The organism is Kitasatospora sp. SolWspMP-SS2h (genome assembly GCF_003259315.1).
Lineage (GTDB): Bacteria > Actinomycetota > Actinomycetes > Streptomycetales > Streptomycetaceae > Kitasatospora > Kitasatospora fiedleri.
Genome location: NZ_QLLT01000017.1, coordinates 55,662 through 171,004, shown reverse-complemented (window position 1 = coordinate 171,004; position 115,343 = coordinate 55,662). Strand labels below are relative to the sequence as shown.

96 protein-coding genes and 1 pseudogene (1 of these 97 only partly in view) are annotated in these 115,343 nt (G+C 75.2%); 36 read left to right on the top strand and 61 right to left on the bottom strand.

Translation table 11 applies throughout. The features are described from left to right. From K353_RS22145 to K353_RS22110, 8 genes are all read right to left on the bottom strand, one after another. On the bottom strand, positions 1–707 hold the 5' portion of the coding sequence (locus K353_RS22145) for an SMP-30/gluconolactonase/LRE family protein (RefSeq protein ID WP_158585461.1). The gene continues 184 nt to the left of window position 1, outside the view; only the first 707 of its 891 coding nucleotides appear in the window; it begins with the start codon at positions 705–707; its stop codon lies beyond the left edge, outside the window. Further along, positions 704–1,531 (bottom strand): IclR family transcriptional regulator, encoded by an 828-nt coding sequence (locus K353_RS22140; protein WP_111555288.1) that lies wholly within the window; start codon positions 1,529–1,531, stop codon positions 704–706. Before K353_RS22140 ends, K353_RS22145 begins: the two co-directional genes overlap by 4 nt. A gap of 243 nt (positions 1,532–1,774) precedes the next feature. Then, positions 1,775–3,085, bottom strand: a complete 1,311-nt coding sequence (locus tag K353_RS22135; RefSeq protein ID WP_111555287.1) for an ABC transporter substrate-binding protein — start codon at positions 3,083–3,085, stop codon at positions 1,775–1,777. Positions 3,086–3,130: 45 nt separating this feature from the next. Beyond that, entirely contained in the window at positions 3,131–4,099 is a 969-nt protein-coding gene (locus K353_RS22130; RefSeq protein WP_199528195.1) for a carbohydrate ABC transporter permease, read from the bottom strand. Then, entirely contained in the window at positions 4,099–5,037 is a 939-nt protein-coding gene (locus K353_RS22125) for a carbohydrate ABC transporter permease (protein WP_111555286.1), read from the bottom strand. The genes K353_RS22130 and K353_RS22125 overlap by 1 nt, the downstream gene beginning before the upstream one ends. 143 nt (positions 5,038–5,180) lie before the next feature. Then, a complete protein-coding gene (locus tag K353_RS22120; protein ID WP_111555285.1) occupies positions 5,181–6,725 on the bottom strand; it encodes a family 16 glycosylhydrolase in 1,545 nt (514 codons plus the stop codon). A gap of 260 nt (positions 6,726–6,985) precedes the next feature. After that, positions 6,986–9,886 carry a LuxR family transcriptional regulator gene (locus K353_RS22115; RefSeq protein ID WP_111555284.1) on the bottom strand — a complete coding sequence of 967 codons (2,901 nt, stop codon included), beginning with the start codon at positions 9,884–9,886 and terminating at the stop codon, positions 6,986–6,988. A 115-nt stretch (positions 9,887–10,001) separates the two neighbouring features. Further along, positions 10,002–10,469, bottom strand: coding sequence for an ATP-binding protein (locus K353_RS22110; protein WP_233533739.1), 468 nt, complete (start codon positions 10,467–10,469; stop codon positions 10,002–10,004). 173 nt (positions 10,470–10,642) lie between these two features. On the opposite strand from K353_RS22110, the gene K353_RS22105 reads away from it, so the two are divergent. Further along, positions 10,643–11,038 carry a hypothetical protein gene (locus K353_RS22105; RefSeq protein WP_111555283.1) on the top strand — a complete coding sequence of 132 codons (396 nt, stop codon included), beginning with the start codon at positions 10,643–10,645 and terminating at the stop codon, positions 11,036–11,038. 33 nt (positions 11,039–11,071) lie between these two features. Here K353_RS22105 and K353_RS22100 read toward each other — a convergent pair whose 3' ends face one another. Beyond that, positions 11,072–12,718 carry an amidohydrolase gene (locus tag K353_RS22100; RefSeq protein ID WP_111555282.1) on the bottom strand — a complete coding sequence of 549 codons (1,647 nt, stop codon included), beginning with the start codon at positions 12,716–12,718 and terminating at the stop codon, positions 11,072–11,074. Between the two features lie 73 nt (positions 12,719–12,791). After that, positions 12,792–14,291: an APC family permease gene (locus tag K353_RS22095; RefSeq protein WP_111555281.1), complete on the bottom strand. Its 1,500-nt coding sequence runs from the start codon at positions 14,289–14,291 to the stop codon at positions 12,792–12,794. A gap of 163 nt (positions 14,292–14,454) precedes the next feature. Here K353_RS22095 and K353_RS22090 point away from each other — a divergent pair, with 163 nt between their 5' ends. The 9 genes from K353_RS22090 (at position 14,455) to K353_RS22050 (ending at position 28,165) form a co-directional block, all read left to right on the top strand. Then, positions 14,455–15,180 carry a TetR/AcrR family transcriptional regulator gene (locus K353_RS22090; RefSeq protein WP_111555280.1) on the top strand — a complete coding sequence of 242 codons (726 nt, stop codon included), beginning with the start codon at positions 14,455–14,457 and terminating at the stop codon, positions 15,178–15,180. Positions 15,181–15,453: 273 nt separating this feature from the next. Beyond that, positions 15,454–16,149 carry a TMEM175 family protein gene (locus K353_RS22085; protein ID WP_199528194.1) on the top strand — a complete coding sequence of 232 codons (696 nt, stop codon included), beginning with the start codon at positions 15,454–15,456 and terminating at the stop codon, positions 16,147–16,149. Positions 16,150–16,305: 156 nt separating this feature from the next. Further along, positions 16,306–17,019 carry a GntR family transcriptional regulator gene (locus K353_RS22080; protein WP_111555278.1) on the top strand — a complete coding sequence of 238 codons (714 nt, stop codon included), beginning with the start codon at positions 16,306–16,308 and terminating at the stop codon, positions 17,017–17,019. A 158-nt stretch (positions 17,020–17,177) separates the two neighbouring features. Then, a complete protein-coding gene (locus tag K353_RS22075) occupies positions 17,178–18,878 on the top strand; it encodes a cytosine permease (protein ID WP_111555277.1) in 1,701 nt (566 codons plus the stop codon). 96 nt (positions 18,879–18,974) lie between these two features. After that, on the top strand, positions 18,975–22,640 hold the full coding sequence (gene uca, locus K353_RS22070; RefSeq protein ID WP_111555276.1) for an urea carboxylase: 3,666 nt from the start codon (positions 18,975–18,977) through the stop codon (positions 22,638–22,640). Next, positions 22,637–24,400 carry an allophanate hydrolase gene (gene atzF, locus K353_RS22065; protein ID WP_111555275.1) on the top strand — a complete coding sequence of 588 codons (1,764 nt, stop codon included), beginning with the start codon at positions 22,637–22,639 and terminating at the stop codon, positions 24,398–24,400. The genes uca and atzF overlap by 4 nt, the downstream gene beginning before the upstream one ends. A gap of 233 nt (positions 24,401–24,633) precedes the next feature. Next, entirely contained in the window at positions 24,634–26,010 is a 1,377-nt protein-coding gene (locus K353_RS37250) for an alkaline phosphatase family protein (RefSeq protein ID WP_111555274.1), read from the top strand. Continuing rightward, positions 26,010–27,236 (top strand): MFS transporter, encoded by a 1,227-nt coding sequence (locus K353_RS22055; protein ID WP_111555273.1) that lies wholly within the window; start codon positions 26,010–26,012, stop codon positions 27,234–27,236. The genes K353_RS37250 and K353_RS22055 overlap by 1 nt, the downstream gene beginning before the upstream one ends. Beyond that, complete coding sequence (locus K353_RS22050; protein ID WP_111555272.1) at positions 27,233–28,165, top strand: PD40 domain-containing protein; 933 nt, start codon at positions 27,233–27,235, stop codon at positions 28,163–28,165. Before K353_RS22055 ends, K353_RS22050 begins: the two co-directional genes overlap by 4 nt. Before the next feature lie 78 nt (positions 28,166–28,243). Here the strand turns inward: K353_RS22050 and K353_RS22045 are convergent, their stop codons facing one another. From K353_RS22045 to K353_RS21955, 18 genes and pseudogenes are all read right to left on the bottom strand, one after another. Beyond that, positions 28,244–28,978 (bottom strand): DUF6308 family protein, encoded by a 735-nt coding sequence (locus tag K353_RS22045; RefSeq protein ID WP_233533738.1) that lies wholly within the window; start codon positions 28,976–28,978, stop codon positions 28,244–28,246. Between the two features lie 68 nt (positions 28,979–29,046). Then, a pseudogene (locus K353_RS22035) lies at positions 29,047–30,078 on the bottom strand (histidinol-phosphate transaminase); the annotation flags it as partial. Positions 30,079–30,095: 17 nt separating this feature from the next. Beyond that, on the bottom strand, positions 30,096–30,737 hold the full coding sequence (locus K353_RS22030) for a LysE family translocator (protein ID WP_111555270.1): 642 nt from the start codon (positions 30,735–30,737) through the stop codon (positions 30,096–30,098). Between the two features lie 30 nt (positions 30,738–30,767). Then, positions 30,768–31,559, bottom strand: a complete 792-nt coding sequence (locus K353_RS22025; protein ID WP_111555269.1) for a 4'-phosphopantetheinyl transferase superfamily protein — start codon at positions 31,557–31,559, stop codon at positions 30,768–30,770. Then, positions 31,556–32,335 (bottom strand): thioesterase II family protein, encoded by a 780-nt coding sequence (locus tag K353_RS22020; protein ID WP_111555268.1) that lies wholly within the window; start codon positions 32,333–32,335, stop codon positions 31,556–31,558. The genes K353_RS22025 and K353_RS22020 overlap by 4 nt, the downstream gene beginning before the upstream one ends. Next, the gene (locus K353_RS22015; RefSeq protein WP_111555267.1) at positions 32,332–33,486 is read right to left on the bottom strand and encodes an HAD family hydrolase; all 1,155 of its coding nucleotides are present in this window, start codon (positions 33,484–33,486) and stop codon (positions 32,332–32,334) included. Before K353_RS22015 ends, K353_RS22020 begins: the two co-directional genes overlap by 4 nt. After that, a complete protein-coding gene (locus K353_RS22010; protein ID WP_111555266.1) occupies positions 33,483–34,709 on the bottom strand; it encodes an acyl-CoA dehydrogenase family protein in 1,227 nt (408 codons plus the stop codon). The genes K353_RS22015 and K353_RS22010 overlap by 4 nt, the downstream gene beginning before the upstream one ends. A gap of 35 nt (positions 34,710–34,744) precedes the next feature. Continuing rightward, the gene (locus tag K353_RS22005) at positions 34,745–35,014 is read right to left on the bottom strand and encodes an acyl carrier protein (RefSeq protein WP_111555265.1); all 270 of its coding nucleotides are present in this window, start codon (positions 35,012–35,014) and stop codon (positions 34,745–34,747) included. A gap of 110 nt (positions 35,015–35,124) precedes the next feature. Next, positions 35,125–35,994, bottom strand: a complete 870-nt coding sequence (locus tag K353_RS22000; RefSeq protein ID WP_111555264.1) for a 3-hydroxyacyl-CoA dehydrogenase family protein — start codon at positions 35,992–35,994, stop codon at positions 35,125–35,127. Further along, positions 35,987–41,704 (bottom strand): type I polyketide synthase, encoded by a 5,718-nt coding sequence (locus K353_RS21995; protein ID WP_111555263.1) that lies wholly within the window; start codon positions 41,702–41,704, stop codon positions 35,987–35,989. Before K353_RS21995 ends, K353_RS22000 begins: the two co-directional genes overlap by 8 nt. Then, a complete protein-coding gene (locus K353_RS21990) occupies positions 41,704–43,644 on the bottom strand; it encodes a non-ribosomal peptide synthetase (protein ID WP_158585460.1) in 1,941 nt (646 codons plus the stop codon). The genes K353_RS21995 and K353_RS21990 overlap by 1 nt, the downstream gene beginning before the upstream one ends. A 291-nt stretch (positions 43,645–43,935) precedes the next feature. Then, positions 43,936–44,622 (bottom strand): 4'-phosphopantetheinyl transferase superfamily protein, encoded by a 687-nt coding sequence (locus K353_RS36940; protein ID WP_146616542.1) that lies wholly within the window; start codon positions 44,620–44,622, stop codon positions 43,936–43,938. A gap of 5 nt (positions 44,623–44,627) precedes the next feature. Continuing rightward, complete coding sequence (locus K353_RS21980) at positions 44,628–45,446, bottom strand: 4-hydroxy-tetrahydrodipicolinate reductase (protein WP_111555261.1); 819 nt, start codon at positions 45,444–45,446, stop codon at positions 44,628–44,630. Then, on the bottom strand, positions 45,443–46,480 hold the full coding sequence (locus K353_RS33900) for a hypothetical protein (RefSeq protein ID WP_146616541.1): 1,038 nt from the start codon (positions 46,478–46,480) through the stop codon (positions 45,443–45,445). Before K353_RS33900 ends, K353_RS21980 begins: the two co-directional genes overlap by 4 nt. Then, positions 46,477–46,767, bottom strand: a complete 291-nt coding sequence (locus K353_RS21970) for a hypothetical protein (protein ID WP_111555260.1) — start codon at positions 46,765–46,767, stop codon at positions 46,477–46,479. Before K353_RS21970 ends, K353_RS33900 begins: the two co-directional genes overlap by 4 nt. After that, on the bottom strand, positions 46,764–48,254 hold the full coding sequence (locus K353_RS21965) for a class I adenylate-forming enzyme family protein (RefSeq protein WP_111555259.1): 1,491 nt from the start codon (positions 48,252–48,254) through the stop codon (positions 46,764–46,766). The genes K353_RS21970 and K353_RS21965 overlap by 4 nt, the downstream gene beginning before the upstream one ends. Next, positions 48,247–49,428 carry an acyl-CoA dehydrogenase family protein gene (locus K353_RS36935; protein WP_111555258.1) on the bottom strand — a complete coding sequence of 394 codons (1,182 nt, stop codon included), beginning with the start codon at positions 49,426–49,428 and terminating at the stop codon, positions 48,247–48,249. The genes K353_RS21965 and K353_RS36935 overlap by 8 nt, the downstream gene beginning before the upstream one ends. A gap of 120 nt (positions 49,429–49,548) precedes the next feature. Continuing rightward, positions 49,549–51,114 (bottom strand): nitroreductase family protein, encoded by a 1,566-nt coding sequence (locus K353_RS21955; RefSeq protein ID WP_158585458.1) that lies wholly within the window; start codon positions 51,112–51,114, stop codon positions 49,549–49,551. A gap of 505 nt (positions 51,115–51,619) precedes the next feature. Here K353_RS21955 and K353_RS21950 point away from each other — a divergent pair. The 4 genes from K353_RS21950 to K353_RS21935 all read left to right on the top strand — a co-directional run bounded on the left by K353_RS21950 (position 51,620) and on the right by K353_RS21935 (position 56,969). Then, on the top strand, positions 51,620–52,492 hold the full coding sequence (locus K353_RS21950; protein ID WP_146616540.1) for a LuxR C-terminal-related transcriptional regulator: 873 nt from the start codon (positions 51,620–51,622) through the stop codon (positions 52,490–52,492). Positions 52,493–52,741: 249 nt separating this feature from the next. Then, positions 52,742–54,379 carry a DUF4331 domain-containing protein gene (locus K353_RS21945; protein WP_111555255.1) on the top strand — a complete coding sequence of 546 codons (1,638 nt, stop codon included), beginning with the start codon at positions 52,742–52,744 and terminating at the stop codon, positions 54,377–54,379. 53 nt (positions 54,380–54,432) lie between these two features. After that, on the top strand, positions 54,433–55,653 hold the full coding sequence (locus K353_RS21940; protein ID WP_146616539.1) for a class F sortase: 1,221 nt from the start codon (positions 54,433–54,435) through the stop codon (positions 55,651–55,653). After that, positions 55,650–56,969 carry a lipopolysaccharide assembly protein LapB gene (locus K353_RS21935; protein WP_111555253.1) on the top strand — a complete coding sequence of 440 codons (1,320 nt, stop codon included), beginning with the start codon at positions 55,650–55,652 and terminating at the stop codon, positions 56,967–56,969. Before K353_RS21940 ends, K353_RS21935 begins: the two co-directional genes overlap by 4 nt. Before the next feature lie 20 nt (positions 56,970–56,989). Here K353_RS21935 and K353_RS21930 read toward each other — a convergent pair whose 3' ends face one another. From K353_RS21930 to K353_RS37245, 7 genes are all read right to left on the bottom strand, one after another. Next, positions 56,990–57,358, bottom strand: coding sequence for a hypothetical protein (locus tag K353_RS21930; protein WP_111555252.1), 369 nt, complete (start codon positions 57,356–57,358; stop codon positions 56,990–56,992). Positions 57,359–57,388: 30 nt separating this feature from the next. Then, on the bottom strand, positions 57,389–59,212 hold the full coding sequence (locus K353_RS36930) for a nickel/cobalt transporter (protein ID WP_305000324.1): 1,824 nt from the start codon (positions 59,210–59,212) through the stop codon (positions 57,389–57,391). Positions 59,213–59,447: 235 nt separating this feature from the next. Continuing rightward, positions 59,448–59,912, bottom strand: a complete 465-nt coding sequence (locus K353_RS21920; RefSeq protein WP_111555251.1) for a cupredoxin domain-containing protein — start codon at positions 59,910–59,912, stop codon at positions 59,448–59,450. 83 nt (positions 59,913–59,995) lie between these two features. Then, positions 59,996–60,805 (bottom strand): ferritin-like domain-containing protein, encoded by an 810-nt coding sequence (locus tag K353_RS36615; protein WP_255410753.1) that lies wholly within the window; start codon positions 60,803–60,805, stop codon positions 59,996–59,998. Then, positions 60,802–61,596 (bottom strand): ferritin-like domain-containing protein, encoded by a 795-nt coding sequence (locus K353_RS21910; RefSeq protein WP_233533737.1) that lies wholly within the window; start codon positions 61,594–61,596, stop codon positions 60,802–60,804. The genes K353_RS36615 and K353_RS21910 overlap by 4 nt, the downstream gene beginning before the upstream one ends. A 227-nt stretch (positions 61,597–61,823) precedes the next feature. Further along, entirely contained in the window at positions 61,824–62,171 is a 348-nt protein-coding gene (locus tag K353_RS21905) for a PRC-barrel domain-containing protein (protein ID WP_111555249.1), read from the bottom strand. Positions 62,172–62,199: 28 nt separating this feature from the next. Beyond that, the gene (locus K353_RS37245; protein ID WP_370447631.1) at positions 62,200–62,919 is read right to left on the bottom strand and encodes a hypothetical protein; all 720 of its coding nucleotides are present in this window, start codon (positions 62,917–62,919) and stop codon (positions 62,200–62,202) included. Between K353_RS37245 and K353_RS35900 the strand changes: the two genes are divergently transcribed. Together K353_RS35900 and K353_RS21895 are read left to right on the top strand one after the other, a co-directional pair. Then, the gene (locus tag K353_RS35900) at positions 62,803–63,123 is read left to right on the top strand and encodes a hypothetical protein (protein WP_233533754.1); all 321 of its coding nucleotides are present in this window, start codon (positions 62,803–62,805) and stop codon (positions 63,121–63,123) included. The genes K353_RS37245 and K353_RS35900 overlap by 117 nt on opposite strands. Positions 63,124–63,200: 77 nt before the next feature. Beyond that, positions 63,201–64,931 carry a methyltransferase gene (locus K353_RS21895; RefSeq protein WP_111555247.1) on the top strand — a complete coding sequence of 577 codons (1,731 nt, stop codon included), beginning with the start codon at positions 63,201–63,203 and terminating at the stop codon, positions 64,929–64,931. Between the two features lie 74 nt (positions 64,932–65,005). On the opposite strand, the gene rpmF is transcribed toward K353_RS21895, so the two are convergent. From rpmF to rpmB, 4 genes are all read right to left on the bottom strand, one after another. Next, positions 65,006–65,170, bottom strand: coding sequence for a 50S ribosomal protein L32 (rpmF, locus tag K353_RS21890; RefSeq protein ID WP_111555246.1), 165 nt, complete (start codon positions 65,168–65,170; stop codon positions 65,006–65,008). 95 nt (positions 65,171–65,265) lie between these two features. Continuing rightward, entirely contained in the window at positions 65,266–66,429 is a 1,164-nt protein-coding gene (locus K353_RS21885; protein WP_111555318.1) for a GTP-binding protein, read from the bottom strand. 5 nt (positions 66,430–66,434) lie between these two features. Further along, on the bottom strand, positions 66,435–66,740 hold the full coding sequence (gene rpsN, locus K353_RS21880) for a 30S ribosomal protein S14 (protein ID WP_111555245.1): 306 nt from the start codon (positions 66,738–66,740) through the stop codon (positions 66,435–66,437). Next, a complete protein-coding gene (gene rpmB, locus K353_RS21875; RefSeq protein WP_100839969.1) occupies positions 66,740–66,976 on the bottom strand; it encodes a 50S ribosomal protein L28 in 237 nt (78 codons plus the stop codon). The genes rpsN and rpmB overlap by 1 nt, the downstream gene beginning before the upstream one ends. 151 nt (positions 66,977–67,127) lie before the next feature. Here rpmB and rpmG point away from each other — a divergent pair, with 151 nt between their 5' ends. Together rpmG and K353_RS21865 are read left to right on the top strand one after the other, a co-directional pair. Beyond that, positions 67,128–67,292 carry a 50S ribosomal protein L33 gene (gene rpmG / locus K353_RS21870; RefSeq protein WP_111555244.1) on the top strand — a complete coding sequence of 55 codons (165 nt, stop codon included), beginning with the start codon at positions 67,128–67,130 and terminating at the stop codon, positions 67,290–67,292. A gap of 232 nt (positions 67,293–67,524) precedes the next feature. Further along, on the top strand, positions 67,525–69,327 hold the full coding sequence (locus tag K353_RS21865; protein WP_111555243.1) for a ricin-type beta-trefoil lectin domain protein: 1,803 nt from the start codon (positions 67,525–67,527) through the stop codon (positions 69,325–69,327). A gap of 59 nt (positions 69,328–69,386) precedes the next feature. Here K353_RS21865 and K353_RS21860 read toward each other — a convergent pair whose 3' ends face one another. The 7 genes from K353_RS21860 to K353_RS21830 all read right to left on the bottom strand — a co-directional run bounded on the left by K353_RS21860 (position 69,387) and on the right by K353_RS21830 (position 76,657). Further along, the gene (locus K353_RS21860) at positions 69,387–70,286 is read right to left on the bottom strand and encodes an anchored repeat-type ABC transporter permease subunit (RefSeq protein WP_111555242.1); all 900 of its coding nucleotides are present in this window, start codon (positions 70,284–70,286) and stop codon (positions 69,387–69,389) included. Next, positions 70,283–71,041 (bottom strand): anchored repeat-type ABC transporter ATP-binding subunit, encoded by a 759-nt coding sequence (locus tag K353_RS21855; protein ID WP_233533736.1) that lies wholly within the window; start codon positions 71,039–71,041, stop codon positions 70,283–70,285. The genes K353_RS21860 and K353_RS21855 overlap by 4 nt, the downstream gene beginning before the upstream one ends. After that, positions 71,034–71,942: a TIGR03773 family transporter-associated surface protein gene (locus tag K353_RS21850; protein ID WP_111555241.1), complete on the bottom strand. Its 909-nt coding sequence runs from the start codon at positions 71,940–71,942 to the stop codon at positions 71,034–71,036. Before K353_RS21850 ends, K353_RS21855 begins: the two co-directional genes overlap by 8 nt. Then, complete coding sequence (locus K353_RS21845) at positions 71,939–73,492, bottom strand: anchored repeat ABC transporter, substrate-binding protein (protein ID WP_111555240.1); 1,554 nt, start codon at positions 73,490–73,492, stop codon at positions 71,939–71,941. Before K353_RS21845 ends, K353_RS21850 begins: the two co-directional genes overlap by 4 nt. Further along, positions 73,489–75,279 carry a choice-of-anchor M domain-containing protein gene (locus K353_RS36610; protein ID WP_111555239.1) on the bottom strand — a complete coding sequence of 597 codons (1,791 nt, stop codon included), beginning with the start codon at positions 75,277–75,279 and terminating at the stop codon, positions 73,489–73,491. Before K353_RS36610 ends, K353_RS21845 begins: the two co-directional genes overlap by 4 nt. Before the next feature lie 62 nt (positions 75,280–75,341). Then, positions 75,342–75,992: a choice-of-anchor M domain-containing protein gene (locus K353_RS21835; RefSeq protein ID WP_111555238.1), complete on the bottom strand. Its 651-nt coding sequence runs from the start codon at positions 75,990–75,992 to the stop codon at positions 75,342–75,344. Between the two features lie 11 nt (positions 75,993–76,003). Continuing rightward, positions 76,004–76,657: a choice-of-anchor M domain-containing protein gene (locus K353_RS21830; RefSeq protein ID WP_111555237.1), complete on the bottom strand. Its 654-nt coding sequence runs from the start codon at positions 76,655–76,657 to the stop codon at positions 76,004–76,006. 230 nt (positions 76,658–76,887) lie between these two features. Between K353_RS21830 and K353_RS21825 the strand changes: the two genes are divergently transcribed. After that, positions 76,888–78,006, top strand: coding sequence for a choice-of-anchor M domain-containing protein (locus tag K353_RS21825; RefSeq protein WP_111555236.1), 1,119 nt, complete (start codon positions 76,888–76,890; stop codon positions 78,004–78,006). Positions 78,007–78,095: 89 nt separating this feature from the next. On the opposite strand, the gene K353_RS34465 is transcribed toward K353_RS21825, so the two are convergent. Then, the gene (locus tag K353_RS34465; RefSeq protein WP_111555235.1) at positions 78,096–79,481 is read right to left on the bottom strand and encodes a hypothetical protein; all 1,386 of its coding nucleotides are present in this window, start codon (positions 79,479–79,481) and stop codon (positions 78,096–78,098) included. 504 nt (positions 79,482–79,985) lie between these two features. On the opposite strand from K353_RS34465, the gene K353_RS21815 reads away from it, so the two are divergent. The 6 genes from K353_RS21815 (at position 79,986) to K353_RS21790 (ending at position 85,286) form a co-directional block, all read left to right on the top strand. After that, on the top strand, positions 79,986–80,501 hold the full coding sequence (locus tag K353_RS21815; protein WP_111555234.1) for a Pycsar system effector family protein: 516 nt from the start codon (positions 79,986–79,988) through the stop codon (positions 80,499–80,501). Positions 80,502–80,508: 7 nt separating this feature from the next. Beyond that, positions 80,509–81,198 carry a Crp/Fnr family transcriptional regulator gene (locus K353_RS21810; RefSeq protein ID WP_233533735.1) on the top strand — a complete coding sequence of 230 codons (690 nt, stop codon included), beginning with the start codon at positions 80,509–80,511 and terminating at the stop codon, positions 81,196–81,198. Between the two features lie 108 nt (positions 81,199–81,306). Beyond that, positions 81,307–82,137: a hypothetical protein gene (locus K353_RS21805; RefSeq protein ID WP_233533734.1), complete on the top strand. Its 831-nt coding sequence runs from the start codon at positions 81,307–81,309 to the stop codon at positions 82,135–82,137. Between the two features lie 43 nt (positions 82,138–82,180). Continuing rightward, positions 82,181–84,418 (top strand): hypothetical protein, encoded by a 2,238-nt coding sequence (locus K353_RS21800; RefSeq protein WP_233533733.1) that lies wholly within the window; start codon positions 82,181–82,183, stop codon positions 84,416–84,418. A gap of 74 nt (positions 84,419–84,492) precedes the next feature. Continuing rightward, positions 84,493–85,092: a hypothetical protein gene (locus K353_RS21795; RefSeq protein WP_146616537.1), complete on the top strand. Its 600-nt coding sequence runs from the start codon at positions 84,493–84,495 to the stop codon at positions 85,090–85,092. Further along, positions 85,089–85,286 carry a hypothetical protein gene (locus K353_RS21790; RefSeq protein WP_111555232.1) on the top strand — a complete coding sequence of 66 codons (198 nt, stop codon included), beginning with the start codon at positions 85,089–85,091 and terminating at the stop codon, positions 85,284–85,286. Before K353_RS21795 ends, K353_RS21790 begins: the two co-directional genes overlap by 4 nt. Before the next feature lie 146 nt (positions 85,287–85,432). On the opposite strand, the gene K353_RS21785 is transcribed toward K353_RS21790, so the two are convergent. Beyond that, on the bottom strand, positions 85,433–86,263 hold the full coding sequence (locus K353_RS21785) for an aldo/keto reductase (protein WP_111555231.1): 831 nt from the start codon (positions 86,261–86,263) through the stop codon (positions 85,433–85,435). 244 nt (positions 86,264–86,507) lie between these two features. Here K353_RS21785 and K353_RS21780 point away from each other — a divergent pair, with 244 nt between their 5' ends. Together K353_RS21780 and K353_RS21775 are read left to right on the top strand one after the other, a co-directional pair. Continuing rightward, entirely contained in the window at positions 86,508–87,200 is a 693-nt protein-coding gene (locus K353_RS21780) for a TetR/AcrR family transcriptional regulator (protein ID WP_111555230.1), read from the top strand. 8 nt (positions 87,201–87,208) lie between these two features. Next, positions 87,209–88,729, top strand: a complete 1,521-nt coding sequence (locus K353_RS21775; protein WP_111555313.1) for an MFS transporter — start codon at positions 87,209–87,211, stop codon at positions 88,727–88,729. Positions 88,730–89,025: 296 nt separating this feature from the next. Here K353_RS21775 and K353_RS34905 read toward each other — a convergent pair whose 3' ends face one another. Continuing rightward, positions 89,026–89,352, bottom strand: a complete 327-nt coding sequence (locus K353_RS34905) for a co-chaperone YbbN (protein WP_111555229.1) — start codon at positions 89,350–89,352, stop codon at positions 89,026–89,028. 343 nt (positions 89,353–89,695) lie between these two features. Between K353_RS34905 and K353_RS21765 the strand changes: the two genes are divergently transcribed. Continuing rightward, entirely contained in the window at positions 89,696–89,914 is a 219-nt protein-coding gene (locus K353_RS21765; protein WP_370447629.1) for a hypothetical protein, read from the top strand. Between the two features lie 11 nt (positions 89,915–89,925). Here the strand turns inward: K353_RS21765 and K353_RS21760 are convergent, their stop codons facing one another. The 5 genes from K353_RS21760 to K353_RS21735 all read right to left on the bottom strand — a co-directional run bounded on the left by K353_RS21760 (position 89,926) and on the right by K353_RS21735 (position 93,256). After that, on the bottom strand, positions 89,926–90,456 hold the full coding sequence (locus tag K353_RS21760; RefSeq protein WP_111555227.1) for a hypothetical protein: 531 nt from the start codon (positions 90,454–90,456) through the stop codon (positions 89,926–89,928). A 513-nt stretch (positions 90,457–90,969) separates the two neighbouring features. Further along, the gene (locus K353_RS21755; RefSeq protein WP_111555226.1) at positions 90,970–91,326 is read right to left on the bottom strand and encodes a hypothetical protein; all 357 of its coding nucleotides are present in this window, start codon (positions 91,324–91,326) and stop codon (positions 90,970–90,972) included. A 339-nt stretch (positions 91,327–91,665) separates the two neighbouring features. After that, positions 91,666–92,253 (bottom strand): GNAT family N-acetyltransferase, encoded by a 588-nt coding sequence (locus K353_RS21745; RefSeq protein ID WP_111555224.1) that lies wholly within the window; start codon positions 92,251–92,253, stop codon positions 91,666–91,668. A gap of 42 nt (positions 92,254–92,295) precedes the next feature. Then, positions 92,296–92,544 (bottom strand): hypothetical protein, encoded by a 249-nt coding sequence (locus K353_RS21740; RefSeq protein WP_111555223.1) that lies wholly within the window; start codon positions 92,542–92,544, stop codon positions 92,296–92,298. A 271-nt stretch (positions 92,545–92,815) separates the two neighbouring features. After that, positions 92,816–93,256 carry a MarR family winged helix-turn-helix transcriptional regulator gene (locus tag K353_RS21735; protein ID WP_111555222.1) on the bottom strand — a complete coding sequence of 147 codons (441 nt, stop codon included), beginning with the start codon at positions 93,254–93,256 and terminating at the stop codon, positions 92,816–92,818. Positions 93,257–93,326: 70 nt separating this feature from the next. Between K353_RS21735 and K353_RS21730 the strand changes: the two genes are divergently transcribed. The 5 genes from K353_RS21730 (at position 93,327) to K353_RS21710 (ending at position 99,782) form a co-directional block, all read left to right on the top strand. Continuing rightward, entirely contained in the window at positions 93,327–94,943 is a 1,617-nt protein-coding gene (locus K353_RS21730; protein WP_111555221.1) for an FAD-dependent oxidoreductase, read from the top strand. Continuing rightward, the gene (locus K353_RS21725) at positions 94,940–95,815 is read left to right on the top strand and encodes a cyclase family protein (protein WP_111555220.1); all 876 of its coding nucleotides are present in this window, start codon (positions 94,940–94,942) and stop codon (positions 95,813–95,815) included. The genes K353_RS21730 and K353_RS21725 overlap by 4 nt, the downstream gene beginning before the upstream one ends. Positions 95,816–95,951: 136 nt before the next feature. Then, on the top strand, positions 95,952–97,214 hold the full coding sequence (locus tag K353_RS21720) for a benzoate/H(+) symporter BenE family transporter (protein ID WP_111555219.1): 1,263 nt from the start codon (positions 95,952–95,954) through the stop codon (positions 97,212–97,214). Positions 97,215–97,479: 265 nt separating this feature from the next. Then, positions 97,480–98,418 (top strand): DUF389 domain-containing protein, encoded by a 939-nt coding sequence (locus K353_RS21715; protein ID WP_111555218.1) that lies wholly within the window; start codon positions 97,480–97,482, stop codon positions 98,416–98,418. 194 nt (positions 98,419–98,612) lie between these two features. Beyond that, positions 98,613–99,782, top strand: a complete 1,170-nt coding sequence (locus K353_RS21710) for a hypothetical protein (RefSeq protein ID WP_111555217.1) — start codon at positions 98,613–98,615, stop codon at positions 99,780–99,782. A gap of 132 nt (positions 99,783–99,914) precedes the next feature. Here K353_RS21710 and K353_RS21705 read toward each other — a convergent pair whose 3' ends face one another. The 5 genes from K353_RS21705 to K353_RS21685 all read right to left on the bottom strand — a co-directional run bounded on the left by K353_RS21705 (position 99,915) and on the right by K353_RS21685 (position 108,884). After that, entirely contained in the window at positions 99,915–101,993 is a 2,079-nt protein-coding gene (locus tag K353_RS21705) for a discoidin domain-containing protein (protein ID WP_370447630.1), read from the bottom strand. Between the two features lie 530 nt (positions 101,994–102,523). Beyond that, positions 102,524–103,474 (bottom strand): sensor histidine kinase, encoded by a 951-nt coding sequence (locus K353_RS21700; RefSeq protein ID WP_111555215.1) that lies wholly within the window; start codon positions 103,472–103,474, stop codon positions 102,524–102,526. A gap of 92 nt (positions 103,475–103,566) precedes the next feature. Then, positions 103,567–104,460: an MEDS domain-containing protein gene (locus tag K353_RS21695; RefSeq protein ID WP_146616535.1), complete on the bottom strand. Its 894-nt coding sequence runs from the start codon at positions 104,458–104,460 to the stop codon at positions 103,567–103,569. Between the two features lie 132 nt (positions 104,461–104,592). Next, positions 104,593–104,883 carry an STAS domain-containing protein gene (locus K353_RS21690; protein ID WP_111555213.1) on the bottom strand — a complete coding sequence of 97 codons (291 nt, stop codon included), beginning with the start codon at positions 104,881–104,883 and terminating at the stop codon, positions 104,593–104,595. Then, complete coding sequence (locus K353_RS21685) at positions 104,883–108,884, bottom strand: SpoIIE family protein phosphatase (protein WP_233533745.1); 4,002 nt, start codon at positions 108,882–108,884, stop codon at positions 104,883–104,885. The genes K353_RS21690 and K353_RS21685 overlap by 1 nt, the downstream gene beginning before the upstream one ends. 482 nt (positions 108,885–109,366) lie before the next feature. Between K353_RS21685 and K353_RS21680 the strand changes: the two genes are divergently transcribed. Beyond that, on the top strand, positions 109,367–109,765 hold the full coding sequence (locus K353_RS21680) for an STAS domain-containing protein (RefSeq protein WP_111555211.1): 399 nt from the start codon (positions 109,367–109,369) through the stop codon (positions 109,763–109,765). Positions 109,766–109,829: 64 nt separating this feature from the next. Next, positions 109,830–112,046 (top strand): SpoIIE family protein phosphatase, encoded by a 2,217-nt coding sequence (locus K353_RS21675; RefSeq protein ID WP_111555210.1) that lies wholly within the window; start codon positions 109,830–109,832, stop codon positions 112,044–112,046. A gap of 102 nt (positions 112,047–112,148) precedes the next feature. On the opposite strand, the gene K353_RS21670 is transcribed toward K353_RS21675, so the two are convergent. Beyond that, a complete protein-coding gene (locus tag K353_RS21670; RefSeq protein ID WP_111555312.1) occupies positions 112,149–113,072 on the bottom strand; it encodes a phosphorothioated DNA-binding restriction endonuclease in 924 nt (307 codons plus the stop codon). A 257-nt stretch (positions 113,073–113,329) separates the two neighbouring features. Here K353_RS21670 and K353_RS21665 point away from each other — a divergent pair, with 257 nt between their 5' ends. Next, positions 113,330–114,712 (top strand): choice-of-anchor A family protein, encoded by a 1,383-nt coding sequence (locus K353_RS21665; RefSeq protein WP_158585457.1) that lies wholly within the window; start codon positions 113,330–113,332, stop codon positions 114,710–114,712. Positions 114,713–115,100: 388 nt separating this feature from the next. Here K353_RS21665 and K353_RS21660 read toward each other — a convergent pair whose 3' ends face one another. Then, positions 115,101–115,271: a hydrophobic protein gene (locus tag K353_RS21660; RefSeq protein WP_100835002.1), complete on the bottom strand. Its 171-nt coding sequence runs from the start codon at positions 115,269–115,271 to the stop codon at positions 115,101–115,103. Positions 115,272–115,343: the final 72 nt, after the last annotated feature.

Sequence of the window (115,343 nt, the reverse complement as noted above, 5' to 3'; positions counted from 1 at the left end):
CCGTCGGGGGCGAGCCGGACCACGGCCGCGGCGTCCCACAGCGCCACCCAGAGGCAGCCCTCGTGGTCGACGGCCAGGCCGTCGGGCGCGCCCTGCGGGACGGGCAGCGGGGGGCCGTCGGGCCGGGGCGGGGCGGCCGGGTCGGACGGGTCGGTGCGCAGCCGGTGGACGAGGCGGCGGCCGGTGTCGACCACGTACGCCCGGGTGCCGTCGGGGCTCCAGCCGATGCCGTTGGCGGCGAGCATGCCGTCGAGCAGGACGGCGGGCGTCCCGTCGGGTCCGAGCCGGTGCAGGCGGGCGACGGGTTCGAGCGGGCGGCGGTGGCCGATCGAGCCGACCCAGAGGCGGCCGTGCGGGTCGACGGCGCCGTCGTTGAGCCGGGCCGGGCCGGGGTCTGCCTCCAGCTGCGCGACGACCGGGGCGGCGGCGGGCGGGGTGCCGGGCCGCCAGTGGACGACCGCGCCGCCGAGCGCCACCAGCCAGTCCGCGCCGTCCCCGGCCCGCACCGCGCAGCCGGTCTCGCCGGGGAACTCGGCCAGCAGCACGGGCGCGCCCAGCGGCTCGTCCGCGTCGGGGCGGGCGTCGGCCCGCCAGAGGCGTCCGGCCGCCAGGTCGACCCAGCTCAGGGTGGCGGTGGCGGCGTCCGCCCGGGGGCACTCGCCGAGGCGGGTGCGGGGCAGGGCGGTGCGCCGCAGCGGCGGGTTCACCGCGCGGGCTCCGCGGTGGCGGCCGGCAGGCGGGGCTGGGGGGCGCGGGTGACGGAGAAGCCGAGGCCGACGGAGAGTTCGTCGGCGGCCTCGATCACGGTGAGCGCCCACTCCTGCTGCCGGTGGGGCAGGTCGAGTTCGGAGAGCGGGCCGCTCAGCGACAGCGCCGCGACCACGTTCCCGGCCCGGCCGCGGATGGGGGCGGCGACGCAGGCCCGGCCGAAGGCGAGTTCCTCGACCTCGGTGGCGCAGCCGCGGCTGCGGACCTCGGCCAGCGCGGTGTGCATCGCGGCGAGGTCGGTGAGGGTGTGGGGGGTGTAGCCGTCGGCCCGGCCGGCCGCGTAGTAGGCGTCGACGTAGTCCGGGCCGAGGTCGGCGAGGACGGCCTTGCCCATGCCGGTGGCGTGCAGCGGGGCGGTGCGCCCGGCCATGGTGAAGTTCTTCGGGGAGCGGGCGCCCTCGAAGTTGCACAGGTAGAACAGCTGGTCGTCGCGGAACTCGGCGAGGTTGACGCCGAGCCCGGTGCTCTGCGCGAGGTTCTGGGCGAGCTGCCGGGCGGCGCGGAACAGCGGGGAGCTGTTGAGGGCGACGGAGCCGAGCGTCACCGAGGTCGGGCCGAGCCGGTAGAGCCCGGTGCGGGCGTCCTGGACGACGAAGCCCAGCCGGTCGAGCGAGGCGACCATCCGGGAGACGGTGGACTGGCCCAGTCCGGTGCGGGCGCAGAGTTCGGAGATGCGCAGTTCGCTGTCCTCGTCGGAGAAGCAGAGCAGTAGCGACATGGCGCGTTCGACGGCCTGGGTGCCGGCCCCGGATTCGGTGGTCATGGCCCTCCTCGGTCGGGCGCGACCGCTCCGGCCGCGCCATCGGCTATCCACAAGTTGCAACACGCTTGCATATCATGCGTACCACTGAGGTGCCACCGCGGCCCCGCGACCAGCGGCGGCTGCCCCGCCGCCCGGAGGGGCGGCGGGGCAGGTCGGCGCGGGGGCGGTTCAGGGGCGGATCAGGGCGGTTCGGGGGTTCCGGGCGGCTCAGGGGCTCCGGGCGGCTCAGGGGTTCTGGGCGGCTCAGGGGTTCTGGGCGAGGATGTCCTCGACCTTCTTGCGCAGGTCGTTCAGGCCGCTCTGCACCTGGCTCTGCCCGGCCAGGATCGCGGCGACGCCGTCGCCGATCGCGGTGTCGATCTGGGCGTAGGCGGCGAGCCGGTCCCAGGCCGCGGCCCGCGAGTGGTCGGCGATCTCGGTGCGGAACAGGGTCTGGAAGGTGTCCTGGGCCAGGCCCGGGACCCGGGCGGCGACGGCGGCGTCGGCGGGGGCCAGGGCGGACTGCTGGTACAGCGCGGTGGCGGCGGCCGGGTCGCCCGCGACGTAGGCGATGAAGTCCTTGCTGGTCTTCTCGCCCTTGCCGGAGCTGCAGAACAGGCCGCTGCCCCAGAACCGGTTGAAGGACGGCGCTCCCCCGGCCTGCGGCCGCTGCAACGGGCGGACGGCGGCGGCCAGTTCGGCGCTGCCGCCGTTGGTGGTGACGAACTTGCGGGCCAGCGGCGCGTCGTCGTACAGCACCGCCTGGCCGCGGGCGAACAGGATGCGCGCGTCGCTGCGGGCCACCCCGGACTTGGTCAGCCCGGCGTCCTGGAGCTGCTTGTACCAGGTGACGGCGGCGACCGACTCGGCGTCGCCGATGGTGACCTTGCGGTCGTCGGTGACCACCGGGCTGCCCCAGCCCCACATCCAGTGGACGGCGTCCTTCAGGTCGGGGTTCTTGGTGACGGCGGCGTACGGGATGAGCTTGGCGTCCTGCTTCTTGATCCGCTCCAGGGCGGCGGCGAACTCCTCCACGCCCAGCCCGGCCCGCAGGCCGGCCTCGTCGGCGATCCGGCCGTCGGCGACCAGGCCGATGCCGGAGGCGTTGACCGGCAGGTAGTGCAGCTTGCCGTCGATCCGCAGCGAGTCGGTGATCCGGGTGGGCAGGCTCATCCCGGCGGCCAGGTCGGAGACGTCGGCGAGGATGCCGGTGGGCACCAGCACCTGCCAGGGCCCGGCCTGGCCGACGCCGGCGAAGTCGCCGGATCTCGCGGCCAGCGCCAGCTGGGTGGACGCCTGGTCGTACGGGTAGATCACCGGCTTGACGCTCCGGCCGGACTTCTTCTGCCAGCCGTCGACGGCGGCCTGCCAGGCGGCCTTCTGCGACTCCTCCCCGAGGACGTTGTTGTAGAAGTTGATGGTGCCGGTCTCGGTGGCGCCGCCGGGCGCGGACGTGGTGGGGGCGGGCGTCGAGCAGCCGGTCAGGCCGGCGGCGCCGAGGACGCCGAGCGCGCCGAGGCCGGCGAGCAGGCCGCGGCGGGACAGCGGCCGGTGGGTGTCGGGGGTGAAGGACATCGCTGCTCCTGGGGAACGGGGGGGCGAGGGTGGGCGGGCGGGTGGTCAGCCCTTGACGGCCCCGGCGGCGAGGCCGGAGACGAAGTGGCGCTGCAGGGCGACGAAGACGACGGCCAGCGGCAGCGAGGTCACCACGGAGGAGGCCATCAGGGCCGGCCAGTCGGCGGCGCCCTCGTGGATGAAGGCCGTGGTCAGGCCGACCGGCAGGGTCTGCTTGTCGGGCCCGGCCAGGGTGAGGGCGAACAGCAGGTCGCTCCAGGCCCGCATGAAGGCGAACATCCCGGCGGTGACCAGGCCCGGGGTGATCAGCGGGAAGACGATCCGGAACAGGATCGCGTTGTTCGACAGGCCGTCGACCCGGCCGGCCTCGATGAGTTCGTCCGGCAGGCCGTCGATGATGCCCTTGAGCAGGAACGCGGACAGCGGCAGCGTGAAGGTGGTGAACGCCAGCACCACCGCGGTGTAGGTGTGCAGCAGTCCGACCGCGCCGAACATCAGGTACAGCGTGACCAGCAGCAGGGCGCCGGGCAGGAGTTGGCCCAGCAGGAACATCACCATGACGGCGTTGCGGCCGCGGTAGCGGAACTTGGAGAGCGAGTACGCCATCAGGCCGGAGACCAGCACCGAGACCGCGGCGGTGGCGGTGGAGACCACCGCGGAGTTGCCGAGGGCGCGCAGCAGCGCCGGGTCGTCGAAGAACGCGCGGAAGTTCTCCAGCGTCGGGTGGACCGGGAACAGCGGGCGGTCGGCGGCGAAGACGTCGCCGCGGCGCATGAACGCGGTGGCGAACAGCCAGTAGACCGGCAGCAGTCCGAACAGGGCGAGGGCGGTGAGGGCGGCCCGGCCCCACGGGCCGAGGGCCGGGGCGGTGATGCCCTCGCCGACCTGGCGGGCGGCGCGGCGGGCGGCGCGGCGGGCGGCCCGGCGGGTGGGCTCGTGGACGGGCGTGCGGGCGGGCTCGTGGGCGGGCTCGTGGGCGGGCGTGCCGGGGGAACGGGGGGCGGGCAGGGCCATCAGCGGGATTCCAGTTTCTTGTCCAGCAGGAAGTAGCCCGCGCACACCACGGACAGGGACACCAGCCACAGCACGCCCATCGCGGCGGCCCGGCCGAGCGAGAACTCGGTGAAGGCGTAGCGGTAGAGGCTGACGGCGAGGGTCATGGTGGAGGTGCCGGGGCCGCCGCCGGTCATCACGAAGATCATGTCGAAGGACCCGAAGTTGTAGATGAACTCCAGCATCGCGACCAGGGCGACCGGCCCGGCCAGGTGCGGCAGCGAGACGTGCCGGAAGCGCTGGGCGCGGGTGGCGCCGTCCAGGGCGGCGGCCTCCAGCTGCTCGCGCGGCAGCGACTGCAGGGCGGCGAGCGCGACCACCATCACCCAGGGGAAGGAGTTCCAGGTCTTGGCGACCACGACGGCGAGCATCGCGGTGGCCGGGCGGCCGAGGAAGTCGACCTGGGGCAGGCCCAGGCCGGACAGCAGGTGGTCCAGGACGCCGTAGCTGTCGTTGAAGATCCAGGCCCACAGGAAGGAGACCACCACGCCGGGCAGCAGCCACGGCAGCATCAGCGCGCCGCGCAGCAGGCCGCGCCCGCGCAGCCGGGCGTTGAGCAGGACGGCGAGGGCGAGGCCGACGGCGAGCGGGAAGAGCGTGGCCAGGCCGGAGAAGACCAGGGTGGTGCCGAGCCGGTCCACGAAGTCGGGCCAGACGGCGGTGTAGTTGTCCAGGCCGACGAACCTGCGCTCGGGCCGGATCAGGGACTGGTCGTAGAAGCTCGTCGCGATGCCGGCCAGCAGCGGGTAGACGGCCACCACGAGGAACAGCGTGAGCGCGGGCGCGGCCAGCATGAAGCCGAAGGTGCGGTCCCGGGCACCCGCCGACCGGGGCCGCGCGGCGGGGCGGGGGGCGGGGGGCGCGGTCCGGACGGGCGGGGGTTCGGTGGTTATCGCCATGTTCACTCCTCATACTGTGACGACACGTCACCGTATCCCGGAAGACACATCCAGTAAATGGATGTCAGATTTACTATATGAATCCGTTGCCTGGGCGGGGCGGCGGGAGGTCGGGGGTGCCGTCGCCCCGCCCGGGCGCCGGCTCAGCCGAGGGCGGTGACCGTCAGGCCGGAGGCGGTGAACGCCTGCTGGTAGCCCTTGAGCCCGATCCGGCCGGTGCCGAAGGCGAAGTCGTCCTTGGCGAGCTTGCGCACCCCGTCCACGTAGCCGGTCAGGGTGTTGTCCTCCACCGTCAGCTTCAGCCGGTACGCCGTCCCGGGCGTGACGGCCGCCGGGGCGGTGGCCAGCACGGTGGAGGCGCCGTCCGCCTTGCGCACCAGCGCGACCTGCTGCTTGGCGGGCAGCAGTTGCAGGTAGTAGTAGTTCTGGTCGTCCTTGGCGCGGGCCATCAGCCCGGCGCCCTGGCCGGCGCCGTCGAGCGTGACGGTCGCCTCCACCGCGACGTTGGTCCAGTCCGGCGCGAACGGGAGGGTGTTGGGCGGCTGCGGGTCGGCGACGGGCTGCCCGAGCAGGGCGATCGCGTCGCCCTGCGCCGAGGGGTGGCGCAGGCCGTGGCCGGTCCCGGCCGGGACGGTGGTCCAGGTCGAGCCGGGCTTCTTCCACCAGCGGGCCGCCCCGTCGGCGAAGTCCTCCGCGACGGTGGTGAACGCGTCCGGCAGCGGCGTCGGGTCGTCCACCGGCGGGACCTGCCCGTCGGGCGCGTAGTAGGCGACCCGGTCCACCCGATACGTCCCGAAGTCGGTGCCGACCGGGACGTCCGCGCCGATGTAGGCGGGCGTGGTCAGCACCGCCGAGATCCAGATCGACATCGGCGAGTTGTAGGCCGCCGCCGGGTAGCTCGCGGTGCCCGGCATCGGGTCCCGGACCGGGTTCGGCACGGTGCCGATCGGCGTGCCGTCCAGCACGTACGTCAGCGCGGTGGGCGTGTAGTAGAGGCCGTAGCGGTGCCGCTCGTTCCACAGCGGCGTGCCGTCGGCCTTCTTCCAGGGGAAGCGCGGCTTGAACTCGGAGTTCTTGACGTCGTTGCCGGAGGTGTTGTTGTTCCAGGTGATGACGCCGCCGTCGAGCTTGGTGGTGGCGGGGGCGGTGCCGTGCGGGGCCACCGACTGGACCTCGAACACGTCGAGTTCGGTGAACGGCCGGTCGTACACCGGGCGGCCCTCGGCGCCGTCCCACATCTGGGTCCAGAACGCCGGGTGCCAGCCGGGGGTCAGCTGCGGGAGGGTCGCGGTGATCTCGTAGTACCCGTAGCCGAAGCGCTGCTTGGAGGAGACGCCGCCGCCGCGGAAGCCGTCCTTCCCGGCCGAGGCGCTCACCCGCTTCATGTCGATGTTCAGCTCGCCGCCGCTCACCGAGACGTTGGAGTCGTTCGACCAGGAGGTCTGGCGGACGTTCCACTTCGCGGGGTCGAGCGCGGTGCCGTCGAAGTTGTCGGCGAAGACCTGCCGCAGGCAGGGCAGCGGGTAGCTCACGCCGGTGGGGTCGACGGGGTTGGCGCAGGGCGTGCCGGTCGCACCGGCCGTCGCGGCGGCCGGGCCGACCGCGGTGAGCAGGCCGAGGGCGGTGGCGAGGCCGACCGTTCCGGCAAGGGTGCGGCGACGCAGGCGCGTGACAGGGCCAGCAGTCATGGGGGACCGCCTTTCGAACTGGTGGGTGGTGGCTCATATAGTGGCTAGCCCATCCGCTTTTAGCAAGAGCCATGCACTATCTGATGAGTCAATCCACATCCGGTGGCGCGCGGCGGAGCACCGGCCCGAAGGGACGAGTCAACGCCGGGCCGCCCCGGACGGACACCCCGCAGCTGCGGCGGCGGAAAAGATCGGGGGGTCGGGTAAGGGGCCCGCGCGGCCACCCGGCCACCCGGCCACCCGGACGCTCAGCCGTCCGCTCAGCCGCGCAGCGCCGCCGCGAGCTGGGTGCGGGCGGAGATGCCGAGCTTGCGGTAGATCCGCGACAGGTGGACCTCGACCGTCTTCGGCGTGACGAACAGCTGGTGCGCGATCGCCCGGTTGGTCGCCCCCGCCGCCGCCAGCTCGGCCACCCGCAGCTCGCTGGGGGTCAGCGCCCCCGGCCCGGACAGCGCCGCCCGGCGCGGACGCGCGCCCGCCGCCCGCAGCGCGCCGCGCACCCGCTCGGTCAGCGGCCGGGCCCCGCACTGGTCGGCCGCGTCCAGCGCCGCGCGCAGCACCGTCCGGGACTCCGCCGCCCGCCCTGCCGCGTGCAGCGCGACCCCGAGGTCGGCCCGCGCCGCCGCCAGGTCCAGCCGCGCCGCCGACCCCTCCAGCACGGCGACCGACTCCCGCAGCAGCTCCACCGCGCCCACCCGGTCCGGCGCCAGGTCGGCCAGCAGCCGCAGCGCCCGCCCGACCGGCGCGGGGGCGCCCCACCGCCGGGCCAGCTCCAGTTCCCGGACGGCCAGCTCCCGGGCCCGCCCGGTGCGGCCGTCCGCGTGCAGGGCCAGCGCCGCCGGGACCCGCCACTGCACCATGGCCGGGTTGAGCACCCCGATCGCCTCCGCGGCGCTCCCCGCCTCCAGGGCCTCGCGCGCCACCAGCGCCGGGGCGTCGCCGCGGGCCTGCCGCAGCCGGGCCCGGGGGGCGCCGAGCAGGTGGGCTGGCCCGGCGGCGGCCAGCACCCGCCCGGCCTCGTCGAGGTCGCCGCGCAGGATCAGCGTCTCGCCGAGCGCGGCCCGCACCACCGGGCCGAGCACCGTGGTCCGCAGCCCCGTCCGCTCGTAGATCCCGGCCGCGGCCAGCCCCTCCCGGGCGTCCGCCTCGGCCTCCGCCAACTGCCCGGCCAGCAGCCAGCCCCGGGCCCGGACGGTGCTCGCCGAGGCCAGCATGCGCAGCGAACCGCTCCGCCGGGCGTCGGCCGTCAGCGCGTCCAGCCGGGCCGCCGCGCCCGGGTCCTCCGCCAGCAGCAGCACCGCGAGGGCCAGCGCCAGCGCCGTGACGGTGTGCTCGGACGGCTCCAGCAGCCCGCCCGACAGCCCGCGCCGGGCCCGGTCCGCCGCGTCCGGGCGGCCCGTCATGGCGTCCTGGTAGGCGATCGCGCAGTCCAGCATCCGGGCCCCCGGCCCGTCGTGCTCGGCCAGCTCGCGCAGCCGGGGCATCCGCCGCGCCAGCTCCCCCCGGCCGGAGCGGGAGGCGAACGCGGTGAACAGCATCGTGGCGGCCAGCCGGCGCCGCAGGTCCTCCGCCGGGACGCCGCCCTCCTCCCGCTCCAGCGCCGCCACCGCGTGCTCCAGGTCGGCCATCGCCTGCTCGGTCGGCTGCACGTAGGTCGCCGCCTCGCCCAGCAGCGCCGCGATCCGGGCCCGCTCCACCGGGCCGGACGCCAGCCGCAGCGCGGTGCGCAGGTGGCCGGCCGCGGCGGCGATGTCCTGGGTGATGGTCGCCTCCGCCAGCTCCAGCAGCAGCGGCACCCGCTCCGGCTCGGGCGGCGGCTCCTCCAGCGCCCGGCGCAGGAACACCGCCGCCTCGGCGGGCGCGCCCACCGCGACCGACCGGGCGGCGACCCGGCGCAGCAGCGCCACCGCGTGCGGGTCGGCGGCGGGCACCGCGTGCAGCAGGTGCGCGGCGATCCGGGCCGGGTCGCCGTCGCCGGTCCTGGCCTCCACCAGCCGGGCGGCCCGGCGGTGCAGCAGGGCGCGGTCGGCCGCCGGGATCGAGGCGTACACGGCGGCCCGGATCAGCGGGTGGACGTAGCGCAGGCGGCGCGGGCCGCGCCCGGCCGCGGAGCCCTCCCCGTCGTGCACGGTGCCGGGGTGGCCGATCTCGTCCAGGCAGCGCAGCGCGGTGCCCGGGCCGATGCCCGCCAGCGCCGCCGCGTCGGCCAGCGGCGCGTCGTCGCCGAGCACGGCGAGCGCGGCGGCGAAGCGCCGCGCCCGCGGACCGAGCCGGTCCCGGCGGCGCTCCACCAGCCGGGCCACCGCGTGCGGCCCGAGGTCCACCACGTACCCGGCGTGCGCGGCGTCGGTCGGCAGGTCCTGCTCGCGCACGGCCCGGGCCAGCTCGCGCAGCAGCAGCGGATTGCCCGCGGTGGCGTCGTGGCAGGCCCGGCCGAAGTCCGGCTCGACGCCGCCCCGCTCCAGCGCCCGGGTCAGGAACTCCGCGGCGGCGCCCCGGCCGAGCGGGCGCGGGCGCAGCACCGTGAACGCCGGGTCGGTGGCGACCTGGTTGAGCAGCGGCCGGGCCTCGACCGCCTCGTCGCTGCGCACGGCGGCGACCAGCGCGATCCGCAGCTCGGCCAGCCGGGGCAGCAGGAACGCCAGCCAGCGCAGCGACGGCGGGTCGCACCAGTGCAGGTCGTCGACGACGAGCAGCAGCGGCTCCTCCTCGGCCGCGTTCACCGCCAGCCACAGCAGGCCGTTCAGCGCGGCGAAGTCGCCGATCGCCGGCCTGGCCGCCGCCTCCGGTTCCTCCGGGAGCGGGGCGAGGACCGCGGTGGCGGCCAGTGCCGGGCCGGCCAGCAGGGCCGCCCGCCGCTCGGGCGGCGCCGCGGCCAGCAGCGGTTCGAGCAGCTGCCGCACGACGCCGAAGGCGAAACTGGTCTCCAGCTCGGTGGCCCGCGCGGTGAGCACACGCACCCCGGCCACCCGGCCCCGGTCGCGGGCGTACCGCAGCAGGGCGCTCTTCCCGATCCCGGCCACCCCCTCCAGCAGCACGGCCGTCCCGGCACCGCGCCCGGCCGCGGCGACCGTCGCGTCGAGGACGGCCGATTCGTGGCCGCGTTCGAGGAGTGCCGCGTCCGGTGCGGGGGCCGGGGGCGGCCCGGGTTCGGCGCTCACCTGCCCATCTTCGCCGCTCGCACCGGATCGGTCCAGGTCAGGGGCGGTCCGGTCGGTCGGAGCGGGCGCGGTCGGCCGTCCGGCCCGGCGTCCGGCCCGGCGCAGGGACGGCCGTTCAGCCCGCCGCGACGCAGGCCCAGCGGACGACCGTCCCGCCGTGGTGCGGGCGCGCGCCGTGGGCGAGGGCGAGGGCGGCGACGAGGAGCAGTCCGCGGCCGTGTTCGTCGGGCGGCGGCAGGTCGGGGGCGGCGGCGCGGGCGGGGCCGCCGTCGGTGACCTCGACCCAGAGCCGCCGGTCGGCGCGGTCGTGGCGGAGCCGGAGGGCGACCGGCGGGAGGGCGTGGCGGACCGCGTTGGCCACCAGTTCGGACACCACCAGGACCGCGGCGTCGGCGGCGGCGGGCTCCACCCCCCAGGAGTCCAGCGACGCCCGGGCCGACCGGCGGAGCGGCCCGAGCGCGTCGGGGCGGTGCTCGACCGCCCAGTGCTCCCCCTGCCGTCCCGGCGCGGGGACGGCGGCGGGGGCGGGGGCGGCGGGAACGGGGGCGGGGCGGGGGGCGGTCGGGATCTCGGTCGTGGCCACGGCGATCACTTCCAGCGGGTGCGGTGGGCGGGCTCTCCCTCCGTTGTCCCACCCGGGCCCGCCCCCGGCGTCAGGGGGTGCACCCCAAGGAAACGGCACGGTTCACCGCCCGGATCGGAGACGTTCGCCTCCCCGGGCCGGGAACGGGGCGCGGACGCTGGCAGGATGGCCCGGTGCACGACGACACCACCCCCACCCGGGCCGAGCGGGTCCGCCTCTACCTCGACACCCTGCGGGCCCGGATGACCCCCGACGAGTTCCGGGTGCTGGGCCGCCTCCTCGCCCCCGCGGTGGCCTCCCTCGCCGCCCCCGCCGAGGACCACGTCCTCGACCTCGCCCCCGAGGACCGGGCGCACCTGACCCGCGAGGTGGAGGAGGAGCTCCTCGCCGTGCTGTCGATCGTCGCCACCGGCACCATGGAGCACCGGTTCGTCGACCTCGGCGACGGCGCGACCACGGTGCTGGACACCGGCGCGGCCGACGACCCGGAGTCCGTGGAGCGGATGCGCGCGTGGGCCGCCCGGCAGCGCGAGGCCCGGGTCGGCGCCGAGCGGGCCCCGCACGCCTGACGCCCGGCCGCCGGAGCCGGTCGGCGCACCGGGTCAGGCGTCGGGGGCGCGGTGGACCCGGCGGCCGCCGACGAAGGTCTCCAGGACGCGGGCCAGCGCGATCTCCTCGGCGGGGCGGGCGAAGACGTCGCGGTCGAGGACGGCGAGGTCGGCGAGCTTGCCGGGGGTGATGGTGCCGGTGTCGTCGAGGTGGTTCACGTGGGCGCTGCCCGCGGTGTAGGCGGCGAGCGCGGTGTGCAGGGGGATGCGCTGCTCGGGGAGGAAGACCGGGCGGTCGGAGCCGGGCTGGTGGCGGTTGACGGCGGTGTGCAGGGCGGCGATCGGGTCGGGGCTGGAGACCGGCCAGTCGCTGCCGGCGGCGAGGGTGGCGCCGCTGCGGACCAGGTCGGCGAACGGGTACTGGCGGGCGGCCCGGTCCCGGCCCAGGAAGGGGATGGTGAGCTCGTCCATCTGGGGTTCGTGGGCCGCCCACAGGGCCTGGACGTTCGCGGTGGCGCCGAGCGCGCGGAAGCGCGGGACGTCCGCCGGGTCGACCACCTGGAGGTGGGCCAGGTGGTGCCGGTTGTCGCGCCGGCCGTTGGCCCGGAGGGCGGCCTCGACGGCGTCCAGCGCCTCGCGCACGGCCCGGTCGCCGAGGGCGTGGAAGTGGACCTGGAACCCCTCGGCGTCCAGTGCGGTGACGACCTCGGCGAGTTCGCGGGGGTCGACGAAGGAGAGGCCGGAGTTGCCGGAGGCGCAGCCGCAGGCGTCCAGGTAGGGGCCGAGCAGGGCGGCGGTGCCGTTCTCGGCGATGCCGTCCTGCATGATCTTCACGGTGTGGGCGTTCAGCCCGCCGAGGGTGAACTCCTCGCGGCGGCGCAGGAGTTCGGGCAGTTGCCCGAGGCCCCCGGACGGCTCCCACCACAGCGCGCCGCGGACCCGGGCGGTCAGCAGCCCCTCCCGCACGGCGCGGCGGTAGACCGGCGCGGCGTCGGGGGTGGAGGCGTGCGCGCCGAGCAGGGCGTCCTGCCAGGCGGTGACGCCGTACCCGTGCAGGACGGCCTGGGCGTGCAGCAGGCCGGCCAGCTGCTCGTCGGCGGTCGCCGCGGGGACGTGGTCGGCGACCAGGCGCATGGCGCCCTCCTGGAGCGTGCCGCCGGGCGTGCCGTCGGCCTCGCGTTCGATCCGGCCGTCGGCGGGGTCGGGGGTGCGGCGGTCGAGGCCGGCGAGTTCGAGGGCCCGGGTGTTGGCCCAGGCGCCGTGGTGGTCGCGGTTGACCAGGTAGACCGGGCGGTCCGGCACCAGGGTGTCGAGCAGGTGGCGGTCGGGGGTGCCGCCGGGGAAGGACTCCATCGACCAGCCGCCGCCGGTGATCCAGGGGCGGTCGGGGTGGGCGTCGGCGTAGGCGCGGATCCGGGCGGCGCACTCCGCCGGGTCGGTGGCGCCGGACAGGTCGCACTGGCCCGCCTCCACGCCCGCGCCGACGGGGTGGACGTGGGCGTCCTGGAAGCCCGGGACCAGCAGCCGGCCGCGCAGGTCGACGACCTCGGTGGCCGGTCCGACCAGGTCGCGCACCTCGTCGTGGCCGACCGCGAGGACGCGGTCGCCGCGCACCGCCACCGAGGTGGCGTACGGGCGGACCGGGTCGACGGTGTGGACCGGCCCTCCGGTGAACACGAGGTCGGCGGTGGCGGCGTGCATGCGGGCTCCAGGACGGGGTGCGGGCGGGCGGAGAGCGGGCGGGCGGCGGGCGACCGGGCGGCGGGGGAGCCGGTCAGGCGGTGGCGTCCATGGGGAGGGCGATGGCGTCGGCGTCGGTGCCCCGGCCGGTGGTGAAGTACGGGGAGCGGCGGCGCCACTTGGCGACGGCCCCGACGACCAGGCCGGAGCCGACGATCAGCGCCGGGATCAGCAGCATGAACCAGCCGTTGTCGGGGGTGGCCTCGAAGTGGTCGCTCATGGTGGCGTACTGGTAGGCGAGGTACCCGCCGAGGCCGAACAGCACCAGGGCGCTGAGGCCGGGCACGATGACGCCGCGCAGGGCGGGCGACAGGCCCGCGCGCAGGTCGGCGCGGAAGCGGACGGCGCAGGCCAGGGCGGTCAGGCCGTAGTAGAGCGCGACGATCAGGCCGATGGAGTTCACGGCGGTGAGGATCATTAGGTTGATCTTCGGGATGCCGACCGCGAGGACGGCCACGGCGGCGGACATCGCCATGATGAGCAGGGTGCCGACGGCCGGGGAGCCGTAGCGGGGGTGCACCCTGGTCCACAGCCGGCCGAGGGTCCGGTCCCGGCCCATCGCGAGCGCGCCGCGCGCGGTCGGGATGACGCTGGACTGGAGCGAGGCGAACGCCGAGCACATCAGCGCGGCCAGCGGGAGCGAGGCCCACGGCTCGGGGGCGAGCTTCGCGCCGAGGTAGGTGAGGGCCTGCGGGCCCTGGGCGACGAGTTCGTCGTTGCCCAGGATGCGCTGGAAGGAGATCGCGGCGAACACCAGCAGCCCGAGCATCGCCAGCAGGGCGATCAGGCCGCCCCGGGAGGCGTCGGAGGCGTTCCTGGTCTCCTCGTTGACGGTGAAGGCGGCGTCCCAGCCCCAGAAGACGAACACCGCCAGCACCAGGCCCTGGGCCAGGGACTGGAAGGAGCCGATGGCGAACGGGTTGAGCCAGTTCCAGGAGAACGACTCGTGCCCGGCGAGCAGCGCCCAGGTGCAGAACACCAGCAGCACGGTGTACTCGAAGGCCAGCAGCGCCCACTGCAGGCGGGTCGCGGAGCGCACGCCGGTCACGGCGGTGACGGTGACGGCGACCAAGGCGACCAGGCCGACCACGGTGCTGACCCCGGTGGAGCCGGGGTCGAGGTCGACGCCGAGCAGGCGGTGCAGTCCGGCCTTGTTGACGAACTGGAGCACCACCGAGCCGGTGATCGCGCTGGTGTAGGCCATGAAGACCACGTTGGCGACCAGCACCACCCAGCCGGTCAGGAAGCCCGGCCAGGCGCCGATCGAACGGCCGACCCAGGTGTAGCCGTTGCCGCAGTTCGGCTCGGTGCGGTTGAGCCGGGCGTAGGAGAGCGCGATGCCGAGGATCGGCAGGAACGCGACCAGCAGCAGCGCCGGGGTCTGCCGGCCCGCGTACACCGCGAGCGCGCCCATGCCGATGCCGATGCTGGTGGTGGCGGCCGTGCTGGACGCCGCGATCGCCACGCCGTCGCGCACGCCCAGGGTGCGCCGCAGCTCCGGTCCGGGGGGTCTGGCGGGGGTGCCAGCGGCCATGTCGGTCTCCTCGACTCGTGGGGGACCCTCCGCCCGGGCCTGAGCGGCGCGGGGCGGGCGGAGGGGGGTGCACCGATGAAACAACCCTGCCATAGTTACGTCAATAAGTTGTCGTAAGAGCGGCCGCCCGCGGCGCCGCCGACCCCGCCCCAGGAGCCCCGACGTGCCGGAACCGACGCGCATCCCCGCCGAACGCCGCCGCAGGCGCCCCACCCGCAACGGCACCGTGCTCACCGAGGAGCTGATCGTCACCGCCGCGCTCGACCTGATCGAGGCGCCCGGCGGGAACGCCCTGACCGTGCGCCGGCTCGGCACCGCCCTCGGCTGCGACCCGTCCACCGTCTACCGCTACTTCGCCGACACCGACGCCCTGCTGCTCGCGGTCGCCGACCGGCTGATCGGCGACTCGCTCGACGGCTTCGCCCGCACCGCCGACTGGCGGGCCGACCTGCGCGAGTTCGGGGTGCGGGTGCACAGCTCGGTGCTGCGCCACCCGCGGCTGGCCGCCGTCCGCGCCTCCCGGGTCACCGCCGGTCCGGCCGAGTGCCGCGCGGTCGACACCGGCATCGGCCTGCTGCTGGCGGCCGGCTTCTCCCCCGCCGACGCGGTGCGGCACTACCGCGCCTTCATCGACACCGTCCTCGCCCACGCCGCGCTCGACGCCGACGTCCGCACCCTCACCGCGCAGCAGCGCGACCAGCAGGACCGCTCCTGGCGCTCCGTCCACGGCAACCTCCCCGCCGCGCAGTACCCGCACCTGCACGCCGTCCGGGACCACCTGCCCGAGATGGCCGGCTCCGCCTTCCCGGACGTGCTGGACCTGCTGCTCGCCCGGCTCGACGCGCTCAGCCCGCAGAGCCCGCCCGGCGGGCGGGGCGCGGGGGCCTGACCGGGCGGCGGGCGGTGGTGTCCGCGGGGCCTGACCGGGCGGCGGGCGCGGGTGGGCCGGTCGGAGGACGTCCGGGCCCGGTGGCGGGGACGGGCGGCGACGGCGGGAACGGATACCGGGCCGCCCGTGCCCGCGGGCGGCGCGGACCGCCGGCCCCGCGCCGGCGGCGGACGAAGGTGAGGTGACGGCCCCGGTGGAGTCGCTCGTGACGGGCCGCGGGGCGGCGCCCGCGGCAGTTCCCGGAGGAGTCCCGGTGCCGGACGGCGGCCGGTGATGCGCGCCGGGACGCGTTTCACCCGGTCGGACACCGCGCGGGCCGAGGCGTTCAGCGACGGGGTGTTCGCCATCGCCGTGACCATCCTGGTGCTGGACCTGTCCGACCCGCCGCACCGCAGCGGGGGGCTGGCGCACGCGCTGGCCCAGCAGTGGCCGGCCTACGTCGGCTACGCGGCCTCGTTCAGCTACGTGGCGGTGATCTGGCTCAACCACCACCAGGCGTTCGTCCGGGTCCGCTCGCTCGACCGCGGCCTGCAGGCCGCGAACCTGCTGGTGCTGTTCACCACCGCGGCCCTGCCGTTCCCCACCGGGGTGCTCTCCCGCGCGCTGCAGGAGGACTTCGACGGCGCGGACGCGCGGACGGCGGTGGCCCTGTACGCGGGCGTCGCCGCGGCGATGTGCCTGAGCTGGGTGGTGCTCTACCACTGCCTGCGCCGCCGCCCGGAGCTGCTCGCCACCGGGGTGGAGCCGTCCTACCTGCGGCACGGCAGCCTGCGGTCGTGGATCGGCGTGGGCCTCTACGCGGCGGCCGGCGTGCTGGGCGCGGCGCTGGCCCCGCTGGTCGCGCTGGGGGTGTTCCTGCTGGTGCCCGCGTTCTACCTGCTCACCAGCGAGGGCTTCGGGCCCGCCCGCACCGGGGCCGGGGCCGGGGGCGGGACCGGGACCGGGGCCGGGGGCGGGGAGCGCAGCTGAGCGGGTGAGCGGGTGAGCGGGTGAGCGGGTGAGCGGCCGTCAGGACCGGCCGCGGGCGGCGCCGTTAACCGGGCCGTTGCCCGGGGAGGCTTCCGAAACGCCTCCTTCACCCGGGGCGCGTCCGGCGGAAACGGCCGCTGCCTAGCGTCTCCCGCCATGGACACAGCGCTGTATACAGCCTCGGACACACCGAACCTCCCGCACCGCGAGCGGGTCCACGCGGAGCTGAGCGAGGAGCTGCTGTCCGGTCGGATCGGGCTGCGCGAACGGCTGACCGAGGAGCGGCTGGCGGCCCGGTTCGGGGTCTCCCGGACGCCGGTGCGGGAGGCGCTGGCCCGGCTGCGGTCGGACGGGATGATCGAGCGCGGCGACGGCGGCTACTTCCCGGTGGTACCGAACCTCCCGCAGCTGCGGGACCTGTACGAGCTCCGCGTCACGCTCGAACTGCGCGGCGTGGCAAGGGCGTTGGAGGACCCCTCACTGCGGCACGACCCGGCGGTGGTCGAGGCGGAGCTGCGGCGCTGGTACGCGATCCGGGAGGCGCCCCCCGCGCCGGACCCCCGGTTCGTCGTGCTGGACGAGGAGTTCCACACCGCGCTGTCCCGGGCCGCGGGCAACCCGGCGCTCACCGAGGCGCTGGTCGCGGTCAACCGGCGGATCCGCCGGGTCCGGATGTACGACTTCCTCACCCGGGACCGGGTGGACTCCACCGTCACCGAGCACATCGAGATCATGGAGCACGTCCGGGACGGCCGCCTGGACGAGGCGTACCGCGCCCTGCACAGCCACGTCGGGGCCTCCATGGACGTCGTCCTGGAGCGCGCCCGGCGCGCCCTGACGCAGATGGCCCTGCACGCGGACCGGGTCTGACCCCGGGCCCGCCCGCGGACGGCCGCCCCGCCCGCGTACCGCCCGTCGCCGCCGCGTGCCCCCCGCGCACGCCGTCCCGCGCACCCGCATGCCAGCGCACCCGTATGCCCGCGCACCCGCGCGCCCTTCCGCTCTTCCGCACGGCAAGGAGGCACCGCATGAACGTCGAGCCCCGCCTGGTGAAAGCCGCCGAGCCCGGCCCCCCGCAGTCGGCGGCACCGGGCACCGGGCAGGCGGTGAAGGAGACCCTGGAGGACTACACCCTCCGCTTCGCGCCGCGCAGTTACCGCCGCTGGACCCCGATGGTGGTGGCCACCACCGCCCTCGGCGGCATCGCCTACCTGGCCGACTTCTCGATCGGCGCCGGGATCGGCCTGGCCCACGGCACCGGCAACGCGCTGGTGGCGATCGCGGTGGCCGCCGTGGTCATCTTCGTCACCGGCTACCCGCTGGCGTACTACGGCGCCCGCTACAACATCGACCTGGACCTGATCACCCGCGGCTCCGGCTTCGGCTACTACGGCTCGGTGCTGACCAGCGTCATCTTCGCCAGCTTCACCTTCATCTTCTTCGCCCTCGAAGGCTCGATCATGGCCCAGGGCCTCAAGCTGGGCCTCGGCCTGCCGCTCTGGCTGGGCTACCTGGTCTCCACCCTGATGGTGATCCCGCTGGTGGTCTACGGCATGAAGGCGCTCAGCCGGCTCCAGGTGTGGACCACCCCGGTCTGGCTGGTGCTGATGGTCTCCCCGCTGGTGTACCTGATCTGCACCGACCCGGGCAGCGTGCACCGCTTCCTGTCCTACCCGGGCACCGACGGCGCGGGCGGGGTCGACACCGCCCCGGTGCTGCTGGGCGCCGGGGTCTGCCTGTCGCTGATCGCGCAGATCGGCGAGCAGATCGACTACCTGCGCTTCATGCCGCCCCGCACGGCGGCCAACCGGCGCGGGTGGTGGACGGCGGTGGTGCTGGCCGGGCCGGGCTGGGTGGTGATCGGCGCGCTGAAGCAGGCGATCGGAGTCTTCCTCGCCGTGCACATCCTCTCGGCGGTCGGACCCGGCCTCGCGCCCGAGCCGATCCGGCAGTTCAAGGGCGCCTTCGACGCGATGCTGCCGTCCTGGCTGGTCGTCCCGCTGGCGGTGGTGCTGGTGGTGGTCAGCCAGATCAAGATCAACGTGACGAACGCCTACTCCGGCTCGCTCGCCTGGACGAACTCCTTCACCCGGGTCACCCGGCGCTACCCCGGGCGGATGGTCTTCGTCCTGGTCAACCTGGGCATCGCGCTCGTCCTGATGGAGGCCGACATGTTCAGCTTCCTCAACGGCGTCCTGGGCTTCTACTCGAACTGCGCGATCGCCTGGGTGGTCACCGTCGCGACCGACATCGGCGTCAACAAGCACCTGCTGCGGATCTCCCCGCTGCGGCCGGAGTTCCGCCGCGGCATGCTGTACGCCGTCAACCCGGTCGGCGTGGTCGCCTTCACCGCCGCCTCGGGCCTGTCCATCGCGCTGTACTTCCACGCCCTGGGCGACACCCTCCAGCCGTACTCCCCGGTGGCCGCCGCCCTGATCGCCTTCGTCCTCACCCCGCTGATGGCCGTCCTCACCCGGGGCCGGTACTACCTGCGCCGCACCGACGACGGCCTGGCCGAGCCGCTGCTGGACGAGGAGGGCAACCCGAGCGCGGCCACCCTGGTCTGCCACGTCTGCCACCAGCCGTACGAGCGCCCCGACCTGGCCGCCTGCGCCACCCACGACGCCGTCGTCTGCTCGCTGTGCCTGAGCACCGACCGGGTCGGCGACCACGTGCTGCCCGCCGCACCCGTCACGTCCGCCGCGCCTGCCGCGCCCGCCGGCGCGTAACCCGCTCCGCCACCGGTACGGGGCGGACCGGCCGCCCCGGCCGGCCCGCCCGACCCCGCCCGGCCCCGTCCGGCCCGCCCCTGAGGAGCCGCCGTCGTGTTCGACACCCTGCTCGTCGCCAACCGCGGCGAGATCGCCTGCCGCGTCATCGGCTCCGCGTCCGCGCTCGGCCTGCGGACCGTCGCCGTGTACTCCGACGCCGACCGCACCGCCCCGCACGTCCGGATGGCCGACGAGGCCGTCCGGCTGGGCCCGGCGCCCGCCGCCGAGAGCTACCTGCGGGCCGACCTGGTGCTGGCCGCGGCCCGCGCGACGGGCGCCGGGGCGGTCCACCCCGGGTACGGCTTCCTGTCCGAGAACGCGGCGTTCGCCGCCGCCGCGGAGGCCGCCGGCCTGGTCTTCGTCGGCCCCACCCCCCGCCAGCTGGAGGTCTTCGGCGCCAAGCACACCGCCCGCGCGGCGGCCGAGGCCGCCGGGGTCCCGCTGCTGGCCGGCACCGGGCTGCTGGCCGGGCCGGAGGAGGCGCTGCGCGCGGCCGGGGAGATCGGCTACCCGGTGATGCTCAAGGCCACCGGCGGCGGGGGCGGCATCGGCATGCGGGCCTGCGCCGGGCCGGACGAACTGCGGGCCGCCCACGACCAGGTCACCCGGCTGGCCCGGGGCAACTTCGGCGACGGCGGGGTCTTCCTGGAGCGGTACGTCGCCCGGGCCCGGCACGTCGAGGTGCAGGTCTTCGGCGACGGCACCGGACGGGTCGTCAGCCTGGGCGACCGGGACTGCTCGTTGCAGCGCCGCCACCAGAAGGTCCTGGAGGAGGCCCCGGCCCCCGGCCTCCCGGCCGCACTGCGCGAGCGACTGCACCGCAGTGCGCGGGAGTTGTGCGCCTCGGTCGGCTACCGCTCGGCCGGCACCGTGGAGTTCGTCTACGACGCCGAACGCGAGGAGGCCGCCTTCCTGGAGGTCAACACCCGCCTCCAGGTGGAGCACCCGGTCACCGAGCAGATCACCGGCGTCGACCTGGTCGGCTGGATGCTGCGGCTGGCCCGCGGCGAGCGGGACCTGCTGGCCGACGTCGGCCCCGACGGCCCGCCCGTCCGCGGGCACGCCGTCGAGGCCCGGCTCTACGCCGAGGACCCGGGCCAGGACCACCGGCCCAGCTCCGGCCTGCTCACCCGGGTCGAACTCCCCGGCGGTGCTCCCGACGGTGTCCCCGACGGTGCTCCCGGTGGTGCTCCCGGTGGTGTCCCCAGCGGCGCTCCCGGCGCCGGGGTGCGGGTGGACGGCTGGGTGGAGACCGGCCAGGAGGTCTCCCCCGCCTACGACCCGATGCTCGCCAAGGTGATCGCCACCGGCCGCGACCGCGCCGAGGCGTTCGCCCGGCTGGCCGAGGCCCTGGAGGCCACCCGGATCGACGGCGTCGAGACCAACCTCGGCCTGCTGCGCGCCGCCTGCCGCACCCCCGAGGTGCTGGCGGCCCGGCACACCACCGCCACCCTGGCCGGCGTCACCGACCCGCGCCCGCGGATCGACGTGGTCCGCGGCGGCACCCTCACCACCGCGCAGGACTGGCCCGGCCGCACCGGCCACTGGGACGTCGGCATCCCGCCCGGCGGCCCGATGGACGACCTCTCCTTCCGGCTCGGCAACACCGCCGTCGGCAACCCGCCGGGCGCCCCCGGCCTGGAGTGCACCCTGGAGGGACCGGCCCTGCGCTTCTCCCGGCCCGCCGTCGTCTGCGTCACCGGCGCCCCGGCCCCGGTCACGGTCGACGGCGCCCCCGCCGCCCAGTGGGAGCCGCTCGACCTGCCCGCCGGCGCCCTGCTGGAGGTCGGCACCCCCGCCGGGCCCGGCATGCGGACGTACGTGCTGGTGCGCGGCGGCCTCGACCTGCCCGCCTACCTCGGCAGCACCGCCACCTTCACCCTGGGCGGCTTCGGCGGCCACGCCGGACGCGCCCTGCGCACCGGCGACGTGCTGCGCCCGGCCGACCCCGCGCCCGGCGCGCCCGCGCCCGCCGCCGTCCCCGCCGCCCGGCGCCCGCACTTCACCACCCGCTGGCGGCTCGCGGTCTCCGAAGGCCCGCACCCCGCACCGGACTTCCTCACCCGGGACGGCCTGCGGGCGGTGTACGGCGCCGACTGGAAGGTCTCCGCCCAGTCCGCCCGCACCGGCGTGCGGCTGATCGGCCCCCGCCCCGAGTGGGCCCGGCCCGATGGCGGCGAGGCCGGACTGCACCCCTCCAACGTCCACGACACCGCGTACTCCGTCGGCGCCGTCAACCTCACCGGCGACACCCCCGCCATCCTCGGCCCCGACGGCCCCAGCCTCGGCGGCTTCGCCTGCCCGTTCACCGTGGTGGCCGGCGAGCGCTGGAAGGCCGGACAGCTCCGACCCGGCGACACCGTCCGGTTCGTCCCCGTCACCGAGGCCCGCGCCGCCGAGCTGCGCCGCTCCCCCGCCCCGCGCACCCTGCCCGCCGGCGGCCCCGACCCCGACGACGGCGTCCTCGCCCGCCGCCCCGCCACCGACACCGCGCCCGAGGTGGTCTACCGGCGCGGCGCCGACGACAACATCCTGGTCGAGTACGGCCCGATGGCCCTCGACCTGGCCCTGCGGATGCGGGTGCACGCCCTGGCCGGGCACCTCGCCGCGCACCGGCCCCGCGGCCTGGTCGACATCACCCCCGGCGTCCGCTCGCTGCACCTGCACACCGACCCCGACGCGCTCCCGCTGCGCACCCTGCTCGGCCTGCTCCAGGAGGCCGAGGACCGGCTCCCCGCCGCGCACGACCTCACCGTGCCCAGCCGGGAGGTCCACCTGCCGCTGTCCTGGGACGACCCCACGGTGGACGAGGCGATCTCCCGCTACCGCACCTCGGTGCGCGACGACGCCCCGTGGAACCCGTCCAACATCGAGTTCATCCGCCGGATCAACGGCCTCGACTCGGTCGACGACGTCCGCCGGACCGTCTTCGACGCCCGGTACCTGGTGCTCGGCCTCGGCGACGTCTACCTGGGCGCGCCCGCCGCCACCCCGCTCGACCCCCGCCACCGCCTGGTCACCACCAAGTACAACCCGGCCCGCACCTGGACCGCCGAGGCGGGCGTCGGCATCGGCGGCTCCTACCTGTGCGTCTACGGCATGGAGAGCCCCGGCGGCTACCAGCTGATCGGCCGCACCGTCCCGATCTGGGGCGGCCTGCGCCCCGGCCGGTCCTTCGCGGACGGCATCCCCTGGCTGCTGCGCTTCTTCGACCGGATCGTCTGGCACCCCGTCTCCCCGGCCGAACTCCTCGACGTCCGGGCGGACCTGGCCGCCGGCCGCCGCGCGCTCGACATCCGCCCCGGCACCTTCTCGCTGGCCGCGCACGAACGCTTCCTGGCCGAGAACGCCGACGGCATCGCCGCCTTCCGGGCCCGCCAGTCCGCCGCCTTCGCCGCCGAGCGGCGGGCCTGGGAGGCCGCGGGCGAACTCGCCGACCGGCCCGACCCCGTCCCGGCCCCGGCGGCGGCGCCCCGCGCGCTGCCGCCCGGCGCCGGGCTGGTGGAGGCGCCGCTCAGCTCCAGCGTGTGGAAGGTGGCCGCCGCGCCCGGCACCCGGGTCGCGGCGGGGCAGCCGCTGATCGTGCTGGAGGCCATGAAGATGGAGGTCGTCGTCCGCGCCCCGTCGGCCGGCGTCGTCGCCGACGTGCTGGTCGCCCCCGGCCAGCAGATCGACGCCGGCACCCCGTTGACCGTCGTCCTGCGAGAGGAAGCAGCGTGAACCGCACCACCCCCGAGAGCGCCGCCCCCGCCGCCGCCCTCGCCCCCGCCCTCTGGACCGGCACGGCCGAGGAGCGCGTCGCCGCCGCCTACCGGCGCATCGAGGAGGCGGACCGGCCGGAGGTCTGGATCACCCTGCGCCCCCGGGAGGAGGTCGCGGCCGAGGCCCGCGCCCTCGACGCCCGCGCGGCGGCCGGTGAACTCCTGCCGCTGCGGGGCCTGTTGTACGCCGTCAAGGACAACATCGACGTCGCGGGCCTGCCCACCACCGCCGCCTGCCCCGGCTACGCCCGGCACCCGGAGGCGTCCGCCACCGCGGTGCGGCGGCTGGCCGCCGCGGGCGCGATCGTGCTCGGCAAGACCAACATGGACCAGTTCGCCACCGGGCTGGTCGGCACCCGCAGCCCGTACGGCGCGGTGCGCGCGGCCCACCAGCCGGAGAAGGTCTCCGGCGGCTCCAGCTCCGGCTCCGCGGTCGCCGTCGCGCTCGGCATCGCGGACTTCGCGCTCGGCACCGACACCGCGGGCTCGGGCCGGGTGCCCGCCGCGTTCAACGGCATCGTCGGCGTCAAACCGACCCTCGGCCTGGTCCCCACCACCGGGGTCGTCCCCGCCGCCCGCCCCTACGACGCCGTCACCGTCTTCGCCCGCACCCTGGCCGGGGCGCTGCCCGCGCTGGCCGCGCTGACCGGCCCCGACCCGGCCGACCCGCGCAGCCGCGCCTGGCCCGACGCCGTCCGGCTGGCCGCGCCGGAGCGGCCCCGGGTGGCGCTGCCCCGCGAGCAGGACCTCGCGCCGCTGTCCGCGCAGGCCCGGGCCGCCTTCCACGCGGCCGCCGCCCGGCTGCGGGAGAGCGGCGCGGAGACCGCCGCCGTCGACGTCTCGCCCCTGCTGGCGGCGGCCCGGCTGCTCTACGACGGCGCCCTGGTCGCCGAACGGTACGCGGCCGTCGGGGAGTTCCTCGCCCGAGACCCGGAGGGCGCCGACCCCACCGTCGCCGCCATCGTCCTCGCCGCGGCCGACCTGCCCGCCCACGCCCTCGCCGCCGACCAGGAACGCCTCGACCGGCACCGGGCCGACGCCGCCCGCCTGCTGGCCGGCTTCGACGCGCTCCTGCTGCCCACCACCACCGAGCACCCCACCCTCGCCGCCGTCCGGGCCGACCCGGTCGGCGTCAACTCCCGGCTCGGCACCTACACCAACTTCGTCAACCTGCTCGACCTGGCCGCCGTCGCCGTCCCGGCCGGGGAGGCGGACGGCAGCCCGTTCGGCGTCAGCGTCCTCACCCGCGCCTTCGACGACCAGGTCGGCCTCGACCTCGCCGCCCGCCTCACCGGCGAGGAACTCCCGGCCCCCCTCCCGGACACCGGCATCGACCTGGTCGTCCTCGGCGCCCACCGCCGCGGCCAGCCCCTCAACCACCAGCTCACCGACTCCGGCGCCCGCTACGCGGGCCCCGTCCGCACCGCCGCCGCCTACCGCCTGACCGCCCTCCCCACCACGCCCCCCAAGCCCGGCCTGGTCCACGTCGGCCCGGACGGGGGCGGCACGGTCACCGGCGAGCGGTGGACCCTCTCCCCCGCCGCCCTGGGCCGCTTCCTCGCCGACCTCCCCGCCCCGATGTCCCTGGGCCGCGTCCAACTCGACGACGCCACCTGGGTCCTGGGCTTCCAGTGCGACCCGCACACCGCCGCCACCGGCCCCGACATCACCCACCACGGCGACTGGCTCGCCTACCTGGCCACCCGGCCGCACCCCTGACCCGGTCGCACCCCTGACCCCGCCGTCGACCGGGCGCGGCCCGGCGGCCCGGATGGACCGGAACCGGCCGTTGTCCGACGAGTTGGCGGACAGTCGGTGAACACCATTGACATGTCCAGACAGCCGACTGCCATGATGCATCGCCCGCCGTCGGCCGGACCCCTCCCGGCCGCCGGGTGCTCCCTGCTCCCCGGACGGCTCCGCCGCGAGCGTCCGCCCGAAGAAGGACGACCATGCTGATCAGGAAGCCGGTGATCGCCTCCCTCCTCGCGGGAGCGCTCGCTCTCGTCGGCTCGGTACTGGCCGTGGACACCGGGTTCTCCGGCACCACGACCGCCGCCGCCGCCGCGGCCGTGCCCCGCCCGGACCACGTCGTGATCGTGCTGTTCGAGAACAAGGACTACTCGACGATCATCGGCAGCGCCGGCGCGCCGTACCTCAACTCCCTGGCCGCGCAGGGCGCGAGCTTCACCCAGTCCTACGGGGTCACCCACCCCAGCCAGCCGAACTACCTCGCCCTGTTCTCCGGCTCCCAGCAGGGCGTCACCGACGACTCCTGCCCGAAGAACTTCACCGGGACGGCCAACCTGGGCAGCCAACTGCTCTCCGCCGGGTACACGTTCAAGGGCTACTCGGAGGCGCTCCCCTCCACCGGCTACACCGGCTGCTCCAGCGGCACCTACCAGCGCAAGCACGCGCCGTGGGCCGACTTCGACAACGTGCCCGCCGCCAGCAGCGTCCCGTTCGGCACCTTCCCGACCGACTACGGCAAGCTGCCCACCGTCTCCTTCGTGATCCCCGACATGTGCGACGACATGCACGACTGCGCCGTCGGCACCGGGGACACCTGGCTGAAGAACAACCTCGACGGCTACGCGCAGTGGGCCAAGACCCACAACAGCCTGCTGATCGCCACCTTCGACGAGGACAACTTCAGCTCGGTCAACCAGATCGCCACCGTCATGGTCGGCGAGAAGGTCCGGCCCGGCAGCTACGCCGAACAGATCAACCACTACAGCGTGCTGCGGACGCTGGAGGACGCCTACGGGCTCGCCCCGCTGGGCTCCGCCGCCGGCGCGACCCCGATCACCGACGTGTGGACCACCTCGCCGCCGCCCACCGCCACGCCCTCCCCCACCGGCCCGGCCTCGCCCAGCCCCTCGCCCACCCCGGTCCCGGGCCTGGTCAACGGCGGCTTCGAGTACGGCACGTTCACCGGCTGGACCCGCACCGGCACCACCGCGATCGCCGCCGCCCCGCACTCCGGCGCCTACGCCGCCGCGGTGGGCTCCACCTCGCCCACCAACGGCGACTCCGTCCTCACCCAGACCTTCACCGCGCCGCCCGGCGTCACCAAGCTCACCCTCTGGTGGAAGGGCGACTGCAAGGACACCGTGGCGTACGCCTGGGCGACCGTCGTCGTCAAGCACAACACCAGCGGCAGCACCAGCACCCCGCTGCCCAGGACCTGCACGGCGAACGGCTCCTGGCAGCAGGTCACCGACAAGCTCACCCCCGGCCACTCGTACACCGTGCAGCTGGTCAACCACGACGACAACCACCCGGGCGACCCCGGCATCACCTGGTTCGACGACCTCACGCTCAGCTGATGTACCTCACCGACACCCGCCCCGGGGCCTCCCTCAAGGGGGCCCCGGCCCGCCGCGTGCTGACCGGGAACGTCCTGGCGCTCGGCCTGGTCAGCCTGGTCACCGACGTCTCCTCCGAGATGGTCACCGCCGTCCTGCCCGCCTACCTGGTCCTCGGCCTGCACCTCGGCGTCGCCCAGTACGGCGCCTTCGACGGCCTCTACACCGGTGCCACCGCGCTCACCCGCCTCGCCGGCGGCTATCTCGCCGACCGGCTCCGCCGGCGCAAACTCGTCGCCGCCGTCGGCTACGGCCTGTCCGCGCTCGCCAAGGTCGGGCTGCTGCTGACCCCCGCCGCGCCCGCGGCCGTCGGCGCCGTGCTGGCCGCCGACCGCACCGGCAAGGGCCTGCGCACCGCCCCGCGCGACGCGCTCATCACCCTCTCCGCACCCCGCGAACAGCTCGGCCGGGCCTTCGGCGCGCACCGCGCCCTCGACAGCCTCGGCGCGTTCGCCGGGCCGATCGTGGCCCTCGGCGTGCTCGCGCTGGCCGGCGGGGCGGGACGCTCCTGGGACGCCGTCTTCGTCACCAGCCTGTGCTTCGCCCTGCTCGGCGTGCTGCTGCTCGCCCTGTTCGTCCGCGACCGCGGGCAGCCGCTGCCGCCCGGCGCCGCCTCCCCGCGCGCCGCCCTCGCCCTGCTGAAGGCCGGGCCGCTGCGGGCCGTCTGCGCGGGCGCCGCGCTGCTCGGCCTGGCCACCGTCGGCGACGGCTTCGTCTACCTGCTGCTCCAGCACCGCGACGACCTGCCGCTGACCGCCTTCCCGCTGCTGGCCGTCGGCACCGCCGGCGCCTACCTGGTGCTCGCCCCGCCACTGGGCCGGCTCGCCGACCGGATCGGCCGCCGCCCGGTCGCCCTCGGCGGCTACGGCGCGCTGCTCGCCGTCTACCTGCTGCTGGCCACCGGGCGCGGCCCGCTCTGGGCCGTCCTGCTGCTCTACGGCGCCTTCTACGCCGCCACCGACGGCGTCCTGATGGCGCTGGCCGGCCCGCTCACCGCCCCCGAGCTGCGCACCACCGGCCTGGCCCTCGTCCAGACCTGCCAGGCCCTGGCCTACCTGGTCTCCTCCCTGCTGTTCGGCCTGGCCTGGCAGCACCTGGGCAGCACCACCGCCTGCCTGGCCGCCGCCGCGGCCGCCGCCGCGGCCACGGCCGCCGCCACTCCCCTGCTCGGAGGAACCACCCGATGAAGTGGCGCGTCCTGACCGCCCTCGCCGCCACCGTGCTGCTCGCCGCCGTCGCCGTCGGCTACACCGTGCTGCGCGCCCACCCGGCCCCGGCCGGGGACCGCCGCGCGGTGACCCTCGACGGACCCGGCCTGCTGCTGCGCGACACCACCAGCGGCACCCTCGCCCTCCAGCACCCCGACGGCACCCGCTCCGGCACCGACCTGCACTGCGCCCGGGTGTACGCCGCGTCCGGCACCGGCGTGTGCCTGCGGGAGAGCCCCGGCTCCTACCAACTCACCGTCCTGGACCAGAACCTGGACCAACTGCGCAGCATCCCGCTGAACGGCACCCCCAGCCGGGCCCGGGTCTCGCCCTCGGGCCGGATGGTCGCCTGGACGGTCTTCGTCGCGGGCGACTCCTACAACGGCGGACGCTTCTCCACCCGCTCCGGCATCCTCGACACCCGCACCGGCACCCTGGTCGGCACCCTGGAGAGCTTCACCGGGGAGGGCCGCCCGATGCCCGCCGACGCCAACGTCTGGGGCGTCACCTTCACCACCGACGACAACACCTTCTACGCCACCCTGTCCGCCGGCGGCCACCGCTCGCTGGTCCGCGGCGACTTCGCCCGGCGCGACCTCCAGGTCCTCAAGGACGATGTCGAGTGCCCGTCCCTCTCCCCGGACGGCACCCGGATCGCCTACAAGAAGATGCTCCCCGACCAGACCTGGCGGCTGACCGTCCTGCTCCTCGCCGACGGCACCGAGACCCCGCTCGCCGAGACCCGCAGCGTCGACGACCAGGCCGCCTGGCTCGACGACACCACCGTGGCCTACGGCCTCCCGCACGACCACGGCACCGGCGCCGACACCTGGACCGTCCCCGCCGACGGCGGCGGCACCCCCCGACTGCTCGCCCGGGACGCCGAGTCCCCCGCCCCACTGCGCTGACGCCGACCTGCACACGCCCCGACGGCCGGGCCGGGGGAACGGACCGGAAGCGTCGGCGGCGGGCGGCGGGCGGCGCGGTCAGGAGGGGCAGGGGTGGCCGTCGGCGCGGTGGCCCGTCCAGACCACGACGTCGCACACCCGCAGCGCGCTCACCGCCGCCGGCAGGTCGGCGGCGGCGTGCAGCTCCGCCAGCCGGTGCGCCAGCGCGCCGCCGTCCGCGCGCAGGGCGGCGTGCAGCGGCGACCAGAACCGGTCGGGCCGGCCCAGCGCGCAGCGCACCACCCGGTCGTAGACCGGCAGCAGCCGGGGGCGCTTGCGGGCCAGCAGCTTCCCGGCGAGGACCCAGCCGACGCCGGGCCGGGAGACCAGCAGGTGCCAGGCCCGGGCGGCGGGCGAGTCGTCGGCGACGTGCCCGGGGTCGGCGTCGGCCAGGTCGAGACCGACCGGCACGGCGCGCAGCAGGGCGTGCAGGTCCTCCCCCAGCGGGCCTTCCAGCAGGTCCAGGGCGACGCGGGCGGGCACGGTCACCGACAGGGTCTGCACGGCGATCAGGTCGTCCGCGGTGAACCGGTCGGCGCTGCCCGGGCGCTCCCCGCCACCGGCCAACCGCTCGAACCGGCCGCCGGTGTACGGCGCGGCACCGGGCGGCAGCCCGATCCCGTAGTAGCGGCGCAGGTCGGCCACGGCACCGCCACGGGCGAGCAGGGCGTGCAACCGCGCGGCCAGCGGCGGGCCCTGCGGCCCGGTCGGGACGGTCGGGACGGTCGGGGCGGTCGGGGCGGTCGGGGCGGTCGGGGCGGTCGGGGCGGTCAAGGGTGCGCGGTCTCCGTTCCGATCTGACGTTCGGTCAACTCCCGGTTTCGGTACGCCTGTCCGGTGGAGGCGCGCCAGGCGGCGGTGACGGCGAGGGCGGTGTCGTTGGCCTCGGGGGTGCCGATGGTGAGGCGGACGCCCTCGCCGGGGAAGGCTTTGACGGTGACTCCGGCGGCGGTGCAGGCGGTCGCGAACGCGGTGGTGCGGTCGTCGAGCCGGAGCCAGACGAAGTTGGCGTGCGAGTCGGGCGGGGACCAGCCCTGGGCGCGCAGCCGGGCCTGGACCCGGGTGCGTTCGGCGACCAGGGCGTCGACCCGCTGGTGCAGGTGGGGGCCGGCGGCGAGGGATTCGACGGCGGCGTCCTGGGCGATCCGGCTGACGCCGAACGGGAGGGCGACGGCCCGGGCCGCGGCGGCGACGGCCTCGTGGGCGACGGCGTAGCCGACCCGGAGTCCGGCCAGGCCGTACGCCTTGGAGAAGGTACGGAGCACGGCCAGGTTCGGGCGGGTGCGGTGGAGGTCGACGCCGTCGGGGGTGCCGTCGGGGGCGAACTCGCGGTAGGCCTCGTCCAGCACGACCAGGGTGCCGGCGGGGACGGCGTCGAGGAACGTCACCAGGTCGGCGGGCGGGACGGCGGTGCCGGTCGGGTTGTTCGGGTTGCAGAGCAGGACGACCCTGGTGCGCGGGGTGACGGCGGCGGCCATCGCGGCGAGGTCGTGGACCTCGCCCGCGGCCAGCGGGACGGCGACCGGGGTGGCCCCGGCGAGCGCGGTCGCCTCCGGGTACGCCTCGAACGAGCGCCAGGCGTACAGGACTTCGTCACCGGGCCCGGCGGCGGAGCGGACCAGTTGGAACAGCACGCCGACCGAGCCGGGGCCGATCACCAGGTGCGCGGGCGGGACGCGCAGGTGCGCGGCGAGGGCGGCGGTCAGGCGGGCGGCGGTCGGGTCCGGGTAGTGGTTGAGGGTCCGCAGGGCGGCGGTGGCCCGTTCCAGGACGCCGGGCAGCGGCGGGTAGGGGTTCTCGTTCGCGTGCAGCCGGTGCTCGGTGTCCGGCCGGTGCTCGGCGGGCGCGGGCGGGGCGGCGGGGGTGTCGGTCATGTCGGCTCCGTGGCGGCTCAGCCGCCGGTGAGGCCGGTCGCCAGGGTGGCGGCGGCGAGGACGAGGAAGACGCCGGCGACGATGTACCGCTCCGCGCGGAGGAAGCCGCGGCTCTGCCGGGCGCGTTGGCGCAGGAGTGAACTGAGCAGCGCCCAGCCGGCGTTGGTGCAGACGCCGACCAGGACGAAGACCAGGCCGAAGACCAGGGTCTGGGACCAGACCGCCCCGTGCCCGCTGTGGATGAAGGACGGGAGGAAGGCGAGGAAGAACAGGGTGCTCTTCGGGTTGAGCGCGTTGACGACCAGGCCGTCGGAGAAGATCCGCGGCGAGCGGGCGGGCGCCTCGGCGGGCCGCTCCTCGGACGGGTCCGGGTCGGGCGTGCGCAGGCGCTTGACGCCGAGCCAGACCAGGTAGCCGGCGCCCGCGTACTTGACCACGTCGAAGGCCGTCTCGGAGGAGGCCACCAGGGCGGACAGGCCGACCACGGCGGCGACCACCTGGACGAGGTCCCCGCAGGCCAGGCCCAGGGTGGACAGCAGGCCGGCCCGGCGCCCCTGGTCGAGCGTGCGGCCGGTGACGTACAGCACCGACGGCCCGGGGATCAGCAGGAGCACCAGGGAGGCCGTGAAGAACCACCAGAGGCTGGACAGGTCAGGCATGCGGTCCGGTTCCTTTCGTCCGCGTTCTCGTCAGGCGGAACGGGTGGGCGTCGTCCGGCGGGCCCGGTCCTGCGTCAAGGTCCAGCGGTGCGCCGGCGCGCAGGGCTCGGAAGCCGCGACGGTCGCACAATATCCTTTGTCCAGTGGGAGGTTGCTCAGTTTCCACCGACCGACGGTGATCGCCGTCGGGTCCTGTGCGCCGGTGCTGAGCCGGCGCGGGACGGGCACGTCGGCGGCCTTGGCGTACGCCTCCCGCCAGGTCCAGCGGGTGAAGAAGGCGTGCCGTCCGGCGGCCGGCGGCAGCGCGGCGATCAGCCGGGCGTCGGCCGGGTCGAGGAAGCGGGCGGCCATCGCCCGGTGGTCGAGGTCGGTGCGGACCAGCTCCAGGTCGACGCCGACGGTGCCGGTGCGGGTGACGGCGATCAGCGCGAGGCCGCCGGAGTGCGAGAGGTTGAAGTCGAGCCCCGCCGTGTCGGGAGCCGTGTCGGGGGCCGGGGCGAGGCGGGGTCGGCCGCGGGCAGTGCGGTGCAGCCGGAGGTCGGCGGGGGCCCGTCCGGTGTAGCGGGCCAGGACGGTGCGCAGCGCGCCGTGCGCGGCGACGTGGCGGGCGCGTTCGAGCGGCAGCCGGCAGTCGGCGGCCCGGGCCCGCTCCCCGGCGTCGAGCAGGTCCGCGTACCGGCGCGCGGCGGGCGCGGGCAGGTCGAGGCGGGCCCGCCAGACGTGCACCTCGCCGGGGGCGAGGACGGGCGCGGCGGGACCGGGCGGCCAGTGCCCGGGCGGCCGGTGGTCGGGCGGCCGGTGGTCGGGGCGGGGCGCGGTCACGGGGTGAGCGCTCCGGCGCCGCGGTCGGCCGGGCGGCGCAGCAGCCGGGAGAGTTCGGCCAGCACCTCCGCCTGGGCGGTGTGCAGGAAGAAGTGCCCGCCGTCGAACATCCGCAGGGTGAAGGCCCCGGTGCTCTGCCGGGCCCAGGCGGCCAGGCCCGCGGGGTCGACGTCCGGGTCGGCCCGGCCGCCGAAGGCGGTGATCGGGACGGGCAGCGGCTCCTGCGGGCGGTGGGTGTAGGAGTCGTTGAGCTGGAAGTCGGCCCGCAGCCCGGGCAGGACCAGGCGCATCACCCGGGCGTCGGCGAGCAGGGCGTCGGGGGTGCCGCCGAGTTCGCGCAGCCGGGCCAGGAACTGCTCCTCCGGCAGGTGGTGGATCAGCGGCCGGTTGTGGGCGAGCTGCGGGGCGCGGCGGCCGGAGACCACCAGGTGCGCGGGGGCGGGCGCGCCGAGGGCGCGCAGCCGGCGGGTGAGGGCGAACGCGATCAGCGCGCCCATGCTGTGCCCGAACAGGGCGAACGGGGGCCGGCAGTGCTCGGCCAGCGCCTCGGTGAGGTCGGGCAGCAGGTCCTCGACGTCGGTGTGGGCCCGCTGGAAGATCCGCGACTCGCGGCCGGGCAGCCGGACGGCGCACACCTCGACGTCGTCCGGCAGGCCGCGCGGCCAGTCGGCGAACGCCGAGCTGCCGCCCCCGGCGTAGGCGAAGCAGACCAGCCGGAGCCGGGCGCCGGGGTGGGGCGCGGTCCTGACCACCCACGGCCCGCCGGACGCGCTCACTGCGGGCCCTCCCCTGACGCGTCCTCCCCGGACGGCGGCTCGGCGGACGGCGGTTGGAGGGACGGCGGTTGGAGGGACGGCGCCTGCACGGTCAGGTACTGCGGGTCGCCGGGGACGTCGGTCAGGTCGGCCTCGAACAGCGCCGGCCCGTCGTCGTCGGTGAGCTGCCGGAACCCGGTGAACTTGTAGGTGATCAGCATCATCCGGTTGCGCCCGTTGGGCAGGTACTCGGCCAGCAGCCGGACGCCCGCCGCCCGGGCGCGGCGGCGCAGCAGGTTGATGATCACGCCGCCGACGCCCCGGGACATCACCCGGCAGGACATCAGCAGCAGCTTGACCGTCCAGGCGCCCGGGTCCCCGGCCAGCAGCACCAGGCCGATGGTGCCGTACGGGCCGTGCCGGTCCTCCAGCCGGGCGACCAGCAGTTCGTGGGTGTCGGAGCGGCGGAAGGCGTCGAGCTCCTCGTACGAGTAGGTGTAGCCGGTGGTGTTGAGCTGGTGGGTGCGGACGGTCAGCTCCTCGGCGCGGCGCAGGTCCTCCTCCTGGGCGGGCAGGACGGTGAGCGTCATGCCGAGGGTGGCGAGGAAGGCCTCCTGGGGGCCGGTGAACTCCTGCTCGACCCGGGTGCGCTCCTGGTCGGCGCGGTACATCTCGCGGCGGCGGGCGGAGTCCTCGGTGACGAACCGGGGCGAGAACTCCGGCCGGTCGGCGAGGCCGGCCGCGTCCGCCGCGTCGACGCACAGCAGTTCGGGGAGTTCGAAGGCGACCTCGCCGCGCTCGAAGGCGTCGTCGTCGACGAAGGCGAAGGCCTCCAGGCCGAGGTTGAGCGAGGCGGCGATGGAGCGGATCGACGAGGACTTCGCGTTCCAGTTGATCTGCGGGTAGAGGAAGTAGTCGAGCAGGCCGTGCCGGCGCAGCGCGGCGGTGGCGGCGTCGTGGTCGTTGCGGCTGGCGACGGAGTGCAGGATGCCGCGGCGGTCGAGCTCGACGATGACCTCGCGCAGTCCGGGGCGGAGCGGCGCCTCGCCGTCCTCCAGCAGGATGCCGTCCCAGAGGGTGTGGTCGAGGTCCCAGACCACGCACTTGACGGTCTTGGCGGGCCGCTCGCCGGCGGTGCCTTCCTGCGGGTCGGCGGTGCCCTGGGTGGTCATGCCGTCACCCTTTCGGTGGGAGTGGGGCCGGAGGTGGCAGTGGGGCCGGAGGTGGCAGTGGAGGTCGCGGTGGGGGCGGTGCGCGGGCGGGAGTGGTAGGCGGACTCGGCGATGGTGGTCTGCTGGAGTTCGGTACTGCCCTCGATGATCTCCATCACCTTGGCGTCCCGCAGGTAGCGCTGCACCGGGTGGGCGTCGCCGCAGCCGTGCGCACCGTGCACCTGGACGGCGTCGGAGGCGGACCGGAACGCGGTGCGGGAGGCGTGGTACTTGGCGAGCCAGGTGGCGTGCAGGCTGTCGGTGGAGCGGTCCTGGCGCAGCCAGCCGGCCTGCTGGCAGAGCAGCCGGGAGGCGGCGGCGCCGGTGGCCATGTCGGCGAGCATCCGCTGCACCAGCTGGTGGTCGCGGAGCCGGACGCCGAAGGTCTCGCGCCGGTCGGCGTAGTCCAGGGAGGCGTCCAGGCACGCCTGGGTGAGGCCGACGCAGCCCCAGGCGACGCTGTAGCGGCCGAGTTCGAGGGCGCTGGCGGCGACGGCGCTCAGCCCGAAGCCGGGGCGGCCGAGCAGCGCGCCGTCCGGCACCCGGCAGTCCGCCAGGCTGAGTTCGGCGAGCATCGAGGCCCTGGTGCCGAGCACGCCGGTGACCGGCCGGACGGTCAGCCCGGGGGCGTCGCGGGGCACCAGGAAGGCCGCCTCCCGGCCGTCCAGCCGGGCGAACAGCAGGTACACGTCGGCGCGGGCGCCGAAGGTGGTCCAGCGCTTCTCGCCGGTCAGCAGGTAGCCGTCGGCGGTGCGCCGGGCGGCCGTCCGCAGGCCCTTGACGTCGCTGCCGGCGCCCGGCTCGGTGAGCGCGAACGCGCCGATCGCCTCGCCGGTGGCGAACTTCGGCAGCCAGTGCGCGCGCTGGTCCCGGCTGCCCCAGCGGGCGACCGCGTACGAGGCCATGCCGTGCACGGTGACCAGGCTGCGGACGGACGAGCAGCCGCGGCCGAGTTCCTCGTTGAGCAGCCCGAAGGTGATCGGGTCGAGTCCGGTGCCGCCGTAGTCGGCCGGGACGGCGGCGCCCAGCAGGCCGCGGGCCGCGAAGTCCTTCAGGAACTCCTCGGGGAGCCGCTCGGCGCGGTCCCAGTCGTCCGCGCGGGGGGCCACGGCCTCCCGGACGAAGGACTCGTACTCCTCCCGCGCCGCGGCCTGGCCCGGGGTCAGTTGCACTCGGATGGCCATCTGTCCCTCTCCTGCCTCCTCTCCGGTCCGGCGGGTCAGGCGCGCGGCGCGGTGGCGCCCACGGCGGCCCGCTTGCGGGTGACGAGCGCGTCGAGGGCTTCCACCGTGCGGAAGTTGGCCAGTTCCAGGTCCTCGTCCTCCACGGTGATGCCGAACTCGCCCTCGACGAACAGCACCAGCTGCATGACGAAGAGCGAGTTCACGAACCCGGAGGCGAAGATGTCCTCGTCGTCGGCGAGCCGGTGCTCGCCGAAGAACTGGGCGAGGAAGGCGAGGATCTGCGGCTTGTGGTTGGCCGTCGTCATGGTGTGCGGTTCCTTCTTCTCGGGTCGGGCTTCTCGGGTCGGACTTCCCGGTTCGGGCTTCTCGGTTCGGGCCGGTGGCGGCCAGGGGCGCGGGCCGGTGCGGTGGGGGCTCAGCGCAGCGCGGTGGCGTAGCTGTAGAAGCCCTGGCCGCTCTTGCGGCCGAGCAGTCCGGCGTCGACCATCCGCACCAGCAGCGGGCACGGCCGGTACTTGCTGTCGCTGAACGCGGCGTACAGGCCCTCGACGGACTGCAGGATGGTGTCCAGGCCGATCAGGTCGGCGGTCTCCAGCGGGCCCATGGTGTGGCCGAAGCAGGTCCTGAAGATCCGGTCGACCTCCTCGGCGGCGGCCACCCCCTCGTGGACCAGGTAGACGGCCTCGTTCACGGTGAGCATCAGGACCCGGTTGCTGACGAAGCCCGGCGAGTCCTCCACCAGGATTCCCTCCTTGCCCAGTTGGGCGAGCAGGGTGCGGGCGGCGTCCAGCGTCGCGGCGGAGGTGTGGTGGCCGCGGATCACCTCCACCGTGGGCTTGAGCGGCACCGGGTTCATGAAGTGCATGCCCAGGACGTGGGCCGGGCGGGAGGTGGCCGCGCCGATCCGGGTGATCGGGATGACCGAGGTGTTGGCGGCGAACACGGTGCGCTCCGGGCAGATCGCGTCCAGCCGCCGGTAGACGCCCTTCTTCAGGTCCCAGTCCTCGGTGACGTTCTCGATCACGAAGTCGGCGTCGTCGAAGCCCTCGTAGTCGGTGCTGGAGGTGATCCGCCCCAGGACGGTCCGCTGGTCCTCCCGCGGGCCCCGGTCGCCCAGCAGCCCGGCGAAGCGCAGGCCCTGACGGACCGTCCGCTCGGCGGCGGCCAGGATCTCCGGCGTCCGGTCGACCAGCAGGACCCGGTGGCCGGTCTGGGCGAGCGCCTGCGCCAGGCCGGTGCCCATGACGCCGGCGCCGACCACGCCGACCGTGTGGATGTCAGACATGTGCTGTGCTCCGCTTCTGTGTGCCGTCGGTCGTCGGGGTGCCGGTCGTCGGGGGGTGGGCCGGGGTGCCGGTCGTCGGGATGCCGGTGCCGGTGCCGGTGCCGAGGCGGCGGCGGAGGGCGGCGGCCTGCTCCGCCACCGTGAGCGCCTCGAACAGGGTGTTCAGCGGCAGGTCGACGCCGAACCGGCGGCGGATCCGGGCCGCCAGTTGCAGGCCGAGCAGCGAGTGGCCGCCGAGCTCGAAGAACTCGTCGTGCACGCCGACCCGCTCCAGGCCGAGCAGGTCCGCCCACAGTTCGGCGAGCCCGGTCTCGGTGTCGTCCCGGGGCTCGGCGTACGCGGTGAGCAGGCCGGGGCGCGGGTGGAGCGCGCCGTCCGGCCGCCCGGTGTCCGGGGCGTCCTGCGGCCCGGGGGCGCCGATCCGGTGGGCGCGGATGTCGGCGAACACCGCGTCCAGGTCCTTGGCGACCACCGCGACCTGCGGGCCGAGGCCGGCGGTGAGCAGCCGCAGCAGCGCCTCGACGCCCTCGGCGGGCCGGATGCCGTGGTCCAGGTGGTCGCGGAGCGGTCCGGCGTCGCCGGGGCGGGCGGCCGGGGCGGCGGCGGGCGGGAAGCGGTAGGCGGCGGTCTCCCGGGAGGTGCCGTCGCGCAGCGCGCCGAGCCGGGTCTCCAGGTCGGCGACCCGCTTGAGGACGAAGTCCTCGACCCGGACGGTCTCCAGGCCGGTCCCGTCGAGCAGCGTGAAGTCGGCGGTGAAGGTCTCCTTGCCGCGGCGGTCCGCCTCGTGGAAGCGGTGGTGGCTGTAGATCCGGCGCGGCAGCGGGGCGAGCAGGGTGAGGCGGCCGTAGCGGAGCGGGATGCGGAACTCCTCGGCGAGGTTCATGCCGTGGAAGCCCGCGCCCAGGTCGAGCAGCGAGGGGTGCAGCGCGATCCGGTCCAGGTCGGCGGCGAACCGCGCGGGCAGTTCGAGTTCGGCGAGCGCCTCCTTCTCGCCCAGGTGCACCCGGCGCAGGCAGTGCGAGCGCGGGCCGAAGCCCATCGGCCCGGTGTGGGTGAGGGCGCCGAGGTCGCGCATGCCGGCCCGGGCGACCAGCTCGGCCGGGTCGTACCGGCGGGGCGGGGCGGTGTCGTCGCCGACCGGGCCGACGGCGCCGGTCACGTGCACCTGCCAGCCGTCGCCGTCGTCCGGCCCCGCACCGTCCGATCCCGCGCCGCCCGGCCCGGCCGCGCCGTCCGCCGGCCCGCCGCCGGGCGCGCCCTCGCGGCTGACCACGGCGAACCGCGCCGGGGTGTGCCGCTTGTCGAGCACCACCCGCAGGTCGCGCTGCCGGTCCTCGCCGACCACCACCGGGGAGAGGAAGGTGACGTCCTCCAGCACCGCCCGGGGGTCGCCGCTCTGGTGCTCGTGGGCGGCCCGGACGAGTTCGAGGTGGCCGGTGCCGGGGACGACGGCGTTGCCGGCCATCCGGTGCTCGTCGATCAGCCAGGACCCGGCCACGCTGAGCGCCGCCGCGTACACCGCGACGGTGTCGTCGTCGCGCAGGCAGGCGTCCAGCAGCGGGTGGTCGACGGGGCCGGTCCGGGCGGCCGGGGCGGCGGCGTCCCGGTGGCCGCCCGGGCCGAGGGTGCGGAAGGCCATGCCGACCTCCTGCCAGCCGTCCCAGTCGACCGAGACGGTGCGCGGGCCGCCGGTGGCGTCGCCGTACTGCGCCAGGGCGTCCAGGAAGGCGTTGGCGGCGACGTAGTCGACCTGTCCGACGCCGCCGGTCAGCGCCAGGCTGGAGGAGCAGTGCACGGTGAAGTCGGGTGCCAGCCGGCGGGCGAGCGCGTCGACCGCCAGGCCGCCGCGCACCTTGGGGTCGAGCACCCGGTCGGCGGCCTCGGCGGTCTTGAGCTGGGCGAGGCCGGCGGCGGGCACCCCGGCGGCGTGCACGATGCCGTGGACGGCGCCGAACCGCTCCACCGCCCGGTCGGCGACCCGCTGGAGGGCGGCGGCGTCGGCCACGTCGGCGGCGGCGGTCATCACCTGCGCGCCGAGCCCCTCGAGTTCCAGCACGGCCCGGACCCGCTCGGCCGCCGCGCCGTCCGCCCGGCCGTCGGCGAGCAGCGCCGCCCACTGCGCGCGGGGCGGCAGCGGGGTGCGGCCGACCAGGACCAGCCGGGCCGCGACGGCGGTGGCGAGGTGCCGGGCGAGGGTGAGTCCGATGCCGCCGAAGCCGCCGGTGATCAGGTAGACGCCGTGCTCGCGCAGCGGGGTGCGGCCGTCCGCGGCGGCCTCCACCCGGACCGGCCGGTGGGTGCGCTCCCAGCGGTGGCGGCCGCGCAGCGCGGTGAGCGGGCGGGTGGTCGGGTCGAGCAGTTCCGCGTACAGCAGGTCGGTGTCGGCGGCGCTCCAGCGGCGGCCGGGCGGCAGCGAGACGTCGACGGCGCGGCAGGTGGTGCCGGGCTGTTCCAGCGGCAGGACGAGGACGGGCCCGGTGACGGTGGCCTTCTCCGGGGCGAGGGGTTCGGTGCCGAGGACGGCGTGGGCGTCGCTGGAGACGACGGTGAGGTGCGGCGGGGTGCCGGGGGCGGCGGCGGTGAGGGCCTGGTCGAGCCGGAGCAGGCTGTGGAAGCCGCGTTGCAGGGTCTCGTCGACGGGGCGGCGCGGGCCGACGGTCCACAGGTGGACCGTCCGGTCGGGCGGGCCGCCGTCGGCGGTGAGCCGGTCGACCAGGCGGCGGTGGTCGGCGGCGCTGGCGGGGTCGATCCGGTAGGCGTCGTCGCCGAGTTCGCCCCAGCCGCGGCCGGCCCGGACGGTGCTGACCCGGTGGCCGTCGCGGCGCAGGCGGGCGGCGAGCGCGTCGCCGACGCCCGCCTCGTCGGTGAACAGCAGCCAGGAGGACGGCCCGCCGGGCGCGGCCTGCGGGCGGGCGGGCAGCGACTCCCAGACGGGGGTGTGGAACCAGTCCGCCAGGTCGGCCCGGCGGGCGAGCCCGGGCCGGGGGGCGGTCCGGCGGGGGGCCGGGTCGATCCAGTGCCGGCTCTCCTCGAACGGGTAGGGCGGGAGGGAGACCCGGGCGGCGCCGGCGCCGCCGCCGAGGGCGGACCAGTCGAGGTCGACGCCGGCCGCCCACAGGGCGCCGGCGGTGTTCAGCAGGAACCGCTCCTCGCCCTGCCGGTCGAACCGGCCGGGCATCGAGGCGAGGGCGACGCCGGGGGCGGCGCCGGCCGGGCGCAGCTGGAGGGCCAGGCTGGTCAGCGACTGGCCGGGGCCGGTCTCCAGCAGCACCCGGCCGGGCCGCTCCCACAGCCGGCGGACGCCGTCGGCGAACCGGACCGGGCGGCGCAGGTGCCGCACCCAGTAGCCGGGGTCGGTGACCAGGTCGGCGTCGGCCCAGTCGCCGGTGACGTTGGAGACGTACGGGACGGTCGGCGGGTGCAGGGCGACCCCGGCGGCGAGGTCGGCGAACTCCTCGGTGATCGGGTCCATCAGGTGCGAGTGGAAGGCGTGCGTGGTCTGCAGCCGCCGGGCGGCGACGCCGTCGGCGGCCAGCCGGGCCTCCAGGGCGGCGACCGCCTCGTCGGTGCCGGCGACCACGCACAGCTCGGGCCCGTTGACGGCGGCCGGCGACAGGTCGTCGCCGAGCAGGCCGAGGACGGCGCGTTCGGGCAGCGGCACGGCCAGCATGGCGCCGGCGGGCAGGCCGTCGATCAGCCGGGCCCGGTGGGCGACCAGCTTGAGGGCGTCGTCCAGCGACAGCACCCCGGCCAGGTGCGCGGCGGTGTACTCGCCGATGCTGTAGCCGATCAGCGCGGCCAGGCGGACGCCCCAGGACTCCCAGAGCCGGGCCAGCGCGTACTCGACGGCGAAGGTGGCGGGCTGCGCGTAGCGGGTGCGGTCGAGTTCGGTGCGGTCGGCGGCGGCGGGGCCGCGCAGCATCCGGCGCAGGTCGGGCCCGGCGGCGGCGGTGTCGGCGGCGCCGGCGGGGTGGAGCAGTTCGCGCAGGTCGAGGCCGAGGTGGGGGCGGAAGCCTTCGGCGCAGCGGTCGAGGGCGGCCCGGTAGACCGGTTCGGCCTCGTACAGTTCGCGCCCCATGCCGGGGCGCTGCTCGCCGAGGCCGGGCAGCACCAGGGCGACCTCGCGGGGGGTGCCGTCGTGGTGGCCGGTGCGGACGGTGCCGGGGGTGCGCTCGCGCAGCGCGCGGGCGGCCCGGGCGGTGTCCTCGGCGACCAGGAAGCGGCGGTGGCCGAAGTGGCGGCGGCCGGTCTGCAGGGTGCGGGCGGTGCCGGCCAGGTCGGGCGGGGCGGCGCCGTCGAGGCGGTCGGCGAGGCGGTCGGTGGCGGCCTCCAGCGCGGTGGCGGTGCGGGCGGCGAGCGGCAGCAGGACGCGGCGGCGGCCGGGGGCGCGGCGGGCGGCGGGCGCGGGCGCCTCCTCCAGGACGACGTGGGCGTTGGTGCCGCCCATGCCGAAGGAGCTGACGCCGGCCCGGCGCGGTCCGCGGTCGGCGGGCCAGTCGGTGAGGCGGGTGTTGACCCGGAACGGCACGGCGGCGAAGTCGACGGCCGGGTTGGGGACGTCGAAGTGCAGGCTGGGCGGGATCTGCCGGTGCTGGAGCGCCAGCACGGTCTTGATCAGCCCGGCGACGCCGGAGGCGGCGTGGGTGTGGCCGATGTTGCCCTTGACGGCGCCGATCGCACAGCTGCCGGGCGGCAGGCCGCCGAAGGCCCGGCCGAGCGCCTCGATCTCGATCGGGTCGCCGAGCGAGGTGCCGCTGCCGTGGGTCTCGACGTAGCCGATGGTGGCGGGGTCGACCTCGGCGGCCTCCAGGGCGGCACGGATCACCCGGGCCTGGCCGGCCACGCCGGGGGCGGTGAAGCCGATCCGCTCGGCGCCGTCGTTGCCGACCGCGGAGCCCTTGATGACGGCCCGGACCGGGTCGCCGTCGGCCAGCGCGTCCTCCAGCCGTTTGAGCACGACCACGCCGACGCCGTTGGCGGCGACGGTGCCCTGGGCGGCGGCGTCGAACGGGCGGCAGTGGCCGTCGGCGGAGAAGATCCCGCCGGGCTGGAACAGGTAGCCCTGGTGCTGGTGGGCGCGGACGGTGGCGCCGCCGGCCAGCGCGGTGTCGCAGGCGCCGCTGAGCAGGGCCTGGCAGGCCAGGTGGACGGCGACCAGGGAGGTGGAGCAGGCGGACTGGACGGTGAGGGCGGGGCCGGACAGGTCGAGCTTGTAGGCGATCCGGGTCGCCAGGAAGTCCCGCTCGTTGGCGAGGTTGCGGGCGAAGACCTCGCCGGGGTCGTCGGGGTCGATCAGGCCGTCGACGTGGTCGACGTAGCTGTTGTAGTAGGTGCCGGCGTAGACGCCGACCTGGCCGGGCACGGCGCGCGGGTCGTGGCCGGAGTCCTCCAGGGCCTCCCAGGCGCAGCGGAGCAGGACCCGGTGCTGGGGGTCCGTCAGGTCGGCCTCCTTCGGGCTCATCCCGAAGAAGTCCGCGTCGAAGCGGTCGGCACCGGCCAGCACGCCCTGGGCGGCGACGTAGTCGGGGTCGGTGCGCAGCGCCTCGGGGACGCCCCGGGCGGCGAGTTCCCCGGGGGTGAAGAAGGTGATCGACTCGGTGCCGGTGCGCAGGTTCTCCCAGTACTGCTCGGGGCCGTCCGCGCCGGGGAAGCGGCAGGCCAGCCCGATGACGGCGATCTCCAGGCCGGTGGTGTCGTCGGCGTGCTCCATCAGCTGTTCTCCTTCGGTGCGCCGGTGCGCCGCCGGTCGAGCTGCCGGCGCAGCCGGTCGCGGCCGCGGTCGAGGCGTTCCCGGGTCCCGGGGTCGGGGTCCGCGGGCACCGCGGACCCGGCGGACCCGGCGGGCTCGGCGGGCGGGTCGGCGAGGTGCCGGGCGAGGGTGTCGACGGTGGGGCACATGGTCAGCGCCAGCAGCGGGACGTCCCGGCCGAGCCGCTCGCCCAGGGCGGCGGCGACGCGCTTGAGCAGCAGCGAGTTGCCGCCGAGGTCGAAGAAGTTGTCGTCGGCGCCGAAGTCCGCGGTGCCGAGCACCTCGGCCCAGACGGCGGCGACCTGCCGGGCCAGCGGGTCGCCGGGGGCGGCCCGGCGGGCGGGGGCGGCGGCCCCGGCGGCGGCGAGGAGTTCGGCGAGCCGCAGCCGCTGGACCTTGCCGGTGGGGCTGCGCGGGACGTCCTCGACCAGGTGGACCCGGCTGGGGACCTTGAAGTCGGCGAGCCGCTCCCGGGCGTACGCGCGGACGTCCCGCTCGACCACGACGGCGCCGGGGCGCGGGACGACGGCCACCGCGACGTCCTCGCCGAGCGTCGGGTGCGGCACGCCGAAGGCGACGGCGAGCTTGACCGCCGGGTGGCCGGCCAGCACCTCGTCGATCTCGGCCGGGGCGACCTTGGAGCCGCCCCGGTTGATGATCTCCTTGCTGCGGCCGACGACGTACAGGTAGCCGTCCTCGTCCAGCCGCCCCTCGTCGCCGGTGCGCAGCCGACCCCCGGTGAAGGCGAGGGCGTTGGCCTCGGGGTTGGCCTCGTAGCCGGCGGTGACGTTGGCCCCGCGGATGGCGATCTCGCCGGACTCGCCGACCGGCACCGGGCGGCCGGCCTTGTCCAGGACGGCCACCGCCTCGCCGACCGGCAGGCCGACCGAGCGGGGCTTGCGCGTCCCGGGCGGCAGCGGGTTGGCGGTGACCAGGGAGCCGGCCTCGGTCATGCCGTACGCCTCGATCACCGGGGCGCGGAAGACCTCCTCCAGCGCGGTGAGGACGGCGCCGGGCAGCGGCGCGGAGGCCGAGCGGACGAACCGGAGCCGGGTCGCGGCGAGGACCTCGCGGTGCCGGTCGGCGACGGACAGCAGGGCCTGGTGCATGGCGGGCACGGCGGTGTACCAGGTCGGGCGGAACTCCCCCAGCCAGCGGTAGAAGCCGGTGTCGCTGAAGCCGGGGGCGCAGACGATGCCCGCGCCGCGCACCAGGGTGGCGAGCAGGGTGCTGGTCAGGCCGTGGGCGTGGAACAGCGGCATCGGGTTGAGGCAGAGGTCGTGCGCGTCGAGGGCGAAGGCGGCACCGGTGTTGCGGGCGGCGACGTGCAGGTTGGCGTGGGTGAGCGGGACGAGCTTGGGGCGGTCGGTGGTCCCGGAGGTGTGCAGGATCAGCGCGGTGTCGTGCGGGCCGCCGGGGCCGCCGTCCGCGGCCGGGACGGCGGTGGCCGGGCCGGCGCTGCGCAGCTCGAACTCACCGGCGGGGCTGCCGGGCCGGGAGGTGAGTTCGATGATCCGCAGGCCGCGCTCGCGGGCCACCTCGACGGCGGGCGAGTCGTCGCCCGCCTCGACCAGCAGGGCGTCGGCCCGCATGTCCGCGAGGTAGAACGCGAACTCCTGCCGCCGGTACGCCGGGTTGAGCGGGGCGCTCTGCGCGTACGCGGCGGTGCCGAGGAACGCGACGGCCAGGTCGGGGCCGTTGGGCAGCACCAGGGCGACCCGGTGCGGACGGCCCAGGCCGAGGCCGTTCAGGGTCCGCCCGACCTCCTCGACCCGGCGGGCGAGCGCCCGGTAGCTGAGCGGGGCCCGGTCGGGGGCGAGGAGGGCGACGGCCTCCGGCCGGTCGGCGGCCCGGTCGGCGATCAGTCGGCTGAGGCCGGTGGGCGGGGCGTCCTCGGTCACGGTCTTCCTTCTCCCATGTCGGCGATCGGGTGGTCGGGGGGTCAGAGCCCGGCGCGGCAGTGGCCGGTGACCGGCGCGGCGACGGGCCGGGGCGCGGCGCGGCGGCGGACCGCCGGTCGGCGCGGCGGCGGGTCTGCCACGGCCCGGGCGGTGGGCGGCCCGGTCGGTGGTCGGTCGGCTGGGACCGGTGGGCGGGGCGTCCTCGGTCACGGTCTTCCTCCTCCCGGGTCGGCTTCGGTCGGTCGGGTGGTCGGGTGGTCGGGTGGTCGGGGTGCGGCACCGGGCCGGGGCTCAGTGCGTCGGCAGGTCGGCGACGGCCCAGGCGGTGGGCGGGCGGCCGGTGGCGGTGCGGGTGCCGGCCCGGATGCGGGCGGGGCGGCGGTGGCCGGCGGGGCCGGCGCCGGCGATCTCGACGGTCAGTCGGCCGGGCGGGCCGGCGGGGTGCAGCCGGTAGCGCTTGGGCGGGGTGCGGAAGCCCAGGCCGGAGGCTTTCGCCAGGGCCTCCTTGACGCACCACAGGTGCAGCGGTTCGACCGGCCCGCAGGCCCGGTGCAGGGCGTCGAGTTCGGCGGGGGTGCCGAACCGGTGCAGGTTGCGGGCGGCGGTGTCCCACGCGGTCTCGGCGTCGACGCCCAGGCCCGCGGGGGGCGGGTCGGCGCGGCGCAGCGCCACCACCACCTGGTCGGCGGTGTGGGCGATCGAGAACTGGAGGGGCGGCCGGAGCGCGGCGCCGTCCCAGCAGATCCGGCGGACGGCGGCGGGCCCGGCGAGGCCGATCCGCCGGTGGGTGTCGGGCAGGTCGGGGACCAGGCCGAGCCGGACCAGGCCGGCGGCCAGGGCGTGCCGGGCGGCGTACCGCTGGTCCTGCCGGGCGGCGCCGGTGAAGCCGCCGTGCGGGTCGTCCGGTCCGGCGGGGGCGCCGGGCGGGTGGGCGGCCCGCGCCGCGCCGGGCCGGACCTCGTCCCAGAGCAGCCGCACGGCGCTCACCTCGGTGCGGGCGCGGGGTCGCGCGCCACGTCGGCCAGGGTGCGGACGCCCGGCCCGGCGGCGGCCGCGTACCGGATCGCGCGCAGCACGCCGGGCAGGAAGGCGCGGCGGTCCGCCATCCGGTGCAGGACCTCGATGTGCTCGCCGGTGCCGGCCGCGACCAGGCGGTGCTCGCTGAGGGCGTCGCCGAGGCGGAAGGAGGTGACGTCCGGGGCGGGGGCGCCGGGGCCGCGGGCGGTGTGCCAGGCGGCGGCGAGGTGGCGGGCGGTGCTGCTGGGGCGGTCGCGCTTGCCGGCGAAGTGCAGGTCGCTGACGCCCGCGTCCCAGCTGTCGTCGGCGTGGGCGGCGAGGTCGGCGACGAAGCGGGTGACGGCGAGCAGGGCGAGGCTGTAGTTGGCGGCGACCACGACGGGGCGGCGGCGGCCGACCTCCGCCAGCAGGCGGCGGTGCCGGTCGCCGAGGCCGCTGGTGCCGATGACCAGGGCGCAGCGGACGGTGCGGGCCTGGTCGAGCAGGTCGGCGGTGGCCTCCTCGGCGGTGAAGTCGACGACGACCGGGTCCGGGTCGGGCAGGTCGGCGAGGCGGTGCACCACGGGCCCGGCCGGGTCGCGGTCGGGGTCGCGGTGCGGGTCGCGGTCCGGCCGGTGGTCCGGGGCGCGCAGGGTGAGGCGGGCGGAGAGGGCGAGGTCGGGGGCGGCCAGGACGCCCTGCCGGACGACGCCCGCCATCCGGCCGGTCAGTCCGCAGACGACGACGGGAACGGGGGCGGAGGCGGCGGTGGCGGCAGCGGCGGTGGGGGCGGCGGGTGCGGTCATGCGGCGACCGCCTCCGGGACCAGGCCCATCCGCCGGGCCAGCTCGTTCTCGACCACCCGCCGGCCGCCGAAGTGGGCTTGGAGGCCGGCGTCGTCGCGGTCGGCGGGCACGTCCGCCAGGCCGAGTTCGGTGGCCATGTCCTCGGTGGTGCGGGCGGTGCGCCGCAGCAGGTCGACGCAGCTCAGCAGGGTGGCGAGGGCGGCGGTGCCGCCGGGCGCCTCGGCCTTGAAGGCGGCGCCGAACCGGGCGGCGGCGGCGGCCAGCGAGAGTTCGATCTCCAGCGTGCTGAGCTCGTGGGCCAGGTACTGGGAGGTGGAGAGCGCCTCGACGCCCTCGCCGGCCCGGGCCAGGGTCCGGCGCAGGTCGGCGACGTCCCGGGCGGGCCGGGCGAGGGCGCGGCGGGCGAACGCCCAGGCGTGGGCGTCGAGGGCGGCGGTCAGCACACCGTCGAGGGCCCAGTCGACGGGCCGGGAGAGGGCGGCGGGGGCGGCGCCGTCGAGGGCGGCCCAGCCGTGGTCGGCGGACCGTCCGGCGCCGTGCGGGCGGACGCCGGGGGCGTCGTGCGGGACGAGCGCGAGCCGGGTCGCGCCGTCCAGCCGGACGGTGACCAGGGCCGCCTCGGCGTCGCGGGCGGCGTAGCGGTAGCGGCCGTGCAGGGTGGTCCGGTCGCCGTTGCGGGCGGCCCGGACGGTGGGGACGGTGAGGCTGAACAGGGCGTTCGGGGTGTAGAGGCCGAGCGCGGCGGTGACCCGGCCGGTCCGGACGCCGTCGAGCAGCGGGGCGTCGGCCGCGAAGGTGTCGAGCAGCGGCAGGACGCCGTGCACCTGCTCGGTGAGCGCGGCGGCGAGGGCGAACGGGTGCCGCTCCCAGACCTGGTCGAGGGCCCGTTCCAGCTCCCGCTCGGGGCTCCGGACGTCGTCGGTACCGGCGTCGTCGGTACCGGCGTCGTCGGCGGCGGCCGGCCGGTCGAGGCCGCGGCGGGTGAGCAGCCGGTCGAGGGCGGCCAGCCCGGCCCGGGGGTCGGTGGCGGTCACGCGCGGCCCCCGCGGGCGAGCCGGGCGGTGACGAAGCGGGCGATCGAGTCGACGGAGTACAGGTGCTCGGGGTCGGCCTCGGGGTCGATGACGGCGTCGTAGCGCTGTTCCAGCACCTCCATCAGGTTGATGTAGCCGATGGAGTTGACGCCGGCCCGGTCGAGTTCGCCGTCGGCGGCGCGCAGGTCGGCGACGGTGACGACGCGTCCGGTGGCGGTCTCGACGAGCAGTTCGATCTCGGCGCGCAGGTCGGTGCCGGTGCGGGCCGCCTCGTGGGCTGTGCTCATGCGGGGTTCTCCAGTCCGTGCGGGGTGGGGTCGGCGGCCCGGGCGTCCCGGACCAGGCGGCGCAGTTCGGTCGTCCGGGCCTTGCCGACGGCGGAGCGCGGGATGGCGGGCAGGAAGGTGACGCGGCCGGGGACCTTGAAGGGCGCGAGCCGGGCGCGGCAGGCGTCGACGACCTCGGCCCGGCCGAGCCGGCCGGTGCCGGCGAGGGCGGCGTGCAGCACGGTCTCGCCGTTGTCGTCGGTGTCGGCGAAGACGGCGGCGTCGGTGATGCCGTCGAGGTCGAGCAGGGCGCGTTCGACCTCGGCGGGGTCGATCTTGCGGCCGGCCAGGTTGATCGGGCCGCCGAGCCGGCCGGTGACGAACAGCCGGCCGTCCTCGATCCGGCCGAGGTCGCCGGTGCGGTAGTAGCCGTCGGGGTCGAGCCGTTCGGCCAGGGCGCCGGGGGCGTTGAGGTAGCCGGCGGCCATCGAGTCGGTCCGGACCCGGACCTCGCGCTCGCCGGTGGGCAGGTCCACGGTCCGGACCGAGACGCCGGGCAGGGCGGTGCCGAGCCCCTCGGTGCGCTCGGGGTCGCGTTCGTAGGTGCAGGGGCCGGTCTCGGCGATGCCGTAGTAGTCGGCGATCCGGACGCCGTACCGGGCCTCGAAGGTCCGCCGGACCTCGGGGTCGAGGACGGCGGCGGCGGAGACCGCCCGGGTGACGGTGGCGAACGCGGCGGCCTCCGGCCGGGGGGCGGCGGCCAGCAGCCGGTAGGCGAGCGGGAAGGCGACCAGCCGGGTGGCGGCGGCCCGGGCGACGGCCCGGGTGATGCCGCCGGAGGTGGGCAGGCCCTGGTAGAGGTGGAGTTCGGCGCCGACGGTGAAGACCGGCAGCAGCGAGGTGTTGAACGCCAGCCCGTTGGTGAAGCCGGCCAGGCAGAGCACCCGGTCGGCGGGGCCGAGGCCGGTGCCGGCCGCCCAGGTCCGGGCGGCGGCGGTGACGGCGTCGGCGGTGAACTCCAGGCACTTGGGCGCGCCGGTGGTCCCCGAGGTGAACCGGCAGGTGGCGGTATCCGGCCCGGGCGCGGGCGCGTCGCCGCGCCCGCCGGGCAGGACGGTCAGCGCCAGCGCGCTGCCGGGCACCGCCCGCGGCGTGCCGCCGAGCGGGAACGGCCGGTCGGCGTCGTGCAGGAAGGCCGGGACGCCGCAGCCGCGCCGGATGCCGTCGAGTTCGGCGGCGCCGAAGGTGGCGTCGATCAGGAACGGCAGCCGGCCGGCCACCAGCAGGGCGTAGTAGGAGACCAGGTAGTCGGCGCTGTTGGCGGCGTGCACGCCGACGTCGGCGGTGTCGGGGCCGAGCAGCGCGTCCAGGGTGCGGGCGCGGGCGCGGACGAGGGCGCCGAACCGGGCGTAGTCGAGCGCGTCGCCGCCGGCCACGACGGCGCGCCGTCGGCCGTGTCCGGCGCAGGCGGCGAGGAACGCGGCGCCGAGCCGCCGCGGGTCAGCCACGGCGGGCCCCGTCCCGGCCGGCGGGCGCGAGGTCGAGTTCGGCGCGGCAGGCCATGCTGTGGTTGGCGATGGTCAGCATGGTGGTCTGGCTGCCGCCGGACATCCGGAAGCCGCGGAGCTGGGCGTGGGCCCGCAGCGAGGGGCTGTCCCACATGTAGCCGGCGCCGCCCTCCAGGTCGGTGGCGAGGGTGGCGAGTTCGTTGGCCCTCTCGACGCAGAACCACTTGAGTTCGGCGATCTCGGGGACGGTGCTGCCGCCGGCGGTGACCCGCAGGTAGGCGTCGGCGATGCCCGCCTCCATCAGCTCCTGGTGGGCCCGGGCGCGGGCCAGCGCGTGCGCGTTGACCGGCCAGGCGCCGAGCGGCCGGCCGCCGAGGGTGCGGCGGCGCACGTGCTCGGTGACGTGGTCGAGCAGGGTGCGGTGGGTGAAGTAGGCGTCGGCGGCGATCAGCAGCCGCATCCGGGACATCACCCGGTTCCAGCGCATCAGTTGGCTGATCCCGCTGCGCGAGACGACCTGCCCGGCGGGCACCCGGACGCCGTCGAACTCGACCTGGGCGGAGTCGACGCTGCGGGTGCCGAACTTGTCGTACACCTCGGTGACCCGCACGCCGGGGGTGCTCTTCTCGACGGCGATGACGGCGGGCGCGCCGTCGAGCACGACGCTGACGAAGCACAGGTCGGCGGTGGCGCCGTTGATGACGAACTTCTTCCGGCCGTCGAGGACGATCCGGGAGCCGTCGGTGGTGGCCGTGGTGGGCTGTTCGGCGGACGGGTCGGTGTCGCACTGGCAGGCGACCAGGTCCCCGGCCAGCAGGGCGGGCAGGTAGCGCTCGCGCAGGGCCGGGTCGCGGGCGGCGGCCAGCCAGTCCCCGGCGATCTCGTTCTGCACGTGCATGGCGAGGGCGATGCCGCCGTCGCGGGCGCCGGCGACGGCCTCGCCGAGGACCAGGGCACCGAGCAGGCCCAGGCCCTGGCCGCCGAGGTCGCGGGGCAGCGAGACGCCCATGAAGCCGTTGGCGGCGAGGTCCTGCCAGGTCTCGCGGCGCAGGCGGCCGTCGGGCCCGGTGCGCCACTTGTCGAGCCACTGCGGGGTGAAGTGGTCCGCGGCCCGGGCCCGCAACTCACGGTGACCGTCCGTCAGGTGCGCGGACAGGATGCTGTTGCTCAACATGGAAACCACACGCTGCTCTCTGTGATCGGGTCTCGGCGTGATCGGATCTCGGCGTGGTCGGGGCTCGGCACCGGCGTCCGGCTCGGCCGCGGGTCCGGTCCGGGCCGGGCTCAGCCGGGCTCAGCCGGGCTGCTGCCGGGGGTCGCGGGCGTGGCTGTAGGCGACCGGGGCCCGGTCCCACTTGACGGCGTTCTCGTCGGCGACGCCGACCGCGACGACGTAGATGACCTCCTCCTGGTCGTCCAGCAGGGCGAGTTCGGCGATCCGACCGGCGTCGAAGCCGCCCAGGCAGGTGATCCCGACGTGCTGCGCGGCGGCGCCGAGGCAGAGCCGCTGGGCGGCGCTGGCGGCGTGGAAGTGCAGTTCGGCCAGGCCCTGCTGGCCGCGTTCGCCGAGCAGTTGGCGGACCGGGGCGTGCAGCGCGACCAGGGCGGCGCAGCCGGCCGCCACGCCCTGGTTCATGCAGGCCGCGACCACCGCCTCCTCCGAGCCGCCGTCGCCGCCGACCGGCAGCAGCCGGTGCCCGTCCGGGTCGTACTCGTAGGCGCCGGCCGGCAGTCCGTCGACGTTGCGGACCAGCAGCCGCAGCCCGGCCAGCGGCCCGTCGGCGCAGTCGACGGCGATGCCGCCGCGGACGGCGGCCAGCGCCCGGCCGAGCGCGTCGGCGTCGAGCGGTTTCGCCAGGAAGCCCTTGGCGGACTGCCGGTCGAGCACGACCGCGCCGAAGTCGGCGAGCGGGTCGGCGTCCCGGCCGGTCAGCGCCAGCGGCGCGGTGCCAGCGGCGGCCGGGCGGATCGCCGGGGTGGTGCCGAACCGCCGGGCCAGGTCCCGGGGTTGGTGGTAGGTGCTGACCGGGCTGACCAGGTCCCAGGCTTCGCGTTCGGGCCCGTCGGGCTGCTCCAGGCCGCGGCCGCCGTCGTGCCACCAGATCGGCACCGCGAACGGGTTGGGCCGCGGGGCGCGGCCGGGCCCGGCGGGGGCGGGCCCGGTAGTCGCGGGCCCGGCGGGAGCGGTCAGGGTGACCAGCGCCTGGGGTTCCCGGCAGAGGTTCTCCAGGCCGAAGAGCCGGGACAGGGCGCGGCGGTCGAAGCGCAGCCGGACGGCGGGGGCGAAACCGGCGTCGGCGGCGGCGAGCGCGATGTTGGTGGCGGCGTGGGCGCCGTCGAGGTGGGTGTAGAGGTAGCCGCGCCGCCCGTACTTGCGCATGGCGTGCCAGGGCCGGGCCACCACCGCGACCACGGCGGCGGGCAGTTCGGCGGGGTGCGCGCCGTCGGCGGTCAGCGGGTCGGCAGCGAGCGGGTCGGCGGGCCGGACGGAGCCGGCCAGCAGGTCGGCCAGGTCGCGGCGGTCGACGGCGGCCAGGCGGCGCAGGCTGCAACCGGCCGCGTCGTAGTGGTAGAGCGCGTACGCATGGCCGTCCTGGAACGCCACCAGCACCTCGAAGGGGTAGAGCGCCCCGGCGGACGGCGTGGTGCGGGCCCGCATCAGGGTCTTGCCCTTGGTGATCACCGCGCCCGAGCGTTCGCCGTACCCCAGTCCGAGGGCCGCGGCGATCCGGGTCCACTGGGCGCTCAGGCCCGGGTCGGGCTGACCGACGGCCGGGGAGACGGCCTCCAGGTTCGATCGCAGGCGCGTCTCGTTCCAGAACCCGGCCAGCAGCGGATTGGTCAACTCTTCGACGCCCATGGGTCCTCTCGCGTTCTCGGATCGGTGGTGGTGCACCTCGGGGAACGGGGTCGGCCCCGGATCGGACCGGCGTTCCGGCCCGCCGGCCGGGTCGGCGCGGGTCGGCCGGTGCACGGCTCGGCGCGTCGGAGAACGGCCGTGGTGGAACCCCGCCCGTCGGTGTGCGTCCACGATCCGTCTCTCCTGGTGAGACGGCACCGACCACTCAGCGGCCACTCGCAAACCAACCAGCCGACCGCCGAGGCTGTCCAGCGAACGCCGATGGCTCAGTCCGGCCATGGCCCCGACCGGCCGTCGGAGCACGAAGCAGCCGCGCCTCACGCTGTGACGCAGGCCACATCGCGCCGCTGTCCGATGGCTGAGATGTGGGTTGTTCGGTCGCGGACCGTGGCGCAGCATGGTTGCTGTTCGTGCACACGGCGCAACCGACCGTGCGCGCCCCTTGGGGGAGCACGCACCGGTCGCAGTCGATACGGGGGTGTCGAGAAGACCTGGGGGCGCGCCCATGCAGCTTCAGCCCGACCGGCCCGAGCCGTCGCTACCCGAGGCCCAGATGGGCCGCATCCTCCACTCGGCCCGCCAGGCCATCGGCGAACTGGCCTGCAAGGTCGATGAGTTGGACCGCAGGTTGGCCGAGGTCCGGACCGGCGCGCTCCCCGCCCACCTGGACCGGCTGAGCGGCCACGGGGTGGAGGTGTTCCGGGGCGAGTCGGAGGTCCGGCAGCTGCTGGAGGACACCGTCGCGACGGCCACCGGCCGCATCCTCAGCATGCACCCCGGAACGCCGCTGCCGGCGTCGCTGCTGCTGGCCGCCCGCCGCCGGGACGAGGAGGTGCTGGGGCGCGGGGTGGCCGTCCGGACCATCCACAGCGAGTCGATGCTCCGGGTGCCGCGCGGCCGGGCCCACCTGAAGGCGCTGCGCCGGGCGGGCGCGCAGATCCGCACCTCGGCGACCCTCCCCTACCGGCTGACCGTGCTCGACACCGGCCTCGCCCTGGTCCCGGCACCGACCTGCGGGAACGGCGGGGACGGCGGGGACTGCGCGGAGCCCGCGGTCGCGGTGGTGCGCAACCCCGGCCTGGTCAGCCTGTTCGCGCAGACCTTCGAGTTCTGCTGGCAGGACGCCCGGCCGGCCGAACTCGCCCCGCCCTCCCGCACCGGCCCCACCGCACGCCAGTACCAGGTGCTGCGCCTGATGCAGCTCGGCTACAAGGACGAGGCGATCGCCCGGGAGATCGGCGTCTCCTCCCGCACCATGCGCCGCATCGTCCGGGAGCTGCTGGAGCAGCTCGACGCCACCAGCCGGTTCAGCGCGGGCACGGCCGCCCAGGCCCGCGGCTGGCTGGTCCCGCCGCCCCCGCACGACGGCCGCCGCTGACCCGACGGGGGCCGGGGCCGCTCCCCTCGGATGCCGCACGCGGCCGACACCTCCCTGACGGCCCAACAGCGGGCGCGGCCGGACCCGGGCCGTGGTGCTCTTATGTCGGGCATACACCTGCAGCCGTCTGACGGGTTCTCAGGTCTGCCCCTACCGCCGCCGCCGGAGCCGGCGGTTCGGAACGCGCGGTCCCCCTTCCCACGGGGGCCGCGCGGTGCGATCCGGGTCCCCCTCACGAAAGCGCAGATCATGCAGCGTCCGCCGTCCTCGAAGCTGTCCTCCCTCGCCCGCCGTTCCGAGAAGCCCATGGCGGGCCTCGGGGTGCTGGCCCTCGCCGCCGCCGGCGCCCTCGTCGGCCTCGCCCCCGGAGTGGGCCACGCCTCCAGCCACCGGGAGGCGCCGCTCATCTCGGGCGACCCGCGGGCCGACAACACGGACGTGTACGCGTTCGTCAGCCCGGACAAGCCCGACACCGTCACCCTGGTGGCGAACTGGATCCCGTTCGAGGAGCCGAACGGCGGCCCGAACTTCTATCCGTTCGCCGACGACGCGCACTACACCATCAAGATCGACAGCGACGGCGACGGCAAGCCCGACACCACCTACACCTGGGCGTTCGCCAGCCACTACCGCGACGACGCCAACCAGTTCCTGTACAACACCGGCGTGGTGAAGTCGCTGGACGACCCGAACCTGAACTACCGCCAGACCTACACCCTCACGGTCACCGGCCCGGACGGGAGGTGCAAGGTCCTGCTCAAGGACGCCCCCGTCGCGCCGTCGAACGTCGGCAAGGCGTCGATGCCCGACTACGGCTCGCTGCGCAAGCAGGCCGTCGTGGACCTTCCCGACGGCGGGCAGAGCTTCGCCGGCCAGGCCGACGACCCGTTCTTCCTCGACCTGCGGGTCTTCGACCTGCTCTACGGCGGGAACCTCAAGGAGTCCGGCCACGACACCCTGACCGGCTACAACGTCAACACCATCGCCCTCCAGGTGCCGAAGACGAGCCTGGCGCTGAAGGGCGACGCCGAGCGCAACCCGGTGATCGGGGTGTGGTCCACCACCGACCGCAAGGGCGCCGTCGTCGCGGACAAGGGCGGCGAGGGCAAGGCCGGCGGGGACAAGGGCGGCGAGGGCAAGGCCGAGGGCGACTGGCGGCAGGTGTCCCGGCTGGGCAACCCGCTCGTCAACGAGGTCGTCGTGCCGATCAAGTACAAGGACGCCTTCAACGCGCTGACCCCGGACCAGGACCACACCGTCACCCCCGTGGTCGACAAGGTCAAGGACCCGATCGTGCCCAAGCTCGTCCAGAGCATCTACGGCATCCCCGCCCCGGCGGCGCCGCGCAACGACCTGGTGGAGATCTTCCTGACCGGCATCTGCAAGGCGTGCGGGCCGGTCCAGGCCGACCTGAACTCGCAGCTGCTCAACAAGGACGTCAAGAAGGACGGCTTCGTGCCCTCCGAGGAGCTGCGCCTGAACATGGGCGTCGCCCCGGCCGCCGCCCCCAACCGGCTCGGCGTGCTCGCGGGCGACCTGGCGGGCTTCCCGAACGGCCGCCGCCTGGCCGACGACGTCGTCGACATCACCCTGCAGGCCGCCGAGGGCGCCGCGCAGACCGGGACCCTGGTGCCCGCGCTGGCCGCCGGGGACGGCGTGAACGCCAACGACCACGCCTTCGGCCACCACTTCCCCTACGTGGCGCTGCCCAACACCGCCGCCGTCAACCAGGCCGTCTCCGACAACCCCGGCGGCTCCGTCGAGGCCGGCTTCGGCGGGCTGTCCGTCGGCGGCTTCCCGATCGCCGGGGCAGCCGCGATGGCCGGCGGCGTGCTGGTGTCGGCGGCGGGCGTACTGGCGCTGCGCCGCCGCTCCGCCCGCTCGTGACACCGCCCGAACGGGCCGGCCGGCCGCTCCCCGCGAGCGGCCGGCCGGCCGTCGTGCGGCCCCAGGCCGCCCTCCCCCGGGCCGGCGCCGCCGCAGCGGCCGTCCGCGCCGCCCTGACCCGCACACGGGAGGGCCGCCCGCCGGTCGGCCCGGGTGAGGAGCAGGGCGGGACGGCCACCGACCGGGCCCGTGCCGCCGCGAAGCGAGCCGGGGCCGCCTCCCGCGACGCCCTGACCCGCACGCAGGAGGCTCGTCCGCCCGCCGGCCCGGGCGGGGAGCAGGGCAAGACGGCCACCCACCGGGCCGATACCGCCGCGACGCAGGACAGTGCTGCCGTCTGCAACGCCCTGACCCGCGCGGAAGAAGCCCGCCCGCCCGCCGACCCGGGTGAGGAGCGCAGCAAGACGATCACCGGGCGGGCCGGTGCGGCCGTGGCGCGAGCCCGGGTCGCCGTCCGCGACGCCCTGACCCGCGCGCAGGAGGCTCGTCCGCCCGCCGGCCCGGGTGAGGAGCAGGGCGGGACGGTCGTCGGCCGGGCCGGTGCCGCCGTCCGGGCGTTCGGGCCGTGCCGGGTGGTGGGGGCGGGTGCGGTGGCGGCGGGGCTGGCGTTGGCCGGGCTCGGTGTGGCGGCTGTCGTCGACCGTCCGGCGGTGCCCGCCGTCGCGCAGGGCGTCGATGTCGGCGAGTTGCCCGCCACCGTGCACGGCGCGGCGCCCGTCGCCGCGCCGACCGCACCGACCGCGTCGGAGGCCGGCCGCGCGCCGGTCGCTCCGCCCGTCCGGCTGCGCATTCCCCGGATCGGTGTCGACACCGGGCTCAGCGACCTCCAGGTGCAGGAGGACGGGCACCTCGCCGCGCCCGCGGACCCGGACGTCGCGGGCTGGTGGAGCCAGGGTCCCGCCCCGGGCGGCCCCGGCACCGCGGTGATCGTCGGCCACGTCGACTCCCTCACCGGCCCGGCGGTGTTCGCGGGCCTGTCCGTGCTGCGTCCGGGCGACGGCATCGACGTCCTGGCGGCGGACGGGACCGGCACCGCGTTCACCGTCCAGGCCCTGCGCAGCTACGACAAGCAGGGGTTCCCCGCCGAGCAGGTCTTCGGCGACACCCCCGGACCGAGCCTGCGCCTGATCACCTGCGACGGCGTCTACGACCACGGACAGCACACCTACCCCGCCAACCTGGTGGTCTTCGCCGTCCCGGCGCGGGCCGCCGCCTCCGCCGCCCCGACCGGCGCCACGCCCCCGCCCGCCCAGCACCCCGGAGTACCGCAGTGAACCGACGCCGCCGTCTGCTGCCCGCCGCCGTCGCCACCGCCCTCGGCGTGGGCCTGTTCCTGGCCGGCGGCCTCGGCCTCGCCCCGCAGCGCGGCGGTGCCCCGGCCCCGGAGCGGCCCCCGGGCCAGGACACCGCCGACACCGGTCTGGCCGGGGACATCCGCGGGTTGCAGGAGCACCTGCGGAGCACGCCCGACGACGCCCTCGCGATGGCCTCCCTGGGCCTGGCGTACGTCCAGCAGGCCAAGATCACCGCCGATCCGTCGTACTACCCGAAGGCGGAGGACGTCCTCACCCGTTCGCTGAGCACCGACCCCGACGGCAACTTCACCGCGATGGCCGGCATGGCCGCCCTCACCGGCGCCCGCCACGACTTCACCGCGGCCCTCGACTGGTCGCAGCGGGCGATCGCGATCAACCCCGACAACTCCACCCTCTACGGGACGCTCGCCGACGCCTGCACCCAACTCGGCCGCTACCCCGAGTCGTTCGACGCCGCGCAGCGCATGGTCGACCTCAAGCCCGGCACCCCCTCCCTCGCCCGCGCCTCCTACACCTGGGAGCTGCGCGGCGACACCGCCGCGGCCACCGCGCTGATGAAACGCGCCCTCGACGACGCCAACACCGCCGCCGACCGGGCCTTCGCGCTCTACCACCTCAGCCTGCTGGCACTCGGCAGCGGCGACCCGGCCGGTGCCCTCGCCCAGGCCGAGACGGGCCTGCGCGCCGCACCCGGCACCGCCTCGCTGCTGGAGGCCAGGGGCCGGGCCGAGGCCGCGCTCGGCCGCAGCGACGAGGCCGTCACCGACCTCCGGCGGGCGACCGCCCAGGTGCCGCAGCCCGAGTACGTCCTCGAACTCGGCGAGCTGCTCCAGTCGTTGGGCCGCACCGCGGAGGCCGAGGAGCAGTACCGGGTGCTGCGCGCCGAGTGGAAGCTGTTCACCGGCAACGGTGTGACGCTCGACGCCGACGCCGCCCTGTTCGAAGCCGACCACGGCGACCCGGCCACCGCCGTCGCGATCGCCGAACAGGGCCTGCGCACCCGCCCGTTCCTGGACACCCACGACGCCTACGCCTGGGCCCTGCACGCCGTCGGCCGCGACGCGGAGGCCCTGCGGGAGTCCGACGAGGCGCTCGCGCTCGGCACCCGCAACGCGCTCTTCCACTACCACCGCGCCGTGATCCTGCGCGCGCTCGGCCGGAACGACGAGGCGCGCACCGAGTTCGGGACGGCGCTGGCGACCGACCCCGCCTTCCACCCGCTGCACGCCCCCGCCGCCCGCGCCGCCCTGGCCGAACTCCCGCCCGGGAGCTGAGCCGCGGGCCGGCGGGGCCGTCACTTCGGCGGCGGCGCCGCCACGTGTCCCGCGTCGCCGCCCAGACCGGTGTACAGCTCCGTCCACCGGCGGTCGACGGCCGTCGGCGGCTTGCCGTCGCAGTACGCCTTGGTCCCGTTGGCGGTGTAGAACCGCATCATCTCCAGCACGGCCGTCGGATCGGACTTCTCACCGCCGGTGTACCTGGTGCCCGGTTCCCGGCTCTGGTGCGGGAGGCAGCTCGGCGACGGCGTGCCGGGCTGGGCGTCGAAGCTCCCGTCCCGCTCCCCGCCGCCGCAGCCGGTGAGCAGCACGGCGGCTGCGGCGGCGACGGCGAGGAGCAGGAACGGGCGGGTGGGGCGGGTCGGGCGGGTACGGCTGCGGTCCACGGGGGTCTTCCTCCGGCGGGTACGGGTGGTTCAGAGGGTCGAGGGCAGGCTGCGGACGACCAGTCCCAGCCCGACGGCCAGGATCAGCAGCGCGGTGAGCAGCCCGCTGTACGGGGCGAGCCGGTGGAGGCGCCCGGCGACCGACCCGCTCCGCACGGCGGCCAGCCGGTCGCCGACCCGGACCAGGAGCAGGCCGACGGCGGTCAGGGTGGCGGCCATGCCCACGCCGTACGCGACCACCAGGGCCGCGCCGAACAGCGTCCGGCCGAGGGCGATCGCGCCGAGCAGCACCACCAGCGCGGACGGGCTGGGGACCAGGCCGCCGGCGATGCCGAGACCGATCAGGTTGCGCCGACTCGTGGCGGCGGCGGGGTCGTGCCGGTGGTGGCCGCCGAACAGGCCGTGGCGGTGGCCGTGGTGACCGTGCGTCAGGTGCCCGCCGTGGTCATGACCGTGGTCGTGGTCATGGCTGTGGTCATGGCCGTGATCGTGCGGGTGGTCGTGGTCGTGATCGTGGCTGTGCGGGTGCTCGTGGTCGTGGCCGTGGTCGTGCTCGGCGACCGCCGTGTGCGCGTGGCCGTGGTCGTGCTCGGCGACCGCCGTGCGCGCGTGGCCGTGGTGGGTCTCGGCGTGCGGGTGGTGGCCGTCCGGTTCCGGGTGCGGGTCGTGGTCGTGCGGGGTGCCCGCGGCGTGGGCGGCGGCGTGGGCGAGTTCCCTGGCCTCCCTGGCCTCGGCGTCGTCGGCGCCCGGTTGGGGGTGCGGGAGGCGGCCGTGCGGGCGGGCCCGGCGGGAGCGGCGGACGGCGTCGCGCAGCAGGCCGGCGCCCACCAGGACGACCAGCGCGCCGCTGAGCACGCCCAGCCGGCCCAGCAGCACGTCGCCGGCCAGCGAGGAGAACGTGGTCAGGCCCAGGCCGATGACGATGACCCCGGCGGTGTGGGTCACCGTGACGGTCGCGCCGACGGTGACGGCGTCGCGGGTGCGTCCGCGCCGGCCGGCCAGGTAGGCCGCCATCACCGTCTTGCCGTGCCCGGGCAGCAGGGCGTGTCCGGCGCCGAGCACGAGGGAGAGCAGGACCGCGAGCAGGCCGAGGGGGACGGTCAGCCGCTCGGCGGCGCCGATCCCGGCGAGGCGGGTGTTCAGGCCGGCCAGCCAGGCGGTCGGCCCGGAGCCGTCCGCCCGGACGGCCGCCGCTCCCGCAGGTGCGGCGGCGCCGCCGGGCCGGGCCAGGAACCGGGCGTGGGTGATGCCGCTGGGGCTGTCCAGCAGGTCCCTCGGGTAGTCCTGCAGTTCCTTGGAGACCGACTCGGCCGGGACGTCGGAGCCGTCCAGCGTCACGCCGTCGCCGCGCGCGGTGATCTCGTTCCAGCCCACCCGGCCCGGGTCGTTCCCGGCGGTCACCCGGATCTCGCTCCCGGCGGCGGGCAGCCGCAGGTCGGCGTGGAGCACGCATTCGAGCCGGCTGGTGCGCAGGCCGGCCGAGCCGTCCTCGTAGCGGAACCGCGCCGAGTCGGTCCGCCAGGTCAGCGGCGCCGCGTCCGGACCGGCCGTCACCCGGAGGTGCTGGACCGTCAGGCCGCACTGCGCGTCCGCCCAGGCCGCGCGTTCGGCGTCGTCGGCGGTGCCGTCGCCGTCGCGGTCGACCTTCGGCTGCTCCTGGAGGGTGGGGATCTCGGCGGCGTCGGTGACGGCGAGGGCCTCGACGGTGTCGGGCCGGACGGTGAGGCCGAGGTAGTGGTTGAGGGAGAAGTTGCCCAGCGGGTGGGCGTCGGCGGCGGGTGCGCCGACCATCAGCAGGCACAGGGTGGCCGCCGCGGCGGCACCTGTTCCGGCGAGGAATCGCGCTGCCTGCACGCGGGCCTCCAGGGAGACGGCCGGGCGGTCCACGGCCGACGGGCCCGGCCCGGCGGGGAAGAGGGGATCGGGGCGAGACACCCCGGCACCACCTTGGTGCCCGTTCGCCCCGCCGGGGACCGGTACCGCCGCGACCTGCCGGGGGGTCACCCGCACGGGGCAACCGCGGGGGCGCGCCCGGCACCGGGCCCGCCCCCCCGTCGGGGGCGGCGGGCGCCGCGGGTCGCGGTCGGGGCTACTGGACGGTGAGGGTGCCGGTCATGAACTGGTGGATGGTGCAGAGGTAGGGGTAGGGGCCGGGGGTGTCCGGGGCGGTGAAGGTCGCGGTGGCGCCGGGGGCGATGCTGCCGGTGTCGAAGGCTTTCTGGCCGGCCGAGGTCAGGGTGTGGGTGGTGGAGTCCTGGTTGGTGACGGTGACCGTGGCGCCGGGGGCGACGGTGAGGGTGCCGGGACTGAATTTGAAGTCCTTGATCGACACGGTGGTCGCCGCGGTGCTGCGGGAACTGCCGCTGTTGCCGGTGCTGCTGGAACCGCCGGTGCTGCCGGAGGGCGCGCCCGTGCCGTTCGAGGCCGTGGCGCTCGGGCCGGTGGACGTCGACGCCGGGGCGGGGGCGCTGCTGGAGCACCCGGCGGCCAGCACGGCGGTGAGGGCGGCGACCAGGGCGAGGACGGCCGACGGCCGGCCGGTGGTGCGGGTCACGGAGGGGCCTTCCCTTGACGCGGGCGCAGTTCCCGGCGCGCCGGACCCGGTGCGGGCAGCGGGTCCGGCGGGCGGGAACCCGTTCAGACGGTGAGCAGGGCGGGGTTGGCGGCCTTGTCGACGGGGAGGAAGTCGTCGGGGACGGGGTACTGGCCCAGGACGTAGTGGAGGATCGCGGCGTGCATGGCCTCGACGGGGGCGATGGTGGCGGCGGTGGCGATGCCGCCGGGGCTGGTGACGTTGTAGGTCGCGAACAGGTAGGTCTGCGCGGCCTGGTTCTCCAGCTGGAGGGCGAGTTGGGCGACGTCGCCGACGGTGGCCGCCTTGCCGAGCGCGTCCAGGGTGGCGGGCTGGTTGGACAGCGGGACGTCGGTGATCGCGGGCTTGCCCGCGCCGGTCAGCACGCCGTTCCACGCCTTGGCGTGGTCGGCGTGCTGGCCCATCGCGGTGGTGATGAAGGTCGCCACGGCGGGCGGGACGGTGCCGAGCTTGCCGGCCTTGGCGGCGTCCAGGGCGGCCTGGTAGGCGCCCACGGCCTGGTTCTCCAGCGCGGTGGCCAGCGCCACCACCTTCAGGTCGCCGGTGTACTGGCCCGACGCCGAGCCGGACGCGGCGCCGGAGGCGGGCGTCGAGGAGGGGTTCGGGGCGGGCGAGGTGGCGGACTTGCCGCTGGAGCAGGCGGCCAGGGTCAGCGCGGCGGCGGCCCCGCCCACGCCCAGCAGGAAGCGGCGGCGGCCGGGCTCCTGCGGGGCGGGGCGGGTGCGCAGCTCGGCGGCCAGGTCGAGGGCGCCGGCCCGCATCGCGGGCAGGGTCTCCCGGTGGGCCTCCTCCATGTCCCGGGTCAGGCGCGCCAACTGCTGTTCGCTGATCGGCAGTTCCCAGTCGGTGCTCACTTGACGGCCCCCTCGGTGATCGGCGAAGCGTTCTGGGTCTTGTAGAAGGCGTCGGGGAAGCCGACGCTGCCCGCGGCGGCCGGCAGCTTGGCCGGGTCGACGGGGATGGCGATCAGGTCGGCGGCGTTGCCCGCCAGCAGGGCCTGCACGGCCAGCAGTACCGCGCGGTGCTGCGCCTCGACCGGGGCCACCGAGGCGAACAGCTTGCGCAGTTCGGGCGAGGAGACCTGGGAGACGTTCTTGGTGTAGGTCTGTGCGGCCACGTCCTCCAGGGTGATGGCCAGCTTCACCACGTCCGCGGGGCCCTTGATGGTGGGCAGCGCCTGGTCGACCACGGCCTTGTACTTCGGGTCGGGCTGGTCCTGGGCCTTGCCGCCGGCCTGGGTGGCGGCGGAGTTGAACGCCTGGGCGTGGGCCTGGTGCTGGGCGGTGGTCTTGGTGATGAACGCGGCCACCGTCTTGTTGCCGTCCTTGATGAACGGCAGGGCGGCGGCGGTCTGGTAGACGCTCACCGCGAGGTTCTCGATCGACGCCGCGGTCTGCAGCGCCATCACGTCGTCCGCGCTCGCCGAGGCCGAGGCGGCCAGCGCCCGCGAGGTGCCCCACAGCGCGGCGGCGCCCGCCGCGCCGGCCAGCACCCCGCTCCGCTGCCACCAGCGCCGACGCGGTTCGGTCACCTGCGCGAACCCGGTCAGTGCGGTGCGGGTGATCCGCTGCGCGTCGCTGTTCAAGTCCTCCGACTGCTCGGTGAGTTCCGCGAGCAGCCGGGAGTCGATGTGCTCTGTGGCCATCATGCCTCGTCTCGGTCCGGGGCCCGGCCAACTCCGCACCCCGCTCGCGAGTCCTTCGGCACCGGACCGGGCGCGGCTTGGCCCCGGCCGACTGTTCACCCGCGCGGGTGAACGCGGGGGGGGCCGGGCCGGCGAGGTCCTCTCCCTCCCCCGTCACGGCGCCGCCCGCACGCGCGCCGGGGCCCCGCGTCCGAAGACGCGGGGCCCCGGCGGGACGGGTCGGGCGGTCAGACGGTGCCGCCGTAGTAGCCGCCGACCTGGTGGCGGTAGGCCGGGTCGTCGGCGTGCGCCTCCCGGTCGTACTCCGGCGAGTCCTTCACCTCGTCCTTGGAGCGGTTCACCCAGACCGTCTTCTCCTGGTCGTCGACCCGGGTGACGGTGCCCGCCGGGAGCAGCACCTCGCGGCCGAAGATCCACGGGCCGGTGTCGACCACGAGGTAGCCCGCGCCGACCTCCACGGTGTGCTTGTCGACCTTGCCGATGTGGCCGTCCGTCGCCTCGACCCGGTACCCCGTCAGGTCGGAACCCGTGGTGTAGCCCTCAGCGGCCGTGTAGTCCCACATGCCCTCGGTCATCGCTGCCTCCTCGTACGCTCCGTTGCGCTTACGGGGAGCCGCCTGCCCCGGTCTCCGGCGAACATGCGGGGGAACAGCCGCTCCGGCGAACCGGCGGACCGTCCCCGGGCTCCGGGGTCTCCCGGCCGTGCACGGACCGGCCGGCGGTCGTCGCGCCCTCCCGGCAGGCACCGGGCCCGGTCCTCCGGTCCTCGTGCCGCGCGGCCGGGCTGGCCGGTGGCCGGCGGCGACCGGATGCGGTCCGCGTCCGGGGCCGGCAGCAGGGTGGGCAGCCGGGGGCTGGTGTCGCGGCCGACCAGGAGTTCGTGGAGCAGGGCGAACAGCTCGCGCCGGGCCGTCTTCGGCTCCGGTGATGCCGGGGCGTCCAGCGGCAGCCCGGCCCGCGGCTTCGGGACGCCGTACACCGGCGAGGTCGGCCCGGCGAGGGACCAGTTCGCGTCCAGGCCCTCCACCAGGAGCTTGAGCGCCGTCCGTTCGTCCTCGGCCAGCCGGGCCGGCCGCTCCGCGTCGGGCTCGGTGCGCACCTGGGTGCGGTCCTGCGCCGGGACGTGGGCGCGCACCCACTCCTGGGCGCGGTCGAGTCGCGGCCGGGCCCGGTCCGGGCTCGCCAGCGGCTCGTCCAGGAGAGCAGGTGGCGGCAGTCCGGGCCGCGACGGCGGAGTTCGTCGGTTACGGAGTGCGGCACCACGATCTCGCGCAGGTTGCCCAGGTGGACCGGGCCCGCCGGGCTGATGCCGGAGGCGCACACCAGCCGGGTCCCGCCGCGGCGTTCGCTCTCCTCGATCACCCGGTCCGCTGCGGCCACCACCCGATCGCTCTGCTGCACGGCCACGGCGGGTTCCTCCGGTTGACGCTGCTTCAAATGGCGACAGTCTGGGGCCGGTTCGGCGAGATCCACTTCCAGCCGCCGCCCGGGCGCCCGCACCGGAACGGCGGCGGCGCCATTCAGTGAATACGATAACGATTGTCATTCTGGTGTGGTCCGTGGTTCAGTGGTGCCGCCCCCACGCCGACCCCGGAGCGCCCCCCGTGGATTCCGTCCCCCCGCTCGTGACCGCCCTGCGCGGCCTCGCCGAACGCCCGGCGCTGATCGGCGACGACGGCCGGCCGGTCAGCGGCGCCGCGCTGCTGACCGGCACGGTGCCCGCCGACGCGCTGTCGCAGGCCGTGGCCGCCCGGGTCCGGGCCGCCCGGGCGGCGACCCGCGAGTCGGACCCGCACGAGCGCCGGCTGCGGTACTGGGCGAGCGTCCTCGGACCGCCGCCGATCCGGCACACCGTGCTGCTGCCGCCGACCGGCCTGGGCGTCGAACTGGCCCTGGCCACCCTGCTGGCCGGCGGCACGGTCGTCCACGGCGACCCGGACCGGCCGCCGGCCGAGCTGCTCGCCGAGCTGGCCCGCTCGCGCTCCACCCACCTCAGCCTGCCCTCCGAACTGCTCTGGCAGATCAGCGAGTTGGGCGACCAGCACGCTCAGGACCTGGACAACCTGCGCCGGGTGCTGCACGTCGGCCCCGAACCGCGCCAACAGGACGTGTACGCCGCCGTCGAGGCGCTGGGCGCGGTCGTGGCGCACGTCCGCGCGCCCCGCAGCGACGCCGAGAGCGCGGACACCGCCCTGCGCGAGGTCGCCGCCGCCGCCACCGACGCGGCCTGGAAGCGGCTCATCGGCGTCAGCGCCGAACAGGCCCGGGTGTTCACCGCCCGCCTGGACGCCGCCGTGCTCTCCTCGATGCTGCTCGCCCTGCGCCGCGACGGCGTCCTCGAAGAACCCGGCCGCGGCCACCGGCTCCCCGAGATCCTGCGCGCGGCCCGGGTCGCCCCCGCCCACCACCGGCTGGTCGGACGCTGGCTGGCCGAGCTGACCCGGCACGGGCTGACGACCCGCCGGGGCGAGCTGTTCGCCGCGACGCGGCCGGTCCACCCGGCGGACACCGCCCGCGCCTGGCAGTCGGCCGCCGACGCCTGGACCGGCCGGCTCGGCTCGGCCACCGTCATCGACCACCTGCGCACCGCCGCCGAACGGCTGCCCACCCTGCTCACCGGCGAACAGCAGGCCGCCGCCCTGCTGCTGCCCAAGGGCAGCACCCGGGTGATCGAGGCCCTCGCGGCCAGGACCGCGGCGGGCCGCTACCGCGCCGCCGTCCTCGCCGCGGCCCTGCGGCGGATCGCCGCCGACCACCCCGGGCCCGGACCGCTGCGGGTGCTGGAACTCGCCGCCGGCCCCGGCACCGCCACCGGCGAGATCACCCGGGCCCTCGCGGACCGGACCGCCCCCGCCGCCGACTACCTCTGCACCGACCCGTCCGACCTACTGCTGGCCGCCGTCCGCGCCCGGGTCGGCCGCCACCCGCACCTGCGGTACGCCCGCTTCGACCTGCACGAGCCCGGCCCCGGGCCCGGGGCCGTCACCGGCCCGTTCGACGTGGTGGTCGCCGACGGCGCGCTGGCCCGCGCCCCCGACCCGGACCTCGCCGCCCGGCGGCTGACCGCACTGCTCGCCCCCGGCGGATGGCTGCTGCTCAACGAACCCGTGCGCACCCGCCTGGAGTTCCTGGTCCGCGACGCGTTCCTCCCCCACCTGCACCCGCACGACCCCCGGACCGACCCCGACGCGCCCCCGCCCGGCGCCCCGCGCTGGCACGCGGCCCTGGCCCGGGCAGGGGTGCGCACCGTCCTGGCCGTCACCGGGGACGACCACCCCGTCACCCTGCTCGGCGACCAGCTCCTCGCCGCCCGGACCGGCTGCCGGACCGAGTGACCGCCCCGCCCGGGGGCACTCCCCCGGAACGGCAGGGGGCCGCAGCGCCAGGCTGCGGCCCCACTGCTCCGCTCTCACGGCGTCAGCAGGCCGCGCTCGTACGCCTTCGCCAGCCGGCGCGGGACGAGGTGCTCGCGCCCGTCGACGGTGACCGGGACCAACTGCGGGGCCGCGGCCTTCCACCGGGCGCGGCGGTGGCGGGTGTTGCTGCGGGAGGTCCTGCGCTTGGGGACGGCCATCGTGGGCTCCTGTCGGGTGGTGGCGGCGCCCGGGTGGTGGCGCTCGGGTGGTGGCGGCGCTCGGGTCGTGGCGGATCGGGGCGGCGGGCGGGCGGTCAGGCGACGGGTTCGAGCAGGTCCGCGAAGGCGTCGGGGAGGGTCTTCCAGCCCGGTTCGCCCGCGAGCAGTTCGGCGTCGGTGAGCAGGCAGGAGTCGAGAAGTTCGGTGATCCCGTCGGCGTCCAGCCCTTCGGCGGTGAAGGCGAGTTGCTGGACGCGGTCGCCGTGCTGCGGGTGCCAGTCGAGGGCGGCGGCGGCCCGGCGTTCGGGCGGGTAGTGCTCCCAGTGCTCGTCGGGGAGGGTGGCCAGCCACGGCCCGCACTCCTCGACCGCGAGGTTGGCTCCGGCCGCGTCCCAGGCCAGCATGAGTGCGGGGCGGTTGGCCAGCCAGAACCGGCCGCGGCTGCGCTGCGCGGCGGGGACGAGCAGTTCCAGCGCGTCGTGCAGCCGTCCGGGGTGCAGCGGGCGGCGGCGCTCCCACACCAGGGTGGCCACGCCCGCCTCGTCGGCCTGCTGCGGCAGCAGGGCCAGGGCCGGGTTGACCCGGTCGCGGGCGGCCGGGACGTCGAAGCCGCCGAGCGCCGCCCGCAGGAGTTCGCCGGTGCCGAGCGCCACCCGCCGGGCGGTGGGGTGCAGTTGGCGCAGCATCGCGAGGCCGGTGTCGCCGCCGCGGGCGAGGGCGAGGGTGGTGGCGTACTCGATCTGGTGGGCGAGTGCCTCGGCCCGGGTGCGGGCGTCGTCCGCGGAGGTGTGCTCGGCGTGTTCGGCGAGGTCGTCGGAGACCGAGAGTTCGCCGATCAGCCGGTCGGGGTCGACCGCCGTGACCACCCCGGCGAGTTCGATCAGCTCCCCCATCGGGCGGCCGTCCAGCTCGCCCTCGGCGATCACCTCGGCCACCGGGTGCGGGTCGCTGCCGCCCCACAGTTCGACGATCGCCAGGCCGTGTTCGCCGGACTCGGCGATCCCGGCCAGCTCGGGCAGCAGGTCCTCGCGCACCGCGCAGCAGGGGCAGCCGTTGACCAGCGGCAGTTCGCGGGTGTCGAACACGCCTTCGTCGTCGCGCAGTTGGCGGTGCACCAGGCCGCGGTCGGCGTCGCGCAGGTCGTGGTGGAGGACGACGGCGCCGATGCTCGCGTCGAGCAACTCCTTGACGGCGCGGCGGCGTTCGGCGCGGTGCAGGCCGGCGACGATCACGACGGGGAGTCGGAGGTGGGCGGGCACGGCGCTCACCAGCTCGACGTGCGCACGCCCGGCAGCTGTCCGGCGTGCGCCATGGTGCGCAGGTTGATCCGGGACAGGCCGAAGGCGCGCTGGTAGCCGCGCGGGCGGCCGTCCACGGCGTCCCGGTTGCGCAGGCGGGTGGCGCTGGCGTCCCTGGGCTGGCGGTCCAACTCTCGCCGAGCGGACGCGCGTTGCTCCGACGTGCTGGCGGGGTGGGTGAGGGTGCGCTTCAGCTCGGCCCGGCGCTCGGCGTGGCGGGCGACCAGGGCGCGGCGGTGCTCGTTCCTGGCGATCTTGCTGCGTTTGGCCATCAGACCTTCTCCCCGCGGGCGCGGATGCGGGCCACGGCGGCCTCGATCCCGATGGCGTCGACGGTCTTGAGGCCCTTGGCGCTGAGCGTGAGGCGCACGTGGCGGCCCTCGCTGGGCAGCCAGTAGCGCTTGCGCTGGATGTTCGGGTCGAAGCGGCGCGGGGTGCGGCGGTGCGAGTGGGAGATCGCGTTGCCGAATCCCGGCCTGCGGCCGGTCAGTTGGCAGTGGGCGGACATCGGGGCTCCGTTCCGGTCGGGTGGACGGGAGCACTCTACATGAAAATGGATTTCATTTTGCTAGAGTCGTGCTCCACCCCCGCCCCCTGCCCCCTGCCCCCCCTCTCCCCCGACACCGAACCCGGACACCCGGCCGAACCCGAGGACCCCCATGGCCCGCAACGAACTGCGCCCGATCGTCAAGCTCCGCTCCACCGCCGGAACGGGCTCCACCTACGTCACCCGCAAGAACCGCCGCAACGACCCGGACCGGCTGGTCCTGCGCAAGTACGACCCGGTCGTCAGGCGCCACGTCGACTTCCGCGAGGAGCGCTGACCTCCACCGACTCCCGCGCCACGCACGCCCGGCACCCCGGCCGGGGACCGTCACGTCCCCGGCCGGGCTTGCGAGCTCCCTTGACACGGACTGCCGCCGCCCGCACAGTTTGCGCAAAGGTGCGCGCCAAAGTACCGAAGCAAGCACTTTCACTCACGGTGAATGCCGGCCGCCCACCCCCTCGGGCCCGCCGACCCACCGGAACGGCCCGTCCCCCACAGGAGGTTCCCCCATGACGTGGAGCAGGAGAACGGCCGCGGCCGCGACGACGGCAGCCGTCGTCGCCGCACTGGCCGTCAGCGGCGCACCCGCCGCCCAGGCCGACCCGGTCGCCGCCAACACCAGCACCGCCATCGGCGTCAAACCGCTGATGGGCTTCAACAACTGGGCCCGCTTCACCTGCGCCGCCCAGGCCCGGCTGGACGGCACCCGGACCGGCTACTCCTTCCAGCAGTTCATGCAGGACCAGGCCAAGGCGATGAAGGACACCGGCCTGGTCGCCGCCGGCTACACCAACCTGACCGTCGACGACTGCTGGATGCAGCGGACCTCCGCCGGCTACCTGCACGGCGCCGCGACCTGGGGCGGCAGCAGCCAGCCCGGGTTCGACTGGGAGCTGACCGACTACGCGTCCTACGTCCACGGCCAGGGCATGCAGGCCGGCCTCTACACCACCTCCGGGGTGAACACCTGCCAGGGCGTACCCGGCGGCATCATGGGCCACGAGCAGGCCGACGCCAACTCCCTGGCGTACTGGGGCGTCGACTCCATCAAGCTCGACAACTGCGGGACGGACTCCACCAACCGGCAGAGCGAGTTCACCGCGTTCGCCCGGGCCCTGGGCACCGCCACCGCGAACAGGGACCGCAAGATCCTCTTCAACGAGTCGGCGCCGGCCGGCTACGGGCCGACCTCCACCGCCAAGTACGAGACGATGGACTGGGTCCGGGGGCTGGGCCAGATGTGGCGGGTCAGCCCCGACATCAACGTCTGGCACGGCACGACCGCCTCCGCCTGGGACTCCCCGCACGCCGCGGACTGGTACGAGGGCGGCGTGCTGCAGAACTTCATCGACACCGTCGGCCTGGCCCGCTACAACGGCCCGGGCAACGCCAACGACGCCGACATGCTGCTGATCGGCGACAACAACCAGCTCACCCTCGCCGAGCAGCGCAGCCAGTTCGCGCTCTGGTCCGCGATGGGCTCCCCCCTGATGATCAGCACCGACGTCCGGAAGATGGCCGCCGACCCGACCGCCTACGCGCCGCAGCTGGGCATCCTGAAGAACGCCGACCTGATCGCCGTCGACCAGGACGCGCTGGGCGCCGGCGGCTACCTCGCCTCCCGCGACAACGCCGCCACCACCGCCGGGATCGACGTCGTCGTCAAGCCGCTGGCCGACGGCGGCCGGGCCGTGGTCGTCCTCAACAAGAACGCCACCGCCACCGCCTACACCCTCGACCTCGGCCGGATCGGCTTCGCCGACTCCTGCGCCCACCCCGTCCGCGACCTGTGGACGCACACCGCCTCCAGCGCCACCGGCTCCCTCACCACCACCATCGGCAGCCACGACAACGCCGCCTACCGGATCTCCCCGGGAACCTGCGGCCCCGCCGTCCCGACCGGCCAGATCACCGGCGTGCAGAGCGCCTTCCAGGCCAGCCCGCTCTGCCTGGACGCGTACAACGGCGCCGCCGCCGGCGCGAAGGTCGCCCTCTACGCCTGCCACGGCACCTCGAACCAGCAGTGGACCCGGCGGGCCGACGGCCTGATCGCCTCCTACCAGAACACCGGGCTGTGCGTCTCCGGCGCCTCCTCCGGCCTCACCCTGGCCGCCTGCAACGGGTCCGACCCCAAGCAGGTGTGGAGCTACAACCGGTCCGGGCAGCTGCGCCAGGCGACCGGCGTCTGCGTCGACGTCGCCGGCAGCGGCCTCGGCACCGACACGAGCGCCACCGTCGCCACCTACACCTGCGGCAGCCACCAGCCCAACCAGACCTGGAGCGCCCCCTTCGCCACCCCGCCCTCGTCCTGAGCGGCCGACCGGCCCCGGGCCGACCGCTCCGGAGTCGGGGCCGGTCGGCCCGGGGCCGGTCAGCTCGGGGCCCGGACGGCGGCAGCGGTGGTGGCGGTGGCAGTGGCGGCGGCGCGGCGGCGCAGGCCCGCCAGCAGGCCGTGCCGCGGGGCGAAGGTCCAGCAGAGCAGGAACACCGCCGTCGCCACCAGGACGATCAACCCGCCCGCGGCGAGGTTCCAGGCGTACGACAGGTACAGGCCGGTGAGCGAGGAGCCCGCGCCGATCGCCGGGGCGAGGACCATCATCACGCCGATCCGGTCGGTCAGCAGCCGCGCGCACGACGCCGGGGTGATCAGCAGGGCCAGCACCAGGACGTTGCCGACCGCCTGGAGCGAGATCACCACCGTCACGGTGACCAGCGCGTAGAGCACCGCGTCCAGCAGCAGGACCGGCAGGCCGAGCGCCCGGGCGGTCTCCCGGTCCAGGCTGACCGCGACCAGTTCCTTGTGGAGCAGCAGCGCCACCGCGACCAGGACCGTGCCCGCCACCGCGACGGTCAGCACGTCGCCGTCGCCGATGCCGAGGATCTGCCCGAACAGGAAGGACTCCAGTGAGCCGCTGTAGCCGGGCGCGGTGCTGAGGACCACGATGCCCAGGCCGAACGCGGCGGCGAAGAACACGCCGATCACGCTGTCCTCCTTGAGCCGCCGGTTCTGCGAGAAGACGGCGACCGCCAGCGCGGTGGCCAGGCCGGCGACCGCGCCGCCGAGCACCAGGCTGGTGTGCAGGACGAAGGCGATCGCGACGCCGGGGAAGACGGCGTGCGAGACGGCGTCGCCGATGAAGGCCATGCCGCGCAGGACGACATGGCTGCCGATCACGCCCGCGACGATGCCGGACATCGCCGCGACCAGCAGCGCCCGCTGCATGAAGACGTGCTGCCACGGGTCGGTGAGGAAGGCGAGGACGGCGTTCACCGCTCCACCCCCAGGGAGTGCAGCAGCTGGTCGGTGCGGGTCACGCCGAACGTCCGCAGCCAGACCTCCGGGTCGCGCAGGCCGTCGGGGGCGGCGTCGGCGACGACGGTCCGGTTCAGCAGGCAGAGCCGGGTGCAGGCGCCGGCCGCCGCGGGCAGGTCGTGGGTGGTCATCAGCAGGGCGGTTCCTTCCGCGCGGAGGCGGGCGAAGAGCCCGGTCAGCAGGTCCTGGGTCGGCACGTCGAGGCCGGTGAACGGCTCGTCCAGCAGCAGCAGTCGGGGCCGCAGGGCCAGCGCGCGGGCGACCAGGACGCGCTGGCGCTGGCCGCCGGAGAGCTCCCCGATCGGACGGTGCCGCAGCTCGGCCAGGTCCACCCGCTCCAGCGCCTCGTCCACGGCGGCCCGGTCCGCCGCCCCGGGACGGCGCAGCCAGCCGATCCGGTGGACCCGGCCGCTCATCACGGCCTTCTCCACCGAGAGCGGGAAGTCCCAGGCGAACTCGTGCCGTTGCGGCACGTAGCCGACGCTGCCGCGCCGCCGCTCGGCCGGGGCGCTGTCCAGGGTGACGGTTCCGGCCCGGACCGGGATCAGCGCGAGGACGGCGCGCAGCACGGTCGTCTTGCCCGCGCCGTTGGGCCCGATCAGGCCGACCAGCTCCCCGGCCCGGACGGTCAGGTCCACGTCGTGCAGCACCTCCCGGCCGCCGAGCAGGACAACCAACCCGCGTATTTCCAGAGCAATCTGACGTTCAGTCACTTCGATTTCCCTTCATGCGGCGGCGCACCGACACCACCGTCGCCCCGGCGGCCAGGACGATCACCGCACCGCCGCCCACTGCCCACGGAATCCACGGCTTCCGGGCCGCTCCCGACGCCGCCGTCTCCGCCGGTGCCGCCGTTTCCGCCGGTGCCGTCGGTGCTGCCGGGGTGTCCGGCGCGGCCGGGAGGGCCGAGCGCGGGTCCTGCGGGCCGACCGAGAAATGGAGCGTGGTGCGGGCGTCGTGGGTCCGCCCGTCCAGGGTCCTGGCGGTCACCCGGATGCCGAGCAGGTAGCTGCCCGGGGCGGTGAACGCCCAGTTCCCGTGGACGTGGCTGTTGGTCTCGATGCCGGTCTCCTGCGGCAGCGGCCGGGTGCTGTCGAAGACCGGCTCGGGCGTGCCGAAGCTCCCGTTCAGGAAGAGCGTGAAGTGCCCCGGGCCGCGCACCGACTCCAACTGCCAGGTGACCTCGCGGTCGACGGTGTGGATGACGCTCGGGTCCTGGCTGTTCCAGCCCGGCCACAGGACGCCGTGCTGCTGCACCTGGGGCAGCAGCCAGACCTGCGCGCCCGGGGTGCCGAGGAAGGCGAACGCCGGGTCCGCCGGCACCGCCACGGCGGCGGCGTCCACGGCCTGGAGCACCACCCGGTCGGGGTCGCGCCACACGGGGGCGGGGCCGCTGTCGTCCCGGATGCCGATGGTCCAGCGCCCCTGCTCGAAGCGCGGCCCGAGGTCGACGTGGCCGTCGGCGAGGACGGTCGGCGCGTCGCCGGTGGCGGTCGCGGTGGGTACGGTCGGCTCGGCGCTGTCGGCCGCCGCGGCGGGGACGGACAGGCCGGCGGCGAGGGTGGCCGTCAGGACGGCGGCGAGGGCGTGCGCGGCGCGGCGGGCGGCGGTCACGGGGCGCCTCCGCCCAGGCAGGAGAGCAGCTCGTCGGCGTTGTGGCGCATCATGTCGGTGTAGTGGCGGACGTGCGCGTCGAAGGCGTCCCCGTACAGGGTGCAGACCTTCACGCCCTGGTCCTCGGCGACCTGGGTGAGGACGGCCGCGCGCCGGGCGAGGTTGGGCTCCGTGAAGACGGCCGGGACCTTCAGGTTGCGGATGGTGGTGGTCAGCCGCTGCACGTCGTCCGCGCTGGGTTCCTGCGCCGGGTTGGGGACGACGAACCCGGCGACCTTCAGCCCGTACGCCTGGGCGAGGTAGCCGAAGGCGTCGTGGGTGGTGATCAACTGGCGGCGGTCGGCGGGTATCCGGGCCACCTGGGCGGACAGGTGGGCGTCCAGCGCGTCCAGCTCCTCCCCGTACCGTCGGGCGTTCTCCGCGTAGGCGTCCGCCCCGCCGGGGTCGCGCCGGGCCAGGGTGTCCCGGATCAGCTGGACGTACGCCTTGGCGTTCTCGGCGTCCTGCCACAGGTGGGGGTCGATCTCGCCGTGGACGTGCTTGCCGAGGACCGCCTGCGGCAGCTGGTGGACGGGCGTGCCGGGCGGCCCGAGGAAGGCGAAGGCCGGGTTGTCGGGCACTTTGTCGAGCGCCTTGTTCGGGACGTCGATGACGACCTGGTCGGGCGGCAGCTCCTCCTGCTGCCCGTCCCCGGCCCGCAGGTCGGTGTAGGCGGAGAGCACGCCGGTGTCGAGGTTGACGGTCAGGTCGGTGTGGCCCTCGTCGATGACGGTGTCCTGCGGGCGGGCGACGCCGTGCGGGTCGACACCGACGGCGAAGGTGAAGGTGCCGGTGCCGAGTTCCTGCAGCGGGCCCTGCGGGTTCTTCACCTGCGCGCGCAGGGTGAGGTGGTAGACGCCGGGCGCGGTGAACGCCCAGTTCAGGTGGGTGTGGGCGGCGGGCGGCAGCGAGGTGGTGTCCTTCTCGTCCAGGCCGTCGCCGGAGTCGAAGTACACCTGCGGCTGGCCGAGCGACTCGGTCAGGTAGGCGACGAGCCGGCCGGGGCCCCGCATGTCGGTGGCGGAGAGCAGCACGTCGGAGGAGCGGGTCGCCCCGCGCGCCGCGCCCTCGCCGCGCACCCGCAGGCCGAGCCACGGGACGTCGAGGGCGATGTTCTCCACCAGCGGGATGACGTGCGCGCCGTACGCCTCGGCCGCCTCGGCGAGCGAGACGTTCGGCGAGCCCGCCGGGGCGTTGGCGTCGATGGTCTTGATCAGCGCGTGCTCCTCCAGGAGCAGGTGGTTGGTGAAGGTCACGTCGGCTTCGGCGACCTTCGCCGCGTCCCTGGGGGTGGGCTCGTAGGAGTGCGGGTCGCCGCCGGGCGGGACGATCGAGTCCACCCGGACCCGGTCGCCGCCGACCTGGCGCACCAGGTCCGCCAGGATCTCCGTGGTGGTCACCACCCGCAGGCCCTTGCCGTCGTGCGGGCCGGCGGCGTCCTCCGGCCCGCAGGCGGTCAGGGCGCCGAGCAGCAGGGCGCCGGCCCCGAGCAGGGCGGTGGGGCGTTTCATCGCTGGTCGCTCCGGGGGTTCGAGGAGTGCCGGTGGTCGTCGGTGGCGGTCGGGACGGGGCCCGGCTCGGCACGTCGACGGCCGACGGCGGTGATCAGGCCGCCGCCGAACAGCAGCAGCGCGCCGGAGACGGTGAGCGGGACGGCGGCGGCCGGACCGGTCTGGGCGAGCGCGCCGGGGGTGCCGGTGTCGGTGCTGCTCGCCGTGCTGCCGGTGCGAGTGCCGGTGCCGGTCGCGGTGGTGCCGGTGGACGCGGTGCCGCCGCCCGTGGCGGGGGCCGCGCCCGACCCGTCCCCGACGGTGAAGGTGTACGTGCGGGTGTCCGTGACGGCCTCCCCGGTGGCGAGGTGCCCGCCGAGGGCGAAGGTGAGCCGGTAGGTGCCGGCCGCGCCGAACCCCCAGTTGGCGTGCGCGTGGACGCCGAGGTCGACCGGCGCGCGGTCCGGGAGGCCGTCGCGGCTGTCGTACAGGACGGTGGCCCCGCCGAGACCGGCGGTCTGCCAGATCGCGACCGTTCCGGGGCCGTCCACCCCGGTCAGCGTCAGTTGCAGCGGCCCGGACAGCGGGCCGGAGGCCAGCGCCTCGGTGTTCCAACCCGCCCACACCACACCGGGTTTCTGCACCTGCGGGATCAGCCAGAAGGTGCTGCCCGGCGCACCGAGGAAGGAGTAGGCCGAGCCCGCCGGGACCTGCTGCCGGGCCGCGTCGTTCACGTGCACCGTCACCGCGGAGGGCTCCCGCCAGACCACGGCGTCCGGGCTGCGGCTGTCCTTGAACAGCAGCCGCAGCCGCCCGTCCACCCACTGGCCCGCCAGCGCGTCCACGTGGCCGTCGCCGATGGTGACCGGCGCGGTGGCGATCTCCGCCCCGGGCAGCGACGCGGACCGCAGGGCGCGGGCGGCCGACGGCGGGGCGGACCCGCCGGTGGGCCCGGCGGCGGTGGGCCCGGCGACGGTGGGCCCGGCGACGGTGGGCCCGGCGACAGGTGCGGGTACGGGTGCAGGTACGGGTGCAGCCGGGACGGACGGTTCGGCGGTGGGCGGCTCGGCGACGGTGGCGTGCACGTGGACCGTGCGGATCGCCGATCCCCCGCCGGACAGGGCCGCCTCGGCGGTGAGGTCGAAGTCGTACGCGCCGGGGCTGGTGAACGCCCAGACCAGGCCGCCCCGGGCGGCGGGCGCCAAGGCCGTGGTGTCGGGCCGGGCGTCGGCGCTGTCGAGGAGCAGAAGCGGTCCGGGATCGGGTTCGGTCCCGGTTCCGGTCTCGGTCTCGGCCTCGGGGTCGGTCGAACCCGCCTTCCCCGGAGGCGAGTTGGACCCGTCCGGATCTTCGGGTCCCGCCGTTCCGGTGGTGTAGGCGATCACCGCGCCGGGCCCCTGCACCCGGCCGAGGGAGAGCGACAGGCCGGGCGGTGCGAGGTCGGCGGCGGGGACGGCGGCGGTGTCCCAGTGCGGGCCGTCCTGGCCGCCGTCCGCGCCGAACCGCCACAGCGGCGTGCCGGGCGGGCCGAGGAAGGCGGGGGCGCCGTCCGGGACGGTGGACCGGTCGGCCGATCCGAGGGTGAGCAGTCGGGTGTCGGCGTTCGGGCCGCCGGTGGCGGGTGCGGGGGTGCCGACCGTGAGGTCGAGGCCGGGCCCGGTCAGGGCGAGGACGAGGTCGGCGCCGCCGCTCGGGATGGCGGCGCCGACCGGCGCGTCCGGGAGGGCGGCGTGCGCGCCGCCGGCGGCCCAGAGGACGGCGAGGGCCGATCCGGCCGCCGCCGCCCGGGCGGCCCGTGAACTCTTCATGCTGGTCGCGACTCCTGGGTCGGTGGGCTGCGGACGTCCGGGCCCGGACCGGGCCCGCCGGGTCAGGCGTTCAGGACGTGGAAGGTGTACTGCTGCGGGGCCGAGGTGACGGTCTGTCCGTTCGAGGCGAGGACGCCACTGACCTTGAAGGTCACCAGGTACGTCCCGGCCGCGTCGAAGCCCCAGTTGGCGTGGGTGTGCGCCCCGGCGGCGACGGTGACGGTGTCGGGCAGGCCGTCGTCGCTGTCGGCGAGCTTGGTGGGCGTGCTGCCCGCCGCGGTGTAGATGCTGAACCCGGCGGGACCGCTGACGGCGGTGAGCTGGAACTGCACCTGGTTGTTCTGGAAGACCCCGGCGGGGACGTCGGTGGCGTTCCAACCGGCCCAGAGCAGGCCCGCGGTCTGGCTCTGCGGGAGGATCCAGGCGGTGCCGCCGGTGCCGAGGAAGGACCAGGCGGGCGTGTTGGGCACGTTGGTGTGCTTGGCGGCGAGCGGGACGTTCAGCACGACGTCCGACGGAGCGCGGTCGACGGTGGTGGCGGTGGTCGAGTCGAGCAGGTCGAGGGTGAGCGACCCGCCGCTGTAGTCGATGTCCAGCACGTCGACGTGGCCGCTGGAGAGGGTGACGGTGGTGGCGCTGGCGGAGGTGGTGATCCCCGTGACCAGCGCCGCGGCGAGCAGCAGGGACCCCAGGGCCTTGGTGGGTGCGCGCATGGCGACGGTCCTCAGTTCTTGATCTGGAAGGTGTAGGTGACGGTGCGCGAGTTGACGGTCTTCCCGGTGGCGGCGACCTTGGCGTCCGCCTTGACCTTCAGCGTGTAGGTGCCGGGCTTGGAGAAGGCCCAGTTGGCGTGGGTGTGGTCGCCCGCGTGCAGGGTGACGGTGTCGGGCAGGCCGTCGCCGCTGTCGACGAGCACGGTCTCGGGCGCGCCGAACACGTCGTCGGTGTAGACGGCGACCTTGCCGGGGCCCTGGACGGACAGGAACCGCACGTTGACGGCGTCGTTGGTGAAGTCGCCGGTGGACAGCTCCTCCGCGCCGAACCCGGCCCAGAGCAGGTCCGGGTTCTGCACCTCGGGCAGGATCCACACCGGCGTGCCGGCGGCGCCGAGGAAGGCGTACGCGGAGCCGGCCGGCACGGTCGTCCCGGCGGCGGGCAGGGCCTTCAGGACGACCTCTTCGGGGGTGTACTCGACCTCTTCGGTGCCGCTCTCGTCGTGGACGCCCACCTCCAGGCGGCCGTTCTCGTAGCCGAGGCCGACCACGTCCACGTGGCCGTGGTCGAGGACGATCGGGCAGGTGGCGGAAGCGGGGCCCGCGGCTGCGAGCGTGGCGATCAGGGCGCCTGCGGTGACGAGCAGGCGGGCAGGACGGCGCACGGAACCTCCTTGCACGGAGCCCTCGTTGGGCTCGACGGCGCAAACGGTAACCATTTTCATTTTCATATGCAAGGTGCTCCGGGCGAGCGCGGGCCAACCTCGGATCGAAGTTGGAAATGATGTTCATATCGGATAAGGTCTGCCTTCTCCCGCCCCACCCGGCTCCGCCCGTGCGGTCCCGCATCGAAAGGAAGGGCGCCGTGAAAGGCCCCACATCCCGTTCGTTCCAATTGACTTCGGCTGCCGCTCTGACCGCTGCGGCACTCCTCGCCGGGGCCACGGCCACTCCGGCCGCCGGTGCGCCCGCCCGGCAGGCCCAGATCGTCCGGCCCGCCCTCGCCAACACCGAGGCCCCCGTCCGCACCGAACGGACCGTCATCGACTCCGGGCACGTGGACGCGGTCTCCCCGCGGATCGCCGACGGCGCGTTCCAGAGCCTGCTGCTCGACGACCGCGACGCCCTCGCTCCGGTCTGGCGCACCCCCGAGTCCGTGATCCTGCACCTCACCGGGGCCGGCGCGCTCCACCTCACCGCCGACACCACGGGGTTCGAGTTCCTGGGCTCCCCCGGCGACACCGTCTACTGCATCCCGCAGACCCAGGACCCCGCCCTCATCTGGGCGGGCTGGAGCACCCAGTCCTTCACCCCCGACGACGTGGACGGCGACCTCACCCTCTCGCTGGACGCGGTGGACGGGCCCGGCGACGTCGTGCTCTGGGAGTGGTCCCCGTTCGGCGAACCCGAGACGGTCCTCGACAGCCGGGCGGGACTGCCCGCCCACTACCCCGTCCCCAGCAACACCCATCAGCACGCCAACTGGGCCTTCACCGAGCCCGGCGTCTACCGCCTCACCTTCACCTGGAACGCCGACCTCAACGGCACCGGCCCCGTCAGCGACAGCTCCGTCTACACCTTCGCCGTCGGCGACCTCGACACCGCGACCATCACCCTGCCCGGCGACCAGCCGAGCACCTCCCCCTCGCCTTCGCCCTCGCCCTCGGTGTCGGCGGCACCGTCATCCTCGCCGTCACCGTCACCGTCGCCCTCCGCAGGCGTGAGCGCGAGCCCCAGCCCCAGCACAACGGCGAGTGCGAGTGCGAGTACGAGCACGAGTGCGGCTCCCGACCCGAGCCCGGCCTCGCCCCGGCCCTCCGTCTCCGCCTCTGCCACCACCCGGGCCCCGGCCCCGGCACCGGCGAGCGCCCCCGAACCGGCCGCCACCGCCACCGCCGGGCAGCTGGCCTCCACCGGGTTCCCGCTCACCCCCGTCCTCGTCACGGCCGGACTCCTGCTCGCCGCAGGAGCAGCACTCCTGACGGACCGTCACCGCGTCCGCCGCCCGGACTGACCCGGCCCGCACCCGCGCGTCCACGTACCTGCGCTCCGGCCCGTCCGGTTTCGGCGTTCCGCCGGACGGGCCGAGCAGTGGGGCGGTCCTCAGCGGCGGGCGCGGCGGCCGGTGCCCCGGCGGTTGACGAGGAAGAGGGCGGCGCCGATCAGCAGGGCGGCGACGGCGCCCAGGGTCAGGGGCAGTGCGGAACCGCCGCCGCCGGTCTGGGCGAGGCCCCGGCCGTCGGTGGCGGTGGCGGTGGGGGCGGCGGGAGCGGAGCTGGTGGGGTCGACGGCCTGGTGGTCGGGGTACTCGGCCGAGAGCGGTCCCGGTGCGGCACCGGAGGGCGCGGGCTCGACGGTGGCAGCGGTGGGCGCGGCGGCGGCCGGGGCGGTGGTCTTCGGGGCGGCGTCGGCGCCGAGCCGGATCCGGACGTCGGCCCCGGTGTCGCTGGTGCCGACGACGCTGACGGACAGGTGGGCGGCGTCGGTGAGGGCCGGGCCGTTGACGTCGAGGGAGTTGTTGGCGGCCTTCTTCTGCTGGGCGGTGTTGCTGATCAGGACGGCGTCCCTGTAGTTGCCCTTGGTGACGCGGTAGACGGCGACGCCCCGGGGCACGTCCATGTCCGGGGTGCCGGGGTCGGGAGTGCGGTACTCGACGACGACGCGGTCGCCGCCGGTCCCGAGCGGCAGGTCGATCGCGCGGGTGCCGCCGGTCCCGGGGGCGTGCAGCGGGGTGAGGTGGACGCTGGTGCCGGTCGTGGGGGTGGCGGTCTGCTGGGCGGTGAGCCACTGGAGCGAGAGGAGTTCGGGGGCGCTGAGGCCCTTCTTCTCGCCGCCGCCGCCCATCGGGGTGCGGTGGCTGTACTCGTCGGCGGTGCAGGCGGTGAAGGTGCCGGCCGGGCAGACCTGGCGTTCCTGGTGCTGGAAGCCGAGGTTGTGGCCGATCTCGTGGATGATGGCGGCGCCGTCGTCGACGGCCCCCTCGTGGAACCAGCTGTTGGGGCCGGAGACCGAGCCCAGCCCCCACCAGTCGGAGCAGAAGTCGGAGTAGAAGACGACGGAGATGTGGTCGAACGGCACGCCGGGGACGGCCTTGCGGGCGAGTTCGTTCATCGTGCCGCTGTCGCAGGCGGCGGAGTCGTCCATGTCGATGGTGAACGGGCCGAAGACCCCGTCGCCCTGGGCGGGGACCACGTGCATCCGGCCGCCGGAGTTCCTGGCGTAGTAGGAGGCGAGCGAGGTGCTGCCGGTGCCGAAGAAGTTCCGCACGGCGTCGGCCCGGGTCTTGGCGGCGTCGGTGAGTGCCTTGTTGCGGAAGTTCACCAGCACCACGGCGTGGTGGTCGACGCTCGACGGCTCCGGCGCGGCCACGGCCGGTGCGGCGAGCAGGACGGGGCCGGCCAGGAGGGCGCTCGCGGTGAAGGCGGCGAGCAGCGGGGCGGTCGCGGACGCGGCGGTCGCGGGGCGGGTCGGCCGGGGGCGCTGAACCATCGGGGTGGGTCTCCTTGCACGATCGGCGGGGCTGCGGATCTCGGCACCGGACGGCGGCCGGACCGGTCGGGAGACGGGGGCGGTCCGATCCGCTCCCACCCGCCCGCGTCCTAGGAGATCCACCGGACGCCCTGCCATAACAGGAATCCACCACCGACTTGGCCGCCCCGGCGCCTCGGCTGCGCATGTTGCTGCCCGCGCGGTACCGGCCCGGGGTTTCCCGATGCACAGGCGAGGCACTTGGAGAACACGGTCCGTCGGCAATCCGGATCTGCGCAGACATACGATCTTCTTGCCGTTGTCGTCCCGAAAGTCGTCCTTCGCCACAAGAGCGAGGAATCGGCATCTGCCGCACGGTCTACGTCGGCTGACTCTTCTCAGCCGCTGCACGCGTCCGACTGTGACGCGGCGAACAGCAGCAGTGCCCGGTGGCGGGCTCCCGTACGCACTCGTACCCCGGAGAGTGGTCACGCCTGAATCGTCCGACCATCTCAGGGGGTTTCAATGTCGGAGACGAACGACAGTTCCGTCGATGCGTCGCTCGTTGCAGTGGAATCGGTGCTCGGCGCCAGGTCGGCGGCGGTGCTCGTGGAGCTCCAGCGTGCGGACGGGAAGGCCGCCACGCTATGTGCCCTGGCCAGCGGCACGCTGGCCGCGGTGCTGGCGGCCACCCCGGTATGGTCCACTGGAACGGTGCTGTTGACCGCGGCGGTACTGTGCGGCTGCGTGCTCTTGCTCGCCTCTGCGGCGGCGGCGCTTCTCGCCATCCGGCCGGTGCTACCGCAAGGCCGGTCGCTGGCCAGGCTGGAGCCCTTCCGGTCCGGTTCGGTGACGACGAGCAATCTCGCTGGTCTGGCGACTCTGGACCGAGCGGCTCTGATCGAACTGGAAGCGCAGCGCCTATGGCGTTTGGCCGGGCTCGCCGAACGGAAGTTCCGTGCCGTCAGGACCTCAGTGGACCTGATCGCCGCAGCGGGCACGGTGACCGGAATCATCCTGGCGATTTCCTGCATGAATTGAAACCATCGTGCCGCTGTTGTTCGGAGAAACCCAGGGGGGGCACATGTACCTTCGCCATGAATCTCTCATCGGCGATCAGCTCTGGTCAGAACTTCGCAATCTCGCGCCGGAACGCAGCCGTCCCGCCAGATCCATGCTGCTCCGCCAGGGCGACCCCGGCACCCAGGTGATCCTGCTCAGCTCCGGATCTACCCTGGTCACCCTGGCAGGTGCCCACGGCGAGCGAACGCTGCTGGCCGTCCGCGGCGCCGGTGAACTGCTCGGCGAACTCGCGGTCCTGGACACCCAGCCGCGCTCGGCTTCGGTGATCGCCGCCGAACCGTGCCGCGTCCACCTCATCCCCGCCCCCGACTTCCTCGCCTTCGTCCACGAACACGATCTGACGGTTCCCTTGCTACGGCACGCCATTGCACGTGTTCGGGAGGCGGAGGCGGTTCGGCTGGAAATGGCGACCGCGCCGGTGCCGGTGCGGTTGGCCGCCGCTCTGGGCCGACTGGTTCAGGCGGCTTCCCGGCACGGCGCGGATACCGTGGTGCGGTTGACCCAGACAGAGCTGTCGCAGCTGATCGGCGCCTCCCGGAACGGCGTGGGCAGCGCGATCAGACCGTGGCGAGAACGGGGTTGGCTCGGGACCGAGGCCGGCGGCGGACTGGTCATCCGGAACATGTCGGCCATCCAGGCCGAGGTGCTCGCCTGAGTGACCCAGGCCACCGTGGCGGTGCCCAGTACTGGGCACCGCCGGTCCGTCCGGCCTAGCAGCATGGGGCCTCGTCCTCCTCCCTTGCTGCCGAAAGGCCACCCACCCGTGACTTCCTCCGTCTCCACACCGGACTACGACGCACCGGGCCACGACGTGCCGCCCGAACAGGCCGTCATGGTCGTCGACATGAAGGGCTACAGCAAGCTCCCCGAAGTTCAGATGGCATCCGTCCGGTCCGATCTGGACAGCATCCTGGAGACCGTCTTCGCGCAGAGCGGACTGCTCGCGCCCCAGCCCCTGGACGCCGGGTACAAGGATGCCGGCGACGGCGTCATCCTTCTGCTCCCGCCCCAGCACGTTGCACGACTGGTCGATCCCCTCCTGGGGAACTTGAGTGCCGCCCTCCAGCGCTACGAAGGCATTCGGATGGCCGCCGCACCGGCGATCCGCCTCCGCACCGCCGTCCATGTCGGCCCACTGAGCGTCCCCGACCACCGCGGCACCGCGATCAACGACGCCTGTCGACTGGTCAACAGCGATGCGGCCTACCAGGCCGTCGAGGCCGCGACCGACAACGGGCTGTTCTTGGCGGCCGTTCTCTCGGAGCCCGTCTACCAGCGCTCCGTGCAGGCCGGACGTACCCGTCCGGAGCTGACGGAACGCCAGTTTATTTCTTCCACAGCCCGGGTGGCCGAAAAGCCCGAGTTCGAGATGTCATGCCGACTGCTCGTCCCGGGCCTGCCCGCAGCATCGCTCTGCGGATACCTGCCCGCGTCCGGCAGCCGCGCTCCGCGCACCGGTTCCACGCCCTCGGCGCATGCCGCACCGGAGCTGCCGGTCAAGGCGGGGACCGTCCAGAACTTCCACGGCGAGCTCAAAGACCCCGTGATCACGGGGTATGTCGAGCAGCTCCGGATCGACCGCCGCAGCCGCTGAGTCGGCACACCTCATCCGTCGCGTCCGTACAAAGGAGAAGCCCGTGTCCGACCTCCCCTATCCGTCACGGTCCGCTGACGAGCCGAACGACGAGGAGCCCAGAGGCCGAGAACTCGATTCCTGGCTGCCGAATTTGGTGCAGCCGCGGCAGGACCATCGTTCGGAGCAGCCCGACGCCCCGCCGGCCCCAACCGGGGAGGCCCCGGAGCAGCACACCGCCCCGGAGGCAGCTCCGGGCGTCCGCACGTCCGCTGGCCCCGTGACGCATTTCCACGGCCAAGTCGACGTCGCTGCCGGTTATATCGAACAGTTGATCCTGGAGACCCGCAAGCGCGATGTCCTCGAGGGCGAGGAATTGGACCGGGATGTCCTCCTGGAGGAACCGTACGTCCGTGACGCGTGGACGGATGCCTGGCAGGAAGCTCTCGACCCGGCCACCGAGGAGTTGCGGGCATCCGTCCTTGTCGTCGTCGCTCCCCGCTCGATCGGTGCCACCACCTTCGCGCTGCGGCTGCTGGCCGAACACACCTCATCGAGCACCACGCTGGTCAAGCTGCAAGCGGACTGGAACTCGCCCAGCCGGACCCGGCTCCCCCTGGAGCCGCGACACGCGTTCCAGCTCGACCTGAAGGACCCGGACACCGACCGGGTCTCGGCCGACTTCGTCACCTCGCTCGGAAAGCATGCCGAGCACCTCGCCAACTGCCGGTCCCACCTGGTTCTGACGGTTCCTCAGGAACTCTGGGACGCACCGGGTTTGGCCTCCCGTCCTGGTGTGCAGGTGCTCCGGCTAACAGATCCCCCCGCCGCCGGATCGGTGGTGGATGCCCATCTCGAAGCCGAAGGCCACTACGAGCTGGCCAGGGAGATCAGGGCCTCCCAGCAGGCGCTGGACCAACTGAGCGGCCTGAACGCCGTGGCAGCGGTACGGGCGGCGCACCGGATCGTCTCGGTCTGGGAGGAGCACCGGCTGCACCGGCAGGCCCCTGCCCTGCTGCGGAATGTAGCGGACCAGGATGCGGCGAAGACGTTCGAGGAACGCGTGCTCGACGCCCTGTCGGACTGGCGCGGGGAACTGGACCAGCTCTTCGGGGAGCGCACCGTCCCCAGTGGCAGGACCGATCGGTCGTTGGCGCTCGAAGACCGCTACTTGCTGGTCGCCTTGGCGGTACGGCAGTCCGCGCCGGTGTCCGCCGTAGCCGCCGGAGCCCGGCAGTTGCAGGCCGCGGTGGAGTCGACGGACAGCGGCCAGACGGTAGGGACGGCTACTCAGACTGCCTTCGCTGCCCGCGGCCTGCGGCGCCGGATCCAGGATGTCGGTGCCACGGTCGACGGGCGTGATGTGGTGCTCTTCGACCGACCGGCCTACGGGCGGGCCGTGCTCGAGTATGTCTGGGACAACTACGAGACCATGCGGACGCCGCTGCTCGGTTGGCTCGCGAAGCTTGCCGCCCGGCCCGATCCCACGGACCCGGTGGTCCGGACGCTCGCGTCCCTGGCCCTGCGTCACGGCACGAGGGAACACCTCAACAAGCTGGCGGAGTCGACCGAACCGGCGCTGCTCGGCGCCGTCCTGCGGACCGCAGTGAACGACGAGCATGTCGGACGCCTCGTGTGGGCCGCGCTCTACCAGTGGGCCGACACGGGCGGCAACGCGCCCACCGTGGTCTCCACCTGCCGTCTCGTCCTGGCGGACCCGGAGGTTGGCGCCGCCGCCGCGAAAATGGCTTTCGTCCGGCTGCGGCGGGTGGCGCAGAGGACCACGGACCCGGCCGTCCGGCAGAGCGTGCTCACGGCCTTCAAGGAGTTGGCCGACCAACCCGCTGGTCGGGCTCGGCTGGCAGCCGAGGTCCGAACCTGGCAGCAGACGAAGGGCTCGTCCCGGAGCGGGAGCCTGGCCTTCCTCGCCCTGATGTCGGTGTCGGTGGACAGCCCGGGGCTGCCGTGGCTGCTGTCAGCCGACCCCCTGGAGATTGACGTCCAGCGGGCCTTGACGGAGTTGCTCGGCAGCCCGGACACCGCAGTCGAGACCATCCCCCGGATCACCGACTGGATTCTCTCTTGCTCGAACGAATCCGACTCCGACAGTTACGTGCAGCTCCGCGACCAGTTGCTCGAACCACTACGCGGGCACCGGATGTTCCAGGCCGGGATGGACCTGATGCAGGCGCTCACTGGCTCCGTCACTGCGCAGGGCGTCAACATCGCTGAGGACTTCTACCAGCACCTGGTCAGCGCCCCGTTCCGCAAGCTCTTCGCGACTGACGGTACCCCTCGATGAGGTGGCCGTGGCAGCGGGCCGCGCACACCTCTGCGGGCCCGCAGCCGTGCCGACTGCCCAGCGCCATTACGGGCGTGCCGTTCGAGGCGACCTTCACCCTGGTCTGGCGGCCCGCCCTGCGGCGCCGAGCCAATCTGGCGGAGCAGGTACGCAGCGACCTTCGTGCCGCCGCCACGGAAGTGACCGCCGGGCTGCTGCCGGACGACCTGCTCGGAGCCGAGGACACCCTCAACGCCGTACTCGGTTCGTCCGACGGGCAGCGTTCTCCGCACTACCGTCTGATCAGCGCGAAGTTCGCCCTGCGGCTGTCGCCCAGCGCGGTGGAAAACCTGGCCGTCCGGCGAGCCGACGCCGAACGGATCAGGCGGCTGGAGTTTCTCAAGACAGCTCTCTACGACCATCCGGATCTCGTCGTGCTCGACCGCATCGAGCGGACCTCCGCGCTCCCGGACAACGCTCAGGTAGCCGACCTGCAACGGCTCTCACGCGCGATCAGATCCTGCAACGCCTGGTGGTACCCCTTACTCGAGCAGTGGGAGGCGGTCGGTGCCGGGTTCAAGGACCTGGAGACCCGGCACGAGGCCATGCGAGTCCTGCTTCAGCACTCCGTCGAAGCCCTGAAGGCGGCCACTGCGCCGTCTGACCGGGCCGCCCCGGACGGACGGGCCGAATGAGGGCGGCCCTGTGGCGGGTCCTGCTCGCCCCGCTCACGACCCTGCGGGCACTCCGCCTCCAGCGGCTCAGCCGCTTCCCGTTCGACTTCGACAGCGCTTGGCGGCAGGCCCGAATACACTGCGCGCCGGACGAGGTCGAGTACCTCTTCCAGCACGGTGTCCAGGAGACTCGGGCCCACCGACCCGAACCGTAGCGTGGCCATTGGCCCCGGCGACGGGACCGCGCCAGCCGGAGGACGCGCTCCATTGCGGGTCGGCAGCGCACCCTCACCCGCGACATGGCCGCCGGAGCCGTCGACCAGAGCGCTCCGGAGCACCGCCGGGATGCCGCCGCCGGGGGTCAGAACTCCTCGTGGGAGTCGGGGTCGCCGCCCAGCCGCTCGTGCGGCCGGTCGGCGATCCGGGTCATCTCCTCGGCGGTCAGCTCGAAGCCGAAGAGGTCCAGGTTGGCGCGCTGGCGTCCGGGGTCCGCGGACTTGGGGATCGGGGTCGCGTCGAGCTGGGTGTGCCAGCGCAGCACGGCCTGCGCGGGGGTCACGCCGTGCGCGCGGGCCACCGCGCCGACGGCGGGGTCGTCGAGCAGTGCCGAGCCGCGGCCGAGCGGGCTCCAGCTCTCGGTGCGGACGCCCAACCGCGCGTGGACGGCCCGCAGTTCGTCCTGCGGCAGCAGCGGGTGGAGTTCGACCTGGTTGACCGACGGCAGGACGCCGGTCTCCCGGTGCAGGCGCTCCAGGTGCTCGGCGGTGAAGTTGGAGACGCCGATCGAGCGGACCAGGCCGTCGTCCCGGAGCTTGATCATCGCCCGCCAGGAGTCCACGTACCTGTCCACCCGGGGCAGCGGCCAGTGGATGAGGTAGAGGTCCACGTACTCCAGGCCGAGCCGGCGCCGGGACTCCTCGAACGACGCCAGCGTCTCCTGGTAGCCGTGGTGGCGTCCGGGGAGCTTGGTCGTCACCACCACGTCCTGCCGGGGCACGCCGGAGCGGGCCAGGCCCCGCCCGACGCCGGTCTCGTTGCCGTAGTTCACAGCGGTGTCGACCAACCGGTAGCCGGTCTCCAGCGCGCCGGCGACGGCCCGTTCCGCCGCCTCGTCGTCCAGCGGGTAGGTGCCCAGGCCCACCCCGGGAAGCTTCGTACCGTCGTTCAGCGCGTGCACGGGGGCACTGGTCACGAGTCCGCTCCTTGTCGGTCGTCCCGCGCCGCCGGCTCCCGGGTCGGGGCGGGCGGTCGCGGTGTCCCCGTGGGCGTACCCGCGGCGGCGACCCGTCGAAGCCCGGTTTCACCCGCCTGCGCGGCGGAGGCCGGCGGAGGCGGGACGGGTCCGGCCGCCCCCGCGGAACGGGTCCGGCCGCCTCCCGGAAATGCGGTACGATTCCGTTCCGGAACTGATGCGTACCGATTGAGGAGGCGGACCGGTGGACCTTCCCGTGGACCCCGGCACCGACGGCGCCGCGGCGCAGCGAGCGGACCACCGCGGCGGGCGCCCCCGGGACCCGTCCCGGGACGACGAACTGTGCCGGGCCGCGCTGGAACTGCTGGCCGAGATCGGCTACGAACGCCTGTCGATCGACGCGGTGGCGGCCCGCGCGCACGCCGGCAAGGGCGCGGTGTACCGCCGCTGGTCCGGCAAGGCGGAGCTGGTCGTCGACGCCATCGAGCGCCTCAAGGGCCCGCTGGCGGAACCGGACACCGGTTCGCTGCGCGGCGACCTGGAGGAGATCGCCCGCGCGTTCACGGAGACCGGGAACGTCTTCGAGACCCGGGTGATGGTCGGGCTGATCTCCGCCGTGCTCCAGGACACCGGGCTGCGCGAGGTGTTCCACCGGCACTTCGAGAAGTCCCGCCGCCAGGTGTTCACCACCGTCCTCCGGCGTGCGGTCGACCGGGGGGAGGTCCCCCCCGAGCGCGACCTCGAACTCATCGCCGGCCTGCTCCCGGCCCTGGTCTTCCAGCGCGTGCTGCTGCACGGCACGCCCCCGGACCACGCGTTCGCCCTGCGGGTGATCCACGAGGTGATCCTGCCGCTGGCCACCGCCCCGCCGCCGGTCGCACCGGCCCCCGCCCCCGGTTCCACTCCCGCCCCCTCCCCGACCCGATACGACAGGTGATCTCCCTGATGTCCTCCCCGACGGCCGCCGCGACGGCCCCCCTCGACCCACGGCGCTGGAAGGCGCTGGTGTTCATCTGCCTGGCCCAGCTGATGGTGGTGCTCGACGGCACCATCGTGAACATCGCGCTGCCCTCGGCGCAGCGCGCCCTGCACTTCTCCGACGGGAACCGCCAGTGGGTCGTCACCGCGTACGCGCTGGCGTTCGGCGGGCTGCTGCTCCTGGGCGGCCGGATCGCGGACAAGTGGGGCCGCCGGCGGGCCTTCCTGACCGGGCTGGTCGGCTTCGCCCTGGCGTCCGCGCTGGGCGGGGCCGCGGTCAACACCGGCATGCTGCTGGGCGCCCGCGCGCTGCAGGGCGTGTTCGGCGCGCTGCTGGCGCCCGCCGCGCTGTCCCTGCTCACGGTGATGTTCACCGAGGGCAAGGAGCGGGCCAAGGCGTTCGGCGTCTACGGCGCCATCTCGGGCGGCGGCGCGGCCGTGGGCCTGCTGCTGGGCGGCGTGCTGACCGAGTACGCGAACTGGCGCTGGACGCTGCTGGTCAACGTCCTCATCGCCGCGGTGGCGATCGCCGGCACCCTGATGGAGGTCCGCGAGCCGGCCGGCAGCCACAACGAGGCCCGGCTGGACCTGCCGGGAGCGCTGCTCGCCTCCGGCGGCCTGGCCTCGCTGGTGTGGGCGTTCAGCCGCGCCGAGAGCGACGGGTGGGGGTCGGCGACGACCGTCACCCTGTTCGTCGCGGCGGCCGTGCTGCTGACCCTGCTCGTCGTCGTCCAGCAGCGGGTGAAGGCGCCGCTGCTGCCGCTGCGGGTGGTGCTCGACCGCAACCGGGGCGGCGCCTACCTCTCGCTGGGCATGGCCGTGGTGGGCATGTTCGGGCTGTTCCTGTTCCTGACGTACTACCTCCAGGTGGTGTTGGACTACAGCCCGGTGATCTCCGGCGTCGCCTTCCTGCCGATGGTGGCCGGCATGATGACCGGCTCCACCCAGATCGGCGCCCGTCTGATGACCAAGGTCGCCCCCCGCTTCCTGATGGGCCCCGGCTTCCTGCTCGCCTCCGGCGCGCTGGTGATCCTCGCCCAGATCAAGGTCGACAGCTCGTACGCGGCCGTGCTGCTGCCGGGGCTGTTCCTGATGGGCCTGGGCATGGGCACCGCCTTCATGCCCGCCATGAGCCTGGCCACCCGCGGCGTCAAGCCGCAGGACGCGGGCGTGGCCTCCGCCATGGTCAACACCTCGCAGCAGATCGGCGGCGCGATCGGCACCGCCCTGCTGTCCACCCTGGCCGCCAGCGCCACCGCCGACTACGCCGCCGACCACGCCCGCGAGGCGACGACGCCCGCCGCCGGGCACCTGCTCCAACTCCAGGCCATGGTCCACGGCTTCTCCACCGCCATCTGGTGGGCGGCCGGCATCCTCGCCCTGGCCTCGGCCACCGCGTTCACCCTGATCAACACCGGCCACCAGGGCAGGTCCCCCCACCACGACGGCGCGGACCAGGAGGGCCCGGTGCTGACCGTCGTCCACTGAGCCGGCCGCCACCGCACGTGCGCGGCCTCCCGCCTCCAGCCCGACCGCGCTCGGGCCCGGCATCCCGGCGCAGCCGCCGAACGCGCACTGGAACGCGTGGGCGGGCAGCACGAGTTCACGCATCCGCCGGTCCCGTCGCCGCGCCGTCCCGCCCGCTCCCGGGTAGCGGCGGGACGGCGGGGCTCGCACCTGCGCCGCCCCGGCCACCGTCAGGCCGGGGCGGCGGCCGGGCGCTGCGGGGAGGGGTGGCGTAGGGGCGGCAGTCGACCGCCGGGAGGCCGTGGGCGCGGCCCGCGCTACAGGTTGGCCTCGACGAACTCGATCAACTGGCCCTTGCTGACGGCCCCGATCTTGCGGGCGACCTCGACGCCCTTCTTGTAGACGATCAGCGTGGGAACACCCGTGACGTTCTGCCGGGGCGGGGTCTCGGGGTTCTGGTCGATGTTGTGCCGGGCGACGGTGAGGCGGCCGGCGTAGTCGGTGGCGAGTGCGTCGACGTCCGCCTTGATCATCTTGCAGGGGCCGGCCCACTCGGCCCAGAAGTGCACCAGCACCGGGCCCGGCACGCCCAGGACCTGGTCGGCGAAGGTGGCGTCGGTGACGTCCAGGGGTGCTGCTGCCACGGTGGTCTCCTGGTGACGGCGCGGGGCGGAACGGCCGGGGAGCCCTCCCCAACCGGCGGGTACGGCGGGCCGGTTCGCGCGAGTCGGCCTGCCGACCCGCACCGGCTGCCGCCCAACGTACCGGGGCCCGTTCCGGCGGCGACAGGTGCGATCACGCCGAATGGGGCGGAACGGGGACGAGCGATGGGCAGCCCCCGCGGCGGGCGAGGCGATCGCGGGAACGTCCCGGAGACGCCGGCGGCGCGGTACGCGGTGAACCTGCTGGGCGCGCATCGCCGAGGCCGTCCGCCGCTTCGGACCGGTCCTCCAGCAGGGCCACGGCCAGTTCGAGGCCGGGGTGGAGGTGGAGATCCGCGACGGGCCCGGCACCGCCCTCCCCACCGGGCAGGTCGGCGAGCTCTGCGCCCGCGCCGAGGGCGTGACGGCGGGCTACGGGAAGAACCCCGAACCGGCCGCGCAGGTCCTGCGCGACGGCTGGGTGCACACCGGCGACCTCGGCCGCCTCGACGAGCGCCGCCACCTCACCGTCGTCGACCGGATCGACTCCGCCGACGCCCCGTAGCGGCGGTGCGGTCAGCCGGCGACGGTGACGGTGATCGGGCCGGAGACGCTGGTGACCCCCTGCGGGGTGGCGCACTGGAGGAGGTCGGGCGCGGTGTAGGCGACGACCTCCTGGAGCGCCTTGCCCGCGAAGCGGCCGGAGGTGACGGTGCCCGTGCTGGTGACGACGAGCTGTCCGCCGGTGGTGAGGACGGCGTACGTCCCCTCGTAGTGACTGGTGGTGCCGTCGTTCCAGGTGAGGTCGAAGGCGTCGGGGCCGGCCGGCGGGGTGTACAGGCAGCTGGCGGTGGTGGCGAAGGGCCCGAAGCGGTGGTGGCCGGAGGTGACCGGGCCGCCCGCGCAGGTGGTGAGGTCGGAGGTGTTGGTGACGGTGGTCGGCCTGGTGGTGAGGGTGATGCCGGGCTGGTAGGTCTGCGTCCCGGTCCCGGCGCAGACCATCAGGACCGGGTCGGCGTGGGCGGCGGGCGTCGCCAGCGCGGCGGGGACGCCCACCAGCAGGAGGGCGGCCGCGGTGCGGGCGGCCGCGCGGAGGTGGCGGTTCATGGGGATTCCTGCCCTTCCAGGTGCGGGTCGTGGTGCGGGTGTCCGGCTCGGGCGGACGGCTCGGGCGGACGGCTCGGGCGGGCGGTGCCGGAGGACGCCGCCGGGCCGGTGCCCGTCGGGGAAGCTGCCGCCGGAGGTGACCCGGGCGGAGCAGGGAGCCCGCGCGGACGGCGTGGTCGGATCCGCGACGGCGAGCAGGTCCGCCTCCCTTCCCGGAACGGGACCACCATCGACCGCGGCCCTCGGGGCCGCAACGCCTCCCGACCCGAACGAGCAGCACGGCCACTCCTGTGGCTGGTGAGGTGGCGCGGCGGGACGCGGCCCGGCGCGAGAAAGCGGCGCCCGCCCACCCGCGCGCCCCGCCTGTCGGTGCGGCGGCTCCCGGCCTGTCCCGACGCCGCCGGTCGACACCGCCGGTCGACACCGCCGTCCGGACGCGCCCGCCGTCCGGACTCGCCCGCCGTCCGGACGCGCCCGCCGTGCGACCGGGCCGGGACGCCGCCTCTCACCGCGCTACCTGATCGGTCCGGTCCGCCGTGGCCGCCCACACCCGGTGCCGCCGCCGGGCGGTGACGGTCGCGCCCCACGCGCGGGGGCCGCGATCAGCACGAGCAGCGGCAGCAGCACCGGGGATAGGGTGAACAGCACGCCGCCGGTGGCGGCCATGGAGAGCAGGGTGCTGAGCACCGCGACCGACTCGGTGGTCAGCCGGTGGACCGAGTTGATGCCGAACCGGGCGGACTCCAGCAGGCGGTTGAACTCCGGGTCCTCCATCGAGGCCAGCTCCACCCGCTGGGCCCGCTCCAGCAGGGTGACGGTCGCCGTGCGCTGGATCCGGGGGCTGAGCCGGTCGGCTCCCCAGGAGGACACCGCCGCGAGGACGGCACCGGCCCCGGCGGCGGCACCGTACGGAGCGCACCGGCCGCACCGGCGGCGGCGAACAGGTGCCCCAGGGCGGCGTTGACGGCGACCAGGGACAGCGCCGCCGCGCCGGCCCGGCCGACCTCGGCGAGGACCACCCCCGCCAGGCAAGCACCCACGCCAGGCGCAGCATCCCGGGGATCTGCCGGGCCACCGTCCACAGGCCGGCCTGCGCGGTGGTCTCCTCGTGGCGGACGAACCCGCCGTCGTAGCGCATCGGGCCGCCGAACAGCAGCCGCTCGCTCGGGGACGACCCGTCCACCGGGGCCGCCCCGGGTCGGCGCCGCCTCACGCCGCCCCTCCCGCCGCCGCGGTCCGGGCGGTGCCGGGCGCCGCCGGGGGGTGGCGCAGCGTCAGGTAGTGGGCGGCGGGGTCGAAGCCGAGCTTCCGGTACAGCGGCAGGCCCTCCGGGGTGGCGATCAACTCGACCGAGGAGCAGCCCCGTTCCTGGAGCGCGCCGACCAGGGCCCGGGTGACGGCCTCCGCCAGGCCCTGGCGCCGGTGGCGCGGATCGGTGACGACGGTGTGGATCCGCCCCCACCGGCCGTCGGGGTAGGAGGGACCGTTGTAGCCCTGGTAGACGACCCCGATCGCGCACGCCGCCAGCGTGCCGTCACCGCCGTCACCGCCGTTCCCGCCGTCGCCGCCGTCCCCGGCGTCGGCCACGTACGCGAGCAGGTGCGGGTCGGTGCCGAGACGGGCCTGCATGTCGGCCAGGAAGGTGGCGCGCCAGGCGTCGGTGGCCGCCTGCCCGGTCAGGACGTCGACGCGCAGGCGCAGCAACTCCTCGGCGTCCTCGGGCACGGCAGGGCGGACGGGGCGGACCGGGCGGACCGGGCGGACGGGGTGGGCGGGGTGGACGGGGGGCGGTGTCATCGGGGGTCTCCCTCGGGCGGTGGGCAGCGGACGGGCGGGGCCTCAGTGCGGGTCGGGCGGCGGGAACGGGAGTGCGCTGTCCAGGCGCACCAGGGAGCGCAGGGTGCGGCCGTCGGGGAGGTACTCCGCCCGGTACCGGAACGCGACCCCGTCGGCGGTGAACACCCCGACCTCCTCGACCGGCCGACCGGCCGCGATCGCCCGCAGGTGCAGTTCGGCGGCCTCCGGCGGGACGCCGGGCTCGGGTGCCGGGCGCCGGTGCCGGCCCGGCGTTCCCGGTGGGGTGGTCAAGCGGCGGACCTCCCGGCCTCCTCCGCGGCCCCGGGCGCCCGCGAGGCGGCCAGCTGCCCCGGTGGCGCGTCCGACAGCGAACCCGATTCCCCGGCAGGGGAGTTGACGGCTTCCACGTTGTCCATGGCCCCGCATCCTGGCCGGGTTCGCATCGCTCGCTCAACCCGGGCGGTTCCGGGGCGAGGCATGGCCGAAGGGAGGTTTTCGATTCCGGACGCCGACCGACCGCGCCGCCCGCACCCGCTTCACCGTGCCCGCGCCCGCGCCCGCTTCACCGCGGCCACGCCCGCGTCAGACCGTCGCGCAACTCCGTCAGGGCCGCGGGCCCCAGTCGGCTGCCGAGCACCTGTTCCAGGTCGTGGAGGATTCCCAACGCGGCGTCGCGGCGCAGGCTTCCCGCGTCGGTCAGGCCGATGAGGGTGCTGCGCGGGAACCCCGGCCCGGGGGTGCTGGCCAGGAGGCCCTCGGCGAGGAGTTGGGTGACGGCGCGGTGCATCGTCTGGCGGGTGACGCCGGCGCGGCGGGCCAGTTCGGCGACGCTCAGCGACGTCTCGCGGTCCAGGTGGGCGAGCACGGTCGCGTGGGCCGGCGTGATGGGGTCCACGCCCGCGGCTTCCAGGCGTTCCAGCAGTTCGTCGGAGAACCAGCGGACACCTCGTTGCAGGAGGTGGAGCAGCGGCAGGTTCGCGTCCGCGTGTTCTCCGGTGTCCATTGCTTGCGTTCCTCTCGATCGGGGGATACGTTGCTGTGTCAGCTTTGCTGACACAGGGGGTTTGCTTGCGATGACAAGTTATGACGTCGACGTCCTCGTCGCGGGGGCCGGCCCGGTCGGACTCACGGCGGCCCTGCAACTGGCCCGCGCGGGCGTCTCGGTGCGCCTGGTGGACGCCGCGGCCGGTCCGGCCACCACCAGCCGCGCGCTGGGCACGCACGCCCGCAGCCTGGAGATCTACGACCAGGTGGGAGTCCTCGGCGACATCGCTCCGCACGGGACGAGGGTCAACGGGTTCATCCGCCACCAGGCCGACCGCACGTCCCGGGTCGACTACGACTTCGACGGCCTGGCGACCCGGTTCCCGTACATGTTCAACGTCGACCAGGTGATCACCGAACGCGTGCTGCGCGGGCACGCCGCCGCGGCCGGAGTCGCGGTGGAGTGGGACACCCGGCTGGAGTCGTTCCAGCAGGACGACGACGCCGTCACCGCCGTGCTGCACAGCGGCGCCGGCCCCTCCGCCGGGCGCGAGACCGTGCGTGCGCGGTACCTGTGGGGCTGCGACGGCGGACGCTCGACCGTCCGCAAGGCTCTCGGGCTGCCGCTCGCGGGGGAGACCGCGCACACCTGGCTGATCGCCGACGCGGTCGTGCACACCGATCTGGAGCGGGACGGCCTGCACTGGCTCTTCCCCCCGGGCGGCGCGCTGATGCTGTTCCCCTTCCCGGACCCGGGCAAGTGGCGGCTGCTGGACACCACCGGCGAGGGGGACGCCGGGCAACCCGCGCAGATCGCCCGGCAGTTCGGCGGCAAGCTGTCCCGGGCCCTGGGGCGCGACACGGTCGTGGACACCCCCACCTGGGCGTCGAAGTTCACCATCCAGCAGCGCGCGGTGCCCGCGATGCACGTCGGACGGTGCTTCGTCTCCGGTGACGCCGCCCACGTCCACTCGCCCGCCTCCGGGCAGGGCCTCAACACCGGCATCCAGGACGCGTACAACCTGGCGTGGAAGCTGGCCATGGTCCTGCACGGCCACGCCGGCACCGCCCTGCTCGACACCTACGACGCCGAGCGCGTTCCCATCGGCCGGGCCCTGCTCGCCTCCACCGGAGAGGTCATGAACACGGCCATGGTCGACACCCCGACGACCCCCCACGACGCCCGGGCGGCCGATCGCGACTTCATGCGCCGACTCATCCGGAACATGTCCGGACTCGGCATCGCCTACCCCGACAGCCCGCTGACGGTGCCCGGCGACGGGCCGGACGCGGGTCCGCGGCCCGGCCAGCGGCTCACCCAGGTCTCCGCCGCCGACGCGCAGTCACCCGGCTGGACGGCCCTGCGCGGGCTGCTCAGGACCCCGGCCTGGCACCTCCTCGTCTTCGCGGGGAGCGAGGACGCCGCCGGTCGGGACCACGGCGCCGCGACGGCCGAGCCGCTGCCGTCCTGGCTGGACAGGATCACCGTCAGCCGCAGCCGGCCGCACCCGGACGGCGGGACCCGCGGCGTGTGGGACCCCGACGGCCGGGTCGGGGACACGCTGGCCGCCACCGGAGGCGACTGGCTCCTCGTCCGCCCCGACGGCTACCTCAGCGCGCGCGGCACCGGGGACGCCGAGCTCCTCGCCGCCCTCGACCGGCTGACCGCCACGTGCCTGTCGACCCGGGACGGAGCCGCGAAGTGAACGAGACGGGACTCCCCACCAACTGGGGGCGCTGGGGCGACGACGACCAGCTGGGCACGCTGCACCTGATCGACGCGGCGGCGCGGCGGCGGGCCGCGGCGGAGGTGCACGAAGGACTCCACGTCAGCCTGGCCCGCCGCACCGCACCGGTGCCGCTCACCACCGGACTCAGCCCCGTCGGCAGCCCGGCCGTCATGCCGGCCGGCGTCCTCCAGGCCGTGAACTTCAACGGCGCGCAGCCCCTGGCGATGACCGACAGCCTCCTCGTCAACACGCACAACGCGGACGTGACGCACCTGGACGCCGTCGCGCACATGCCCGTCGACGGACACGTCTACCCCGGCGTGCCGGTGCACGCCGCGGTGACGCCGACCGGCGTGACGCACGGCTCGGCCGACCCGTTCGGCGAGGGCGTCGTGACCCGCGCGGTCCTCCTCGACCTCGCGCCCGGGGGCGGTCGGCTGCCCGCCGACCGGCGCGTCACCGGCGCCGACCTCGACGCCGCCCTCGAACGGGCGGGCACGCCGCTGTCCGCCGGGGACGCCGTCGCGGTGCGCGGCGGATGGGACATCAACCGCCCCTTCGACCAACCCGTGCCCGGCCTGGACCTCAGCGCCGTGCGGTGGCTGGACGAGCGGGGCGCGAGCGTCTACGTCGGCGACATCAGCGACGCCCGCCCGGCACGGCCCCCCATGCCCGTGCACCAGGTCGCCCTCGCCCGGCTGGGCCTCCCCCTGGTCGACGTCGCCGACCTCGAACCACTCGCCCGGCACTGCGAGGCGTCGAACCGCTGGAGTTTCATGCTGGTCCTGGCACCACCGCGCATCACCGGCACCACCGGGCTCGCCGTCAATCCGATCGCCGTCTTCTGAGCCGACGGGCGGACCGCGGGCGGTGGCGGTGGCGGTGGTGGTGGCGGCGGGCTGCCGCGCCCCGCCGCCCCGCCGCCCCGTCGGGCCGCTGCCGGGGCTCGGCGGACGGGCCGCGAGGTGACGGGATACTGCTGCAATGTCAGATCATCGGACCGCAGCTCCCGTCGGGCCCGCCCCGGTCGAGTCCCCCGCCCCGCCGCCGGACCGGCCCTCGCTGCGGCGCGACGCCTCGGTGCCCGCCCTGCTGGCCGGCCTGGTGTGCATCGCCGTCTCCTTCTCCGGCCCGCTGGTCGTGGTGCTCGCCGCGGCCGCCGCCGGACACCTGGACCAGGCGCACACCGCCTCCTGGATCTGGGCGGTGTCGATCGGCAGCGGACTGACCTGCCTGCTGCTCAGCTGGTGGACCCGCACCCCCGTCATCGCCGCCTGGTCGACCCCCGGCGCGGCCCTGCTGATCGGCAGCCTCGGCGCGTACCCCTACCCGGAGGCGGTCGGCGCGTTCCTGCTCAGCTCGGCCGCCGTCGCGCTGTTCGGCGTCACCGGCCTGTTCGGACGGCTGATCAGGGCGATCCCGACCGGCATCGTCAACGCCATGCTGGCCGGCATCCTGTTCGCCTTCGGCGCGGGCATCTTCACCGAACTGCGCGCGGCTCCCGCCCTGGTGCTGGGCAGCTTCGCCGTCTTCCTGCTGGCCAAGCGCCTGCTGCCGCGCTACGCCGTCCCGCTGGCCCTGCTCGCGGGCGCGCTGCTGGCCGCGGCCACCGTCGGGCTCCCGCTGCACCTGGGCTCCGGCGGCCCCACCCACCCCGTCTGGACCACCCCGGCGTTCTCCTGGCCCGCCGCCGTCGGCCTGGCCCTGCCGCTCACCATCGTCGCGCTGGCCTCGCAGAACGCCCCGGGCCTCGGCATCATGCGGGCCTCCGGCTACGCGCCCGACGACCGGCTGCTGGTCGGCGCGACCGGCGGCCTGTCGGTGCTACTCGCCCCGTTCGGCTCGCCCGGCGTCAACCTGGCGGCCATCACCGCGGCGATCTGCACCAGCCCCGAGAGCCACCCGGACCCCCGCCGACGGTACGTGGCCGGCATGTCCGCGGGCCTGCTCTACCTGCTGGTCGGCAGCTTCGGCGGCGTCCTGGTCAGCCTGTTCACCGGCCTGCCGCACGCCCTGATCGCGGTGATCGCGGGCGTCGCCCTGCTGGCCTCCTTCCAGAGCAGCCTGGCCTCCGCCGTCGCCGAGGAACGGGGCCGCGACGGCGCGGTGGTCACCTTCCTGGCCACCGCCTCCGGCATGACCCTGTTCGGCATCGGCGCCCCGTTCTGGGGCCTCCTCCTGGGCCTGGCCACCCACACCGTCCTGACCCGCCGTCACCCGCGCCGACCCGCCCCCGCCGCACGCTGAAGCCGTACGGGCGGCCGACGGGCACCGCGCCGGGCGGTACGCCGACACCACCGCACGGCGTCGCCCGGTGCCGCGGCGGCGCACCTGTCCGAACAGGGAGGACGCCCGGGCCCCACGGAGGGGGCCGTTCCGCGGCCCGGACGATCGCGGTCACCGCCACGGGTCCGGGAGGAGCGGCCCGCCCGGCGGGGTCGAGCGGGCGGCGGGCAACGGGCGGCGGGCTCTAGGGTGGGCGCAGCCCGTCACCGCCGTCCGGAGGAATTCCGTGCTCCAGCTCCGCCTGATCGTCCCCACCGACCTGCGCGAGCCGGTCATGGCGCGGCTCGACGCCTGTGTCGGGGTGGCCCACGTGGCGGTGCTGCCGGGCGGGGCGGTGCGCCCGGCCGGGGACCTGGTGCTGTGCGACGTGGCGCGCGAGGCGGTGGACGAACTGCTGGGCGAGCTGAAGGAGTTGGGCCTTCCCGAACGCGGCGCGATCAGCATGGACGAGGCCGGGCTGGTCCTCTCCCGGGCGGCGGACGAGGCGGAACGGGACGCCCCGGGCGAGGGCGTGGACGCGCTGGTGTGGGAGGAGGTGTCCGAGGTCGTCCACGAGGAGTCGACGCTCAGCGGGGTCTTCCTCGCCCTGCTGGCGGTGGCGACCATGCTGGCGGCCTGCGGCGCCGTGCTGGACAGCGCGATCCTGGTGGTCGGCGCGATGGCGGTGGGCCCCGAGTTCGGCCCGCTCGCCGGGCTGTGCGTGGCGGTGGTGCAGCGGCGGCTGCGCCCGGCGCTGCGCTCGCTGCTGGCGCTGGCCGTCGGCTTCGCCGCGGCGGTGGCGCTCACCGTGGGCTTCGCGCTGCTGATGGACGCCCTGGGCCTGTTCAGTGACGCCCGGTTCGCCGCCGACCGCCCGAACACCTCCTTCATCTGGCAGCCGGACGCGATGTCCTTCGTGGTCGCCTTCCTGGCCGGGGTCGCCGGTCTGCTCTCGCTCACCTCGGCCAAGGCCTCCGCCCTGGTCGGCGTGGCGATCTCGGTCACCACCGTCCCCGCCGCCGCGAACGCCGCCGTCGCCCTCGCCTACGGCGAGTACGCCCAGGCCTGGGGCTCCGCCGTCCAACTCGCCCTCAACCTCTCCGGCATCGTGCTGGCCGGCGTCCTGACCCTGCTGGTCCAGCACGGCGCCTGGCGCCTCGCCCGCCGGGGCCCGGGCCGGGGATGAAGCACGGCCGTGCCGGGCTCCCGGCCGCGACGGTCGATCCCGGACCGGGCACCGGGCACCATGCACCGGGCAGGTGGCACCAGGCAGGTGGCTTCGCCGGTCCGAGCCGGGACCTCACGCCCGGCAGCCTGCCGGTACGTCAGACTTGCCGGGTGCCACGGGGCACGCAGGAACAGGCACGGGAGGTACGGCCCATGACGCGCTACAGCGTCGATCTCGACCGGCGTGAACTGGTCGCCTCGTGGGGCACCGGGGAAGGCGACCTCTCCAGGCGGATCGCCGCCCTGCCGGACGACGCGGACACCTCCGCGCTGCTGGCCCTGGCCCGCTCGCTCACCCAGCTGTCCGACGCCGCGTGGCGCACGTACACCCATCCGTCCAGCGCCGCCGGCTCCCCGGAGCCCGACGGAGAGGGCTGGCGCCGGGAGAGGGAACGCGAGGCGTTCAACCAGGTCCACGACGCGATCGCGGCGCCCCACCTGCCGCACGGCGGCACGATGACGGTCTCCTACAGCCCGCTCGTCGAATCCGCCCACCGCGCCGGACGGGCCCTGCACGGCCTGCACGACCCGGGCGGCCCGGGCGGCGAAGCCCTGGCGGAGGCCGTCCGGGCCGAGGCGGCCCTGGAACTCGCCGCCGTGGAGAGCGCCGAACTCGGCGACCTCACCGGACGCGCCCAGCAGGCCGTCCTCCTCAGCCGCGAGGACGCCTCCCCCGTCCAGGTCGCCGCCGCCGACCACCTCCTCCAGCAGGACCCGTTCGGCCCCACCGCGCTGTTCTCCGCCGTCGACCCCACCGCGGCCGCCGTCGCCGCCGCGCACTGGCTCGCCGCCGCGGCCGAGGTCGCCGCCGACGCCTCCGGCGAGGACCCCACCCAGGTCGTCCTCGAAGCCGACGACATCGAAGCACTCCCCCACGAGACCCCCACCCTCGTTCTCGGCCTCATCCAGGACGGCGCCACTCCGTACGAGGCCGTCGCCGCCCTCGTCCGCCACGCCATGCACATCACCGACGGCCTCCTCCTGGACCCCGTCGCCCTGCGCGACCAGTTGGAGGACTTCGAGGAGACCGTCGCCGAACACACCGGCGAGGACCACCCCGACCTCGACGACGTCGCCGTCCGCCTCACCCCGCTCGACCCCAAGCGCCCCGCCCGCGACCTGCTGGAGGACCTCCTCGCCGGCATCCACGGCTGCTGGCTCCTGCACAGCGCGCACGACGGACCCGACGAGGACGACGACCGCCGCGACACCGGGGACCGGGACGACGACGAACGGGCCGCCGAACACCAGCGGCGCAGCCGCGAACGCTTCGCCCGACTCGTCCGCGAAACCGCCGCCGCCCGCAGCGACCGCCTCATCTGACCGGCACACCCCGGCGCCGACGGCCGGGGACGTCCACGCCGGGAACGTCCGCGCCGGCGCCGACGGCTCCGGGCGGGAAGTGGCTCCGGGACCGGCCGGACCGGATCGGTCGGCCGGTCCCGGAGCCCTCGGTCACTGCGAGACGCGGACGTAGTCGACGATCATCTTCTGCGGCAGGACGGTGGTGGCGTCCGGGTTGCCGGGCCAGTCACCGCCGACGGCGTTGTTGAGGATGATGTAGAAGGGGTGGTCGTACACCCAGGGGCCACGGGTCTGCTCCAGCGTCGCGCGGTCGACGGTGAAGAAGTTGTGGCCGTCCACCGCGAACGTCATGTGGGTGGAGTCCCAGTCGACGGCGTAGGTGTGGAAGGCGGAGGCGAAGTCCGACCCGGCGAGGGTGTACGGCGAGCCGTAGCCGTTCCCGCCGTTGTAGGCCGGGGCGTGCAGGGTGGAGTACACCGAGTCCGCGACCTTGCCGACGTGCTCCATGATGTCGATCTCACCGCAGTTCGGCCACGGCGTGCCGGACTTGAAGTTCGAGCCGAGCATCCAGAACGCGGGCCACAGGCCCTGGGTGCCGCTGACCTTGATGCGGGCCTCGACGTGCCCGTAGGTGAAGTCGAGGTGGCCGTGGGTGTTGATCCGGCCGGAGGTGTACTGGCCGTTGGCCTCCTTGCGGGCCTCGATGACGAGGTTGCCGTTGCCGTCCAGGTTGGTGTTGTCACCGTTGGTGTAGAGCTCCAGCTCGCCGTTCTGGCCGTTGCCCGGGTCCTGGGTCCACTTGGCGGGGTCCGGCTTGGTGTTCGCGGCGCCGTTGAACTCGTCGCTCCACACCAGGCGCGGCGGGTTGGCCGGGTTCGGCGGGAGGGCGGGCGGCGCGGTGGGGCTGCCGCCGGTGCCGTACACGTCGAAGGTCCACAGCGAGTAGCCGTAGCCGTTGCTGCGCGCGGTGCCGTACATCCGCACGTACCGGCCGGTGCCGTCGACGTTGAGGGTCTCCTTGAAGCCCTTGCCGGTGGTGGTGGAGTAGACGCTGGTCCAGTTGGTGCCGTCCGGGGAGACCTGGATCTGGTAGGCGGTGGCGAACGCCGGGTCCCACTGCAGCACGACCTGGGTGACGTGCGCGGTCGCGCCGAGGTCGACCGCGATCCAGCCCGGGTCGACCCAGCCGTTGACGTCACTGGTCGCCCAGCGCGTCGCCGGGTCCTCGTCGAAGGCCTTGGCGGGCGTGCAGCCCGGGCAGTTGCCGCTGTCCTGGAAGGTCGAGGCGGTGGCGGGCTTGCCGTACGAGAGCAGGGTCTTCCCGCCGCCCGGGTTGCCCGGGTTGCCGCCCCCGCCGCCGGTGAAGACCTGGAACTCCCAGAGCGAGTAGCCGTACTGGGTGGCGCGCTGGGTGCCGTACACCCGGACGTAGCGGCCGGTGCCGGACAGGGTGATCAGTTCGGTCGCGCCGCGGCCGTCGGCCGTCGAGTAGACGGTGCTCCAGGTGGCGCCGTCCGCCGAGACCTGGATCTGGTACGCCTTGGCGTACGCGTTCTCCCAGGACAGCTGGACGCCGCAGACGTTCTGCGCGGAGCCCAGGTCGACCTGGAGCCACTGCGGGTCGGCGGCGGCGGAGGACCAGCGGGTGCCGGCGTTGCCGTCGACCGCCGAGGAGGCCGGCGTTCCGACGTTCTCGGTGGAGGAGGCGGTGGCGGCCCGGTTCAGGGCGGCGTTGGTGGTCGAGCAGGTGCCGGTACCGGTGCCTGCCGTGCCGTAGACCTGGAACTCCCAGAGCGAGACGCCGTACTGGGTGGCCCGCTGGGTGGTGAGGATGCGGACGTAGCGTCCCGTGCCGTTCACGGTCAGGCTCTCGGAGCCGCCCCGCCCGGTCGTGGTCGTGTAGACGTTCGTCCAGGTGGCGCCGTCGGCGGAGGTCTGGATCTGGTACGCCTTGGCGTACGCGTTCTCCCAGGTGAGGACGACGGAGGTAAGGGTCGCCGTCCCGCCGAGGTCGACCTGGAGCCACTGCGGATCGGAAGCGGCGGAGGACCAGCGGGTGCCGGCGTTGCCGTCGACCGCCGAGGAGGCCGGCGTTCCGACGTTCTCGGTGGACGAGGCGGTGGCGGTCTTCCCCTGCGACAGCAGGGTGCCCTCGGCACGGGCGGGGGCGGCCTGGTTCACGGCGAGGACGAGGGTCGCGATGAGGACGGCGACGAACGCGAAGACCAGCGTGCGGGGTGGTGCGGCGAGGGCGCGAGGTGGGGGGCTACCTGTCACAGCATCTCTCCTGGAGTGGTCCTGACTGAGAGAGCGCTCTCTCATATCGCGATGATTGCGCCCCTGTTGCGGTCGCGTCAACGAAGTGAACAGGCTTCGAAACATTGATCGTTGACCGGTGCGTCGGATACCGCTATTCGGACACCGGACCCGGCATTCCACGCAATCCGCACCCACGAAACCCTTTTGCGCTACACAAGATTGACTCAGTGAAAGGCCGACGCGGGCCCTGCCCGAAGAGGCGGTGCAGTCGCCCAGGGCGGGCAACTGCCATAGAACCGGAGCGGCCTGACGGATGAACTCGGGAGCGGCCGGGTGACTTTCCGTTCAAGAGTCGAACTATCCCTTGCCTGCCGGGGTGGCCGCCGCAGAACGTGCGGACGGGGTGCGATCCCTCCCGCGGGAGAGCGCTCTCCCTGACTCTCCTGAGCTTCCGCCCCACGACCCGCCCGATCAGGTGCCCGGTGAGGACCGGCACACCGTCAGGACGGGCTCAGGTGCAGGCGGACGGTGGTCAGCTCCGGACCGGAGTCGATCTCCACCAGGTCGCACAGTTGGCGCACCACCCACAGGGCGTGCCCGCGCGGCTGCCGGGGATCGGGGGGCAGGTAGCCCAGGTACCAGTCGACGCTCCCCCGGGAGGGACTGGTGACGTCGCACACGACGCGGTGACCGGAACGGCACAGGGTCAGCTGCCCGCCGCCCCCGTACTGGACGGCATTGGTGACGATCTCGTTGACCGCGAACACGAGACGCTGCACGCCCCTGTCGTCCAGCCCCAGGGAGGCGGCCCGCTCCGTGACGAAGGCCCGCGCGGGAGCCGGATCGTCACCGAACCGCAGCACCGCCCGCTCGCCCTCGGCGGCCACCGCGGACAGCCGCCGCGTCCAGGGAGCGCCCACGGCGTCGGGAGCGGCGTAGCGGCCGCTCGGGTGCGCGGCTCGGCCGGTCACCGACTCCGGGTGGGTGCGACGGGCTCCGTCCACCACGTCGCGGGGCAGCACCCGGGTGTCGTAGGGGCAGACGATCCACGCCGGACAACTGGCGAGGGCGGCGTTGATCACCGCTTCGTAGCGGGTCCACTCGGCCCGCTCCAGCGGGTCCCGGCCGTGCCACACCGACTCGCCGATCACCCGCACCTGCCGGTACGCGCCGTCGGCGGTGCACCGGTCGACGTAACGGTGGTAGGCCCCCAGCGTGCGTCCCGGCGCCCGGTACCAGTCGAGGGCGTCGACGAGCTCCACCCGGGCGGCGTCGCCGTCCAGGGCCTGGCGCAGCAGGGAGGTGTTGGCGCCGGTGGTCACCACGAGGACGGCGTCCCCCCGGTCGAGCCCGTCGCGGCAGAACGGCACCGCGGCGGCGAGGAACTCCTCGTCGCTGCCGTAGACCAGCGCCTGGTGCGTCAGGCGCCGCCCCGGCTCGGGGCTTCGCACTGGCTCTGGGCTTCGCCCCGGCTCAGGGTGCCGCCCCGGCTCTGGGCTTCGCCCCGGCTCGGGGCGGGGGCCGCGCGAGCCTGCGGGAGCGGTCATCCGGCCGTCTCCCGCGCGGTGACGGCCAGCGCCGGCTCCTGGTCCCAGCCGACCACGCTGATCACGTGCTGCAGCATCGGATCGAGGTCGACGATGTGCAGTCGCCGCCCCGGGGAGAGCCGTTCGGCGGTGCGCACCAGGGCCCGTATCCCGGCGAGGTCGAGGAAGTGCAGGTCCCCGGTGTCCACGGTGATGTCGCCGGGCCACCCCTCGGCGGTCCGGAGGGCGGCGGCGAGCGCCTCGGCGGAGTGGAAGTCCACGTCGCCCTCCACCCGCAGCGAGCGCCGGCCCCGGTGGAAGGACGGCACCAGCCGCAGCGTCGAGCTGCTGTGCAGCGGGACGGCTTCCACCAGGCCGGGGTGGGCCCGGCCGAAGGCGTGCAGGGCCGCCGCGTCGAACCGCCGGGCGTCGTACTGGCAGATCGCCGACGCGCGGCCCGCGGCGAACACGGCGTCGACCTTCCGCTCGTACTCGGCGAGCCGCTCGGCGCCCGGTACGCCGCGCAGGGCCCAGCCCATCTCGCCGCTCACCCGGAAGCCGGTGTAGCCGGCCGCCAGGGCGTCCGCGACCTCCCGGTTCAGCGCGGCCACCATCACGTCGGGGTCGAAGGGGCCGGCGGCCAGGTAGCCGGCGTCGGCCGTGGTGACCCGGAGCCGCCCGTCGGACAGCGCCGCACCGGGGTCGGTCCCCGCCGCGCGCAACCAGTCCAGCACCTGCCGGGGGGCGCACTGGTCGGCGTAGTACACCACCCGCTCGCCGCGCTCCAGCCCGTCGCGCAGGTAGGCGGTGACGACGCGGCGCTGCTCCTCGTCGTCGTCGAACGCCAGGCACAGGTGGTCGCCCTGGCCCATGTCCTGGACCTGGCGATCCCCGGTGATGCGCTTCGTCACCTCGACCACACGGCTCGTACCGCCCCTCCTGGGGCCGCCCTGGTCCGATGGCCCAGTGGCGTGCCCGCGCCAGTCTATCGTCGGCTCGTCAAGCCCCGGCCGGGGCACCGGCCGGGGCTCCGGACGGCGGGTTCACGGACCGCTGTCCGCGGCGGTGACGTCGGCCAGGCCGGAGATGGCCAGGATCGGGTCCAGGAGGGGGTTGGCGACGAGCTCGATCCGGTCGGCGTGGCGGAAGAGCACGCTCAGGCCGGCGCTGTCGAGGTACTCGACGGCGCTGAGGTCGAGGACGAGGGGGCCCTGGATGCGGTCGAGCGCGTCCGCCAGGTCGGCGGTGTTGCTCATGTCGATCTCGCCGACGGCGGTGAGCACGGCCGTGCCGTCGGGCCGCCGGCCGGGCGTGAGGGTCAGGGGCGTGGTCATCAGGCGATCCTCGTGTGCATGTCGACGGTGGTTCCGGCTGGTCCGGGAGTGACGCTGACGTGCTGCATCAGGGCGCGCATCAAGCCCATGCCGCGTCCTCGGTGGGTGTTGTGCTCGGGCTGGGGCGGCTTCCAGCGCCCGGTGTCGACGATGGTCAGGTGCAGGTTGTCGACGAAGGCCTCGGCCCGGAAGTAGACGGTGTCGCCGGGGGCGTCGCGGTGGCCGTGCTCGATGGCGTTGGCGCACGCCTCGCCCGCGGCGACGAGGATGTTCTGCACGGTCGCCTGGGGCAGGTCGCACTGCGCGAGCCAGCCCCGCAGCGCCCTGCGCACGGGGGCGAGTTGCGAGGACTCGGCGGGGAAGGACATCTCCAGCGGGGCGGGGTGGCGGTACAGCAGCAGGGCGACGTCGTCGTCGTAGCCGTCGGCGGGCGCCAGGCGGGACATGACGTCGGTGGCGAGGTCGTCGACGGCCGTGTTGCGCCCGTCCTGGAGGGCCTCGCCGGCCTGGCCGATGCCGGCGGTGATGGGCCGGCGGCGGCGCTCGACGAGACCGTCGGTGTACAGCAGCAGGGTGGACCGGGGCGGGATGGTGCAGGTGCCCTCCGGGCGCGGCCTGCGCGGGCGCACGGCCAGCGGCAGGGAGCGGCCGCCCTCCAGCAGCCGGGTGGTGCCGTCGGGTTGGACGAGGATGCCCGGCGGGTGTCCGGCACTGGAGTAGGTCAGGCGGCCGGTCTCCGGGTCCAGGACGCCGCAGAAGACGGTGGTGCAGGCCGCGCCCGGCACGCTGGCGGCGAACTGGTCCAGGGCCGTCAGCACCTGTGCGGGGTCGGCGTCCTGCAGCAGCAGGGCGCGGCAGGCGCTGCGGAGCTGGCCCATGACGCTGGCCGCTTCGAGTCCGCGGCCGACGCAGTCGCCGACGACGATGCCGATGCGGCCGTCCGGCAGGGTGACGGTGTCGTACCAGTCGCCGCCGACCTCCAGGGGCCGGGTGGCGGGCTCGTAGCGGACGGCGAAGCCGTCGGGGAGGTGGGAGGGGCCGAGGATCGCGCGCTGCAGGGCGATGGCGGTCTCGCGCTGCTGGTCGATCTGGTGCGCACGGGCCAGGCCCTGGGCGAGGTGGCTGGCCAGCAGGGACAGCAGGAGCTGGTCCTCGCCGGTGAAGGGCCGGTGGCCGCCGAGGTCGAGCCAGAGGACCAGTCGCCCGTCGGGGTGCTCCAGGGTGACGCCCGCGCCGTCCTGCCCGGCGGTGGCGGTGAGCAGGGGCTGCCGGCGCAGTTCGGTGAGGGTCCGGCGGTGTTCGGCGGGCAGGTGCTGCCAGGTCAGGTCGGCGTCGGTCGCGGTGAGGGTCGGCCGGTCGTCCTGGTCGAAGACGACGGCCTCGACGTGGCGGGCGTTCCAGAGCTTCCCCAGCTCGGCCAGGGCTCCGGTCAGCGCCTCCGGCACGCTGGCGGCTCGCGACAGGCAGGTGCCCAGGGCCGCCAGGGCGCTTTCGCGCTGGATGGCGTAGTGCTCGGCGGTCACGTCCCGGAAGGTGCCGACGATGGCGGTGCGGCCGGTGTCGGGGTCGTGGACCTGGTTGAAGGTGGCGGTGGCCCACAGCCGGTGCCCGTCCCGGTGGGTGACGGGGATGGTGTAGCTGCCCCGGCTGTCTTCGAGCAGGTTCTGGAAGGCCTCGGTCACCCGGCGGTGCGCCTCGGGGTCGGTGGCGGCGTCGGGCCACCACGGGTGCACGGGCCGGTAGGGCAGTCCTTCGGGACCGTAGCCGAGGATGTCGGCGAACGCGGCGTTGATCTCGACCACGGTGCCGTCCTCGTCGCAGACGAAGAAGGCCTCCTGGAGGGAGTCGACCAGCGCGGTGCGCCAGCGGGCGTGCTGGTTGCGCAGCTTGGAGAGCTCGATGTTGGCGCGGACCCGGGCGAGGAGTTCGGCGGCGGCGAACGGCTTGACCAGGTAGTCGTCCGCGCCCGCCTGGAGGCCTTCGATGGAGGCCTCCTGTCCGGCGCGGGCCGACAGCAGCAGCACGGGCACCGACGCGGTGCGGGGGTCGGTGCGCAGCGCGCCGACCAGGGCCAGGCCGTCCAGGCCCGGCATCATGACGTCGCTGATCACCAGGTCGGGCGCGTCGGCGCGGACGGCGCCCAGCGCCTGGTGTCCGTCCTGGACCTCGTCGACCCGGTACCCGGCGCCGCGCAGCAGGCGGGCGAGGTACTCGCGCATGTCGGCGTTGTCGTCGGCGACCAGTACCCGCGCCGGGAGCGCCGCCCCGGCCGCGGGCGCGTCGTCGTCGGCCCGCGGGAGGGCGGGGGCGGTTCGTCCGGACGGCGCGGCGCCCTGCTCGCCGGGCAGCCAGCGCAGGGCCTCCTGGAGGTAGGGGTCCGCGGCGGGGGCGGGAAGGACCCCGTCGCCCGGGAGGAGGGCCTCGTCACCCGGGAGGAGGGCCTCGGCGGGCAGGTGCGCCGACCCGAACGGCAGGCGGACGGTGAAGCGGGTCCCCTCCCCCTCGACGGAGGCCGCGGTGATGGAGCCGCCGTGCAGGCCGACGAGTTCCTGCACCAGGGCCAGGCCGATTCCGCTGCCCTCGTTGGAGCGGGAGCGGGCGTTCTCGATGCGGTGGAACCGCTCGAACAGCCGGGGCATCTCCTCGTCCGGCACGCCGATCCCGGTGTCGGCGACGGTGACCACGGCCTCGCCGTCCCGCGCCTCCACCGCCACCGTGATCGAGCCGTCGAAGGTGAACTTCAGCGCGTTGCTGAGGAGGTTGAGGACCACCTTCTCCCACATGCTCCGGTCGACGTACACCGGTTCGGGCAGCGCCGCGCAGTCGACGCGGAAGTCCAGGCCGGCCCGGTCGACGGCGGAACGGAACACGCTGGCCAGTTCCCGGGTGACCGCCGCGAGGTCGACGGGCGCGTAGCTGGCCTGCATCCGGCCGGCTTCGATCCGGGAGAAGTCGAGCAGGGTGTTGACGAGCCGGCCCAGGCGCAGTCCGTTGCGGTGGACGACGTCGAGTTCCTCGCGCACGTACGGGTCCGCGTCGGCGAGCCGGTTCCGGAGCTCTTCGACCGGCCCCATGATCAGGGTCAGGGGCGTGCGGAACTCGTGGCTGATGTTGGAGAAGAACGTCGTCTTGGCCCGGTCCAGCTCGGCGAGCTCCTCGGCCCGCCGCTGCTGCGCCTGGTAGCTGCGGGCGCTGGCGACGCCGGCGGCGACGTGCCCGGCCACCAGCTCGACGAACCCGCGGTAGCCGTCGTCGAGTTCCCGGTAGCGGTTCAGGCCCGCCACCATGAACCCGTAGGGTGCGCCGCCCTGTTGCAGCAGGGGGACCACCAGGGCCTGCACGGGCGGCTGCTCCCAGGCCCCGGTCGGCAGGTCGGCGAACGGCGCGCCGGCCAGGGGGACCAGGGCGCCCTCCCCGTGGGCCGCGGCCGCCACCGGCCACAGCGGGTCGGTGCCCGCCCGGAGCCGGGGCGCGGCGACCGGGTGGGACGCCGGTATGCCCGTGGCCGCGGCGAGCCGGGCCCCGCCCTCGTCGTCGGCGAGGTAGGTGAGGGTGAACGGCAGGTCGTGCGGGTTGCGGCCGAGCTGCGCGGCGGCGAAGTCGAGCATCTCCTGCTCGGTCCGCACCACGCTGGGGTCGGAGCCCAGGTCGCGCAGGGTGGCCATCCGGCGTTCGCCGATGACCCGTTCGGTGTCCTCGCTGACCACGCACAGCATGCCCACGGGAGTGCCGGCGTCGTCGTGGAGCGGGCTGTAGGAGAAGGTGTGGTAGCTCTCCTCGGTGTAGCCGGAGCGCTCCAGGAACAGCAGCAGCCCCTCGTCCCAAGTCGCCTCCCCGGTGGTGAGGACGGCGTCGATGCGCGGGCCGATGTCGCCCCAGATCTCCGCCCACACCTCGTCGGAGGGGCGGCCCAGGGCCCACGGGTACTTCTGGCCGAGGGTGTCGCGCCGGTAGGCGTCGTTGCAGAAGAACGTCAGCTCCTCGCCCCAGGCCATCCACATGGAGAACTTCGACGACAGCAGGATGCGCACCGCGGTGCGCAGGCTCTGCGGCCAGTGCTCGGGCTCACCGAGCGGCGTGGCCGACCAGTCGACCCGGGCCAGGTCCGCGCCGACGCTCCCGCCGGCCGCGAAGACCTCGTTCCCGGCCGCGAGGACCTCGTTCCCGGCCGTCGACGGCGCGGGACTCCCGCCACTCCCGCCATTGTCCGCACGTGTCACTGAGCACCCTTTCGTGAGCCTGGAGCGGGAGGGGACCTTGACTCGTTCCGTAGGATAGATCAGTCGTGTTCGCGGTCGGCGAGGACCGTACGGAACAGCGGGGCAGCCGCACCCGCCGCGCTGCGACGGCCGGTGCGGAGCGGCTCGTCCCGGCGGGCCGGTCGGCGCGGTGCCCGTCCGGGAGCGGCGCGGTTGTCGTCGGGTGCCGCCCGTCCCGTACCGTTCGACGGAGGCAGCCCCCTGCTACCCGCACAGGAGAAAAGGTGTCCGATCGTACTTTTACCGCCGCCCGGCTCCAGCACCCCTCCGGGGTGGACGTGTTGCGCGCGGACGGCGAACTCGATCAGCACACCGCGCCGGAGCTGACCCGGCTCGTCGAAGAGGCGACCTTCGGGCCGGACAACCCCGTGGTGATCGACCTCTCCGGCCTCACCTACTGCGACTCCACCGGCATCACCACCTTCGTCGTCGCCTACAACCTGGCGCGGGACACCGGCGCCCCCTTCGTCCTGGTCGGGCCCAACAGCGACCTGATGCGGGTCTTCCGCATCGTCGGGCTCGACCAACTCTTCACCTTCCGGCCCACGCTGGACTCCGCGCTCGACGCCCTGGCCCCCGCGCCGGAGGCGGGCGCGCCGCTCCCGGCCGGCGAGATCCGATGAGGCCGGGGGGCACGCGCCGCGCTCCCACCGGCCCGACCACCGGGACACGGGGAGGAGGAAGAGGATGACCGAGACCCCGTTGCACTCCGACCGGGTGGGTCCGGCCGCGACGGCCGGCGGCCCGAGCACCGAGACCGACCTGCGCGCCCTGTTCGGCGAGTCGACGGCGGTGTTCGCCTCGATGGCGGGCCCCGCGCACCTCCTGGAGGCGGCGAACCCGGCGTTCTTCACCGCCATCGGCCGGGCCGACCGGCCGCGCACCGGCCTGCCGATCGGCCAGTTGCTGCCCGAGCTCGCCGAGCAGGGGTTCCTGGCGCTCCTCGACCGCGTGTACCGCACCGGCCGCTCCCACACCGGCCGGGACGTACGGGTCGTGCTGGGCCTCGGCGCACGGGCCCGGGAGGCGTTCTTCGACTTCACGTACGAACCCCGGCGCGACAAGGGGGGGAACGTCACCGGAGTGCGGATGATCGGGGTGGAGACCACCCAGGTCAAGCACGCCCAGCGGCTGACCGCCGAACACCGCGTCCTGCTGGAGCAGATCGCCCGCCAGGCCCCCCTGTCCGAGGTCCTGGAGGGGATGGCGAGGGCGATCGAGGAACTGTCGCCGGGGGTGCTCGTCTCGGTGCTCCTGGCCGACGAGGACGGCCGCCACCTGCGCCACGGCACGGCCCCCAGCCTGCCGGCCTTCTACAACCGGGCGATCGACGGCATCGCCACCGGCGAGGGCGTGGGCTCCTGCGGGACGGCCGCCCACCGGCGCCGACGGGTCATCGTCTCCGACATCGCCACCGACCCCTCCTGGGACGACTTCCGCGACCTGGCCGGACGCGCCCGGCTCGCCGCCTGCTGGTCCACTCCCATCCTGGCCCGCGACGGACGCCTGCTGGGCACCTTCGCCATGTACCACCGCACGCCGAGCAGCCCGAGCGAAGCCGACCTCGCACTGGCTGGCGTGTTCGCCGACACCGCGGCCCTGGCCATCGAACGCCACCAGGTCGAGCAGGGCCGCTCGGCCGCCGAAGCCCGGGAGAAGGCGGCCCGGGACGACCTGGCGTTCCTCCTCAGGGCCAGCACCGCCCTGAGCGCCGACCTCGACCACACCGAGGTCCTCAAGCGCCTGGCCACCCTGTGCGTCCCCGACCTGGCCCCGCTGAGCGCCGTCGACGTCCTCGAAACCGGCCGGCTCCGCCGCGTCGCCACGGCCGCTCCCGACGAACCCGCCCGGCGCCTGCTGGCCTCCCACGGCCAGGACGACCCGACGGACGGCCCGGCCGCGCGCGTCCTGGACTCCGGCCTCAGCGAGGTCGCCCGCCGGCCCCCCACCGAAGCCGGCCCCTGGGCCGAACTCGACGTCACCGCCTACCTGTGCGTCCCGCTCACCGACGGCGGCCGGCTCTTCGGCACGCTGACCCTCCTCAGCACCGGCGGCCGCACCTTCGACGGACGGACGGTCGTCCTGGCGGAGGAACTCGCCCGCCGCGCCGCCTCCGCGGCCCGCAACGCCCTCCAGTACGCCCAGCGCGCCGCGCTCGCCCGGGACCTCCAGGCCGGGCTCCTGCTCCCGGACCTGCCGGACCTGCCGGGCGCCGAAGTGGCCACCCACTACCATCCGGCCGGCGAGGGGCTGGAGGTCGGCGGCGACTTCTACGACGTCTTCCCGCTGGAGGGCGACCGCTGGGCCTTCATGCTCGGCGACGTCAGCGGACGCGGCGCCCGGGCCGCCGCCACCACCGCCCTCGTCCGCAACACCGCCCGCGCCGTCGCCCCGCTGCTGGCCGACCCGGAAGCCGTCGTGCAGGCGGTCAACCGCGCGCTGACCGCCTGGCACAACCAGAACGGCACCGGCTTCGTCACCCTCGTCTACGGCCACTTCGTCCCCACGGCCACCGGGCTGGACATCGAACTCATCAGGGCCGGCCACACCCTGCCCCTCCACCTGACCGCGGAGGACACCCGCCCCGTCCACAGCGAGGGCCTGCTCCTGGGCATCATGCCCCGCCCCCGGCTGGAGACCCGCCGCCTCCACCTCGACCCCGGCCAGAGCCTGGTCCTCTACACCGACGGCATCACCGAAGCCCGCGACGGCGACGGGGAGCAGTTCGGTGAGGACCGCCTCCTCGACGCCCTCGCCCCCGCCCCCGTCGCGGGCAGAGGGGCGCCGGCCGTCCTGGCCACGGTCGTCGAGGCGGTCCGGGCCTTCACCGGCGACAGCGGCACCGACGACGACCAGGCCGTCCTCGTCCTCACCGCCACCGCCACCGCGTCCGCCGACGGGTGACGCACCGCGGACGCCCGCCGCGCCGGAACCCCCGGCGCCCCGCACCAGCCGCCGTGGTCAGCGCGGGCGGCCGGTCGGGGCCGGTCAGCCGGTCGGGCCCGGTCAGCCGGTGGGCGCCGGGTCCGGGATCGGCCGGGGCTCGCCGCGGAAGACCTGGGCGGCGTGCCACGCGCGGTGCCGGTCCGCGACCGGGGGGACGCCCGGCTGCGGGCCGATGACCGGGCGTCCGGTCAGGGCGAGCACCTGCTGCCTGCTGGCCTCGCCGCGGCCGACGAAGTGCCGGGAGACCAGGACGCGGTGCCCCTCGCCCAGGCCCAGCACGCCCTTGTCGAAGAGCTTGTGGTGCAGCGAGCACAGGCACAGCCCGTTGTCGACCTCGTCCGGCCCGTCGAAGGACCACCACCGCACGTGCGCCGCCTCCAGCCCGACCGCGCTCGCGCCCAGCATCCCGTCGTAGCCGCAGAACGCGCACTGGAACTCGTAGGCCGTCAGCACGAGTTCGCGCATCCGCCGGTCCCGCTGCCGCCGCGCCGCCCGCTCCCGCCCGCCGCCCCGCACCTCCTCGGTGTCGGCCAGGTCCAGGTCGAGCCCGACCGCCTCGCACAGCTCGGTGTGCAGCGACGGCGGGAAGTGGAAGTCCAGCAGCACCCGCGCCAGCCGCCCCAGCAGCGCCGGCTCCCTCCGCAGCGCCGCCCGCAGCTCGGGCGCCAGCCGCCCGGTCGCGCCACTGGAGCGCAGCACTCCCACGCCGGTGCCCGGACTCCCCGGCCCCCGGTCGGTCCCGACCTCCCACACACCGTCACTGACCAGGTGGTGGAACGGGTACGCGGGAGTGGTCGGGTGGGACGGCCCGTACTCCTCCAGCAGCCGCTTCAACTCCCCCTCCACCACGCTGTACCGCAGCCCGCCGTCGGCGTCCCGCTGGTAGCTGCCCAGCGCGTACAGCAGCAGCAGCGGCTTGTGCGGCGCCCGGACGCCACTGCTCGTCCACCGTCTCAGCTTCGCCACGCGCTCCGGCCAGTCCATGACGGACCAGCCTATGCCGGAGACGTCGGCGCCCGGCCCCGGGATCGGGGCGCCCCCGGTGCCAGGCCGCATCCGCGCCACCGCTCGTCGAGACGGACGCAGCCTCCCCCGACGTTCCCCGGGCCGGTTCTTCCCCCCGGGCTGCGCATCGGCGAGGGTTCCCGCACCGGGACCGGTCACCGCCCGCACGGGATCGGACGGCGGCACCGCGGCGCGGCGGTCACCTGCGGCAACGAGGTATCACTTAGCGTCATATGATGATCAAATTTTCCCGTCGGTTCGTCCCGGTTCTGGCGTGCGCGGCCGGCCTCGTGGCCGTCGCGGCGCCCACCGCCTCCGCCTACGACGGCAACCCCCTCGACGGCACCGAGGGCTTCGGCGTGTTCATCCACCACGACGCACTGCTGGGCAGCACCGAGTCGGAGGGTCCGGTCGCCGTCGGCGGGAACCTCTCCTTCGGCGCCGGGTACAACGTCGCGCTGAACACCGCGGGGAGCTACACCGCCGACGGCGACGCGCGGCCCACCGGCCTGCTGGTCGGCGGCCGGGTCGACTTCCCGGGAAGCGATCCCACCGGCGTGCTGAAGGTCCTCGGCGACGGCTACGTGAAGATCGGCGACCCCACCGGCGCCGGCGTGCTGACCACCGACGCCAACGGCGCCGCCGTCGCCACCCACGTCGTCGCCGCCGGTTCCGGCTACGACAGCACCCCGCGCATCGAACTGAGCGCCCGCCAACCGGCCGCCGCCGTCACCCGGGGCAGCCTGCCGGACTTCGACGCCCGCTTCACCGCCTTCCGCACCCGGGCCACCGCCATGGCCGCCTGCGCCGAGAACGTCCAGCTCCTGGACGGCAACGGCAACCCCTACCCCGACCAGAACGACCTGCCACCCGGCGCGCAGGTCAAGATCCACCTCACCGCCGACCGCACCAACGTCCTGCGCCTGACCGGCACCCAGCTCAACCGCATCGGCCAGCTGACCTTCCTCGACCAGCCCACCACCGCCGCCCCGCTCGTCATCGTGGTCGACACCAACGCCACCGGCCACGCCCTCGCCTGGAACTCCCCCACCTTCGCCGGCCTCGACCCCGCCGGCATCTCCGCACTGCTGTGGGACTTCCCCGACGCCACGTCGATCACCCACGCCTCCGGCGACACCATCAACGGCACCCTCTACGCCCCCTCGGCACGCCTGACCGACCTCGACGCGAGCAACATCCAGGGCGACATCGTCGTGGAGTCCCTCGTCCACGGCTCCCGGACGAACACGGGCCCCAGCGGCGGGGAGATGCACTACTTCCCCTTCACCGCACACGTCTCCTGCGACGGCGAAAGCTCCACCCCCAGCCCCAGCCCCAGCCCCACCCCCAGCGCGACCCCGAGCCCGAACAACGGCCCCGGCCCGAGCACCAGCCCGAGCCGATCGACCCCCTCCAGCCCGAGCACGACCGCGAATCCCAGCACACCGGCCACCCCCGGTGCCTCCCCCCGGCAACCCGCCGGCCCCTCCCCCGCACCCGGCGAACAACTCGCGCAGACCGGCGCGGACACCGGCACCCGCTGGATCGCGGCAGCCGGCCTCCTCACCACCGCCGCAGGCGCCCTGGCCCTGCGCGCCTCCCGCCGTCGCCGCCACTGAAACCCGCACCGGAACCGGACCACACCCCCGGCCCCCACGCCATACGGGGCGAGGCCGGCGTGAGCGACCGCTCCTCCCCGACCGCGCCACAGGCCGCGCCGGACCCCCAAAGGACCCCAAAGGACACGGTGACGGGGGGAAGGGGCGGGGCGGGGCCCGGAGGTCGCGCTGGTTCAGGACGCGGAGACGGCCCCGCCCCGCCGCGAGGACGCCTAACCCGTGGATCGCCGTCCCACACCTGCGGATCCCGCCCGGCCGGTCGGCCGACCCGGCGCCGTGGTGCGGTGGCCGGTCCCGGCGGGGCGGGTGGGCATACGGGAGCGGGGCCCGCGCTGATGCGCGGGCCCCGCCGGATGCCTGGTCGTCCTGGTGCCGGTGTGGTGTTCGGTTACCAGCGGTACCAGCGGCCGCGGCTGCCGCCGGCGTTGGTGCCGCGGGCGACGAAGCCGACCACCCAGACCACCAGCACGATGATCGCGACCCACCACAGGGCCTTGAGCGCGAAGCCGGCGCCGAACAGGATCAGGGCCAGCAGCAGGACGAGAAGAAGGGGAACCATGGTGACCTCCACGCAGTCGTTGTCGGAGCGCCGGATGCCCCCGGGTCGGCCGAATATTCACATGAATCGGAA

What these genes read in the sequence shown, in the direction of transcription:
- K353_RS21950 (WP_146616540.1), top strand. Translation starts at nt 51,620, where the DNA reads ATGCAGCTTCAGCCCGACCGGCCCGAGCCGTCGCTACCCGAGGCCCAG.
- K353_RS22075 (WP_111555277.1), top strand. Translation starts at nt 17,178, where the DNA reads ATGAACGTCGAGCCCCGCCTGGTGAAAGCCGCCGAGCCCGGCCCCCCG.
- K353_RS21835 (WP_111555238.1), bottom strand. Translation starts at nt 75,992, where the DNA reads ATGCGCGCACCCACCAAGGCCCTGGGGTCCCTGCTGCTCGCCGCGGCG.
- rpmG (WP_111555244.1), top strand. Translation starts at nt 67,128, where the DNA reads ATGGCCCGCAACGAACTGCGCCCGATCGTCAAGCTCCGCTCCACCGCC.
- K353_RS22000 (WP_111555264.1), bottom strand. Translation starts at nt 35,994, where the DNA reads ATGTCTGACATCCACACGGTCGGCGTGGTCGGCGCCGGCGTCATGGGC.
- K353_RS22030 (WP_111555270.1), bottom strand. Translation starts at nt 30,737, where the DNA reads ATGCCTGACCTGTCCAGCCTCTGGTGGTTCTTCACGGCCTCCCTGGTG.
- rpmF (WP_111555246.1), bottom strand. Translation starts at nt 65,170, where the DNA reads ATGGCCGTCCCCAAGCGCAGGACCTCCCGCAGCAACACCCGCCACCGC.
- rpsN (WP_111555245.1), bottom strand. Translation starts at nt 66,740, where the DNA reads ATGGCCAAACGCAGCAAGATCGCCAGGAACGAGCACCGCCGCGCCCTG.
- K353_RS37250 (WP_111555274.1), top strand. Translation starts at nt 24,634, where the DNA reads ATGCTGATCAGGAAGCCGGTGATCGCCTCCCTCCTCGCGGGAGCGCTC.
- K353_RS22125 (WP_111555286.1), bottom strand. Translation starts at nt 5,037, where the DNA reads ATGGCGATAACCACCGAACCCCCGCCCGTCCGGACCGCGCCCCCCGCC.
- K353_RS21675 (WP_111555210.1), top strand. Translation starts at nt 109,830, where the DNA reads ATGACCGAGACCCCGTTGCACTCCGACCGGGTGGGTCCGGCCGCGACG.
- K353_RS22140 (WP_111555288.1), bottom strand. Translation starts at nt 1,531, where the DNA reads ATGACCACCGAATCCGGGGCCGGCACCCAGGCCGTCGAACGCGCCATG.
- K353_RS22100 (WP_111555282.1), bottom strand. Translation starts at nt 12,718, where the DNA reads ATGCACGCCGCCACCGCCGACCTCGTGTTCACCGGAGGGCCGGTCCAC.
- K353_RS21690 (WP_111555213.1), bottom strand. Translation starts at nt 104,883, where the DNA reads ATGACCACGCCCCTGACCCTCACGCCCGGCCGGCGGCCCGACGGCACG.
- K353_RS21710 (WP_111555217.1), top strand. Translation starts at nt 98,613, where the DNA reads ATGACGCGCTACAGCGTCGATCTCGACCGGCGTGAACTGGTCGCCTCG.
- K353_RS21865 (WP_111555243.1), top strand. Translation starts at nt 67,525, where the DNA reads ATGACGTGGAGCAGGAGAACGGCCGCGGCCGCGACGACGGCAGCCGTC.
- K353_RS36610 (WP_111555239.1), bottom strand. Translation starts at nt 75,279, where the DNA reads ATGAAGAGTTCACGGGCCGCCCGGGCGGCGGCGGCCGGATCGGCCCTC.
- K353_RS22120 (WP_111555285.1), bottom strand. Translation starts at nt 6,725, where the DNA reads ATGACTGCTGGCCCTGTCACGCGCCTGCGTCGCCGCACCCTTGCCGGA.
- K353_RS22015 (WP_111555267.1), bottom strand. Translation starts at nt 33,486, where the DNA reads ATGACCACCCAGGGCACCGCCGACCCGCAGGAAGGCACCGCCGGCGAG.
- K353_RS21775 (WP_111555313.1), top strand. Translation starts at nt 87,209, where the DNA reads ATGTCCTCCCCGACGGCCGCCGCGACGGCCCCCCTCGACCCACGGCGC.
- K353_RS21970 (WP_111555260.1), bottom strand. Translation starts at nt 46,767, where the DNA reads ATGAGCACAGCCCACGAGGCGGCCCGCACCGGCACCGACCTGCGCGCC.
- K353_RS21720 (WP_111555219.1), top strand. Translation starts at nt 95,952, where the DNA reads ATGTCAGATCATCGGACCGCAGCTCCCGTCGGGCCCGCCCCGGTCGAG.
- K353_RS22055 (WP_111555273.1), top strand. Translation starts at nt 26,010, where the DNA reads ATGTACCTCACCGACACCCGCCCCGGGGCCTCCCTCAAGGGGGCCCCG.
- K353_RS21955 (WP_158585458.1), bottom strand. Translation starts at nt 51,114, where the DNA reads ATGGGCGTCGAAGAGTTGACCAATCCGCTGCTGGCCGGGTTCTGGAAC.
- K353_RS21815 (WP_111555234.1), top strand. Translation starts at nt 79,986, where the DNA reads ATGTCGGAGACGAACGACAGTTCCGTCGATGCGTCGCTCGTTGCAGTG.
- K353_RS36935 (WP_111555258.1), bottom strand. Translation starts at nt 49,428, where the DNA reads ATGTTGAGCAACAGCATCCTGTCCGCGCACCTGACGGACGGTCACCGT.
- K353_RS21760 (WP_111555227.1), bottom strand. Translation starts at nt 90,456, where the DNA reads ATGAACCGCCACCTCCGCGCGGCCGCCCGCACCGCGGCCGCCCTCCTG.
- K353_RS21905 (WP_111555249.1), bottom strand. Translation starts at nt 62,171, where the DNA reads ATGACCGAGGGCATGTGGGACTACACGGCCGCTGAGGGCTACACCACG.
- K353_RS22005 (WP_111555265.1), bottom strand. Translation starts at nt 35,014, where the DNA reads ATGACGACGGCCAACCACAAGCCGCAGATCCTCGCCTTCCTCGCCCAG.
- K353_RS22135 (WP_111555287.1), bottom strand. Translation starts at nt 3,085, where the DNA reads ATGTCCTTCACCCCCGACACCCACCGGCCGCTGTCCCGCCGCGGCCTG.
- K353_RS21945 (WP_111555255.1), top strand. Translation starts at nt 52,742, where the DNA reads ATGCAGCGTCCGCCGTCCTCGAAGCTGTCCTCCCTCGCCCGCCGTTCC.
- K353_RS21995 (WP_111555263.1), bottom strand. Translation starts at nt 41,704, where the DNA reads ATGGAGCACGCCGACGACACCACCGGCCTGGAGATCGCCGTCATCGGG.
- K353_RS22010 (WP_111555266.1), bottom strand. Translation starts at nt 34,709, where the DNA reads ATGGCCATCCGAGTGCAACTGACCCCGGGCCAGGCCGCGGCGCGGGAG.
- K353_RS22095 (WP_111555281.1), bottom strand. Translation starts at nt 14,291, where the DNA reads ATGGCCGCTGGCACCCCCGCCAGACCCCCCGGACCGGAGCTGCGGCGC.
- K353_RS22130 (WP_199528195.1), bottom strand. Translation starts at nt 4,099, where the DNA reads ATGGCCCTGCCCGCCCCCCGTTCCCCCGGCACGCCCGCCCACGAGCCC.
- K353_RS21660 (WP_100835002.1), bottom strand. Translation starts at nt 115,271, where the DNA reads ATGGTTCCCCTTCTTCTCGTCCTGCTGCTGGCCCTGATCCTGTTCGGC.
- K353_RS22050 (WP_111555272.1), top strand. Translation starts at nt 27,233, where the DNA reads ATGAAGTGGCGCGTCCTGACCGCCCTCGCCGCCACCGTGCTGCTCGCC.
- rpmB (WP_100839969.1), bottom strand. Translation starts at nt 66,976, where the DNA reads ATGTCCGCCCACTGCCAACTGACCGGCCGCAGGCCGGGATTCGGCAAC.
- K353_RS22085 (WP_199528194.1), top strand. Translation starts at nt 15,454, where the DNA reads ATGCGCGCCGGGACGCGTTTCACCCGGTCGGACACCGCGCGGGCCGAG.
- K353_RS34465 (WP_111555235.1), bottom strand. Translation starts at nt 79,481, where the DNA reads ATGGTTCAGCGCCCCCGGCCGACCCGCCCCGCGACCGCCGCGTCCGCG.
- K353_RS21735 (WP_111555222.1), bottom strand. Translation starts at nt 93,256, where the DNA reads ATGGACACCGGAGAACACGCGGACGCGAACCTGCCGCTGCTCCACCTC.
- K353_RS21745 (WP_111555224.1), bottom strand. Translation starts at nt 92,253, where the DNA reads ATGACACCGCCCCCCGTCCACCCCGCCCACCCCGTCCGCCCGGTCCGC.
- K353_RS21670 (WP_111555312.1), bottom strand. Translation starts at nt 113,072, where the DNA reads ATGGACTGGCCGGAGCGCGTGGCGAAGCTGAGACGGTGGACGAGCAGT.
- K353_RS21790 (WP_111555232.1), top strand. Translation starts at nt 85,089, where the DNA reads ATGAGGGCGGCCCTGTGGCGGGTCCTGCTCGCCCCGCTCACGACCCTG.
- K353_RS21730 (WP_111555221.1), top strand. Translation starts at nt 93,327, where the DNA reads ATGACAAGTTATGACGTCGACGTCCTCGTCGCGGGGGCCGGCCCGGTC.
- K353_RS21910 (WP_233533737.1), bottom strand. Translation starts at nt 61,596, where the DNA reads ATGGCCACAGAGCACATCGACTCCCGGCTGCTCGCGGAACTCACCGAG.
- K353_RS21845 (WP_111555240.1), bottom strand. Translation starts at nt 73,492, where the DNA reads ATGAAACGCCCCACCGCCCTGCTCGGGGCCGGCGCCCTGCTGCTCGGC.
- K353_RS21980 (WP_111555261.1), bottom strand. Translation starts at nt 45,446, where the DNA reads ATGACCGCACCCGCCGCCCCCACCGCCGCTGCCGCCACCGCCGCCTCC.
- K353_RS21665 (WP_158585457.1), top strand. Translation starts at nt 113,330, where the DNA reads ATGATCAAATTTTCCCGTCGGTTCGTCCCGGTTCTGGCGTGCGCGGCC.
- K353_RS21685 (WP_233533745.1), bottom strand. Translation starts at nt 108,884, where the DNA reads ATGTGGATGGCCTGGGGCGAGGAGCTGACGTTCTTCTGCAACGACGCC.
- K353_RS22080 (WP_111555278.1), top strand. Translation starts at nt 16,306, where the DNA reads ATGGACACAGCGCTGTATACAGCCTCGGACACACCGAACCTCCCGCAC.